Genomic DNA, 115,343 nt, shown 5'->3' with positions numbered 1-115,343 from the left:
TCGCGATCAGTATAAACGGTTGCTTCTCTCCAGCCTGCCAGCATATAAATGCGTTGCTCTGTTTCTCCTTCTGCGCGTGCATCTTTAGAGTGCATATCGAGGCAAAATGCACAACCATTCATCTGTGATACCCGGAAGTAAATTAAATGCTGCAGGGATTTTTCAATGGATGATCCTGCAAGATACGCACCTACGCCATATAATGCTTTTACTGCGTTAGCTCCTTTTGTCAGAAGATTGATTCTCTGTTTCATGGTTTATAAGTTTTATTGGTGATGAATTTGTTCGTTTATACACCAATAAGGATCGGGAAAAAGGAAATTGGACATCTTCCCCGGATTTTTTTAAAATATTTTTCAGGTAGATGGGTAGCGGGTTTTAAATGATGTGCCCGGTAAAAGGATGCTGCCGTTGACCATCTTTTTGATGTCTGTGTGCCGGGACGGTACCTGCCGGCGGCAGCGGAAGGGGGAAATATTTTAGTGAATCAATTGTTAATCACGTCCGCTTTCACAATTCCAAAACACTCCAGCGGGCCGGAATTTTTTCTTTTGACGGATGATTCTACACCATTATCCACGCATCGGAAAAATGCTGGCGCTTTTTATTTTTGTGCTGCCATTTACCGCTATATCCGCCAAAGCCCAGGAAATAAGACCCCTGTACAAGGACTCTATTCCCAACAGTATCGGGAAAACTGCACCGGCAGATGCCCCCACCATCACCGTCTATAAGCCGGAAAAGCCCAACGGGGCGGCAGTGATCATCTTCCCTGGCGGCGCATACGCCTTCCTGGCCTTTGCTGAAGAAGGCACCAAAATAGCAGAAGCCTTCATTACAAAAGGAGTTACCGCCTTCGTGGTAAAATACCGGCTCCCTTCAGATGCCACCATGCGGGATAAAAGCATGGGCCCTCTCCAGGATGCGCAGCAAGCCATTAAACTGGTGCGGATGAATGCCGCGGAATGGGGACTGGATCCGCATAAAATAGGGATCGCGGGCTACTCTGCCGGCGGACACGTGGCCTCCACGCTGGGCACACATAGCGGACGAAGCTATGTACCCAATAAGGAAAACACCGATCTGCGACCGGATTTTATGATCCTGGTATACCCCGTGATCAGCATGAATAAAGACCTGGCACATCAGGGATCAAGCATCAACCTGATAGGAAATGAGCCCTCCAAAGAAAAAGTTGCCTTCTTTTCCAATGAAGAGTGGGTGAACAACAATACGCCGCCGGCCTATATCACGCATACCAGCGATGATGCAGTGGTGAATGTAAATAACAGTATCGCCTTTTACCAGGCCATGCTGAGAGGAGGCATTCCCGCTGAACTGCATCTCTATCCCACCGGCAACCACGGCTTCACCCAACGCTTACCCGTAAACGAATGGCTGGATCCTATGGTGTGGTGGATGAAAAGAGGGGGCTGGATCCCCAACACCCCCTGATCTGATATTAAATCATGGCATAGCCGTATGAACAGGTCGCGCAGCAGGCCGCGAATGCAGCAGCTTGATCAGCGGCCGCTCTACTTTGTAGTAGAAGAAAATGCCTACCGCCACCGCCAGTACCATATGCACGATCACAGAAAGATCGGCATTCATGAAGTAACCGGTGGCGGCATATATCTGCGCGATAAAATAATAAAAAGTATAGTGGGTCAGGTAAATGGAATAAGAAGCATCGCCTATCAGTAACCCCCATTTGTTATTCCAGAGCCTTGCCCAAACACCCCGCTGCTCCAGGAAAATACAACCGGCCAGGATACACGCACTGGGCAGGCCCCATAACAACACCCTTTTTAAACTGCCGGTGCCGCTGGTCACGCTGCTCAGTTCAGAAATATTTCCAAAGCCATACACAATGTTATAAACGTATCCGCCGATGCCCAGCAATAGCAACAGCCCGGCCACGCCGGTAGCCACTTTTACGTGGCGGTACAGCCAGAAAATGATCACCCCGAAAAGGAACTCCAGCATGATAGGATTGGTATAAAAAATAAGCCTGAAATCTGTTGGCTTCAGTAGCTGTCCCACCGCCACAAGCGCGGGAATAACAAGTAACAGCAATAAGGTTTTATATTTTGTACGGAACAGGATCAGGAAGAAGAAAAGGAAATAAAACCACCACTCAAAACTCAGCGACCAGCCCACCACCAGGATAGGCGCCAGCCACTTCTGCGAGTTCAATACCGGCAACATGAAAATGGTATCTCTCCATCCATAAAGAATAGCCGTGATAGGGTACATCCGGTCAAAAAAACAAAAGAATACCATATAGCACACACTGGCCACATAATAAATAGGGTTGATCCTGAGGAAACGTTTCTTCAGAAAATCCACTCCATCACGCGCACCAAAATAGTTGCTGGCTACATAACTGATTATAAACCCCGATATCCCAAAAAAGAGGTCCACGCCAATAGCGCCAAAGTTTTCCAGGAAATAAAATTTTTGCTGATGGGAAACGGTGAATGCTTCCTGTAAGTCGATGGCATGTACATGTACCACGAGGATAACTGCTACTGCCCTTAATAACTGTATGCTGTTAATCTTCATAAAAGGGATACTGATTGAGGGTAAAGGATGGCAACACCGGTCACTTTTGTGTAAAGCAAGTTAAACCGGGCGGCTGTAATTACACTTCAGTCAGTATCGGCTTGTCAGTTATGTGACCTGTTCCATGCTTCCCGGCTGATTGTAAACCAGTTAAGCATCGTTTGGTCCTCGTAAAAAGTGCCATCCAGGCTAAAGCCGGCCTTCTCTAAAACGCGCTTCGATGCATCGTTTTTTACATCGGCCATGGCATAAATATTTTCCAGCCGGAGCCGGTTGAAGCCGTAGTCCAGGCAGGCATGTGCGCACTCCGTAGCGTATCCCTTTCCCCAGTATTTCTTTATAAAACGGTAGCCAAGGTCGTAGTAGTCAACGTGGCCATTGGTAGGTTCTTTTACCAGTTTTAATCCCGCCCATCCCACAAACTGGTTGGTATCTTTTTCTATTACAGCCCATCTGCCAATGCCGTTCTCCCGGTATTGCTGCCGGATAAACTGAATAACTTCCCGCGATTCTTCTATCGTACGCACCGGCTTGTTGCCCAGGTATAAATGCACCGCTTCGTCTGAATCCAGTTCAAACATGCCGGCGGCATCAGCAGGTATCAGTTCCCTTAAAATCAACCGGGGAGTAGATGCAAAAATCTCCATACACGTGTCATTTGGCGCCGAATTTAACGGAACTATTGAAAAGAACAAAAACGGGAATGTTTATCTGGTCATCAACAGGAAGTTACTTCCTGCGTCTGCTTCGTTGGATTTTTTCTGATACTGGTAAGGAGAAAAGCCTGCAAACTCTTTGAAGGCCCTGATGTAGTGGGACTGATCAGCATAATCATGTTCAAAGGCAATATCAGACAACTTACTGTAGTTGTTACTTTTTAACTGCTTTAAGGAATTCTGAAAACGGCATATCCGGGAAAATAATTTGGGGGAGATGCCAACGCCCTGTTTAAACCGGCGCTCAAAACTTCTTTCCGTTAACTGCAACTGCTGCTGTAAGTCCTTTAATGCAATACTGCCGCCGGAGGCGATGATCTGTGATAACGCAAAGTGAGTAACCTCATCTGAAGACGTGCTGTTTTCATTGATCTGCTTAAATAGAAAAGCGGAAATGATGGCGATCTTCTCGGTTAAGGAAGGGGTGTTGCCTAATCTTTCTGCCAGGTAAAAATCCCTGGTAGCAGCCAGTATATCCAGGTCTAAACAGGAATTGGTTAACTCATCGGCATTCAAACCAAAAACAGATTTCAACGCATGCGGATAACAACACACCCCGATTGAACAGATGGTACCCGTTACATGCAGCTCGGTATACTTCGTGGTTTGACCATATAACAGCAAATCGGGTAACTCTTTGTTTTCCTGGTAGAAGGTACCGTTATCCGACTGCTGGATAATTAAACCCGGACAACCATCTGCCATTGGCCCCAGAATTTTAGGCACGTGGGCAACATCATCACTCTCCAGCGTCCAGAAATAACGGACGTGGTTTTTCAGATATGATGGCGGTGGTAGTTCCTGGTACTTCATTTTAGGACAGATGAATTATATTCAAGTTAAGAATTTTTAATGATTTCAGGATAAGCCACTAAATTTGAAGACTAATTAGTTCCCCCATGAGCATTACATTACACCGTTTTATCAGCAGCCTGGCATTGCTATTAACTACCAGTATCGGATTTGCACAAAATAAAATAGTGGTTTTTCAATCGGATTTTGGTTTGAAAGACGGCGCAGTATCCGCCATGAAAGGTGTAGCCGCCGGCGTATCGTTCGATCTGAAACTATATGACCTCACCCACGAAATTCCTGCATATAATATCTGGGAAGCCGCTTACCGGCTGGAACAAACGGTTCCCTACTGGCCGGCAGGCACCGTGTTTGTATCGGTAGTGGACCCCGGCGTAGGCACCAGCCGTAAATCGGTAGTACTCAAAACAAACAGTGGTCATTTTATTGTAACACCGGATAATGGTACACTCACCCTCATCGCTGCTTCAGAAGGCATCGCAGAAATACGTGAAATCAATGAAGCCGTGAACCGCCGCAAGGATTCGCAGCAATCTTATACTTTCCACGGAAGGGATGTATACGCCTATACCGGCGCGCGACTGGCAGCAGGCGCCATCACCTTTGAAGAAGTAGGACCTGTATTAGCCAAAGAGGTTGTAAAAATACCATACCAGGCCGCGGTACTGGAAAACGGAAAACTGAAAGGGAACATCTCTATCCTGGATGTACAATACGGTAACGTATGGACTAACATCAGCGCTGATCTGCTCAACCAGTTGCATCCTCAATACGGTGATATACTGCAGGTAACGTTTTTCCACAACGGGAAAAAAGTACATCAAACAGCGGCGCCGTATAGTCAAACTTTTGGCGCAGTGCCGGAAGGAAAACCATTGAGCTACCTGAACAGTTTACTGCAATTGTCTTTTGCGCTCAACCAGGGCGATTTTGCAGCCACCTATCATATCGGAAGCGGTAGTGAGTGGAGTGTAGAAGTAACGTTATCTCCCAAAAAATAAATCATTCAGATCAATCGTCGGGATTAGCACGCCAGTTTAATCTGGGAAGTAGATAAAGTAAACTGATGCCATAAATATCAGGTTGCCGCTTTGTTAAGCTCTTCATATAAGAGCCCTTGACTTCAATAGCGCCATTCTTTTTTTTGCCAAGCCCGATCCGCATGCCCAGGTTGCCTATCGGCCCTACTGCGTGCTGGGTAGTAGAATCCGTAAAGCTGCCGCCGTTACGGTCTTTGTACCTTATATTTACTGGTCCGTAATGGTAGGCCAGGCCGCCTCCCACAAAGAAACCCACCGCACTCTTATTATTCAGGGAGGAAAATCCGGCGAAGTTCAGGTTAATGATAAGCGGGATATCAATCATACTCCTGGGTTTTGTTTTAGGACCATCGTCTTCTTCACCGGTATAGTAATATACAATATTGCCGTCCGCATCATAATACCAATCCGTGTTGTCGTTGGCATCTCCGGAACCGCCAAATGAAAAGGGAATACCTACCGAAACAGTCATCTTATCTGTTTCCATCACATTGTAACGGATGGCATACGAGATGCTGAAGCTGGTAATGCTGCCGTTCCTGGAAGTGTGATCAATAAATGTGGAAAATCCTAAGCCGTGTACAAAACGTTGGGAGAAAACCGGTAAGCCGGCGATACAGGCAATTGCTAACAGTACAATTTTTTTCATACGGCGGCCGTGGGATTAGAGGATACCATATAAAGGTAAAGTAAAAAGCTATCGAAACGGAAGTCCGCCCCAATAGCTTTTTACAAACTTTTCTTGTGTTATTGTAATACGTCCAGTATCGGATGATCAATGCCCTGCAGCGTATTTGCAGCGGGCTTAATCAGTTCCAGTACGGTGATTTTATTGCTGCCTTTTTTCAGCCATTCAGCTGGTACATACAAGGTTTGTTGCGGACCTACCTGCCAGTATCTGCCCAGGTGATGACCGTTGATCCAAACGGCTCCTTTGCCCCACTGCGTCATATCCAGGTAGGTGTCGCCGGTGGTGGATAATGTAAAACTGCCTTCTTTCAATACCGGTGCATCGGTACCGGTAGCAGCAGGTTTTACTGCCGGCTGCACATCAAAGGGAAGCTTAAACTGCTGCCATTGATGAATGGCCTGACCGTTAAATAATACCTGGCCGGCAATACCTTTTTTATTTTTAAGAAGATAGGGGCCAAAATTGATACGTCCCAGATTTTCTACCAGGATGTCCAGGGTAACGGTGCCGGCTGGAAGGGTTACCTCCACGCTGTCCTGTGCCAAACGGCGGTCCAGGATGGCTACTCTTTTGCCATTCACAAACACGAGGCCGTAGTCGCGGAGATCTTTTATTTTCAGCAGGCCACTGTGCCCGCCGGGAATAGTGGTGCGGTATAACACAAAACCATAAGCCTGGTTGAGATCTTCAAACGTTAACGGATCTACGCTTTTGATGGCTGCCGGCAGTTTATTGAATACTGCAGTACTGCGTTCAAAAGTGATCAGCGGCGTGGTGATCACTGGTTTCTTTGCAGGTACTTCCGGTAAAGTTACGCCAGCCGGGAGATGCCGGGCAATTACTTCGCGGAACTTCATGAATTTTGGCGTAGCGTTTCCTGCTTCATCCAGTGGTGCATCATAATCGTAGCTGCTGATCTGCGGCTCATAGGGACTCTTGTCATTATAGTTGGCGCCATTCATATAGCCGCGGGTAGTGCCGCCGTGAAACATATACATGTTAATGGAAATGCCTGCTGCGAGTACACGATCCAATCTGTCGAGGAAGTTTTCATAGGGAATGGTATGGTGCTTTTGCCCCCAGGAATCAAACCATGCCGGGTACCATTCCGCAATATAAAAAGGTCCTTTGCCATCATGGTTTTCCTTCACCAGCTGTTTTACTTTTTGCGGATCATCTATCCCGTTTACTGCGGGCAGCAAACCGGGCAAATGACCTTTAGCTACATCGGCAGCCGGATCGCAGGTATAGAGTAATCCGTCAAAACCTGCGTCAATAAACATCTTCCGGTTAATGTCCAGGTAACTTTTATCATTGGAATAAGAACCATACTCATTTTCAATCTGCACCATCAGGATGTTACCACCATGGTTTACCTGTAAGCCCGACAATTGTTTTCCAACTTCCCTGATATAATTATTATAGGCTGCGAGGTATTGCGGTTCTTTACTGCGTACTTCGAGGCCCTTTATATTCTGCAACCAGTAAGGATATCCGCCAAATTCCCATTCTGCGCAGGCGTACGGACTGGGGCGCAATACTACCCACAACCCTTCTTCGTGCGCTATTTTTACAAAGGCGGCTACATCGTTGTTGCCGGAAAAATCGTAGTGTCCCTTTTCAGGTTCGTGCATGTTCCAGAACACATAAGTGCCTATGGTGTTCAGTCCCATTGCCTTCGCCATTTTCAGGCGATCGCGCCAGCTTTCCCGCGGAACGCGCAGGTAATGGATCTCTCCTGAAATCATCTGGAAAGGCTTGCCGTCCAGCAGGAAGGTGGAATCTCTCAACTGGAAAGTGTGTTGTGCAAACAACTGTATGCTGCACAATATCATTAAAATTACAACGCTTAGTTTTTTCATGGTCTACTGTTTATTGCTTAGGTTACCTGTCAATGTAACTACTGACCGTGGCGGAATGTGAACAATGTTTCCGGAAATATAGCCTGGCTGCAGGTTTTCGGCTGCGCTGGTGGTATAGCTACGCATACTGCCTGCTTTCAATCCCTTGCAGTGGATGCTGGCACTGGCGGCAGTGCGGCCGTTATTAATCACTACTATCCGGAGGGTATTATCTTTGTTTTTATAAACAGACAGATAGAGGTCTTTCAACGCTGCGCTGTCGCTTATCTCTGCTTGTACCCTTATAGCGCCGGGTCTTATAAACCGGCTATAGTTACCTAACACCCACATCATTTTGGTATCGCGCAGCTGTCCGTCTGTTTTATCTTTATCTATATAAATCAATCCATCTTTATAATTATAGGGAGAAATGGCGAGCCACCACTGCCAGACAGCAGCATTGGCGACGGTAAGGTCGGAGTGGATTACGCGCGCCATGTAAAGCGCTGCATCCATGCCGAGGTCTACGCCGGAGCCGTTTATTTCCCCGGCATTATCTCCCAGGATGCAATATTCCGATTGCCAGAATTCCAGTCCGTTCAATGCGGCGTGCAGCCGTTTTCGTATAGCCATGGCGGTGTCTTCGGGGGAAGTGGTAAAGTAACTATGTGCAGCAATTCCTTTGTATACATTGGGAAGATTACCTACATAAGTGCTGCTGCGTGGATTAAAGAATGCATTTATCTGTGAGCCTTTGTCTGCCTTGTCTTCCGGGGCATACAGGTAATTTATTTTTCCGGCTTCTGTAATCAGTATTTTAACCGGCAGCTTTGCTTCGCTGAAAGTTTTGCTGATAGCTTTTGTGAAGCCGGCAATCTGTTCGTTGTTATAGGGGCAGCCTTCCTGTCCGCCATCGCTCCAGTCCCACTGTGGTTCATTCACCGGGCTGATATAATTGAGGCTAACGCCAGTGGCGATACGTATTCCCTGCACTACTTCTTTCAAAAAAACAGCAGCAGCGGAATATTTCTCCGGTGGAAGATTGCTTTGTCCTTTATCTGCAAAGGCTTTGCCGTTGCGTGTAAACGCCACCGGCGGACTGTTCAGGAAGCCCAGGAAATCTGTAACGCCGCGTTGCTTCGCAGCCTGTAAAAACCACAGCTGGCCGGATTGTTTTTTCCAGTTATATGTATGATCCGGCTGCAGGAAAGATTCCGCGCGGCGCCATTCATCTTTAATGCCACTGTTATCGGCCTGCTCTGCACTGCCGGCGCCAATATTAAAACGCCACATCGATAAGCCAATGCCTTTGGGCTGGCCGCTGGCAGTAGTATCGGAACTAAACAGCCAGTCGGCTATCTGGTTACGTTTGTTATCCGGCCAGTTGCCGGTAAACTGGCCCGCCCACGCATCTGAAGCAGCGAAGTTGCGGATCGTTTGCGCGGTTTTATGTAGGTCGATGTTTACCTGGATAACGTTGCTGTTGCTTTGTTGAGATGATGCGGTATGCAGCACAAAGCACAGCGGCAGTGAGCAAATGATTTTTTTCATGTTCTTAAACGCTTTGCTTCACACAAAGCCGCCGGAAAATAGTAAAATGCCCGTTAAATATTTTTCAATTATGACAACCGGCAAGTTACGCAGCAGCTTTGTGTGAAACGGATTGAGTGTTTAATAGCCCTTGTTCTGCTCCAACTGCCCGTTGGAAGACAGTATTTCTGTTCTCGGAATCGGCAGCCAGTAATTTTTTTCAGCGAACAACCGGCCGGAAAGCGCTACTTTTCTTGTATACGTATATACGCCGCTGTTATTAACGGTAACGTCTACACCGTAGGCTGGCACATTGTCTGTTACAATAGCCGTTTTCCAGCGCCGTACATCATAGAAGCGATGTTCCTCAAACGCCAGTTCTATTTGTCTTTCACGATGAATGGCGTCCCGCATCTGGTCTTTACTCAGGCCGGGTGCCAGTGCCGGTTGCTGTACGCTGGCGCGCTGCCGGATTTGATTAACGGCGGCGTATACACTGGCATCGGGTCCTACCGCTTCATTTTGTGCTTCTGCGTAGTTCAGCAATATTTCTGCATAACGTAAATAGATCCAGGGCTGTAATCCGGCTACGTCCCAGGGATTATCGATCGGGTTATTGTCGTCCATAAATTTGCGGAGATAGTAACCTGTTTTGGTAGAGTTCCAGTTGGAAGGACCATCCTTTCCATCTTTTCCACCGGGAGAAAATGTTTGTATGGTAGATCCCCTGTATGGTGCGCCGTTATAAAGAATAGTGGCGTAGAAGCGGGCATCCCTGTTCACATAAGGATTTTGCGGATTATAGCCGGAAGTTGGATCTGTAATCAGTTTACCATTCTTCATTTCATAGGCGTCTACCATGTTCTGCAGCGGTGTATTGCCTGCCCATCCGCCGTAGCCATTGGCGCCATTGGATATTTCCAGGCATACGTGGCGTGCACCTATGGCATATTGCCGCGCGAAAATGATTTCATTGTTATCGGCTTTCAGGAATAACTGGCTGTAGTTTGCTGCCAGTGTATACCTCGAGAGGTCCATCACCGCTTTGGCTGCAGTGGCGGCTGCCTGCCAGGTGCCAACGTTATACAGCGGACTTGCAGCATATAATAACAGGCGTGCTTTCAGTGCCAGTGCGGCGCCTTGTGTGGCCCTGCCGGATTGCCAGCTGGCATCGTTGATAGCCGGCAGATCTGCCGCTGCGGCGGTGAGCTCATTTACTGCATAATTCATAGATTCCTGCAGCGTGGCTCTTTTAAATAAAGCAGGGTCGGTGAGATTGTCGGTGAGCTGGTACTCTTTATCACCCATCAGCACCACACCGCCATAGTTGCGGATCAGGTCATGATACCGGAACGCGCGGATAAAACGTAATTCGGCAGTCAGCTTTTTACGCAGCGCGGCGCTCATTTCCACACTGTCGATGTTATTCAGTGCGTAATTACATTCCCGGATACTGCGATAGCTTCTTCCCCAGATAGTACCTGCAATACCGGTATTTTCCGGTGCAATCTGTCCTTGTTGAATAATCCAGGTATTATCGTCGTTGTTGTAAATGGATTCGTCGGTGATGGAGCTCCACAAACCGTATTCAAAGCCTCTTCCAAAACCGGGGTTAGTGCCTTCTCCTTCTTTATCCTGTAATTTAATGCTCAGGTACCGGTTAATCACATAGTTCTGAAACAGAGAAGAGTCACCCAGTACGGCGTCGCCCAGGATACGGTCTGTTGGCGTAATATTCAGATAGTCCTGCTTGCAGGAAGAAAATAATCCCGCAGCAGCTAAAGTTAAAGTGTATATAAAGTGAGTTGTTTTCATGACTGTTTTTTTTCTGGTTTAGAATCTAACATTTGCACCAACATTGATGATCCGTTGTTGTGGATAAAACTGTCCGCTTTCGCTGCTACCTTCCGGATCATAGTCTTTTACTTTGGTAATGGTGAAAAGGTTAAATGCGTTGGCATATATTCTCAAACTGCCGATGTTTATGCGGGATAAAAGATCCGATTTGAAGGTGTAACCGAATGATACATTTTTTAACCGCAGGAAGGACGCGTTGTTGAGCCAGAAATTATTTTGGTAACGGCCGCCATTCACAGAAGCGGAAGCGCGTTCGTCTACTCTCGGATAAGAACCGCCGGTATTGGTCGGGCTCCAGCGATTATCGGCCCAGCTGCTGTAATAGTTACCGATGGTGCCGGATTCCGGTAACACGTATTGGCTTACGTGCGATTGGCCGGTTAATAACAGGGATAAATCAAATCCTTTATAGTCGCCACCAAGTGTAATACCATAAGTGATTTCAGGAATGTTGCCATACTTTGTTCTCACCTGGTCGTCCGCATTAATTTGTCCGTCACCGTTAACATCCCTGTAGATCAGGTCTCCCAGTTGCGCACCAGACAGATGGGTGAATTTATTCAGGTCATCTGCTGTCCGGAAAATGCCGATCACATCATACAACAGGTAATTATTCATCGGGCCGCCGGTTTTGCGTTGATAAGACAAGGTGCCGGGAGCTTCATCTATAAATACAATCTCGTTTTTGGCGTAGGTGATGTTACCGGAAATGTTGTAGTGAAAACCACCACTGGTAGTGTTATCATAACCCAGCGTAGCCTCTATACCATTGCTGTTTACCTTACCGATATTTTCGGCTGGTACCAGCGGCGTAGCAGGATCGTATGGATTTACAATACCGGAAGATTGTGGCAGTGAAGCATTCCGCTGGGTAAGGATCTTGGAACGTTTCTGCTGGAAATAAATAAATTCCAGGTTAAAGTGTTGCAGGAAGGCCATATTGAAACCCAGGTCCATTTTCCGGGCAATCTCCCAGGTAATATAAGGGTTGCCCAGTTTGGTAAGATCAATACCGGGGATGATCTGACCGCCGATCACGTACTGGTTTACGAAAGAATAGTTATCGAAATACTGGAATAAACCTACGTTGTCATTACCCAGTGTACCATAGGAACCGCGCAGTTTCAGATCATTGATAAAGCTCACGTTCTTAAACCACTCTTCTTTTGAAACGCGCCACCCGGCAGATACGGAAGGGAAGAAGCCATACTGCTCACCTTTCGGGAAAATAGAGGAACCATCATAACGGGCCTGTACTTCCAGCAGGTATTTTTCCATATAGTCATAGGCAATTCTGCCGAAATAACTTTTCCTGGTGAAGCTGTAACTGGTGCCGGAATTATTTTTGTCGGTGGCGGCGGATCCTCCCTGCGACATCTCCGGCGTTTGCGGTGTCGGGAAGTTTAAGCGCGACGCACCCAGTGTATCCCGGCTGGTTTTGCTTTGCTCATAACCAACAAGGGCCGTTACATTATGCTGGCCAAAACGACGGGCAAAGTTCAGTTTAATATTGGAAGTGATCAGCGTCATGTTCCGTTGCTGCTGTGTAAGCGAAGCCAGTCCATTGGAACCACCTACCACTGTTTTGTCGTACGATTGGGTAGCCTGGTTATAGGTATATACTTTATAAGGAGTGCTGAAGCTTTTATTGGAGCTCCAGGATTTATCGGCCGATAAATATCCGTCCAGCGATAATCCTTCCACGCCTGGTATCGCATAAGATCCTTTCAGGATACCATTAAACACCTGTGTAGGATTGCGGGCAGTACCACCGGCATCCGTTACCTGCATCACCGGGTTATTGTTTTCAATACCGGTGGTAGGCAATCCGTTCGGATACCTGTCCAGTACCGTTGGGTAAGCGCGGTAAATACCCCTGAAGATGTTGTCTGCAGTGGTGGTAGGATAAACGCGGTCTTCCTCCCTGCCGGATAAATACAGGCTTACCTTTAATCTCTTGGTAACATCCGCATCAATATTGGACCGGAAATTATACTGGTTGTATTTGGTCACCCCGTTTTTATACAATCCATTCTGACTAATCATGCCGAGTGAAACATAGTACCGCACATTTTCACCACCGCCGTTTACAGAAAGACTATGCTGATTCTGGGTAGCCACTTTCTTCAGGGTAGCTTTCTGCCAGTCGGTGTTAGGATAATTCACCGGGTCGGAGCCATCGCGGAATTTCTGGAGTTGTTCGTCGGTATAAAACTGGTTCATACCGCCTGCAGGGTTATTATAATACTGGATTTCATTCCTGATCTGTGCATAGGTGGCGGCATCGGCCATTTTAGGTAACCGGCTGGGAGATGAAAATCCCTGGTTAAAGCTGTAATTGATCACCGGTTTGCCGGTTTTACCCCGTTTGGTGGTGATCAGCATTACGCCATTGGCCGCCCTGCTACCATAAACCGCTGCAGATGCGTCTTTCAATATCGATATGCTTTCAATATCGTTGGGGTCCAGTCGTTCCAAACCGCCTATTTGTCCGGGCACACCGTCTATTACCATCAACACATCGTTATTGCCGGTGGTGGCCAGTCCGCGGATGGTGATGCGGGAGCCATCATATCCCGGCTCGCCGGAACGGTTGTTGGCAATAATCCCGGAGAAGCGGCCGGTGAGGGCATTGGACACGTTTGGCTGTGGGCTCTGCACAATATCAGCCCCTTTTACCACGGAAATGGAACCGGTCAGCGTAGCTTTCTTTTGAGTGCCATATCCCACTACTACCACTTCATTTACACTTTTGCTCAGTGAGGTGAGCGCTATTTTTAAGGGAGACAGGTTCCTTACAGGCACCGTCATCGCTTCATAGGCGATGTGGTTGAATATCAGGGTATCGCCCGGCGCGGCGCTGAGTGAAAATTTACCCTCTGCATCTGTCAGGGTACCGGTAGCTTTATTTTTTACACGTACCGTAACACCAGGAACAGGTTCACTGGCATCGGTTACTTTTCCCGTAATGGGAGTTTGTTGTGCCTGCACGCTCATTCCCATCAGTAATAAGGTAAATACCAGCATGATTTGAAGGAAAGGTTGGCACCGTAATAGGACAAACTGACGGTCCGTTCCGGATTGAAGTTGTTTCATAACGCAATAATTTAATGAATTGGAAGAGTGGAATACTCATTTTGGTTGCACGGAAGATGCACGCATCTTTTCATGATACCCGCAATGTACTATGCCGGGCAGACATCATAGAGGGGGTAAATCATTTAAAAAAGGGGGTAAAATCGTAAAATATCACAGGGGTATTTCTACCGGGGCGCTTGCCCCGGATATCCTTAAAGTGCCAGCCACGGCTAAATACAGGAATTTACCCCTTAGTTTTCAGTCACATTGAAGTCCCGGTTAAATGAATGGCGGTATTTCTTTACATAATCGGAAGGGTTCATTCCAAACAGCTTTACAAACTGTTCGCGGAAGTATTTCACATCGCCAATGCCCACCTGCATGGCTGCCTGTGTAATGGTGTAGTTTTCCTTGAGCAGCAAAACGGCGGCCTTCCGGAGACGGATGGACCGGATGAAGGAATTAATGGTTTGACCGGAAATGGATTTTACCTTTTTATACAAACTGGAATGACTCATCCCGATTTCGAGGGTGAACTTTTTAATGGAGAACTCCTCGTTTTCCAGGTTGTCTTCAATAATTTCTATACACCGCTTCAGGAAGTCCTGGTATTCGGCGGGTACTTTAATGTTACTGTTTTTGAGGGTGATACGGTCAAAGAAATACTGCTGCAGCAGGTTACGGTTCTTGATGATGTTATTCACTTTGGCCATCAGCAGGTCTTTGTCAAATGGCTTGGTAATATAGTCATCTGCCCCCCCTTCGAGGCCGCGGAGCCGCGTATCCGCCGCGGAAGACCCGGTAAGCAGGATCACCGGGATATGGCTCACGGTGTCTGTTTGTTTGATTTTGCTGCATAGCTCCACCCCGTCCATACCCTGCATCTGGATATCGCTGATCACCAGGTCGGGCATAAATTTCTGTACCGCAGCAAACCCGCTGGTGCCATTATCGGCCTCATATACAATGAACCTGTCTTTGAACAGCTGCCGGAGATATTGCCGTATTTCATCATGATCATCGATCAGCAGGATCGATTTTTTTTCGGTAATGGTGGTGGTAGTGCCTTCGGCTTCACGGACTTCCGGTTGGGGCAAGGTGGCAACGGTGGTCAGTTCTTCCAGGAAAGCAGATTTCTGTGGGGCATCTTCCCTTAACAGCACCCCGGCAAAATGCCGGCTTCCTTTTTTCAGGGTAATGTGAAAAGCGGTGCCTTTATTTACCTCGCTCTGGTAGGTGATACTGCCATGATGACTGTCGATGAAGTGCTTCACCAGGTAAAGACCAATACCAAAGCCTGTTTGCAGCGACTCTTTCCGGTCTTGCGCCCGCTGGAATTTTTCAAAGATCCGGTTGCCGGCGCTGCCTTCAATGCCGCAGCCGCTATCTTTTATAATAATAGTAACATCTGCGTCGTCGCTGGTTACTTCAAAAATGATACTGCCGTTTTCGGGGGTGAATTTAAACGCATTGGAAAGAAGATTAAATACAGCGATTTCCAGCTTCTCACTATCGCCATATATCTCCAGTTGTGTATCCCGGCACTCAAAGCGGTAGTCGATCTGTTTCATCCGGGCCTGCTGGGAAAAACATTGGTATACTTCCTTACACAGGTGCACAATGTCGAGCCTGGACAGGTTCAGCTGATCGCCCTCCCGGTCGGCTTTACGGAACAGCAGGAGTTGATCCACCAGGCTAAGCAGGCGCCGGGCATTGCGGTATACCACACTCAGATCAGGGTATTCTTTATTTTGCAGCAACTCCTTCAGCGGGGTAATGATCAGCGTAAGCGGTGTACGGAATTCATGGGAAATATTGGTGAAGAAGGATAATTTCTTCTCATTTAACTCTTTCTCTTTTTCATTTTCAAGGTGCGCCAGCTTGATCTCATATTTCAACCGTTCCTCCCGCGCCTTATACCGGGTGTACGCATAAACAGCGGCCATAATACTGCTGATGTACAGGAGATAAGCCCACCATGTTCTGTACCACGGCGGTAATACCACCACTGATATGGTGTGTATGGCATTGCTCCATACGCCGTCGGCGTTGCTGGCTTTAATTTCAAAAATATAGCTGCCTTCCTGCAGGTGGGTATAGTTGGCGGTTCTGGTTTGCCCTACATAGTTCCAGTTATTATCCCATCCCTTTAAACGGTAGGCATAACTGATCTTATCAGGCAAGGTATATTCCAGTGCTACAAAGTCAAATGCAATGGTGGCCTTATCGTAAGGCACAGTGATTTCCCGGATCTCTTCCTGGCTCCGTTTGGACACATACTGATCCAGTTCGGTCACAGAGGTATTATTAATTTTAACGGCGGTTAATAAAACCGGGGGGATGGTGGTTTGAGAATAGATACTGTCCGGGTAAAAAATATTGAATCCTTTGATCCCGCCAAACAGCAATTCGCCGGACTGTAGCTTCAGGGCGGCGTTGAAACTGAACTGGTTACTCTGAAGTCCATCGGAGGCAGAAAAGTTACGGAAGCTCTTTTTCTTTGGGTCAAACCTCGATAACCCATTAAAAGTACTGAGCCACAGGTTGCCGGTTTTGTCTTCCAGCATCCGCAGTATGGAGTTGCTGGGAAGTCCTTCTGAGGTGGTAAATCGTGTATAATTTCCATTTTTGCGGTCAAAATTCAATAATCCGCCGCCGTCGGTGCCTACCCAAAACGTCCCGTTCTGATCCTGGTGAATGGAGCGCACGGTATAACCGATGTTAAAACGCCGGTGCTGTTTCCGGTCACGGTCTATCCGGATAAGGGTGGAATAGTTCCCTCCCCACAGCTGACCGTCCTGGTCTTCGGCCAGACATTGCAGGTTTACAAGGCTGCTGTCGAAAAGCTCGAAACGGTTTTCCTGAGGGTTAAACCGGTACAGGGTACCATTGTTGGTGGTGCTGGCCCAAAGTTGTTGCTGCCGGTCCTCATACACGGTCCACACATTATTTTCGGCGGTGCGTGTGTAGGGGTTAAAGCATACAAAATGTTCAAAGGCGCCGGTGGCGGCGTTATACCTGTTTATGCCGCCAAACCAGGTGGAAATCCACAGGTCCTGTTGGACATCCTGGATAATGGAGGTAATAAAATTGCTGCTGATACCGGTTTTGCTGTTGCCGGTATGTTTATAGGTGGTCCAGGTATTGCTTTCCCTGTTCCAGTATTTGAGTCCGCCGCCATCGGTGCCTATCCAGATATTTTTGTGGTTGTCTTCACAAAAGGAAAAGATGAAATTGTCCACTACGCGGGCCACCGGGTCCCTGTTGGGCATGTTTAATTCAAACGGGTTGCGTTTGGGTTCTACGATGTTGATGCCCCCGCGCAGGGTGCCGATCCATTTGCGGCCTTGCCGGTCTTCATAAATAGAGTACACGGCATTGCTGCTCAGTTGTTGCTCACCGGCGGTGGTAAAGGGTTTGGCGGTACTGTTGGAAGTATTTACCAGGTAAATGCCGTTACCATCGGAGGCGCTCCACATGATCCCGTCTTTATCGATGTACAGATTCACCACCTTGCTGTTTACCGGCAGCACATTCTCCGAATACCTGCCGGTGGAAGGAACGTAGCGGAATACCCCTGCATCGGTGCCCAGCCAGATGTTGCATGCCTGATCTACCGTCAGCGTGTTGCCCCTGGTGATATCCCTGTTGATCATGGTTAACTGTTGCCTGGCAATATCATATTTGCATAAACCTACATGTTGCACAAATACCCAGGCGGCGGTACCACTGAATTCAATGGCGGTTACTTCGTAATCGGTAATATCGCCGCGATCTATTGCCAAAGGGATCTGTTTACCAGCAGACTCCCGGCTGTTAAACAATAACAGCCCGCTTTTTTCGGTGCCGATTAAAATGTTGCCGGCTTCGTCTGATCTGATGGTATGGGTATTTTCGCTGATGATCCGGGAAGTGCTGCTGCGAAAGGGGAGGTAGCGGGGCAATGTGAATTTTTCACTCACCGGGTTGAAGACACATACGCCTCTGCGCCCGCCTACCCACAGCTGGTGATGGATATCATCTGCCAGCGTGTATACACCATTATCTACAAGGGAACTGCTGTCATTAATTTTATTCCGGTAGATCCTGAATTTATAACCGTCAAACCTGTTCAGTCCATCGTAAGTACCAAACCACATAAAACCTTTGTGGTCCTGGTATACGCTGGTAACGGCGTTGTTGGAAAGACCGTCCTCTATACCCAGGTATCTGATGGGATAGCTAATAGCGAAGCTATCTCCCGTTATTATTCCTAACAATAATAAAATAAAACAAATTTTCCTCACACGGTGCATAGGCTCATTTTACAGCCATAAAGCTATTATTTCTGCCAGAGATTACCACCATCAAATCTTCTTACTGGTTTAACTCTTCCAGTGTTTGCCTTACCCGGTAAATTCTTCCTGCCCATATTTTCCACTGGAAATACGCCTGTACAGCCATAATGATAACGAGGGGAATCAATATCAGGTACTTTTGTTGGGTCCAGCGAATGGTAACCAGAAAGAACGCAAAGATACCTGCAAAGGCAAGGATTTTTGTGAAGATGGAAATCACTGCATACTTTCTGATGTTGTGCAGTTTTTTCCGCATGCTCTCCAGGAGGTTATATTTCACAGCCGGTTGACGGGCCAATACATAACCAGTAACGCTTTGGGCCAGCATACATAATACTGAAATCACCAGCAGCAGGTTCAGGTAAAAAGGTTTTTTATCGCCGTCAAAAAAATCGTAGTATACCACCAGGAAAATAGTGTACCCGATGGCTTCCAGTATTACTTGTTTCCTGATATCTTTTAATACGGGAGAAGTATGTTTGGCAATAATGGCGGAAATATTCCGGCTGGGGGTGGGGGCATTGTCCCATGCTGATTTTAAAGGATCCATGTTTATAATTTTAAAATATTTTTGATCTTACTTTTAATCCTGTTAAGTTTTACGCCCACATAATTTTCATCAATTCCGATGATGTCGGCAATTTCCTGGTAGCTCATATCGCCCAGGTATAATGCGATGATGGCTTTTTCTGCATCGCTCAGTTGTTTGAGCGCGGCAAAAAGTTGTTCCTGTTGCACGGACGCTGCGTCATTGGCGCTGTCGGGCTGTTCCGGTAAGCTATCTGTATAGGTGATATCGGGTTTCTTCCGGCGGAAATCGGCCAGTGCGGTATTAAGCGCCACCCGGTAAATCCAGGTGCTGATGCGGGCGTTGCCTTCAAAAGAAGGAAAGGATTTCCAAAGCTGATAGATCATCTCCTGGAACAGGTCTTCCCTGTCTTCCCGGCTGTCGCGGTACAGGCGGCACAACTTATGCAGGATGCCCTGGTGCTGCTGTATTGTATCGAGAAATACGGGTTTGTCCATGCAGTTTATTTATCAGGGTTAGTTGCAGTATGTAGGAAAAACTTACACTTTCACCTGGAAAAATGTGGATCCGGCTACCAGATCACCTTATTCACCGTAGCCCAGTTGCGGGTGGTGCATGGCAGTCCGAGCTTTTTTTCCAGCCGGGATATTACATCGAGGGGTTTTGCTTCCAGGTTTTTATGGATCAGCGTATACACTTCCCGGCCTTTCATATGCAGGGTTTCTGCGGCTGATTGCAGCGAGGCGATTACGGATGCGGCATGTGCGCCGGCATCGCCAGACAGGAAGGTGATGTACACCTGCGTGGTTTTATCCGGGACCACGCCGGGGAACGGGGTGTGTTTTACTACATTTTCCAGTTCGGATACCGACCGGATAATGGTGGGCACTTCAAAGCCATAGGTAGCCAGCAACAGTTTTTCTATTTTTGCAGACAGCGCCGCGGCATTATTGCTGCCGGATTCAAACATCACATTACCACTCTGGATATAGGTGGCTACATTTTTAAAGCCTGCCGTATCCAGCTGCCGGCGCAGGTCTTTCATTTTAACGGTTCGTTTTCCAACATTTACCGCTCTTAAAAATGCAACGTATCTGGTCATGTGGTTTTCAACTTTACTTTGTATGTTTGTTTTATCATGCACTATCTACAAATCATCCACAAATTATACAACTTACCGGAAGATGCCAATCACGGTTACACAGCTGCAGAAATAACCGCACTGGAAGCCCGCTTACAGCTTCAGTTGCCGGCAGCCCTGCGCCAATACTATCTTGCTATAGGTAAAAACAAAATGGTGAATGATAGTTTTAACCGTTTAACTTCCCTGGGAGAAATTGGTTTTTCGGAAGATGATCACCTGATTTTTTATGAAGAGAATCAGGCCGTGGTACTGTGGGGCATTGCCAAAGCAGATCTCACATTACCGGACCCGCCGGTATATGGCACATACGACAGCGCACGGGTGGAGTGGTTTACAGACGCCGATACAACCGAGCACTTTTTACTGTCGATGGCGTGGTGGAACGGCGCGCTGGGCGGACTCCCATACACAGCCTTCACTGATCTGGAGGAAGACCTTACGCCGGAACGTATCGCCGCTGTTACTACGCACTGGCAGGAACAAACCGGTATTTCCAACCAGTTGCTGCGTTTCTTTACCAACGATTATGAAGATATCCTTGTGCTGACCACTGAGCAGAACGGCCAGGTGAATGGTATTTATATTGGTACCAGCCGGGAAGAGAAGTATAAGGCCATCATGGATACGCTCCGCATGGAATGGAGTTACCGCATAGACCGTGATGAATAAGTAACCCACCAATACCATCCCACGGTAAATAAAAGTCCGTAGAAAACGCCGCCCAGCGCGGTGGCCAGGTAATCCATGCCCTTACAGTTGATATGGTGAAAGTATTCATTTACCAGTAACACTAACCCGCTGATTACGGCAACCGTAATCCAGAAGCGCGCTTTCAGCTGCAGGGATACTTTCGGAAGATTGTTTACCCGCGGTAGTTTCAGGAAGAAATATAACATCAACAGTAATCCCGCTACAGAACTGAGGTATTGCATCAGGTACCACATTTTCATAGGATGTCGCCATACGGTAACATCCTTTTGTAAAAAGTGTATACGTGACACAAATCCGCCTGCTTCATGCGTAAATGAATCGAGGAAGAAATGTGTGAGTACTCCCAGTATGATGGAATAAATCACCACGCTGTAATATTCGCGGAAATAAGTATCCCAATTAAACGGCCTGAACAGATGGAGGCGGTCGCTGGCCCATGCCGGCAGGTACGGCAGCACTACCGGTTTTACGATGAGGTGATAAACATATGCGAGCAGCAGGGCTAACGGTATATCATATACGAAAATTCCCCACCACTGATGTCCGCCACTGAAGTATGGGTTCAGTAAAATGAAGTAAAGGAAGTCGGGTACCATACTGCCGATGATTAAACCGGTTGCTGACAGGTATTTGCGGGAGGTATTTATGAAGGGAACAACTATGGCTGCATGTGATATCGTAAATGGCATTTTCGGGAAAATTGTCTAATAAATTTAATTGAATTTTAATAAATCTGGTAAGGAAATGTTAATGTTATAATCGTCCATCATTTCCGGTAAAATGTCCAACCTCATTGCTGTGATTTACACTTATTTTTATTGAGTCTTTGAAAACATAAAAAACAATGTGCTATGACAAACTGGAAAATTGATGAATCACACAGCGAAATAGGATTCAAAGTTAAGCATCTCATGATTACGAATGTGAGTGGATATTTTACACGGTTTACCGGGAAAATTCAAACAGAAAGCGACGATTTTCATGATGCCACTATCTCTTTCGAAGCGGCAGCAGATAGTATTGACACACAAAACCATCAACGGGATGAACACCTGCGCAATGGCGAATTTTTTGACGCATCCAATCACCCCAAGATCAGCTTCGTTTCTAAAAAAGTGAAGAAAATCGACGACGAGAAATATAAATTGCTCGGCGACCTGACCATTAAAGGCGAAACACATCCTATTGAACTGGATGTAGTGCATGCGGGCGTAACCGTAGATCCATATGGTCAGACCAAGGCCGGTTTTGCACTCAAAGGCCGCCTGCACAGGGCCGACTACGGCCTACGCTGGAATGCCACCACCGAAGCCGGAGGAATTGTGCTCAGTGACGAAGTAAAACTCAACATGGAAATACAACTGGTGAAAGAATAGCTTTCCCCGTAAAGTATAATGCCGTGGAGAAGAAGGGATTTCCTTTCTTCTCCACGGCATTTTGTTAAAAAAGGAAAGCTAGCAGCTATTGGCTATCTTTGTGCTTTCCAATGATGTCACATGAAATTTGAACAATATAATATCTCCTCAGAAATAAAGGAAAGTTTAGAAGAAATGGGCTTTAAAAAGCCTACAGATATACAGTTTAAGGCCATTCCCTCCATCCTCAACGGGGACGATGTAATGGCGATTGCACAAACCGGTACCGGTAAAACAGCGGCTTTTGCCATTCCTATCCTACACCGCCTGCAACAGCAGGACCGCCGTTACCGGAAAAATAAATACGAAGTGAAATGCCTGGTAATGGTGCCCACCCGGGAACTGGCCATCCAGATAGCAGAAGTTTTTCAATCTATCGCTCAATATACAGAACTCAGTATCCTGGCCCTCGTAGGCGGAGTAGAACAGGCCCCCCAGATCAAAGTACTGGAAAAAGGCGTGGATGTACTCATTGCCACCCCAGGCCGGATGTTCGACCAGATTAACCAGGGACATATTGACCTGAGCCAGGTGCAAACCCTGGTACTCGATGAGGCCGATCATATGCTGGACCTGGGCTTTATCCGCGATATCCGCGACGTGATCAAGCACATTCCCCGCGAACACCAGACCCTGTTTTTCTCAGCTACGCTGAATAAAGACATCAAGGACCTGGCATATTCCGTTGTAAATAATCCTATCCGCATACAAATATCTCCCAAAGACCCTGTTGCTAAAAATGTAAGCCACGCAGTAGCCTTTGTGGAAATGGATGATAAACGTTTCTTCCTGGAAAGACTGATCAAGGAATTTCCGGAAAGCAAAATCCTCGTATTTGTACGTACCAAAGTACGTGCAGAACGCGTAATGGCCGCTATGGCCCGTATCGGGATCAAATCCCTCACCATGCATGGTGGCAAAGAGCAGGGCGACCGGCTCGATGTAATGGCAGAGTTTAAAAAAGGCGATATCAAAGTACTCGTTACCACAGACGTAAACGCACGCGGTATCGATATCCCTAACGTTGATTACGTGGTAAACTACGACTTACCCGATGTCCCCGAAAACTACGTACACCGTGTAGGCCGTACCGGTCGAGGTGTGCAGAAAGGGCAGGCCGTTTCCTTCTGCAGCACGGAAGAAAAACCGATCCTCGAAGAAATCCAGCAATTCCTCGGTAAGGAAATCACTGAAATGAAGATCAATAAAGATGATTACCGCGAAACCATCAGCTTCTCTGAAGATATTCCCAACGACAACTGGCAACTCCTGCTGGATGAACATAACAGGGAAATGGAAGAAGTACAGAAAAAAGTGAAGAAGAGAGCGGCAGCGAATGTGAAGAAAAAAGCGAAGAAGAAATAACAATAAAAAACGTTCCCGGCTTACACCGGGAACGCTACTCAAAAACACTATCTAAATCTGTAACTATTGCTTTACTGCTTCTACGTTTACAGTGATATCAACAGTAGGTGCTACTGCCCATACACCGGAAGGTAATTTGTCTGCATACTTTACGCCATACTCAAGACGATTGATGGTAGTTTTAGCAGTAAATCCTGCTCTTCTCAAACCCCACGGATCTTTAATTACACCATTGTAAGTAACGTCGAAGGTTACACGTTTTGTAGTATTGCGGATAGTAAGATCTGCCAGCAATACATATTTATCACCTGCAACTTTCTTTAAAGAAACGCTTTTCAGGGTAATGGAAGGATATTCTGCTACGTTAAAAAAGTCATCTGTTTTCAGGTGGCCATCACGCTGATCTACACCAGTGGAAATGCTGGTTGCATCTACGGTGAAATCTACTTTCGCGTTCTGGAAATTGGTACTGTCGGCCGTTTCAATGGTGCCATTGAATTTGGTAAAATGACCTTGTACATAGCTCAGTCCTAAGTGCTTTACGCCAAAGATGATGCTGGTATGTGCAGGATCTGCATTCCATTTTACCTGCGCAAAAGTGGCGATGCTGGCTAATACCAGGAGGGTGGTGAAAAAGAAACTTTTCTTCATGGTTGTTTTTTTATTGAATGTGATTAATTATTATTTAGAAAGCTGACGGTCAACGGACCAGCGTCCGGCGCCTTTGATGATCAGTGCAATGTTGATACCAATTACCAGTAAATGATATTCAAAGCCTTCACCTGCCTGGGTACCGCCCCAGTTCATGAAAAATCCGTTAGGGGAGTGAATATTCGCAGCTACCAGCATGATGATGGTCAGCATGGCCGCCCATATCCTGGTGGTAAATCCAAAAAGAATCAGCAATGAACCGATACTTTCGGTGAATATTACCAGGAAAGCAAGGATAGAAGGCGTGCCCTGGGAGGTAAAATACCCCATTGTGGCTTTGAATCCGTAACCACCAAACATGCCGAGTAATTTCTGCGCGCCATGTGGTAACATCACTAATGCTACGGTAATACGGATGATAAAGGAGGTAAGGTTGTCGTCTGTGTGAAGCAATCGTTTAAACATAAAGGTATAATTATTATTAGCGTTTGTACTTTTATTGTATATACAAGTGTTAAGGCAAAAAAAATCAACTACGGAGTTTATCCAGCAATTCATTGATGGTATTCACTTCCTCTTTGGTCAGTTTCTTTGTTACTTCCCGGTGATTCTTTTCCATCACGGGATCCAGCTCTTTTAATAAAGCCAGTCCTTTATCAGTGATCTCAATTTCCACTTTCCGGCGGTTGCTGTCGCATTGCTGACGGGTTAGTAACCCCTTCTGGCGCAATTTCTCTACCAGCCTCGTGGCATTACTCATCTTATCCATCATCCGTTCCTGGATATCCAGCAGGTTCAACGGGTTAGGCCTGCTTCCGCGAAGTATCCGTAATACGTTGAATTGCTGGCTGGACAAATCATATTCCTTCAGCATATGAGAAGCCCCTACCTCCAGCCAGTTACCGGTAAATATGATATTCAGCATGGCTTTTTGGTATTCGTCCTTAAATCGTGTCTGCTTCAGTTCCTCTTCCAGTTTCATAATTACATTTACAACTGTTGTTTATACAACAAAGGTAAATGTATTTTTCATTCTACCAAATTTTCAGGCAAAAAACCGTTTTATTCTGCTTTCAATAATTTCCAGGTGATCATTACCAACGGGATAACTAAAACAATCTGGAACAATGCCTGCCAGACACTGGTGGCCAGCAGGGCGGTTAGCAAGCCTCCTAATATCAGCAGGATGAGAATGAATGGCGCGGCCCCGGCCTTTTTAAAAGTGGGCTTTTTAGTCATAGATCCTGTTCATATCGGGTCAGTTAATTGAACAGCAAGGTTGACATTAATTAACGCATCAGGTGATCAAATCAGGAATTTCCTTTACGCAAAACGATATTTGTAATGAAAAAGGAGAAGGGAAGACTTAAAAAGCCTTCCCTTCTCCTTTTATAATATCAATAAGATAAATTAACTATTCAACCCGCCATCAATTGTCAACGCGGAACCATTGATATACCCGCTTTCCGGGCCTGCCAGGAAGCTCACCAGGTCAGCTACATCAGTGGCTGTACCATAGTGCCCGAGCGCAATATGCTGACGTTGATAATCTGCATGAGGGCCATCAGCCGGATTCATATCGGTATCTACCGGTCCCGGCTGTACGAGATTGGTGGTAATACCCCTGGAACCCAGGTCGCGCGCCAGCCCTTTATTAAACGCTGTAAGGGCGGATTTACTCATACTATACAGGGTGCCCTGAGGACCTACCACACGGTCGGCCATGCAACTGCCAATGGTAATGATCCTGCCGCCGCTGCCCATATGCCGCGTGGCTGCCTGCGTGGCTACAAACACTGCACGGGTGTTTACGGCCATTGTATGCTCATAGTCTTCCAGCGTATATTCGGAAAATTCTTTCATCACGGCCGTGCCGGCGTTATTAACGAGTATGTCTATACGACCATGACTGTTCACCGTATGATCCACAGCGGCCAGTACTGCATTCACATCAGCGCTGTCTGCTGCTACCGCGGTAGCTTTCTGCCCTTTTGCGGTTATTTCTTCTACCAGCGCCGCCGCCGGTGCTGCGCCCTTTACATAGGTGAATACCACTGTGGCGCCTTCTCCGGCTAAACGCTTTACAATGGCGGCGCCCATACCGCGACTACCTCCTGTTACCAGGGCTATCTTATTTTCCAGACGTTTCATAAATAATGATTTTATGCTGGCAAAGCTAGTCCGGCTAACCCGTGTAAAGAAGAGGAGTACTAATTGTTAACTACTAACCTTCATGTTAGAATTGGGCTGGAGGTACTTTTCACGGAGTATGTTCAGATGGTGCGCCTGGTGACCGGCAATGGCAAAGCCCAGCGCAAGTACCGGCATCTCCGTTTTCCAGCACATACCTGTTCTTAACAGCGCTGCGTCGGATAAATTATTGAACTGCATAATGCTGGCTGCACGTACTGCTTTCAGTTCTGCCAGTATTTCAGATACGCTCCGGTCATCTATTTCTGTATTTGCCGCATAGTCATCCTGTTCCATCGTTGGCGGTACCTGAACATCTTTCCGGGCAAATAACAGGGCGCGGAAGGAGAACACCCGCTCAGTATCCGTAATATGCTGCAATACATTCTTTAAGGTCCATTTACCGGGGCCATAGGCATAGTTGCCCAGTGGTTCCAGCTCAGCGGCGTCAAATTCGTCCAGTGTCTGCAACGACTGTTCCAGCGCGGTTTTAATGTCTACATCCGGCACAAGGTTGATATAGGTGGAATAATATCCGGGGTCCGGATGGATGGCATTTTTTTTCATCTGGTGAGTTTTTTAAGGAGGATGAATATACGAACATTTTCTCCCGGCAACAGACCGTTCCCCGTACTTATATCATCTTAATAATATATTTAATATATTTGTAAGTAATATATCCTGACTACCTACAATCTCTTTCTATGAAATATCTGTTACAATGCCTGCTACTGCCGGCATTCATCGGATTTGCCACCACCCTGTCCGCGCAGGAGAAAAGCAGTAATACCCCCTCCCAATGGGACGCCCGTTGGATTTCCGGCAATGATGCCGCCCCTGCCGCCTACGGGGTATATCTTTTCAGAAAACAGTTCCAGCTACTCAATTATTCCGGTCCTTTTATCATCCACCTTTCTGCGGATAACCGTTACCGTTTGTATGTAAACGGCCGCTTCGCCGGCATGGGGCCCGCACGCTCAGACCTCGCCAACTGGTACTACGAAACAATTGATATCAGCCCTTACCTGAAATATGGCATCAATGTAATTGCCGCGGAAGTGGTCAACTTCGGACCTTATAAGCCGCGCGGCCAGTTCACTAACAGCACCGGTCTGCTTATCCAGGGACATACCTCCCGCGAAGCGGCTATTATCAACACCGGGTCTGCTTCCTGGAAGGTAATGGAAGATGAGTCGATACATCCGGCGGCCGTGAAAACTACGGAGAACATTTTCTACGGCGCCTTTCCCGGCGACAGCATTACCGCGCAATACCATCCCTGGAGCTGGGAACAGCCGGCATATAACGATAGCGCCTGGGAACCCGCGGCACCAGGTGCACGTGTGGCGCTGCAAGGCCACAGTGCGGCTAACTGGCCGTTGCTTACACCATCGCCCATTGGCCGTTTACACCAGGAACGGCAATCATTCACCGGTATTGTTTCACAACAGGGCATTACGGCGGAGGCAACCCTGCTGAAGGGAACGGCACCACTAACCATTCCTGCTAAACGAAAAGTTAAGCTGCTGCTGGACGCCGGGCAACAAACCACCGGTTTTCCTGAAATGCTGATCAGCGGCGGACTGGATGCCGGTATAAAAATTACTTATCGGCCAGCATATTCCAGCAGCACAGTGATACAGGATGTTATTCATCCCGATGGCGGCACCCGCCGTAAGTTCATGTCTTCGGGTTACCGCAGCTTCCGGTATGTACAGCTGGATATTGAAACAGGCAAGGCGCCGCTCACATTGCACGACTACTACAACGTATATACGCAGTATTTGCTGAATGATAAATCGGCCTTTACTGCCGGCGCAGCGGCAGATTCCCTTTGGGCCACCGGCAAAAGGGCGGCGCTCACAGGTGCGCAGGATAACCTGTATAATGATCCGTTTAATGCGCAGTTACAATATATACAGGACGCCCGTATACAGGGGCTTGCCATCAGTTTTTTTTCGGGAGATGATCAACTGCTCAGAAATGCGCTGGTACAAACAGATCAGTCGCGTATCCCGGAGGGGCTTGTCCGTTCCCGCTACCCGTCAGACGACCGGCTGGTATCGGTAACGGATGCATTGGTATGGATCGGTGCACTCCACGATTATCTGCTCTATAAGGCAGATAAAGAACTGGCGAAGCAATGCTTCCCCGGCATACGCAGTACCCTCGATTGGATGGATCGCTACCAGGACCCCGCCACGGGCCTGCCCGGCAATATACCTTATAATGATAGCGTGGCGCTGTCGCCCATCACAGGCCAGTATCTGTATGCCCTGCGGCAGGCGGCTGTTATTGCAGGCTATTGCGATAAGCCTGCCGACTCCCTTGCTTATACGCGCATTGCAGATAAAGCGAGAGAAATATGGTATCAGCAATGTTATGACGCCGGGAAAGGGCTGTATGCGGAAACACCGGCAAAGAAAACGTTCTCGCGCTGCACCAATGCCCTGGCTGTGCTGGCGCAAGCGGTGCCGCCACGGCAGGTAAAGAGTGTAATGCAGCGTTTAATGGCTGAAAAACAGTCGCCGGAAGAATCGCTGCGTGAAAAGTATTATATCTTCAAAGCGATGCAGGAAACTGGTATTACAGAAACGTTTCCGGCGGAATTACAGTCGCTCGCAACGCAACTGGAACCAAACAACGCAGCAGCTTACCAGGCAACCGCCTCGGTGGCTAATCTCTTCCTGCTGGGTATTACGGCAGGCATCCAGTCGGCCTCCTATGGCTTCAGAACAGTATTGATCGCACCAGATCCCGGCGCCTCGCCGCAGGTAAAGGCGACAATGGTGCATCCGGATGGTTTAATAGAAGTGGACCTTGCGTTTAAAAATAATCGTGTAACCGGCACCGTTAGGGTTCCGTTCGGTATCACCGGGAAATTCCGCTGGCGCGGAAAAGAGATCACCCTGCATGGAGGGCCGCAGGAGGTTTCGCTGTAACACGGGTATTGTCCTGCTCCAGGACAATACCCGTGGCGCCTACGCTACCCGTTTTCTTTTCGAGTAAAAATAATTTATGCCCAGTGCCCCGATACAAATGAACAATCCAAAGAATTCACGTGTTTCTTCAATCCAGGGCTTGGTTGCTTTCATAGTTTCGGCGAGGTTCTCCGCATTATGTTTCGTGAACCAGTCTTCCACCCCGTTCTGGTCAAAAAATTTATAAATGGCATAAGCCAGGTATACCAGTATACCGGCAATATACCATTTCGGGTAAAAGCGGTTACGGGCAGCAAACCAGCAAAGCAGGGCAGAATAAAGATAGATGGGCATCCATATATAGGGATCAGGATCATTATACTGTAAGCCTGCAAATAAAACGAACATCAGGCAAAACACAATATTCAATACTTTCATGACACAAAAATTAGGGCTTAAACATACACAAAGAATTTCAAAAGTATTCCTTGTATTATTTTATCCCGGCAGTGTGGAATAGTGGAATAACGATCTGCAATTTTGTCACTTTTAAAGAAAATGTTAAAAGACTACTTGTTTGAGCTAAAATAATGTTATATATTCGAAATCATTACACAATTCCACGTGAGAACCAAAATCTGAGGGTAGAAATGTTTGTTACTAGAGCAAAAGATTCTCACAGTTATTATTAGTTATCGTATTGAATTCACTATCAATAAACAATTAAACAAAAGTCAAATGACCTGAATCAGCTTGACCATCAGTGTTTGTTTTATAGTATAATTCATCATTCAACATCAGTAGTTATCGCTTAACTGTTGAACAGACACTCATTCCTTTTTTAACACCGTGTAGCGCATCATGCACGTGTGAAGAAAAACTAATGCTTTGTATTTATTGAAAATTGACCTGCCGCAAAACAATCAATGCAGCGGGTAGGAGATCTGTATGCAAAGTTGTGACTGTTCAATAAGGTGACATATAGATAGGAATCCTTATTTACTAACAATTTTTCTTAAACGTTTCCCTTAAATCACGTTATGAAAAAGCAATTTTACCAGGCACTCGCCGTACTATGCGGCCTCTTGTTGCTATTGGCCGGCAACAACGTATCAGCACAAACAAAAATTACGGGTAAAGTAACGGACAAAGCTTCAGGCAATGCGCTGCCAGGCGTTACTGTGTTTGTGAAAGGCACCAACAGGGGTACTGCCACAGACCCCTCCGGTACTTTTTCCCTTATGGCCAAATCAGGCGAAACACTTGTATTCTCCTTTGTAGGATATGATCCGCAGGAAGCAGTAGTGGGAGCCGGACCAGTAAACGTTTCTCTCACCGAGAAAGTAGGATCACTGGAAGAAGTAGTAGTAACCGGTTATGCCAGCCAGAAAAAGAAAGACCTTACCGGTGCTGTATCTATTGTGAAAGTAGAAAATCTTACCAAACAGCCTACCTCCCAGATAGCCAATCAGCTGCAGGGACAGGTTTCCGGTGTTACCATCCTCGGCTCCGGCCAGCCAGGCCAGGAACCACAGGTGAAGATCCGCGGCGTAAATACCTTCCAGAGTAATACACCGCTGTATGTGATCGACGGAGTACCTATCTCCAACCTCACCGACGTAAATCCCAACGATGTACAAACCATGCAGGTATTGAAAGATGCAGGCGCTGCCTCTATCTACGGATCCCGTGCAGCCAACGGCGTTATCATCATCACCACCAAAAGAGGAACCGGTAAAGTAAAGGTTTCTTATGATGGCTATTATGGTACACAACGGCCCAAAGGCGGAAATGTATGGAATATCCTCAGTCCGCAGGAACAGGCCAACCTGAAGTGGATGGCCATTGCCAATACCACCGCTAACCCTGTATATAACGATGAACAATATGGTTCCGGCGCCACACCACGCCTGCCGGATTATATCGCTCCTCAGGGCGCGATGGAAGGAGATCCCGGCACGGATCCATCTACCTACTTCGTAAATCCAAACTACAAGGTAGCCAGTGATGTGGATGGTTTTCACCGTATTGTAAAAGCTAATAAATCCGGTACGGACTGGTTCCATGAAATATTTAAACCTGCACCTATCACCAGCCACAATATTTCAGTAGCTGGTGGCGGCGATATCGGCAGCTATTTTTTCTCTTTCTATTACTTTAATCAACAGGGTACATTAACCAATACTTATAACAAACGTTACGCAGTTCGCGCCAACAGTACCTACAATATTACAGATCATATCCGGGTAGGCGAAAACATGTCTTATTCCCTGATCAGTAACCCACAAATAGGCGCACTTACGGAAGGTAGCGGTATTGGTATGGCTTTCCGCGAAATGCCTATTATCCCGGTACATGATATTAAAGGCAACTACGCAGGTAGCTTTGGTAAAGGTTTGGGTAATGCCCGCAACCCTGTAGCTATCCAGGATCGCTTTGGTACTACCAAAACGCTGGCCAGCCGCCTGCTGGGCAACGTGTTTGCAGAAGCAGACATCCTGAAGCATTTTACACTCCGTACCAGCTTCGGCGGTGAAATCTATTCTTTCAACAACCATAGCTTCACCTTACCTGAATATGAAAATGCTGAAAATAATAAAGTAAACTCGTATACAGAAAATTCAGGAACCGGTTACGACTGGACCTGGACCAATACACTCACCTATCATCAGAACTTCAACCAGGTACACGACCTGAAAGTATTGTTAGGTACGGAAGCATTCGATAACAAGGGTAGTATTGTTGGGGGATCTAATCTTGATTATTTTACTTTTGATCCGGACTTTACCAATCTCAGTACTGGTAGCGGAACACCTACCAACTACAGCAGCCGTTTCTCTGATGGATTGTTCTCCTTGTTTGCCAGGGTAGACTACTCTTATAAAGACCGTTATTTATTGGGTGCTTTAATTCGTCGTGACGGCTCTTCCCGGTTCGGTTCTGCCAACAGGTATGGTAACTTCCCGGCAGTAAGCGCCGCCTGGCGTATTTCACAGGAGGAATTCATGAAGGGTATCAGCTGGCTCTCCGATCTGAAGATCCGCGGAGGCTATGGTATCATGGGGAACCAGATCAACGTAAACCCGCAGAATGCCTTCACCGCTTACGGATTTGAAAAAGGAAATTCCTTCTATGATCTGAAGGGTACTTCGAACTCCATTTTACAGGGCTTCTATCGCACACGTATCGGTAACGTCAATGCGAAATGGGAAAGTAACGTGAACGCCAATATCGGTATAGACGCTACCCTCTTCAAAGGCGCTCTCGAAATCACTGCGGACTATTACCGTAAAGATGTAAGAGATCTGCTCTACAACCCGGAATTACCAGGCGTTTACGGTATAGCTGCAGCTCCTTATGTGAACGTGGCACAAATGAAAAATAAAGGATTCGATTTCTCTGCTACCACCAACCTGAATCTTACCAAAGATCTCAAACTGGAACTGAACGGTAACATCACTACGTACAATAATGAAATCGTTAAAATATCAGATGCTGCGCCTTACTTCGACCAGGAGCAGCGCAGGTTTAACGGCACATTTATTATCCGTAATGCTGTCGGACAATCTATCAGCGAATTTTTTGGTTATAAGGTAGATGGATTCTGGAACAGCCAGGCAGAAATAGATGCAGCAAACGAAGCCACCAGGAAACAGTATAACGATAATTCATTGGTATACCAGACCGATACAAAACCAGGCCGCTTCAAATATGCAGATGTGAATGGCGACGGCAGGGTTACAGAAGCCGACCGTACTTACCTCGGTAATCCCAATCCGAAGTTCAGCTATGGCATCAATATCAACCTCACTTATAAAGCCTGGGATTTCAGCATGTTCTTATACGGCGTACAGGGTAACAAGATCTGGAACCAGGTGAAATGGTGGACCGACTTCTATCCTTCCTTCGAAGGTGCGAAAAGCAAAACAGCCCTGTATGATTCCTGGCTGCCAACCCGTCAGAACGCCACAGCGCCCATCCAGGAAACATCTCCGTCTTTCAGTACTTCCAACGTACCCAACTCTTATTTTGTTGAAAACGGTTCTTATCTGCGTGCAAAAAATATGATACTGGGATACACTATACCAAGTAACGTACTCCAGAGAATTGGTATCACAAAATTCAGGGTTTATGGTCAGGCTGCAAACCTGTTTACCATCACCAAATACTCAGGTATAGATCCTGAAATTACCGGTGGTACCAGCAATTTCGGCGTGGACGAAGGAGCTTATCCTAATCAGCGTCAGTACCTGCTTGGTGTGAATGTAACATTCTGATAATTTTTTCCTGAAAAGTAAAATTGAGAAAAATGAAAACATTACGATATTTAAGTGTAATTCTTGCGTTGGCAGCAGTAGGAATCGGTGGTTGTAGCAAGAGCTTCCTGGAACGGGGACCACTCGGCTCCCTCAGTGACGAAATTGTGGCGAATAAAGCCGGTATTAACTATTTACTGGTAGGCGCCTATGCCTCGCTCGATGGGCAACAAACCGCCCAGGCAGCCCTCGGTGGCGGCGGGCCGTGGGAAGCGTCTCCTACCAACTGGATCTATGGCAGCGTAGCTGGTGGCGACTCACACAAAGGTAGCTTCAGTGGTGACCAGCCCGGTATCGACCCTATTGCTAAATTCACAGTAGATCCCAGCAACGGTTTCTTCAACACTAAATGGAGAGCGGTGTATGAAGGCGTAATCCGCTGTAATACGGTACTGGCAAAACTTCCAATAGCAACAGATATGAGCGCCGCCGAAAAAACACAAGTGGAAGCAGAAGCCCGTTTCCTCCGCGGACACTACTATTTTGAACTGAAAAAACTGTTCAATAAAGTGCCTTATATCACAGATACCACGATAGAAGTCCGTGTTAAAAATGATAAGGATATCTGGCCTTTTATTGAAGCCGATTTTAAATTTGCTGCAGATAACCTGCCCCCTACACAAAGCGATGTGGCAAGAGCAAATAAATGGGCTGCACAAATCTACCTGGCCAAAACATACCTGTACCAGAAAAAGTACACAGAAGCAATGCCGCTATTTGATCAGGCCATTGCCTCAGGCGTTACTTCCAATGGTCTTAAATACGCCCTCACAAACGCATTTGAAGACAACTTCGATGCCGCCAAAAAGAATAATTCAGAGTCCGTATTTGCCATCCAGATGACGGCAAATGATGGTACCAATACCATCGCCAATGCGAACCAGGGCGAAATGCTGAACTTTCCGTACAACAGCCCATTCGGCTGCTGCGGATTTTATCAGCCTACCCAGGACCTCGTAAACTCCTATCGCACAGATCCCGCTACCGGTTTGCCTAACCTCGATACCTGGAACGCAAACCCCGTGAAAAACGATCAGGGCATCGTGTCTACCACACCGTTCACACCGGAAACAGGTACACTGGATCCACGTCTCGACTGGACCGTTGGCCGCCGTGGGGTACCTTATCACGACTGGGGCAATCACCCTGGTGCTAACTGGATCAGGGACCAGAAATATGCCGGCCCTTATGCGCCAAAGAAAATGGTATACTGGCAGTTTAACCAGGACAAATACAAAGATGCACACTCCTGGGCGCCGGGATCCGCTATCAACGTACTGTTGATCCGCTTTGCCGACGTAATCCTCATGTCTGCCGAATGCCATGCCCAAACCGGCGACCTCCCCGGAGCTACCGCTTTGGTAAACCAGATCCGCGACAGGATGATCAATCACCCTGAAAACTGGCTGCATAAATATAAAGACGATACGAAACCTATGTTAGGCTTCGATCCTACCCAAATGGCAGCCAATTACAAAATAGGCAGGTACACCGCTACTTTTTCAAGTAAGGACCAGGCATTAAAAGCCATCTATTTTGAACGCAAACTGGAACTGGCTACAGAAGGCCACCGCTTCTTCGATCTCGTACGCTGGGGCATTGCCGATGTGGCGCTGAATGCCTTTATCCAATACGAATCAGCTATCACCGACGACCTGAAAGGCGGACACTTTACAAAAGGGAAAAATGAATACTTCCCCATCCCGCAACGTCAGATCGATCTGACAATGGTAGGCGGAACAAGAGTACTCGATCAGAACCCGAACTACTAATAACAGCTATATCTGTCGCTTTTTTAAACACAACGAATGCAGCGGATCTTTTTCGCTGCATTCGTTTTTATATAACATTTTAGTACTTTACAATACCCGTTAAAATATTCACTGATGACCAATCAACCCACGAGGAACCGGTATTGTCTCGCCGCTTTATTTTTAATCACCACCAGCTTTGTCATCATCATCAGTTGCCACACACCTACCCCGGAAGAAAAAGGAAAAGTCCTGGCCGGTAAATATTGCTCCGGCTGCCATTTGCCGGTGTCTCCCGCCCTCCTGGATAAGGAAACCTGGCTAAAGCACGTATTGCCCGCTATGGCGCCCAAACTGGGCATTAAAGTATGGGGGGAGCATTCCTATTACCCGCCGATGCCCGGTGAAAAACCAGGGCTTATTTCTATCCAGGATTGGGAATTACTGGTGGCATACTATGAACATACCGCCCCGGATAAACTGCCGGCTGAAAAAGTGCCGCAGCCGTTGCAACGCGACTGGTCCTTTTTCACACTGAAACACCCGGTGCTGAAAGATACCGTCCCGGTAGCTACCACAATGGTGGCCTTTAACCCGGACAATGGCCACCTCATGACCAGTGATGGACTCACCAGTACACTCACACAATGGGACGAAAATTTACAAGTCGTTAACATACGAAGCTTACCATCTCCCGCCGTCGATATACTTTTTGTAAAAGACACTGCGGCGCAACAACAGGCTATACTCACAGAAATAGGCAATATGCGGGCATTGGACGCGCCTGCCGGTATTATTACCAGCATCAGGCCCAATGACGCCCAAAGCAGGCAGCACGACCTCATGGCGTTCCTGAAACGGCCGGTACAAACCCTGCAGGCAGATTTCGATAAAGATGGCCTGCCCGATCTGCTGGTATGCGCATTCGGACATAACCAGGGCGGCCTGTACTGGCTGAAACAATTACCGGATCACAGCTACAAACAGTTCCCCATATGGGAAGTACCCGGCGCTGTTCATGCAGAAACCGGCGATTTTAACCACGACGGCTATACGGACTTTATGGTGCTGTTTGCCGCCGGTGATGAAGGCATCTGGTTGTTTGAAAACGACAGGAAAGGGGGCTTTGTATCTACCAGCCTGCTGAGATTCCCTCCCATCAATGGTTCTACCAGTTTTCAACTCGCAGATTTTAATGGCGACGGAAAACAGGACATACTATATACCTGCGGTGATAATGCAGATTTTTCTATGGTGCTTAAACCTTACCACGGAATATTCGTCTACCTGAATGACGGAAATAATAAATACACCGAGGCATGGCATTACCCCGTGAATGGCTGTACAAAGGCCGTGGTAGCTGATTTTAATGGCGATGGCAAGTTAGATATTGCCTCCATCGCCTTTTTCGCGGACTTTAAACACCGGCCGGAAGAGAAATTTATTTTCTTTGAAGGTGGAAATAAACCACTTACGTTTATCCCTCATTCTCCGCCGCTGGAGAAGGAAGGAAGATGGATCTGCATGGATGTGAAAGATTATGATCACGATGGCGACCAGGATATAGTACTTGGAAACTACGCACAGGGTTTTATCATACTTGATGATTATAAGCCTGACTGGAAAGAGTATCAGCCGTTTATAGTATTACAGAACAATGCTGCTCATTAAATGGAACGTAAAAATCACTTGTTTATTTGGAATGAAAGGAGAAATATGTATCTTACGGCCGTATTTATTGCTACGTGCATTTTTGCTTTATTTGGGATCTAAGTTTATAGAGAGCACTCATATATTACAGATCTTTAAAGTACCATCGTTCTTGATCGGCGTTTTCCCAACATATACCTGATTGCGTCATGCCTGTCGTCAGAGGCTTCGCAGTTTAAAGATATCCTGATGTATAATCAGGTTTTAGAATGGCGGAAGGAGAGGCAGTAATGCCTCTCTTTTATTTTGGACACATCTCATCGTTCAACCATTGATGTGAACGGTTTAATCTTCTTTTTTTGCCATCTATCATAAAAAAGTGGCCGGATTCTTAAAATCCCATTATTACTGGTTAATTTTATTGGGAAATCAGCATTATTATTTTAAACAGGATATGTCAGTGGCTGAATATGTATACGATCAGGATAAAGTGAGCACGCTGCTTAGTACGATCATCAGGAACAACGGAAACGAAAAAGCAAATGCCTGGCTGCAACAGCGTTTGCAGCTACATCAGCAAACCGGTGCCATCCCGCAGTTTAATCAAACTTTCACAGCTATCCCGCGTTTCACAGGTAAAGAAAGGATCCGTATTTCCACAACGGAAGATGAACAGCTGCAGGCGCTGCTGCCCTCATTTTTCGTACATGGATGGACGTTAGACCGCCTCGCACGGGTGTGGTGGTTGCTGCAATTACCGGTAGCCAACAAATCTGCCTACCTGGAAGTGCTGGAAAACCTGTTCAACGGCGCAGAAATGAATGAACTGGCCGCCTTGTACAGCGCACTCCCGCTGCTGCCCTGGCCGGAAGAATGGATCGCCCGTACTTCGGAAGGCATCCGGTCCAATATTGGTATTGTACAGGAAGCCATTATGTTGCACAATCCTTACCCGGCTAAGTATCTCCCGGAACCCGCGTGGAATCAGCTGGTAATGAAAGCTATCTTTACCGATAAACCATTACACGGGATCACGGGGCTGGATGAAAGGGCCAATGCCGCACTGGCAGGCATCCTGGTAGATTTTGCCCATGAAAGATGGGCCGCCGGCAGAACGCTCGATCCCATGCAGTGGCGGGTCCTGGTGAATTTTGTAGGAGAAGGCAATTTTGCAGATATCACCCGTATCTGGCATTCCCTGAACAGCACAGAGAAAGAAGCCGCAGCACTGGTTTGTGCACAATGCCAATATGAACCCGCTAAAGCATTGCTGGCCACAGACCCGGCTTTGCAGGCGGAAATACAGGCTGGTAGTATCTCCTGGGATACCCTGGCGCAAAAAATAACTAAATAAATCAACATTAAAACCGATCAGATATGTGCGGAATCCACGATTTAACAGAGAAAGATCTCCAACCACTCACCTATAGCCCCGCTTATCTTAATAAAATAAAAGGCATGCGCTTCTTTGATCCGCATGTGCATATGACCGCCCGTACTACGGACGACTATCAGGCAATGGCCGATGCCGGCGTAGTGGCGCTTATTGAGCCGGCTTTCTGGCTGGGACAACCACGCACCGGCGTGGATACCTTCCGCGATTATTTCAGCAGCCTCCTGGGATGGGAGCGTTTCCGCGCTTCCCAGTTTGGCATCAAACACTATTGCACCATTGGTCTCAACTCAAAAGAAGCTAATAACGAAAAGCTCGCGGAAGCTGTAATGGAAATATTACCACAGTTTATTTATAAAGAAGGCGTGGTGGGCGTGGGCGAAATCGGTTTCGATGACCAAACCCCCCTCGAAGAAAAATATTACCGCGCCCAACTGGAACTGGCTAAAGAAGCCGGCTTACCCGTACAGATACATACCCCTCACCGCGATAAGAAAAAAGGAACCCAGCGCAGTATGGATATTGCCCTGGAACATGGTTTGGAGCCTCACATGATCATTGTAGACCATAATAACGAAGAAACAGTCAAAGAAGTGCTCGATCGTGGCTTCTGGGCTGCGTTTACCATCTATCCCTTCACTAAAATGGGGAATGAACGCATGGTAGCTGTAGTTAAACAGTATGGAAGTGAACGTATTATGGTGAATTCCGCTGCCGACTGGGGTATCAGCGATCCCCTGGCCGTTCCGAAAACCGCCGCTTTAATGCACGAAAGTGGTATTGACTTGAATGATATTCATTTGGTAACTTACACCAATGCTGTAAAAGCCTTTGCGCAGAGCGGCCAGATTAATGAAGCAGATTTTGATGTAGCAGCAAATATTGATCAAAGTGAGAAATTTAACGGAAGCTCTATACTACGTGGAGGACAGCAGCCTCGAATTGATAAAAACACAACCATCATCCGGTAACGGCCTGACAGCTTCGTTTCTGCTGGCAATGAACCATGAAAACCTAATTACACGGTGAGTTATATTGTTAGCAAATTGATTGGATATCTACGCCTGATGCGACCAGCCAATATCGTAACTGCAATAGCAGATATATTGGCTGGAGTTGCTATTTCGGCCTATTTTATAAATGTTACGTTCAGCACCCTTACACTGGATTTTACCCTTCCGGTAGTATGCCTTTGCCTCGCTACCATTGGCTTATATGGTGGTGGTGTGGTATTCAACGACGTATTTGATGCAGAACTGGATAGCACAGAACGCCCGGAAAGGCCGATCCCAAGCGGTACTATCTCAAAAACACAGGCCATCATCCTCGGTAGTTACCTGCTCCTGGTGGGTATCCTGGCTGCCTTTTCAGTAGGCCGGCTTACCGGTTATGCCGGCTGGCTCGCCATTGGTGTAGCCACCAGCGCACTTGTTTATAATAAGTGGGGAAAACATCATTCTTTCCTCGGCCCGCTCAACATGGGACTTTGCCGTGGGCTTAACCTCCTGTTAGGCATCAGTATCGTACCGGAAATGCTGGAAACATACTGGTGGATGGGATTCATCCCCATTATCTATATTGCTGCCGTTACCAACATCAGCAGGGGAGAAGTGCACGGCGGCAGCGTGAAAAGCCTGCGCCTTACCGCAGCATGTTATGCATTGGTATATATTACAATGGGGATCCTGGCTTACCTGCACCATCACTTCTGGCTGGCGCTGCCTTTTATCGGGTTGTTTATTTTCATGATCAATGTGCCGCTTTTCAAAGCCATGAAAAACCCTTCAGGACCCAATATAGGAAAGGCGGTAAAAGGAGGGATCATCGCACTGATTGCCATGAATGCAGCCTGGGTAGCCGCTTTTGCTACCATCCCTTTCGCTATCGCAGTAATATTATTGTTACCGATATCACTGGTGCTGGGTAAAATATTTGCCGTTACCTGATCACTTTCACAGGTATCCGGCCACCGCGCCGGATACCTGCAGCTATTCCACTATTCCCCGCTTCATTGCTTCTTTCACCAGCCCGGCAGTATTTTTCACTGCAAGCTTTTGCGTAAGATTTAACCGGTGCGTTTCCACGGTACGTAAACTGATAAACAACAGGTCCGCAATTTCCTGGTTGGAATACTCATCTGCAATCAGTTTCAGGATCTCCTTTTCCCTGCGTGTAAGCGGAATCTCGTAGCTGCTGCGCTTTTGACCGGTAATCACTTCATTCACCAACTGGCGCCTGATAAGTTCGTCGAGGAACTGTTCGCCGGCATGCACCTGCTCTATCGCATGGATAAGCGTTTCGGGGTCGGTGCCTTTCAACAGGTACCCGGCGGCGCCATTACGCAGCATCTGCCTGATATAGTGCGTTTCCATAAAACTGCTGATCGCAATTACTTTTACAGACGGATGCTTTTTCTTCACCTGCCTGCAAAGCTCAATGCCATCAATTTCAGGCATCTGGATATCCAGCAGCAATACATCCGGTTGTATGGCAGGCAAAGCCGCCATGAGCGCACCCGCCCGGTTGCTTTCATAAACAACGGAAATATGCGGATAAGGCGCCAGCATCGCTTTGATGCCGCTGATCACCAGCAGGTGATCGTCTGTTATAGCCAGTTTGATACTCATGTGCTGTTAAAATTAAAACGATGGCTGTACTTCCATCAGCTGCATAATGGCAATATTAAATTCAATATATGCCGTAGTGCCGCAACCCGGTATAGCCGTGAGCGTTAGATGTCCGTTTAATGATTTGATCCGCGTATGAAGATTCTTTAACCCCATACCGGTAGTGCTTTTCGTTATATTTTCAAAGCCAACGCCATTATCCTCTACGGTAATGGTAAGCAGTTGATCGTGTTGAGTAAGCTGTACCAGCGCTTCGGTGGCATGTGCATGTTTGATGATGTTATTGATCAGCTCCTGCACAATCCGGTACACCGATAATTCAAAATTGCTTTTGAACCGCTGCATATCGCCGGAGGTATAAAAGGTAATCTGCAACTCACGGGAGTGACTCACGTTATTGCAGAATAATTCCAGCGCCCCTGCAAGCCCCATCCTGGAAAGGATTTCAGGCATCAGGTTATGCGCTGTTTTACGCACTTCCCCGATGGCGTCGTCCAGCATACTGAGTGCATGGTTAAATCCTTTGTCCTGCTGCAGGAAAGTACGCTCATATTTGAGTGCCCAGAAATGCATCTTCACCGCAGACAACAGCCCGCCAACACCGTCGTGCAGGTCTTTCGACAACCGCGTACGCTCTTTCTCCTCGCCCTGCATCATCGCTTCCAGCACCTGTACGGTTTTTTCTACTTCCAGGGTTTGGAGTTGCTGCTTTTGTAAGCGGTGCCGGTGCAGTAATTTCTGCCATACCAGGAAAGACACTACCAGGATCAGCACCACGCCGGTGAAGATGAACCCAATCCACCTGTTCTTCCGTTGCAGCAGCAGGTCTTTCTGTATCAGCTGTAATTTTTTCTCCGCCAGATCCCTGTCTTTTTTCTCAGACTGGTACTGCATTTCCAGCTGCTGCACATTTAGCCGGGTGGCGTTTCCTACCAGCGAATCATTCAGTTGCTCATAGGCTTTACGCAGCTGAAAAGCCCGCTGGTAATGATTTTGCGCAGCCTCATTGTCGGATGCGGCGAGGTAGGCCCGCCTTAGCTCATCGCCTGCATAATATTGCCTGGCCAGGGTAATTGTTTTCCGGAGATAGATATCGGCAGCGAGGTGTTTCCCGCTCCGGTAAAGGGCATTGGCATACCCCATGTATAGTTGCATCCGGTTTTCAAGTCCCGGGTCATCGGTGGAAATAAGCAGGGCTTTTTCGTAGGTGCGTAAGGATTGTTCATGTTGCGAAAGATCGGTATACACCCGGCCTGTGGCGGTAAGTGCATTCAGCACCAGTAACTGGTCGCCCGCTTTTTTACCAAGCTCCAGCGCCCGGCTGAAATACCCGCTGGCAGCGGTGTAGTTGCCCTCCCTGCTTTTACTTTCTCCCATATTGAGCAGGGCCGATGCCATGCGTGAGTTACTCCCCAGTTTGCGCCCATGATCATAAGCCTGGGCCGCATAGTTAAATCCCTTCTTAAAATCTCCCAGGGAAATAAAAACATCCGATAAATAATTATTGATCATGCCTGTGCTGGCGCTGTCTTTCGCGGCATCGGCCAGTTTCAGCGCTTCCAGGTAGGCGGCTGCGGCAGCAGGGAAGTTCGCCATCTGCTGGTATTCCATCCCGCAATAGCTGATGGCCCTCACCTGGTTAAGGGTATCTTTCAGCGACGCATAAATGATCACCGCCTGCTTCAGCATGTACAGCGACTGCAAATACTGCCCCCGCATATCCTGGATGTACATATAGTAACAGGCAAAGTCGGCCACCCCTTTGTGATAACCCAGTTGCCTGCTGATCCGTAAGGCACGCATGAAAACGGCAGCCGACTTATCAAGCTGGTAAGGAAAAAGCCGGCAGCCATATTCAATGAGCGCCTGTACCTGCTGTGTATCCTCAGGTTGCCGGTTAATTGCTTGCAAAACACTATCAGCCGCAGAAGCCGGTGCTGCCAGTGAAATCCCATTGCTGCCTATCGAAATACAACAAACTAAAAGTAATATTCTCAGCATCTTTGATACACTTTTAAAAACCGGAAACGCCATCGCCCGCCATCGCAGCGCGTTGACAAATGCTCAGTATGCAACAAAAGATGTGAAATACAACCGATGTTACAGGGTTAACAACATGGGCGTCCCATGTTTCTTTTTTGGTCAAACAATTTAATTCTCAGACTGTGAAACCGTCGTTCATTTCTACAGCGGCATAAAGTTCTGGATTTCTGTTTTAATACGCAACAGCGTATGGGATGAACGGAAGCAGGAGCGGATCAGGATAAGGGGAGAACTACGCAGAGTGCCTGCTGGTAAGGGATTTGCAGATGATTTGAACACATCAGTAGAACTACGCAATTTATAAAATAATGGTTTATACCGTAGCTTAAACCCTTTAAAACAGATTTCTTTGCATACCGATAAATTGATTCTACAGACTAACCCCAAAAAAACAGGCTCCGTTCCCGGGGCCTTTTTCTTTGTAAAAAATCACGTTTTTCTATGTACTTTTAAAGGCTATAGTTTTTTTTAGTCAGATGATGCGGATTTAGCCATGGAATATATTCAACAAAACTTCGATGTCAACTTCTCTTACGGTGTTTTCTTTAGCAGTCATTTATTCGATCCTGCCAACACCTGTTTAGCTACCTTCCTGGAATCAAAAGCAGAGAGTGCATACGTTAAGAAATTACTCGTGATCCTGGATGGGGGCGTAGCAACGCACCACCCGGAACTAACCCAACAGATCAATCGCTATTTTCAGCAGGTACGCGGCTTTCAGCTGGCGCCTGAAATTATCACCATCGCCGGGGGCGAATCGGTAAAAAATGATCTGCCCCTGCTTTTCAGCCTGGTGGATGCCATTGATAAGTATGGCATCGACCGCCATTCCTATGTGATAGGCATTGGCGGAGGCTCCCTGCTCGACCTGGTAGGATTTGCTGCCGCTATCTCACACCGCGGCGTGAAACATATCAGGATCCCTACTACCGTGCTGTCGCAAAACGATTCCGGCGTAGGCGTGAAAAACGGCGTAAACTATAAGGGGAAGAAAAATTTCCTCGGTTCCTTCGCGCCACCTGCGGCTGTTTTCAACGACCCGGTATTTTTAACCACCCTCGACCCGCGCGATTGGCGCTCCGGCATGGTGGAAGCCGTGAAAGTAGCCCTTATTAAAGACGCCGCTTTCTTTAACCGCATTGAACAGGACGCCGTGGCATTAACCGCCGGCGACATGGCCGCCATGCACTACCTGATTTACCGCTGCGCAGAACTGCATGTCCGGCATATCGGCGGCGCCGGTGATCCGTTTGAAAGCGGCTCTTCCCGTCCGCTTGACTTTGGCCACTGGAGTGCGCATAAACTGGAGCAACTCACCAACTTTGAATTACGTCACGGAGAAGCCGTATCTATCGGTATTGCGGTAGATAGCGTATATTCGTTCCTGTTAGGATGGCTTCCGGAAACAGATATGCACCGCATTCTTACCGTATTAAAAAATATGAAACTGCCGGTATGGCATCCTTTGCTGGAAATGCAGGATGGTAAGCCTTCCCCGGTGGTAGCAGGATTGGAAGAATTCCGTGAACATCTTGGCGGCCGCTTAACAATTTCCCTGCTGCGCGCAGTAGGAAAAGGAGAAGAAGTGCATGAAATGGACCTTAACTTATTATATAAAGCAGTAGATATCTGCAAAAATAATCAGTAATGAAAACAGCTGCAGGACATCTTACCTACTGCACAAATATTCATCCCGGCGAAAACTGGGATGATCACTTTGCGCAACTTAAAAAGTTTATACCTGCCATTAAACAACAGGTATCACCGGATAAACCTTTTGGAATAGGACTACGGCTGGCCAACACCGCCAGCCTGGAACTGAGCAAGGAAGCGCCTTTGAAGGCGTTTCAGCAGTGGCTCAAAGAAGAGGATTGCTACGTGTTTACGATGAATGGTTTTCCTTACGGCGGCTTTCATAATGTAGTGGTAAAAGACCAGGTGCATGCGCCCGACTGGACCAGCGCCGACCGGGTGGCTTATACCATCCGCCTGTTCAGGATCCTGGCGGCCTTGCTGCCGGAAGGTATGGAAGGAGGTATTTCCACCAACCCGCTCGGATATAAACACTGGTGCAACCGCTGCGAAGAAGACAAAAATTCTTACACAGAAAGCGCCACGCTGAATATGTTGCTGGTGCTGGAACAACTGGTGCGCACACACCGCAGCGGCGGGCCTTTGATGCACCTGGATATTGAGCCGGAACCCGATGGCATGATGGAAAATACCAGTGAATATATCAACTGGTATTTCGAAAATTTACTGCCTGCCGGTATCCCGTTTATCAAAGAGAAATTTAATATTGAAGATGACCAGGCAGCAGCCGACATCATCAAAACACATATTCAGCTGTGTTACGACGTTTGCCATTTTGCACTGGTATACGAAGCGCCACATCGTGTGATAGAACGTATGCAGCATCATGGATTGAAGATCGGTAAACTGCAGATCAGCGCCGCGCTGAAAGCAGACATGCCGGCAGATACCAGCGCACGCAAGGAAGTAACGGACGCCTTCCGTAAATTCAATGAGCCGGTATACCTGCACCAGGTGATCGCTAAAAGAATGGACGGCGCCTTTATTCACTATCCCGACCTGCCTGAAGCGCTGGCAGATGAAAACAATCCGGCCGTTACAGAGTGGCGTTCACATTTTCATGTACCTGTGTTCCTGGATAAATTCGGTGTACTGCAATCCACGCAGGAAGACATAAAACAAGTACTGGCCATACAACGCGGGCACCCTTTTACACAGCACATGGAGGCGGAAACATACACCTGGGACGTATTACCACCCGCCCTGAAACAGGAGATGTCTTTATCCGTTTCCCGTGAACTGAACTGGATCAGGGAGCAGCTATAAGTTATCTTTGCTGCATGCCGCTCCCGGTTATCCGGGTAAACGCCGGTAAGGCGCCCAATCTTGGAATTGTGCGCCCGGTATTATAGCTTTATGCCGGAATTGTAACGGCGATTGAATATATGAGAAAGACAGTAGTAATCGATGTAGTAGGGCTCTCCTCTTCTTTGCTGGAGTACCTGCCTTTTTTAAAGGCTTATACACAACAGCGGCACCTGGCCACCGTAATGCCTATGTTACCTGCGGTGACTACGGCTGTACAGAGCACGTACCTTACCGGCGAATGGCCCAGTGAGCATGGAATAGTAGGCAATGGCTGGTACGACAGAACCGATGCGGAAGTTAAATTCTGGAAACAATCCAACAAACTGGTGGATGCCCCAAAAATATGGGACCGCGCCAGGAAACTGGATCCGTCCTTTACCTGCTCGCAGATGTGCTGGTGGTACAACATGTACGCTAATGTGGATTACTCGCTTACTCCCCGTCCCAACTATCTTTCCGATGGCCGTAAAGTGCCTGATTGCTACACTTCTCCATCTACACTCCGGGATTATCTCACCGAACAACTTGGCAGGTTTCCCCTGTTTAATTACTGGGGCCCAACGGCCAGCATAAAGTCGAGCCAATGGATCGCCGACGCGTCTATCCTCACCGATAAACTATACGATCCTACCCTTACGTTTATTTACCTTCCTCACCTCGATTACTGTCTGCAGAAATTTGGACAGGACCCGGTAAAAAATGCAAAGGAACTGGCCGAGATAGATGCGGTATGCAAACAGCTGATCACTTACTATCAACAAAAGAACTGCGATCCTATTGTATTATCGGAATACGGCATCACCAATGTGAATAACCCGGTGCATCTCAACAGGATCCTGCGGGCAGAAGGGCTGCTGGCCCTGCGTGTGGAAAATGGCCTGGAACTGCTGGATGCAGGCGCCTCCAAAGCTTTCGCCGTAGCAGATCACCAGATCGCGCATATCTATATCAATGATCCCTCCTGTTATAAAAAAGTACGGTCCATCCTGGAAAAGGTGCCGGGTGTACAACTGGTGCTGGACAGGGAAGGCAAACGTGAACATCATCTTCATCACAGCCGCAGCGGCGATCTCATTGCTGTAGCCGACGCCAACAGCTGGTTCACCTACTACTACTGGATGGATGATAACAAAGCCCCTGATTTCGCCAGAATCGTAGATATCTTCCGCAAGCCGGGTTATGATCCCGTGGAGATGTTCATGAACCCCGCTGATCCGCTTATTAAGCTGAAAGCGGCAGGAAAATTGCTCAAAAAGAAACTGGGTTTCCGCTACCTGATGAACGTCATCCCCCTCGATGCCACCCTCATCAAAGGTTCTCACGGCAGGATTGAAGAAAACCCCGCCTATCACCCGGTGGTGATCAGTTCTCAGCCCGCTCCGCAGCCGCAATTACAGGCAACGGACGTGTACGGGGTTATCTGGAACCAGCTGACAGGGGAGTAATTCTTTCATTGGAATAACTTCCTGGCAAGCATCCGGCATCTTCTGAAGCGGGATAACGGGTAAATCTCAAACATTCCTGGACATCCGGAACCAGTTGACAGGTGAATATTCCCTCCGTTGGAATAACTTCTTCACAGTCACTGAGTTACGGCTACCGGAGTAGTATAAGTAGCCCGGAAAAAGTGCTTGTAACCCCGTGATCAACAATCAGTTACCGATCAAGTCCACGTCCCCTCCACGTCAACTCCACCTTTAGTCCATGTCAAAGGCAAGTGTACTGTATGTGCTAAGTATCCGCTAAGCATATGCTAAGTATGCCCGCAGCGATGCTAATTCATCTCCATTTGATAATCCACAATATGATTGTCCGCCTCTCCCCACCTCCATTCCTAACCGCACCACCTCCTCTCATCAAAAAAACTACCTATCACTGATTTATTTTTCTACATTCATGCAACCGATTGAAACGAATAAATAATATCACCGTTATGGAAAGAAGAGATTTTCTCAAAACCGGTAGCATGGCCGGATTGGGAGCCGGATTAACGATCCTTAATTTTCCCGTATTCGGGAAAAATGCCCCCAGCAACAAATTGGTACTGGGAGTAATGGGCGTTAACTCCAGGGGCAACTGGCTGGCACAGTGTGCAGCAAAGCTACCCGGAGCTGAAATAGGCTACGTTTGCGATGTGGAAGACGGCGCCATCGCCAAAGGGCTTAAAGCCATTGCCGGAGCGCAAAACCGCAAACCGGAAGTAATTAAAGACATCCGGAAATTACTGGAACGGAAAGATTTTGATGCGCTCATTGTAGCAACCCCGGACCATTGGCATGCTCCTGCGGCCATTATGGCCACAGCTGCGGGTAAGCACGTGTATGTGGAAAAACCCTGCGCCCACAATCCGGGTGAAGGCGAAATCCTGCTGGCAGCGGTAAAAAAACACAACCGCCTGGTGCAAATGGGAAACCAGCGCCGTTCCTGGCCTAACCTCCAGCAGGCAGTGAAAGAAGTAAAAGAACAAAACGTATTGGGTAAAGTGTATTATGGCCGCGGATGGTACGTGAATAACCGCGAACCAATCGGTATAGGGAAAAAGATCCCGGTGCCGGCTACGCTCGACTGGGACCTGTGGCAGGGCCCCGCTCCCCGCCGCGACTACCTCGATAATATTGTTCACTACAACTGGCACTGGCGCTGGAACTGGGGTACTTCCGAAACCTGCAACAATGCTACCCATGAACTGGATTGTCTCCGCTGGTTTATGGATGTGGAATTCCCTACCAAAGTTACTTCTGCCGGTGGGCGCTATGCTTATCCTAAAGACGATTGGGAAACACCAGACACACAAACCCTGAACTTCGAGTTTGAAGGCAACAAGGCCATTGCCTGGGAAGGCCGCAGCTGCAGCCCCTTCAACCTGGAAGGCAGTGGTCGTGGATTTACCCTGTTCGGCGAAAACGGAAGCCTGTACAACTCCGGCGGCGACAGCTACAAACTGATCGATACAAAAGGTAAAGTGATCAAGGAAGTAAAACAGGCTGCTAATCCCAATCAGAGTGTAACCAACACCGTTAGTCCTGCCGGTGAGTTTTATGATGCCGTGCATATCAACAATTTCCTGGAAAGTATCCGCGGTAACGCCAAACTCAACTCCGAAATCAATGTCGGCTACCGCAGCACGCTGCTTTGCCTGTTGGGCAACATCGCGCAACGTACCGGCCGTATCCTTCATACCGATCCTTCCAATGGTCATATCCTCAACGATAAGGAAGCCATGAAAATGTGGGAAAGGGAATATGAAAAAGGCTGGACACCGAAAGCATAAATAAGTAAAACGGGTTCTGGGTAATAGCCCTCAAAAAGCATAATTTCTTAAGAAAATTGTGTTGTCTATTACTCAGAATCCCTATCTTTACAAAGTCATAAACCCTTTCTCCTATTGGGTTTATAGGCTAACAATAAATATAATATCTTGTTATCCCCCATAACTTTTAGTTATCGTAGTAATTAATGACGATCCCCTACTTTTGAGCTACCTGTAATTTTTATAACCAACCACACCAACCACGAAGTTGCGCGTTCCCGGAGGAATGATTTGAATGGAATTTTTACAACAATCTCAATACCTGTCAGTATTGCTGATAGGACTCGTAGTAGGCTATTTGTCCGGTTTATTAGGAAAGGGAGGCAGTGCCATCAGCACACCGGCCCTGCAGATCTTTGCCGGCGTAAATCCTTTTTTCGCACTGGCGTCGCCGTTACCGGCATCAATCACCAGCACACTATCTGCCACGGCAGTGTATAGCAAAGAGAAGCTGTTTAACAAACGGGTAATCCTGCTGGGAGCTGCTTTTGGCGTTCCGGCCACCGTTATTGGTTCGTGGCTCAGCAGCTACTTACCAGGCAAAACGCTGATGATCATGACTGCCCTCTTTATCATGGCCACAGGCATGTCGCTCATGTATTCCTTTATGCGCAGGAAATCGACCAGTGAATCAACAGTAATAAGTGAAGATGTTCCGGCAGGTAAGTTAGTGGTAGCCGCTTTATTTATCGGGTTCTTATCCGGATTGTTGGCAAATGCGGGTGGTATCCTGTTCAGTTCCTTCTTTATAAAAAAATTAAAAATGCCCATAAAACAGGCGCTTGCCTGTGCAGTAGTGTTATCGGCTATTTTATCCATACCCGGCGCTTTAACGCACTGGTGGCTGGGTCACATAGATTGGAATATCGCGCTGCTGCTGTCGCTCACCGCATTCCCTGCTTCCTGGCTGGGAGCTAAAACAGCGGTGAAAATGAAAACTCCTGCCCTCGAAAAATTATTTGCACTTACCCTTATCGTATTTGGGGTATACGATATCTTCTTTACTATCTGGAAATAATCAGGCATGCGCCTTCATCTTATGGATGGCTTCCTGCTCAAATGGCGGCAGGGAGCTTACTATAATTTCATAGGCATTCTGCAGGAATGTTTCCAGTTCGGTCGTCGGCAGCATATCCTCCTGTTTCAGCTGTACCCAGTGATACCGCGCCAGGTGAGGAGCCGGTACAATACCAGGTCTTGAAATCAGTTGGTGAAACTGCGATTGACTGCACTTAAAGGATACCCGGTGAGGCGGATCCAGGGATATCATGCAGAATAGCTTTTCGCCTACATAAAAGCGCAACTCATTGTCCCACTTTTGTTCAGTGATGACAGCCGGAAGTGACCGGCACAGATCAAGGGTATGATCAAACATAGCAGCAGGTTTTAAAAGAATATTATTTAGGGCCGTTTTTTTAGGACGACTTGTGTCAATAGTTTACATGCACAGACTAACATATTAAAATATGAAGTATGTGTGGTTAACGTAAATCTAAGCTGTAAATAGTGAATGAAACTGCCCTATAAAAATAGGAAATAAAACCCAATCATGAATGTTAAAATGAATTTTCCTTCCGGTGGAAAAATTTTTCATCCCGGACCAGGGCGTATTTCAGGGAAATGTAGCTTTTTTTATTAATCGAAATTTAATCCCCGGCGCCCCAAAAAAGTTTCGGCTTGTATTACCACCGGGAAGGGGTAATACAAGCCGAAAGTCAAACGGGACAAGGCATTGCTAGGGTTGAGCTGCTGCCCAGCGCGACATTTTTTGCTCCAGTACCGACAACGGCACACAGCCGTCTTTCAGCAACTCATCATGAAAAGATGATAAGCTGAACCGGTTGCCGAGCGATTTGGTATACTGGTTCCGCAATCCGCGGATCTTCAGTTCCCCGATCTTATAGGAAAGCGCCTGGCCGGGAATGGCCATGTAGCGCTCAATTTCAGCGGTGGCTTCCTGCGTGGATACCGGCTCATTATCCATCATATATTTGATGGCCTGCTCACGGGTCCAGCCTTTGGTGTGCATACCAACATCCACGACTAAACGAATAGCGCGGTGTATTTCATCCGTTAAGCGTCCAAAGTACATGTAAGGATCGGTGTATAATCCCAGCTCTTTTCCTAAACTTTCGCAATACAGGGCATAGCCTTCGCCATAGGCGCCAATCCACGAGAAGCGGCGGAACTTAGGCAGGGAGTCGTTTTCCTGTTGCAGGGAAATCTGGAAGTGGTGACCGGGAATAGCCTCGTGTAAAAACAGGCATTCCATACCGGTATACGAAAAGCTGGTGGCATCAAGGATAGGCACGTAAAATACGCCCGGCCGGGTACCGTCTGCGCTGCCCTGCATATATTCTGCAGATGCGGAAGCTGCCCGGTATGCTTCGGTTTGGCGGATTTCAAATTTTGTTTTGGGAAGATGACCGTACATCTTTTTTACTCCCGGCATGATCTTGTCCTCAATGGCTTTGAAAGAATCCAGGATAGCGGCAGGCGTTTTAAAGATGCGCAGTTTCTTATCCGTACGTACCGACGCAAAGAAGGCCGGCAGATCGCCTTTGAAACCGGTGCTGTTCTTCACATCTTCCATTTCACCGCGGATCCGGGCCACTTCTTTTTCTCCCAAAGCAAAAATTTCTTCAGGAGTAAGATCGGTGGTGGTCCAGCTTTTTATCAGGAAAGCATAAAACGCCTTACCATCCGGAATAGCGCCAATACCGCTGCTGGTGCGGGCTTTAGGCAGGTATTCCTTTTGCATGAAGTCGCGCAGCTTTGCAAATGAAGGCAGGATGTAGGTTTCAATAGACGCTGTATAATCCTTTACCAGGCCCGCTTTGGTAGCGGCATCCAGCGAATCGGGGATCGTTTTCAGCGGCGCATAGAATACGTTGTTGGCAGTATCTTTTTTGGCCAGGTCTGTTACCTGCGGAATCACTTTCACCACCAGGCTTTGCGGCAATACGTAGCCGGTGGCCATGCCCCTGCGCATATTGGCGATGGCCGTGTCGGTCCAGATGGCAAAACGCTCCATACGATGCATGAAGTTCTGATAGTCCTTTACCGTTTTAAATGGCTGGGCAGAAGAACCGGAACCCAGTTGCGCCAGTGTGAGCGGCAGGCAGGTGAACTGCTGCACAGGCATCAGGTTATCGTGAAAGGTGAGTCCTTCCCGGTTGATGCTGAATTCCCGTTGCAACATGTCGTAGGTAATACGGTCGTTGCCGGAAAGTGCCGCCGTATCAATACCCTTAATGGCCTGCTGGTAGCTGGCATAGAAAGAATCGGCCTTTGCGCGGTAGCTGTCACTGATGTCTATCGGCAACTGGTCGTTATATTGGTTCTCCCCGTTCTGGGTGGCCTGTAGCGGGTTCAGGGCCATGCTTTCATTGTAGTACCGGGTGGCCAGGTTACGCAGGGAATCCTGTGTGGCCTGCGGGTTACCATGACCGCCAGGTTGCTGACAAGCCCCCGCCAGTAAAGCGCCCGACAGGAGGAGGTAGCCTTTTCGTTGTAACATTTTCATATAAATGGGTTGTGAACAGGTAGTAATTTACCGTTTTATCCAAGAAAAAAAGCATTCCGAAGAATCGGAATGCTTATTTAGAACAGTGAACAATGAAAAAAAAGATAAAAAATATTATTTAAGAATTTTTATTCGAATGCTTTTGAAAGAAACCTCATTACCATGATCCTGTAAAAGGATGTGCCCTTCGGGCCACAGACCAAAATTCTTCCAGTTTTTATACTTGCTGATGGCTACCAGATCCTTGAAAGCCTGGGAACCACGCTCATATTCCAACACTTTAAATCCATTTAACCAGTGTTCTACGTGATTATTTGGATACACAATAATACGACCTTTGTTCCATTCTCCAATAGGGTTGATGGCACGTTTTTCCTGTTTTCTTGTCATGAGGTCGTAAAGACTTGCTAAAGTGCGGTTTCCATCGCGTCCCAACTTGGCATCCGGGTGCTTTTCGTCGTCCAGTACCTGGTATTCCAGCCCGATAGCGGATTTGCCACCTGTTTCATAGGATTCGCTCACGAAGTATTTTACCCCGCTATTGGCTCCTGGCGTGAGTTTGAAGCTAAATTCCAGTTCAAAAGCGCCGTATTGTTTTTCTGTAACAATGTCGCCACCGCTGCCTTCTTCATCTCCGTTGGAATGACCAATCATAAGCACTCCATTCTGCATGGTCCAGCCGGCGGTAGGGAAGTTCTTCTTATACACGCCCCTCCAGCCTTTGCTGGTTTTTCCGTCCCATAACAGCGTGTAGCCGTTTTTCTTTTCCTGGCCGGAAATAGTATTATCCACATTATTAACAACGTAGATGTTGTCGTAAGGGGAGTACTGGGAGGCAGCCGGGTTTTCTATCAGCCGGACATTTTTCCAGTAGATATTTTTGTTGTCGTCTGCTGCATTTTTGCCGATGCTATGCACCTGTAAAGCGATAAAACCCTTTGGCAGCGCGGTATCTACCAGGTGGGCAGTAGGTACGCCATTTACCCAGGTACGCATTTCGTTGCCCCGGCACTCAATACGGTATTTGTTCCAGCCGTCTTTTTTGAAGGCATTCTGACCGGCAGGGTTCAGTTCCATAGGGTACTGCCAGCCTCTGCGGCCTTCTTCATAAATACCACCGCTCCATTTACGGTCAGACGGGTCAATTTCCATCTGGTAGCCAAATACACGGCCATTCTGGTAGTCGGCCCGGCTTTGGCTGCGGAACTGGATACCGGAATTGAATTCCTTGCCCAGCTTGAATTCCAGCTCCAGGATAAAGTCGCCGTACTCTTTTTCAGTAGCGAGGAAAGAGTTAGGCGTATTCATCACCGTGGTGCCCACAATTTCGCCGTTCTGCACATTATATTTTGCTTCACCCCCGAGTTGCTTCCAGCCTTTCAGATCTTTACCGTTGAAAAGTTGCTGCCACTGGGCTTTCTGGGCGAAAAGGCTACCGTACATACACAGCAGGGAGCCAAATAAAAGGATCGTCTTTTTCATAACTTAAACGGAATAAGGTGACCAAAATAAACAATGAAAATGATTTTTACAACCGATTGCAAAAGATTAATCTTATTTTTTATTTTTTAATCACATGATAATCTGACCAATATGGGGTTTGGCAGAATTAGAAATAAAAATATTCATGCAAACGATTGCAGCAATGTAAAAATATCTTATTTTGTTTCCAGAAAGTGTCCACGTAGCAGCAGCCAAAATCAAAAAGCAATACTCTTTATCTACAATCATTATTAAACTACGTTATGAAAAAAGTTTTTTCACGTCTTATCTGTATGATAGCATGTTTGCTATTTTACCAACTCACCCAGGCACAAGGCAACCCAATTACCGTAGAAGGTAATATCCTCGATGCTCAGAAGCAACCACTGGTAGGCGTAACTGTTTCTATCAAAGGGAAAAATGCAGGCACCCAGTCGGATGCCCAGGGACATTTCCGGCTCAAAGTTACAGACGCCGCCAACGCTGTACTCGTATTTACCTACATCGGATTTAACACTTATGAAGAAGCCGTGAAAGGTCGTGCAATCGTTTCCGTAGTTTTAAGGGAAGACCGCAAAAAACTGGAAGAAATTGTGGTGGTAGGATACGGTCAACAGAAGAAAAAAGATGTAACCGGCTCCATTTCCTCCGTAGGCACCAAAGCCATCCAGGATGTACCGGTTACCAACCCGCAACAGGCCCTGCAGGGCCGCGCTCCCGGCGTGGAAGTACTCAACAACAGCAGCAAACCCGGAGATGAACCCACCGTACGTATCCGCGGCAGCCGCTCCCTCAGGGCCGGTAACGACCCCCTCTATGTAGTAGACGGGATCCCTTACGCCGGTACCCTCAGCGATATCGGTACGGGAGTAATACAATCGATGGATATTTTGAAGGATGCCTCCGCAACAGCCATCTATGGCTCCAGGGGCGCCAATGGCGTAATACTCATCACTACCCAGAAAGGCAAGGAAGGAAAACCAGTGGTTTCCTACAGCGGTTCCTATGGTTATGTACAACAACTCGGCAAATCCGACATGATGGACGCGAACCGATTCATTGAAATGCGCCGGGAAGCCAACCGCACCATCGGCAAATACGATGATGCCAACCCCGACGCCTCCGACAAGAAAATATTTAACACCGTTGAATACGCCAATATCAAGAAAGGTACAAACGTTGACTGGCAGGATCTGATGATTTCCCCGGGATACCAAACAAATCATGGCCTCAGCGTAGCCGGCGGTACGGAAAGAACAAAATACACCGTAGGCCTGGGCTACTTTAAAGACCAGGGCGTGCTGAAACTGCAAAGCTACGAACGCTACAATTTCAACGTAGGCATCGACCAGATGATCGGCGACCGCGTTCGCGTGGGAGCCACCCTGTTAGGCGCCTACAGTGAACGTAACGGCGAAACCTACAATGGGATAGACAATGCCCTGAAAATGCTGCCCATCGCTGCTCCCTACGACGACAACGGAAAGCTCATCACCTATCCCACCGGCGATAATCAGCAACCAAACCCTTTACTGGATTATGTGCCCGGTAACCGCGTGGAATTAATGAAACGCTTCCGCATCTTCACCAGCCTGTTCGCAGAAGTGGAAATCATAGATGGCCTGAAATACCGTCTCAACGTGGGCCCGGATGTTCAGAACTACAACTATGGCCTCTTCCAGGGTAAAAACAATACCAACCTGCTGATTGGCGGTGGCGACGCTACGGCTTCCAAAGGAAACGCTGCTACGATGGCGTATACCATTGAAAACATAGTGACCTATAACAAAGAAATCAAAAAACATAATATCGGCTTTACCGGCTTATACAGCGTTCAACGTCAGAACGTGGATATTTCCACTACCAACGTAAGAGGTATCCCGGTAGAAACACAGCAATATTATAACCTGGGCCAGTCGCTCAATGTAACCGGCGTAACCAGCAGTCTGAGTTCCTGGACCATCCTTTCCTATATGGGCCGTTTGAACTATGGATACGACGACCGCTATCTGCTGACCCTCACTCTCCGCGCTGATGGATCTTCCCGCTTCGCACCCGGCAAAAAATGGGGTTATTTCCCTTCCATTGCAGGAGCGTGGAACATGGTAAACGAAAAATGGATGAAAGGACAACAAGTGCTGGATAACCTGAAACTGCGCGCCAGCTTTGGCCGCATCGGTAACACCGGTATTAATCCATATGCTACACAGGGCAACCTGAGCAGGATTCCTTATTCCTTCGGAAATAAAGGCGTACTGGGCTTTGTACCGCTCGATCTGCGTAATCCCAATCTCACCTGGGAATCCACTACTTCTACCGACATTGGTATCGATTTCGGATTCCTGAACGGCCGTATCACCGGTGTGGTAGAATGGTACAACCAACGCACCACCGACCTGCTCATGCCGCAAACGCTCCCGTTCAGCAATGGCTTTAACGAAGTGCTCATGAACCTCGGTACTTCCCAGAACCGCGGTTTTGAATTTGGAGTAGGCGCCACTATCATCGATAACCCTAATGGGTTCAGCTGGAAAATGGACGCCAACCTGTTCCTCAACCGTTCCAAAATTCTCTCTCTTGGCGATGGCAGAACTGCCGATATTGGAAATGCCTGGTTTGTAGGCCAGCCTACCTATGTGTACTATGATTTTAAGAAGATCGGTGTATGGCAGGAAAAGGATGCCCAACTGGCTAAACTGTACAATCTGAAGCCAGGTGAAATCAGGCTGGAAGATGTAAATAACGATACCCTTATTGATGCTAAAAACGACCGCCAGATCCTGGGTTCTCCACAGCCTAAATGGTCCGCAGGTACTACCCAGCGCTTCTCCTATAAAGGATTTGAATTATCCATCGTTGCTTTTGCACGTATAGGAAGCATGATTAAAAGTGATTTCTACCAGAATTATAATACCCTGTTTGGCCGTTATAATAACCTGAATATCGACTACAACACACCGGCCAATCCTACCAACGATTTCCCACGGCCTAATGCCAACCAGGAACGACCCAGCAACTACCAGTCGCTCAGTTATTTTGATGGCTCCTTTTTTAAGATCAGGAACGTAACACTCAGCTACGCCTTCTCCGACGCACTGGTGAAACGTATGCGCATGCAGGACCTCCGGGTAAACGTAGGTGTGAAAAACCCAATGATCCTGGCGCCTTACCGCCAAACCTGGAAAGGAGTTGATCCTGAAGACGTAAATGTGATCGGCATTGATGCACCAGCCACCTGGATGCTGCAGTTCGGAGTGAATGCCAAATTTTAAATCAACAGGTCCTGATTAAACATCTTTAAAAGAAAACGTTATGAAATATATAGTTCCTTTCATCATGCTGCTGGCCGTTGGTACCAGCTCCTGCAATAAAATGCTGGATGAAGATATTGTGACCAACGTAACAGATGACTTTTACAATACCAAATCCGGCTTTCAAACAGCCGTGAACGGCTCTTACGTGTCTATGCGCAACTTCTACAGTACAGAACGCGGTATGACGCTCACTGAAACCGGTACCGATCTTGTCACCAATGGTTCCGACGGTAACTTCAAATTCACAAGTCAGTATACTTCACAGCTGGATTCCCGCTACGACCATGTAAGGGAAGTGTGGAACAGTTTCTATCAAACCATCAACACCTGTAACGTGGTAGTAGACCGGGCCGACAAGATCCCCGACCTGGAGGAAACCGTAAAGAAAAAAGGCGTGGCCGAAGCAAAGTTTTGCCGCGCGCATTATCATTTTGTACTCATGCAGATGTTTGGCGCCGTACCCTTACGCCTGCACGAAAATGCTGAAATTGTAAGAGAAGCGTACCGCGATTCAGTATCCGCTATCTACGACGCAGTGATCAACGACCTGCTCGCAGCAGAAGCAGAACTACCCGCTACACAGGCAGAATGGGGCCGCGCTACCAAACCGGCAGCAGAACACCTGCTTTCAAGGGTTTACCTGACCCGCGCCTCTTCTCCGCAGGCAAAGGCCGGCGACTATGCCAATGCCGCCAAATACGCCGACATGGTGATTAAAAACTACGGGTTCAAATTACTCGCCGACGTAGGACAGGTATGGGCACAGGGAAAAGAAAATAATGATGAAACCATCTGGGCAGCGCAGTATACTACTGATCCGCTTTATGGCTACCCCGATAACAACGCCTGCCGCTTTTTCCTGATGCAGTATGATGTGTTGAAAGGCATGAAGCGCGATTTGCCCAACGGCACGCCCTGGAAGCGTTTCAGACCTACAAAGTTCCTGATCGATACGCTGTATAAAGACAGGGTACACGATGTGCGTTACGAGAAATTCTACACTACCCTGTGGAAAACCAATGCGCCGGTGGACAACCTGAAAATGGGCGATACCGCTGTATTCCTGCCTGGCTATGATGTATCCGATGCAGTGATTGCCAGCAAACCTTATATGCTGGTGCCACCAAGATTGTACACAGAAAAACTGTATCCTTCCCTGAATAAATTTGCCGATGCCCTTCGTCCGGATAACCAGGCTTCCGGCGTAAGACCCTTTATAGCCATGCGTCTTGCAGAAGCTTACCTGATAGAAGCTGAAGCCCTGATGATGGATGGCAAAAAACAGGAAGCTGCCGACCTGGTAAATGCGATCCGCTGGAGATCTGCCCGCATTGGCGCTAACCCTGCAGAAACACAGGCTAACCGCGATGCAATGACCGTAACCGCTGCCGACATGACCATCGATTTTATCCTGGATGAAAGAGGCCGTGAACTGGTGGGCGAACAATTGCGCTGGTTTGATCTTACCCGCACGCATAAACTGGTGGAAAGGGTGAAGCTGCATAACGATGAGGCCCGTAACAATATAAGACCCACACATGTGCTGCGGCCTATTCCGCAGGATCAGATCGACAGAACGGTTAATGAATTCCCGCAGAATCCGGGCTATTAATACTTCTTTCTTTCTCAAAAAAAATATCAAAAGGGGCTGACCAATGTAAAAATTGGTCAGCCCCTTTTGACTTTTTTGCTACTTTTAGCAGGAAATCAACCAATTACTTCGGAGGTAGCATTTTTTCAGCATGTCCTACAATTCAGATAACGAGCGGGAACTGCTCCGGCAAGTAGCTGCCGGGGACGAATATGCATACCGGGTATTATTTGACCGGTATTCGGACCGGATGTATATGAATGCGCTGCATTTTACCAAATCAGCAGAACTGGCGCAGGACCTCACGCAGGAGATCTTTATCCGGATATGGATGAACCGGCAAAAGCTGGCGGAGGTAGACCGTTTTGATGCCTGGCTGTTTACCGTAGCCAGGAACGTAATCCGCAATGAGCTAAAGAAAAAGATACTGCCGGTAGAAAACAGCGAGTTTTTGAACGCTTATTTCAGGGATAATAATTTAACGCCGCAGGAACGGGTAGAGTATAAAGAACTGGAAACGGCTGTTCACCAGGCCATCGAAAATTTACCACCACAAATGCAAACCGTATTCCTGCTAAGCCGGCAGGAAGGACTAACGCATGAAGAGATTGCCCGTCGCATGAATATTTCCGTTGTTTCTTCCAAAACTTACATGGTTCGCTGTCTGCTGGCGATTCGCAAACATCTCGGCAAAAATGCCGGTAAACTGGGAATCGTGATCTTTTTCCTCTACAAGTAAAAAATATTTTCTTCCGGACGTCTTACCCCTGCTTATTTGATTGTCTTTACCTGGAATGACCTTCCGGCTGCAGGTACTATTACATTTTAACAACGCATAACTATGTTGCCATCCGAATTTCAACACCTTGTACAAAAATTCCTGGATGATAGTATTACAGGAGAGGAATTAGAGCGCTTCCGGCAGTGGGTGCTGGAAGAAAGAGCCGTGGATGTGCAGGAAGCCGCAATAGAAGCGGTACTGCAAAAAAGCAACTACCCCGGCGAAATGCCGGCAGATAAACAGGCGGTGTTTACTTATATATTGGAAGAAGCAAACCGCCGGACAGCCACACCTTCCCGTGTGAAAATGGTACGCATGCGGCGCTGGTGGGCAGCCGCGGCTGTTTTACTATTGCTGGGCACGGGGCTTTATTTCCTGACCCGTCAGAAAGCGCCGGTGAAAATAGCAGCACGCCCCGGCAACATCATCAGGCCAGGCAGGGAAGGCGCCATACTTACCCTCGCAGATGGTTCGCAGGTGGTGTTGGACAGCCTGAAAAACGGGGTGATCACCCAACAGGGAAACACGGATGTAAAGCTCCGGAACGGACAGCTGTTGTACAACAGTCGTGATGGTGCCGCATCGCCGTCGCTTGCCTACAATACAGTGGCTACGCCACGGGGCCGGCGGTTCCAGGTGATACTGCCCGATGGTACCACCGTTTGGCTCAATGCCGCATCCTCTATCCGCTACCCGGTTGCTTTTCCGGAAGGGGAAAGGAATGTGGTGATTACGGGGGAAGCCTACTTTGAAGTAGCCGCCGATGCCCTCAAACCGTTTACCGTGAAAACTGATAAGGGTACTGCCATCGAAGTGTTAGGTACCAGCTTTAACGTAAACGCCTATACGGATGAATCGGCATTACGGGCTACCCTGTTGCAGGGAAAAATCCTGGTAAAAGCCGCTACCGGTAACAAGGTATTGTTGCCCGGCCAACAGGCAGTGGTAGCCCAATCCATTACAGTAGATGCACATGCGAATACCGGTCAGGCCATTGCCTGGAAAAACGGCATCTTCAATTTCCAGCAAGCCCCGCTGGAAGTGGTGATGCGGCAAATTGCCCGTTGGTACGATGTGGAAGTAGTGTATGAAAAAAATATCCCGGCCATTACTTTCGGCGGGGAAATGGGAAGGGATCTTGAATTGAAGGACGTACTGGAATTCCTGCAGGAATCAGGCGTGCATTTTAAATTATCAGGAAGAAAGCTGACAGTGATGCCATAATTTTTTATCAACCAGGTCATATGCCACAAAAAAACCGGAAGCGGTTCGAAGCACTTCCGGTGAAAGATTGGCTTAACTGAGAAAACAAGTCCCGCAAGACTGCTTATTCATCAACTAAACCATTGCAAAGCTATGCAATTAAATGCTCTTTGTAACCGGTCCGGGAAAGGTATGCAATGCCCGCATGCCCCCGGAGGCCCAGCTATGTACAGCTGCCGGTTGTCAACTAAAATCGAAGGATCACGACACCGAACGATGATCCCAATACTGAAAGTCATGAAATTAACCATGCTTCTTCTCACCGCTGCGTTTCTGCATGTAACTGCGGGCAGCTTTGCGCAACAGATCACCTTTTCCGGGAAAAATGTACCGCTTGAAAAAGCGTTTTCCGTGATCAGGGAGCAAACCGGGTACCTGGTGGTGTATAATGCCGACCTGTTGAAAAATGCCAGGAAGGTTACGGTAGATGCGCGCAACATGCAGCTGGAAGCATTCCTGGAGCTTGCGTTCCGGGAACAGCCGCTGAAATATGTGATCCGGAACAATACGATCCTTGTAACAGGAAAACCCCGGCCGCAGCAGTCGCCGAATCCCGGCCAGGCCGGTTTAGCGGCTGCCCAGCTGGCCCTTTTAAAAGGAACCGTGGTCAATGAAAAGGGAGAGCCCTTACCTGGTGTGACCATCCTGCTGAAAGGCAGTACCCGCGGCACTGTTACCGATGATGGAGGCGCTTTCCTCCTCAGCGGTGAGGTAGAAGACGGGGCAACACTGATTGTAAAAATGATAGGGTATATCCAGCAGGAAATTGCGGTGAATGGCCGCAGCGATATCCGTATTGCCCTTCAGGCAGATGTACGGAACCTGGAAAATGTAACCATTTCCACGGGGTACAAAAAGATCCCCAAGTACCAGCTGACCGGCGCCGCTTCTGTAGTAACACAAAAGGAATACGATCAGCGTGTAGCCGTTACCGGTAATTTCCTGGAAAGCCTGGAGGGAAAGGTACCTGGTTTGGTGTATAACAGTCAGTCAGGGGAATTATCTATCCGTGGTGTTTCCACCTTTGACGCCGTAAAAAAGCCGTTGATAGTGGTGGATGGTTTTCCTACAGAAATTGATCTTAACACCATCAACCCCATCGATATCGTTTCTATTTCCGTATTGCGGGATGCCGCTGCTGCCGCCATTTACGGCGTGCGTGCCTCCAATGGGGTGATTGTGGTAGAAACCAGGCGTGGAAAATCCGGTAAGGCAAAATTCAGTTTGCGCGCTACTACTGCGTTGCAGCAGTCGCCCGACTTTGACTACCTGAAGTTTGCCGGTGCAAAGGAATTTGTATCGTTACAGGAAGCACAGTTCAGACGTGCCAATCCCAATGAAATTAGCTATACCGCTTATGACCGGCCTATGCCTCCTGCCTATGCCATTCTCTTCGATGAGCAGCAAAAACGCATTACTGCGGAGGTAGCACGGCAAAGACTGGATTCGCTGGGTAGCTACGATAATACGCAGGAATACGAAAACCTCTATTTCCGTACACGCCAGGCTACTAACCTTAACCTGGATGTAAGCGGAGGAAACGAAAAAAGCACTTACCTGCTGGGCGTGAATTACATTGCGGAGCAACCGGTGAATGTGGGATCGAAGAACAACCAGCTGATCCTGAATTTTGCCAATACCTACCAGTTTTCCAACCGCCTGAAAATGGACTTCCGCGGTGTGTATTCACATGCTGAATCTGAAAAAGGTACCACTGCTCCCATAAATGATTTTTATCCCTATGAAAAACTGGCGGATGCCAACGGTAATCCGCTGGCGGTAGCCCAGGGAGTTAACAGGGACTACCTGAACTATGGGGTTAACCGTCAACGGAACGACCGGCTCATTGCACTAGGGTTGTACGACCAGCTTTATTATCCGTACCGTGAACTCACTGCCAATACGACTAAGATCAACACCAATGCGTTTCGCGTGCAGGCCCGCCTGGAAGGAAAAATCACCGACTGGATGTCGGCCGAAGTAGGTGGCAATTATGAACGGCAGCAAGGAATCCAGGACAACTTCCTGGATGAACAATCCTATACAGTGCGCAGGCTGCTAAACCTTAAAGCCACCAAAGATCCCAATGGAAGACCTTTGTTTGTTGACATTCCGCAAGGCAACATTCTCCGGAGAACAGATCAGAAAGCGGTAAACTACACCCTGCGTGCGCAACTGAATTTTGATAAACGCTCCGCGAACAGCCGGCATGAAATGTCGGGTATCCTGGGTGCTGAACAGCGAAAAACCACTAACGACAGCTATCTTAACAGTTACTTCGGGTATGATGGGCAATCGCTGATCAGCAGACCCGTTAACCTGCAACGTGCGAGCCTTTATACCAACCCTGTATTTCCGGATGTATCCCAGTTCGGCGGTGGTCTTACTATAAAGGATTATGTGAATGAAACCAGTGCCGACCGTCGTTTTCTTTCCTATTATGCACAAGGCACCTATATCTACAACAGTAAATATATTGTTACCGGTAGTTACCGTATCGACCAGTCCAACCTGTTTGGGGTGGATCCCAAATATAAGTACCGTCCGTTATGGTCGGCCGGTGCCGCCTGGCGTTTGCATATGGAAGATTTCCTGAAAGATAACACCTGGATCAGTGAGCTGAAACTGAATGCTACTACTGGTTTCAATGGAAATGTGCCGGTGAGTAACAACGGTCCTTTCCTGATCCTGGCGTCGCAGCTGAACAATGTATTTGAGATATCCCAGCCATCTTTTTATGTGATGACACCGGAAAACCAATCATTGCGCTGGGAAACAACACGTACTTACAACCTGCGCCTGGACTATGGATTCTTTAACAACCGCCTGTTTGGTTCCGTGGATTATTACTATAAAAGAACAGGAGATGTGTTTGGCCAATATGATGCTGATCCAACCAGCGGTTTTAACCAGTACAATGCGAATACGGCTACTATCCGCAATAGCGGTATAGACCTGCTGATTTCCACCGTGAATGTACAAAACCGCCGGTTCGAGTGGCGTACCAGTCTTACCGCATCGTTGAACAATAACAAAGTACTGGCCGTAAAAGCCACTGAATACGATAACTCAGAGTATATCACCAGCAGCCGCATTAACCGGCAGGGGTATCCAATGGATGCGTTATTCAGCTATAATTACGGGGGGCTAACGGATATGGGTAAACCTTTTGTGTATGACAGGAAGGGGGGCCGGCATATCCTGGACTTTTACGGCAATGCAGTGGAGGATGTAGCATTTGAAGACCTGGTCTACAACGGCACCACTACGCCCAAATATGTACTGGGCCTTAATAACCAGTTCTCCGTAGGCGCCTTTGACCTGTCGTTTCTCTTCATGTATTACGGTGGTCATGTGATGCGGGTGGAACAACCCAATCCGGTGAACATCACTACTTACAGTACATCCCTGTTGGAAGGCTCCTCCAATTACTGGAAAAAAGCCGGTGATGAGCTTTATACCAATATCCCCGGGCTAACACCCGGCAGGGCACAGGATCCGTTCTATTTCCCTTCGTATGCCCGTTACGGTTACCAGTATGCATCACAGTTTGTGCGCCGGGCGGATTATATCCGCCTGCGCGACCTGATCATTACCTATAACCCAAAGTTTGATTTTCTAAAACGGATGGGACTTAGCCAAACACAGATCCGGTTACAGGGACAGAACCTGTTCTATTATACTTTCAGCGGAAATGATATTGATCCGGAAGCGATAGACCGGACCAGTGGCGTACGTCAATTGCCGCAACGACCACTTTACAGCATTTCCCTTTTTACTAACTTCTAATCATTCATCTATGAGATCAATCAATATTGTCTTTGTCCTTTTGCTTGCCACAGCTGGTTTCTCCGGCTGTGACAAGTTCCTGGAAGTAAAGCCAAAGGGGATCGTGATTCCGGAGAAACTGAGCGATTACCAGCTGATGCTGAATTCCAGGCCAATGACCCTTACTTTCCCGGCTGCATTGTTGTATTGTACCGACGATTATTATGAGGAATTTGATGACCTGAGCACTGTACCTGCAGCCAATGCTTATTACTGGCGTCCTGGTATTGACCAGAATGAAAAAGAAAGTCCGGCTGCGTGGGGCGATCTGTATAACACGATTTACAATACCAATGTGATCATCAATAATGTGATGGCTACCACAGATGGCACACCAGCCGCCCGTGCTTCCACACTGGCTGAAGCGCTGGTGATCCGCGCCGATTGTTACTTCATGTTGCTAACTCTGTTTGCAAAAGCCTATAATCCGGCAACGGCTGCCAACGACCCGGGTTTACCGCTGGTAAGAAGCACGAATGTAACTGATAAAACACCGCCACGGTCTTCCGTACAAACAACATTGGACACTATCATCACCAATGTTACAGATGCCATAGCATCGCTGCCGCTCACAAACCTCAACAAGTACCGGCCTACCAAATATGCTGCATATAGTTTGCTCGCAAGGATCTATCTCTACATGCAGGATTATGATAACACGAAGAAGTATACCGACCTGGCATTAACCGCGCCGCATAGCATGATCAATTATAATGATTACGAAGACCCTTACTCATTTCCGCCTACAGACCTGAGCCCGGAAGTACTCTGGCAACGCGGCTCTCCGGATTATACCATCCCTTCTATGATGGGCATGCAGCATGCGCTGAGTAATTTATACGAAGCCGGTGATCTCCGTAAATTGTTGCTCACCTATGCGCTTGACGACTTTCCGGATGACTATTACTTTTCCGGTTCAAACGGCTATGCCAATTTTGGCACTACGTTCCAGGAAATGTACCTGACAAAAGCGGAAGTACTGGCACGTGCCAATCAAACCGAAGCCGCTATGAACGTGATAAATGAGCTGCGGAAATACCGGTTCAAACCAGATGCCTATACACCCATAACTGCTACCGGCAAAGAAGATGCGTTGAAGAAAGTGCTGGAGGAACGCAGAAGGGAACTGGCCTTCCGCGGGCAACGCTGGATGGACATGAAGCGCCTCGACCGCGAAGGACGCATACCATTGGTAGAGCGCAGGGTGAACAGCACCGGCGCCTTAAAAGGTACGCTGGAACCAGGCAGCAAAAAGTATGTTTTCCAGATCCCTGCCCGCGTACAGCAATTTAATCCAGACATGCAATTAAATGACCGTTAAACATCTTATATGAAAAATATTATTCTTGCACTGATACCCTGCACACTGCTGTTTACAACCGCTGCTGCGCAGAAACAGACCACTACTCTTTCCGGGAAATTGAGTGGCAGCGACATCACTACGCCGCTGCACCTGAAAAACATGACCGGCGCCGATCTGCTGATCCCCGTAAATGGAGACGGCACCTTTGATACCAAAGTAACCTTACCTGCAAAGGGGTTTTATTCCCTGACCGGCGTAGGACAGGTGTACCTGGAGCCGGGCTACCAGCTTCAGATTGCGCTGGGGCCGGATAGTACTTACCGTTTCAGCGGCAAAGGCAGCTTTGAAAACAATGCCACTGCAGACGCACGAAAAGCATTGTCTCAATATGTAGCCACTGATCCGGAGCAGATGCTTGGACAGGAAGCTTTATATACCCCTGTTCCGGTATTTATCGGTAAGATGGATGCTTTTGTAAAAGACGGGCAGCACTCGTTCGACCAATCGCCCAGCGCATTTTTCCGGGAGATGGCCGGTAAGGACCTGGCGTACTATGGCAAATATGTGCTGGCCCACTACAGCCTGTATTATGGAACAGACCTGGAGAAGCAGGCGGCTTTTTATAAACTGATGGAAACCGGCGACAGGAAAGATACCGCCTTCCAGCGGCGCATGCAGGACGCCGGCCGCGCTATGCGGGTGAAAAGGCTTGACAGCACGGAACGTGCGCAGCTGGATAAACTAACGGTGAGCGACTGGGATAAGAATGACGCTGCATTGTTTCAACAATCCGCCTGGTACAGGCAGGTGCTGGATCAGTACCTGTCTACCATCCAGTACTCAAAGTACAGGCATTTATTTGAAGCATCGATAGAAGATAATAATATACGGACCATGATGGGACTGTATATTTCAAAAGGTGAAATCAAAGACTCTTTTATGCTGCAATACTACACGTATACCGGCACCCGGAATGCCCTGAAAATGCTGAAGGATAAACCGGTGCGCGATAGTTTGTATAAAAGTTATATCGCCGGCACAAAACATCCCGCTTACCTGAAAGAAATCCGGGAAATATACAGTAACGCCAATACTTACAGCGATAACACCCCTGCGCCTGATTTTTCTTATGAAGATGTGAGCGGCAAAAAAGTTTCCCTGAAAGATTTACGCGGGAAATATGTTTATATAGATGTATGGGCTACCTGGTGCGGCCCCTGTAAAATGGAGATCCCGCATCTGTCGAAGATAGAAGCGCTGTATGAACACAAAAAGATCCGGTTTGTGAGCCTGTCGGTAGACAAAACCGCAGACAAACAGAAGTGGAAGGATTTTGTGCAGAAAGGAAACCTGAAAGGCATACAGTTATTGGCAGATAAAGATTTTCAATCCGATTTCGTTCAGAAATTCAATATCAATGCTATTCCGCGGTTTATACTGATTGGGCCCGATGGTAAAATTGTGAGTGCAGATGCGCTGCGGCCTTCTAATCCTGAGCTGAAAGCGCTGTTGGATAAATTACTGACCGAAGGGTAAAAACAGGCCAGGCAAAAAATGCAGCAGGAGATCATACCCATGATCTCCTGCTGCATTTTTGCTAAAAGCTAAATGCGTATCTTCATTAGCCTTTTTTAACGCAATAAAACTTTCATTCTATGGCACAGAAAAAGATATTATTACTGACAGGAGATTACGCAGAGGATTATGAAACAATGGTTCCGTTCCAGATGCTGCAGATGATTGGTCATGATGTACATGCGGTTTGTCCGGATAAAGCGGCGGGCGATAAAATCAAAACGGCCATCCATGATTTTGAAGGCGACCAGACTTACAGTGAAAAACCGGGTCATGGGTTTGTGTTGAATGCCACTTTTAACGATGTAGCCGGTGCTGATTATGATGCGCTGGTAATAGCCGGCGGCCGTGCCCCGGAATACCTGCGGCTGAACAAAAATGTACTGGAGCTGGTCAGGCACTTTTTCCTGGAAGATAAACCGGTAGCAGCTGTTTGTCATGGTATCCAGATCCTGACGGCTGCCGATGTGGTACGTGGAAAGAAACTGACGGCTTACCCGGCAGTAGCGCCCGAAGTAACCGCTTCCGGCGGCACTTATGTATCTGTAAATGTTTATGAAGCCGTGGTAGATGGCAAGCTGGTAACTGCACCCGCATGGCCGGCTCATCCGCAATGGATCGCAGCGTTTCTGCAGGTACTGGGAACCAGTATCACCCTGTAATTCACAGGCATGTATAAATAGTTGATTACCAGTGGAAGAAAGAAAGTTTAAATAATCTTTCCACGGATTTTCAAATTAAACGGCCATTGCTTACCTTTGCAGCCAAATTCAGGAGGCTATCCCTGCATTGGTCATTGATAATTCGTAATTCGTAATTGATTTTTATATATGTCCGGACAGCTTAAAGAAGTTCGTAACCGAATCAAATCTATTCAATCTGGTCAGCAGATCACCAAAGCCATGAAAATGGTAAGTGCTGCTAAATTAAGACGTGCACAGGATGCCATCATGCTGATGCGTCCGTATGCCGTAAAGCTCCAGGAAATGTTGCAGAATATTGTTTCCAACAGCGAAGGCAATATCGACACACCACTGGCAGCACAGCGTCAGGTTGAAAAAGTACTGATTGTGGTCATTACTTCCGACAGGGGTTTGTGCGGCGCCTTCAACTCCAACCTGATCAAAACCGCTAAACGCGTGATCCGCGAAAAGTATGCTGAACAGTTTGAACAAGGCCAGGTAGAAATCTTGCCTATTGGTAAAAAAGGATATGATCACTTTGTACAGAACGGTTACAAAGTAAATGATAAGTTCTGGCAGCTTTTTGGCAGTCTTACCTTTGATCATGTGAAAGAAGCGGCTGCAGTAGCCCTGCAGGGTTTTACCGATGGTACTTACGATGCTGTTGAAATCGTTTACAGCGAATTCAAAAATGCTGCTACACAGATCTTTGTAGCAGAGCAGTTCCTGCCAATCGCAAAAGTAGAAAATAAGGAAAAGAGCGGTCTGAAAGCAGACTTCATCTTTGAACCTGAAAAAGATACCCTGATTGCTGAACTGATGCCTAAGATCCTGAACACCCAGTTCTTCAAAGCCATCCTGGATTCCCACGCTTCTGAGCATGGCGCCCGTATGACGGCAATGGATAAGGCTACAGAAAACGCCAGCGAATTGCTCCGTTCCCTGAAGATCTCTTACAACCGTGCCCGTCAGGCTGCTATTACCACTGAGCTGACAGAAATCGTGAGCGGTGCGGCTGCATTGGCGAACTAAGGGTTTATTAACACTAAGTCAACAACTGAATTAATATTTTCAGATTAGGGTCAAAGACTGTATTTTCGGTCTTTGACCTTTTTTGTAAATCCACATCTCCTGTTAACGTATGGAAATATCACAGATCATCCCGCACGTGGAAGCATTAATTTTCGCCGCCGACCGGCCGTTACCTTTGCTGGAAATAGTGGATCTGCTTAATAATGCACTGGCTTTTCTGGAAGACCGTACCAACCTGGATCAGGTGGAAGCCGCTATGGAAGCCATCCGGGAGAAGTACAGCTCTGAATTTTATGCTTTTGAAGTACGTAGCAGCGGGGGAGGCTACCAGTTCCTCACCAAAAAAGAATATTACCAGACAGTGGCCCAGCTCAACGGGGATAAATTCCTGAAGCGCCTGTCCACCGCCGCCCTGGAAACCCTGGCCATCATCGCCTACCGGCAGCCGATTTCCAAAGGCGAAATTGAATATATCCGTGGTGTCAGCACCGATTATTCTATCCAGAAACTCCTGGAAAAAGAACTGATCGTGATTACCGGCCGTAGCGAAGACCAGCCCGGCAAACCGCTGCTGTACGCCGTTTCCCGTTCCTTTATGGATTATTTCGGCATCAGCTCCGTAGCCGATCTGCCAAAGCTTAAAGAATTATTTGATGAGGAAATGGTGCAACCTACCCTCATCACCGACGATACAGCCACCCTCGGCCGGGGGGAACATAACACCCATACCGCCGAAGCTGAAACCGCTCATTCCCTGATGGTGTCAGAAGATGGTGAACTCCTGGACCCCGACCATCAGCTGGATCACCTGGCAGCAACCACCCCGGACGCTGAAGAAGAACCACCTGCCTCTGAAGATGAAGAAGTAGAACCCGATGATGAAATTGTTCGTTTTGATGATATTATTGAAGAAGTGAACGAAGAACTCGGCGGCGGAGAAGAACGTGAAAACGACACCAGCACCGCAGAAGAGGATGAGGAGGAAGAGGACGAGGATCCTTACGCAGTAAAAGATACCGCTTCCCGCATCCCCGGCGAAGAAAACGAAGATCCCGATGGTATCGTGGAAGATGTCATCTCCGGAGAAGAAGAAAAAGAAGAAGATACGGAAGACGTGAAGGAGGAAGAAGATACAGAAGAAGATGAGGACGATGGTGATAAAGACCCGGATGATATGATGGAAGATGCCATTTTAGGAGAAAAGTTGCTGGTAGTTAGCGGGCCTGGTGTGGAAGATGAGGATGATGAAGAAGATGATGACGACGATGATTATGATGACGACGACGAAGAAGACGATGAAGATGAAGAAGATGAAAATGACGACAATTCCGGAAAAAAATAAAGAAACAGCGGCTCATCGAAGCCGCTGTTTTATTTAAAAGAACTCAAAGTAATCAGTATAACCAGGTTCATCCCGGGTAAAACAACCTCCGCTACAATCCGGCAATCACCTGGGCAAAGAGCCCGCTCAGCAATTTATCCGCCTTACCGGCTACCGCAATAATTTCTTCAATAGAAACCGCGTGCAGGTTATCAGGATCGCATTCATCTGTTACTACCGATACGGCTGCGCAAGGCAACTGCAGCTGATTGGCCACAATTACTTCCGGCACGGTACTCATGCCCACCAGGTCGGCGCCTATCATGCGGAGGAAGCGGTATTCCGCCCTAGTTTCCAGGTTGGGACCCATAACGGATACGTATACACCCTTTTTTAATGAAGCGCCCAGTGAAGCGGCAGCCATCTCTAATTTAGCGCCCAGCTCCGGGTTGTACGGGCAGCTCATATCCGGGAAGCGCGGGCCGTATGCCGGCGAGTTGAGGCCGCGCAGCGGGTTTTCCGGCTGCATATTAATATGATCATCCAGTAAAATCAGGTCGCCTTTCTTAAAACCGGGATTCATGCCACCGGCGGCATTGCTGAGCAGCAGCTGCTGAATGCCCAGCGCTTTCATTACCCTTACCGGGAAAGTAATTTGCTGCATTGTATAGCCTTCATAGTAATGAAAGCGGCCCTGCATGGCTATTACCGGCGTATTGCCGATATGCCCGAGGATCAGGTGGCCTTTATGTGATTCTACGGTAGATTCCGGGAAATGAGGAATTTGCTGGTAGGGAATGGAATGGGCTATTTTGATATGATTTACCAGTTCCCCGAGACCCGTGCCCAATACTACGCCCACACGCGGCTGTTCGAAGGAAAAGGATTGCAGATAGGTAGTAGCCGCAGCTATTTGTTGCAGTAACAGGTGCATACGTTTGTTGAATTTGCTGCAAATTAATTCCCTTTGCGCGCAATCACATAAAACAGGGGCGGAAAATATCTTTTAATCCATAGCAGGATCTTTTCTTCCCGTGCGATCAGCACTATTTTTTTTCGTTTATGCATGGCCTTTAGGATCTGCCGCGCGCAGCGGTCTACGGGTATGCCGTTTGCCTGGCCGGGGTCCATTTTTCCGTAAGGCTCGCCGTTGCCGGTGATGGCAGAATAGGTAATGGGCGTGTGTATGCGGCCCGGGCAAACAATGGTGGTATATAACCGGGGAATGGGTTGTTCGGTTTGCAGGGTTTCAAAATACCCTTGCAGCGCGTGTTTGGCGGCATTATACCCGGAGCGCCAGGGATAGCCCATGAGGCCGGCCATGCTGCTGATCACAATGACCTGGCCGCTGCCCTGTTCTTTAAAATGAGGCAACAGGGCTTTGGTAAGCATTACCGCGCCAAAGAAATTCACTTCCATCAGCTGGCGGATGGCTGCTACGGAAGTATCTATCAGTTTGGACCGTTGGGTAACGCCGGCATTATTCACCAGCACATCTATCTTTCCGAAAAACTGAAGCGCGCGCTGGGCGCCTTCATTTACCTGGGTTTCATTGGTTACGTCCATCAGCAATATTTCGCAATGGGGCGTATGCAGCAGGCATTGGTTGCGTACTGCTTCCAGGGCGGACTGGTTCCTTGCTGCGAGGATCAGCCGGGCTTTTTCTTTTGCCAGCAAAAGCGCCAGCTCCTGGCCTATCCCTGAGCTGGCGCCTGTAATTAATATTACTTTATCCGTAAAGTGCATTCAACGGGTGTATTTATTACTTTAAAGGTACCACTTTGATGTTTTTCCATCTTACCTTGATACCGCCACCGGAGTGGATCTGCAGGGCTATCTGGCCATTGGCCGCGCCAATCTTATCATCTTTCAGGGTAATCATTTCATGACCATTGAGCCAGGTGGTTACATTGTCGCCCTGCACCTTTATTTTCATGGTATTCCATTCGCCCATTTTCAGGAACTTTTCTTTCTCTTTGTCGGGCTGAATGAGCCATCCACGGCCGTACGATTCGTAGATACCGCCGGTATGCATATCAGGCGGCGCTACTTCTGCCTGCCAGCCGGTGATTTTGGTGCCTTCCAGTGAGGAGTGGAAAAATACGCCGCTGTTGCCATTGGCTTCCTGTTTGAATTGTACGGTCAGCTCAAAATCCTTGTATTGGCCGTCAGTAGCCAGGTAGCCATATTCTTTATCCGGACCGCTTTCGCAGATCAGCTCCCCGTTTTCCACGTACCATTTCTCTGTACCATGTATTTTCCAGCCATCGAGATTTTTACCGTTGAACAGAGATTGTGCCTTCTGCGCGTATGCGCCGGAACCCAATAACAGGGCGGTTCCCAGTAAACAATTGAAAAAGGTTTTTTTCATAACACTGCTAAGATTTAGTGATTTTCAGGTGAATGAAGATCAGTCATTGATCTATAAAAAAAAGTCCCCCGGTAAAACCGGAGGACTCCAATATAAGGTCAAATTCCTGAATTATTAAATCAGAAAACTATCTTGCTATATTCACTGCTCTTTTCTCACGAATTACAGTTACTTTAATCTGGCCGGGATACTGCATTTCTGTTTGTATCTTATTGGCGATTTCGAAAGATAAGCGGTCTGCATCTCCATCGGAAACTTTATCACTTTCTACGATGATACGCAATTCCCTACCTGCCTGGATAGCATAGGCTTTTTCCACACCATCGTGGGCGAGCGCCAGGTTTTCCAGGTCCTTGATACGTTGCAGGTAGCTTTGCATGATTTCGCGGCGTGCGCCTGGGCGGGCGCCACTGATCGCATCACATGCCTGAACGATGGGGGAAATTACATATTGCATTTCCATTTCATCGTGGTGGGCGCCGATGGCGTTTACCACTGCGGCGTGTTCGCCATATTTTTCAGCGAGCTTGGCGCCGAGAAGGGCGTGGCTCAGTTCAGTTTCTTCATCAGGTACTTTACCGATATCGTGCAGTAAGCCGGCACGTTTGGCCAGTTTAGGGTTCAGGCCCAGTTCAGCTGCCATTACCGCGCAAAGGTTAGCGGTTTCTTTGGAGTGCATGAGCAGGTTCTGACCATAGGAAGAGCGGAAACGCATCTTACCTACCAGGCGCACCAGTTCTTTATGCAGGCCGTGGATACCCAGTTCTATTACGGTTCTTTCACCGATATCCATTACCTGTTCTTCCAGTTGTTTCTTGGTTTTTTCCACCACTTCCTCGATACGTGCAGGGTGGATACGTCCGTCCTGAACAAGGCGTTGCAGGGATAAACGGGCAATTTCACGACGTAACGGGTCGAAGGAAGATAATACGATGGCTTCAGGGGTATCGTCTACAATCAGGTCCACACCGGTAGCCGCTTCAATAGCGCGGATGTTACGACCTTCACGGCCAATGATCTGGCCTTTGATTTCATCGCTTTCCAGGGTAAATACGGTGATGGTATTTTCAATGGTTTGCTCTGCAGCAGTACGTTGAATAGACTGGATAATGATTTTCTTTGCTTCCTTGTTCGCTTTTAATTTAGCGTCTTCAATAATTTCCTGGATATGAGAGAGGGCCTGTGAGCGGGCTTCTTCTTTTAAACTCTCTACCAGTTGGTGTTTCGCTTCATCTGCTGTTAAGCCGGCCACTTTTTCGAGGCGGCGGATATGCTCTTCCTGGTGTTTTTCCAGTTCAGTGCGTTTGATGGTTACCAGTTCCATCTGACGGTTCAGGGTTTCCTTGATCGCGTCATTTTCATTTAACTGCTTCTGGATTTGCTCGTTTTTCTGGTTTAATGCCTGTTCCTTCTGTTTGATGCGGTTTTCCGATTCTCCCAGTTTCTGGTTGCGCTGCAATACGTCTTTTTCGTATTCGCTTTTTAGTTGCAGGTATTTTTCTTTGGCTTCCAGCAGTCTGTCTTTCTTGAGGTTTTCCGCACTGATCTGTGCATCTGCAATGATTTTTTTAGCCTGTAGTTCAGCTTCGTCTATCTTATGCTGCGTATTTTTGGCAAAAATCACCTTACCTAGCACAATCCCAATGATCAATGCCACTACTGCAGCTATTGTCGTGATAAGTGTAACATCCATATGAATTATTTATACTTGATTTATGTAGTATCCTCATACCCATATCGCTGCTAAAACACGACAGGGGCGAGAACTGACCCGCGAAAATACAAAAAAATAGCAGTTAAAGCGTCTTTGATACGTGATAATTAGCCAATTAGCTAATTCATTGTTAAGCAATGGGTAACGTGATCAACCCAATGCCTGGTTGATAATTTCTTCCAGCTTTTCCAGCTTCTCCTGCAAAAAAGGCGCAGTGCTAGCCTGGGCTTTACCGCCGCTGGTAACAGGATGTGTGGCGTACATGATAAGGGCCATAGCAATATAGTCCTGCAGGTCTTTTCCTGCATAGGAAGTTTTAAAATCGACGATCTTCTCATTCACTTCTTTCATAATACGACGTACTTCCGCTTCTTCTTCCGGTTTGATCTTGATCCGGTAAGAGCGGTCGGCTACGATAATATTAACAGGAATGAGTTGCTCCATGATGTATGATTTTAGTTCAGCTGTTCAGCAAAGCGATACAACGGTCAATTTCTTTAATGTAATCATTGATCTTGCCGCGGATCTCTTTTTTAAACGCTTCGTCTTCTGCTGCTATGGTGGTGCCGCCCTGGGCGGTGGATGCAATTTTCATCAGTTGCAGTCTTTCCTCCAGTCCCTGTACCGCCTGTTGCTGCTGTTGCAGCTCCCGTTGCTGTATGCTCACTTCTTCTTTCAGCAATGCATTCTCAGCCTGCACCTGCTGGAGTTTTTTTACCAGCAGGTGCAATTTCTCTTCTACACGTTGAATGTATTGCTCCAGAACCATTTCATTTACTTATTTTCTTATCTCCGCCTGTAACTGCGTTTCAAACGTTTTGATAAGTTTGTCCATTACACTGTCAATTTCTTTATCTGTCAATGTTTTCTGAGCGTCCAGGAAGGTAAAGCTCACGGCGTAAGACTTCTTATTAGCGCCCAGTTTTTCACTCTCAAATACATCGAACAGATTTACCTGTTGTAACAGGCCGGATTTCACGCTGCGTGCTGCTGTTTCCACGGCGGCAAACTTAACCTGTTTGTCCAGCACCAGTGCCAGATCCCTTCTAACTGCCTGGAATTTCGGTATTTCCTTGTAAAAGTTATCACTTTTTTGCAAGAGTCCCAGTATTTTATCCCAGTTGAAGCTGGCAAACCATACGGCCTGGCGGATATCAAACTGCTTCAGTTTAGCTGTGGGTACGCCTCCCAGTGTGGCCACCACCTGGTTTTTCACCTTAATATCCCAGGATGGCTGGAGGCCCGGTTCGGTGCTTTCCGCCCAGGTGAACTGCTTGTAACCCAGTTGCTGCAGGATATTGATCACAAAACCCTTCAGGAAGTAAAAGTCAACCGGGCTGGATTTGTGCATCCAGGTTTCCGGCGTTTTTTTACCGGTAAGATATAATACCAGGTGATTGTTTTCGCCATAGCCCTTTTCCAGTACCTGGTAGGTTTTACCAAATTCGAAGAACAGGAGGTCTTCATTTTTGCGGTTCAGGTTATGGGCAATGCTTTCCAGGCCGGTTTCCAGCATGGACGGGCGCATGATGTCCAGTTCCACGGTAAGACTGTTCATCATTTTCACCGCATGTTCCAGCACTTCCGGCGTATAGTATTTACTGTTAGTGATAGAATTGGTGAATATTTCGTTGAACCCGTTGCCGGCGAGATAATCCGCAATTTTCTCCTTCACCCTTTCCCCGTCTGGTTGGGAGGAGAGGGCGGGTGAGATCGCTATTTTGGAAGGTATTTCTATGTTATCGAGGCCGTCTATGCGCATTACTTCTTCCACCAGGTCGGCCGGCAGGCTGATATCCGGTTTGCTGAAGGGCACGGCTACACGCAGTCCTTCGGCGGTTTCGGACAGGATGTCGAAGCCCAGGCTGCGCAGGATGTTTTTGATCTTATCGTCGGGGTAGTTGCCGCCGCTGAGTTTACGGATATAGCTATACGTAGTTTCCACCTGTGTTTTTACTTTTACAGATGGGTATACGTCGATGATCTCAGATGCTGCTTTCCCGCCGCTGAGTGTACAGATGAGGTCTGCCGCCCGTTGCAGGGCGAATACCACGTTGGAGATATCCACACCTTTTTCAAAACGGGTGGCCGCATCGGTACGTAAACCATGACGGAAGGAGGTGGTACGGATGCCACCGGCGCTGAAAAAGGCGCTTTCCAGGAAAATGTTGTGGGTGGTATCGGTAACGCCGGAGTGCAATCCGCCGAAAACGCCTGCTATGCACATGCCTTCGCCGGCGCCGTTGCAGATCATCAGGTCGGTCGCATCCAGTTTTCTTTCTTTCTCATCCAAAGTAACAAAAGGAGTGCCCTGCGGGAGGTTTTTCACCACAATGGCATTGCCTTTTACCGCTGCAGCATCAAAAGCGTGCAGGGGTTGACCGGTTTCATGCAGGATGAAATTGGTGATATCCACAATGTTATTAATGGGACGAACGCCAATGGCGGTGAGCCTGGCTTTCAGCCATTCGGGGGATGGCGCCACCTGTACGCCGGTAATGGAAATACCGCTGTACCGGGGGCATGCATCTGTATTTTCGATGGTAACGCTGATGGCTAAAGGAGTATCTGCTTTGGGCAGGGCCTTTATTTCAGGCAGCTGTACCTGGTATTTATGCGTATGTTCCAGGTTATTGAGGAAAGCGCAAACATCTTTGGCCACGCCGATATGGCTCATGGCGTCCATGCGGTTGGGCGTAAGGCCAATTTCAAAGATGAAGTCCTGAGCGGGTTTAAATACTTCGCTGGCGGGAGTGCCCGGCTGCAGGGAGGCGTCTAGTACGAGGATGCCGTCGTGACTGCTGCCCAGCCCGATCTCATCTTCTGCACAAATCATTCCCTGGCTTTCTTCTCCACGGATCTTTGCTTTTTTCATGGTCAGCGGTTCGCCACCCAGCGGGTAAATGGTGGTACCAACAGGGGCCACTACTACTTTTTGTCCTGCTGCCACGTTGGGAGCGCCGCAAACGATGTGCAGGGGCTCGCCGTTGCCGGTATTAACGGTGGTGAGTGTCAGCTTGTCTGCATTGGGGTGTTTTTCTGCCGTCAGTACTTCTCCGATCACTAATCCAGCCAGACTTCCCTTTACTGCTTCAAATTTCTCCAGGCTTTCTACCTCCAGGCCTATTCTGGTTAAAATGGTAGATAGTTCCTCCGGTGTAGGCTTCACCGGTAAATAATCACATAGCCAGTTGTATGAAATCGTCATTTATCTGCTCGGTTTATATAAGTGGCGTAAAGTTAACAACTAGAATTGATTTTCGGGCTTTGCGGCTTATCCACTTTGATTCTTTGAAATTAAAAAAGCCTCAAAACCGCCACAGTGCTGTATTTTTGCAGGATGTGGAAAATCTTTTTACACAATGTGTGTGAATAATCGGACCTTTGCATGGGAATTTCCTGCGCTTTAGTGGATAACCATAGTAGTGTCAGTGGATAACTGACATTTTGCTTGTGGATAACCTGTGTATGAGGCTTAATAAATTTAATAACTAAGGAGGGGGTATTAATCGGAAAAATGCCTTTACCTTAGTTTGTACGGCTTGAAAAAGTTTACAATTTCTTAACGTAGCTATGACCCCTATAGAATGCGGGAAAATGCAGATATCGATTGTAAAAACAACAGGAAAGGCCCATTGACAGTAACCTTTTTTTAACTTTTTTTAATACACTAACCATAAATGGATCTCAATCTTAAGAAGGACCGCAATGTGCGCAGAAAACCGTCCATTGATGTGTCATCCTTGGTGTATGGCAAGATACCACCACAGGCTAAAGAATTGGAAGAAGCTGTTTTGGGAGCCGTAATGCTGGAAAAAGGTGCATTTGACACCGTTATCGAGATATTGAAAGGGGAGTGTTTTTATGTAGAAGCTCACCAGATTATTTTTAGTGCGATGACCCGCCTGGCGGGTAAGTCGATGCCGGTGGATATCCTCACCGTAACAGAAGAGCTGAAATCAATGGGCTCACTGGAACAGATCGGCGGACCATTCACCGTTATGAAGCTCACCAACATGGTGGTGTCTTCCGCGAATATCGAAGCACATGCCCGTATCATCCTCCAGAAATTTATCCAACGGGAACTGATCCGCATCTCAGGGGAAATCCTTACAGAGTCGTATGAAGACACTGCGGATGTGTTTGACCTGCTGGACAGCGCCGAATCAAAGTTATTTGAAGTAACCAATAACCACCTCCGTAAAAACTACGATTCCATCGACCGTGTACTGGTAAACACCATGAAACGTATCGAGGACCTGCGGAATAAAGGAGATGATATCACCGGGGTACCTTCCGGGTTCCCTTCACTGGACAAAGTAACCTATGGCTGGCAGTCCACGGATCTGATCATCATAGCTGCCCGTCCTTCTGTGGGTAAAACCGCCTTTGCGCTGAACCTCGCGCGAAATGCGGCCCTTCACCCCCGCTTCCCGAAAGGCGCAGCGGTATTCTCTTTGGAAATGTCGTCCGGCCAGATTGTACAACGTATCCTCTCGGCCGAGTCAGAAATAAAGCTGGAAAAGATTTCCCGCGGTAAGCTGGAAGAATATGAAATGAAGAAGCTGATGACCCACGGTATCGAACGCCTGGCAAAAGCACCCATCTTCATTGATGATACCCCGGCCCTCAACATCTTTGAACTGCGCGCCAAATGCCGCAGGCTGGTACACAACCACGGCGTAGGCGTTATCATCATCGACTACCTCCAGCTCATGAGCGGCAGCAGTGATGGCAAAGGCTCCAACCGTGAACAGGAAATCAGTAAAATTTCCCGTGACCTGAAAGGACTGGCAAAAGAACTACAGGTACCGGTGATCGCCCTCTCGCAGTTGAGCCGTGATGTGGAAAAACGTAAAGACGGTAACAAAATGCCGCAGCTGAGTGATCTCCGTGAATCAGGAGCCATTGAACAGGATGCGGACATGGTAATGTTCCTGTACCGTCCTGAATATTATGAAATCAACACCAATGAAATGGGCGAATCCAATAAAGGTGAAACCCACGTTCGTATAGCCAAGCACCGTAATGGTCAGCTGGATACCATCAAACTGAGAGCCGTACTGGAATATCAGCGTTTTGAAGATGATGGCAGCCTGGAAAACCCCGGTGGCGGCGGCAATCCCTACGCAGGTATGAACCGTAACCAACAAGGTGGCGGTGGCAACGATGAAGCGAAACTGTACATACAGAAGGGATCCAAGATGAACGACATGAACTTCGATGAAGGATTTGAAGATGCACCATTTTAGCGCATAAAAAGATATTGCTAAAAGCCGGCATCGAAATGATCGCCGGCTTTTTTTATGGGTTTCGTAAGACAAACCCGTGGAACACCAATAACAGAACAATCGATGAAACAGCTGTATTTAAAGTACAAAGGGCATTACAAAGACAATTTCAGTTTAGCCTACCCCGTAGTTATTTCCCAACTGGGACACACGTTAGTAGCATTATCAGATAGTATTATCATTGGTCATACCGGGAAAGTGCCGCTGGCGGCAGTATCCCTGGGAAATGGCTTGTTTTCCGTATTTATGGTAGCCGGTATCGGTATGTCGTACGGACTAACCCCGTTGATTGCACAGGAAAACGGCCGTGGCAACAAAGGCGCCATCGGGCATTTGCTGAGCCATAGCCTGATCATTAATATGGTGGTGGGCGTGTTGCTGTCGGCTGTTATCTATTTCGGCAGCGGCTATTTATCATTCCTGCACCAGGAAGGCGATGTAGCAGACCAGGCCCGCCCCTTCCTGCGTTTCCTGGGCTTCTCCTTTATTCCGCTGATGCTGTTCCTTTCCTTCAAACAGTTTGCGGAAGGGCTGGGGTTCACCCGTCAGGCTATGAACATCAGTATCATCGGGAACGTGCTGAATATCCTGATCGGGATTACGTTGGTGTACGGCCTGTTCGGGTTACCCCGGATGGGTGTGATCGGCGTGGGGATAGCCACTTTTACCGACCGTCTTATCATGGGGATCACGATGGCTTTTTATGTGCTACGCGCACCCCGTTTTAAACCATACCTGCAATCATTTGGGTTTAAAAACCTGAAGGCCGCGGCCATTAAAAAGATCCTGGGCATCGGTACGCCGGTAGCCCTGCAATACCTGTTTGAAGTAAGCGCTTTCAGCGGCGCCGCTATAATGGTGGGCTGGATGGGCGCTGCGGAACTGGCGGCTCACCAGATAGCGCTGAGTCTTGCTGCCATGACCTACATGATGGCCAGCGGTATTTCCGCGGCAGCAGGTATTAAAAGTGGTAATAATTTCGGGAAGAAAGACTTTGGCGCACTGCGTTTATCCGCTATCGCCAGCTATCATATGGTATTGCTGCTGATGGGCGCCGCCGCGTTGTTGTTCACACTGGGCAATCACCTGTTGCCGTCATTTTATATCCAGGACCCGCAGGTGATCCAGATCGCTTCGCGCCTGCTGATCATTGCGGCATTCTTCCAGTTGTTCGACGGCATGCAGGTGGTGGGGCTTGGTATTCTGCGTGGCCTCGGCGATGTGCGTATTCCTACCGTGATTACGTTGCTGGCCTATTGGGTGCTGGGCATTCCTTTGGGGTACCTGTTGGGGATCAAATTGGATTACGGCGTGGAAGGCGTATGGTGGGCGCTGTTGCTGGGCTTACTGGTGGCTTCTGTGCTGCTGTTTGTGCGGTTCCAGATAAAAACAAAAAAACTACGGATATCATCTGCCGGATAAAATCCGTAAACTATCTTCGCACATCAGGATAATTAAAAAAGATATGTCAGTTTTTTACGCGCCGGAAATACAGCAGGATGCCACCATGTATACGATGAATGAGGATACTTCCAAATATTGTATCCAGGTGCTTCGTTATGAAAAGGGCGATGAGGTATTGCTGGCAGATGGCCGCGGGCATAAAATCACCGCAGTAATCACCGACGATAACCGCAAGAAATGTGTAGTAAAGATCCTTTCGTCTGAAACGATGCCGGCTCCGGCGCGGGCATTGCGGATAGCCATCTCTTTTACAAAAAATGCCTCGCGTATAGAATGGTTCCTGGAAAAGGCCACGGAGATTGGTATTCAAACCATTATTCCGCTGGTAAGCCAGCGTACCGAGAAGGAAAAATTTAAGCCGGAAAGGTTGCAGAATATCCTGGTATCGGCGATGCTGCAATCGCAGCAGTTTTATTTACCGGAATTGCAGGAGCCACAGGCATTTGATAAGCTGGTGAAGAATAATAAAGATCCGCAGCGGCTGATCGCGCATTGTTTGCCGGAGCAGAAAACCCCGTTGCAACAGGTGATGCAGCCCGCAAAGGATACCCTTATACTGATTGGCCCGGAAGGTGATTTTACACCGGAAGAAATAAAGCTGGCGCTGGATGAAGGTTATGTACCGGTATCATTGGGAGATACCCGCCTGCGTACAGAAACGGCGGGCATGGTGGCGGTAACGCTCATGAATGCATGCTGATAAGTGTTTATAAAAAGAAAGGGGGAAGATGTTATTCATCTTCCCCCTTTCTTTTTATAATTATTACTGTGGGCGTAATCCCGCACAGATCTTTTTCGCAATCTTCGGCCCCTCATAAATGAACCCGGTATACACCTGTACCAGCGACGCGCCGGCATCCAGTTTTTCCTGTGCATCTTCTGCGGTGAAAATGCCGCCTACAGCGATAATGGGAATACTGCCCTGGCTGTGGGTGTGGATATAACGGATCACTTCTGTTGCTTTCTTTTTTACAGGCAAACCGCTGAGTCCACCGGCGCCGATATCATTTACTTCCGCGGCAGGCGTTTTTAATCCCGCCCGGCTGATAGTGGTATTGGTGGCTACGATGCCGGCCAGTTTTGTTTCCTTTACTATTTCAATGATATCATCCAGTTGTTCGGTAGTGAGGTCCGGTGCTATTTTAAGTAAGATGGGCTTAGGTTTCACTTTCTGCGCATTCAGCACCTGGAGGTGATGCAGCAGTTGTTTCAGCGGCTCTTTCTCCTGTAAGGCCCGGAGGTTTGGCGTGTTGGGGGAGCTTACATTTACCACGAAATAATCTACTACATCATACAGCGCATGAAAACACTTTTCGTAGTCGCTCACAGCTTCCTCATTCGGGGTCAGTTTATTTTTCCCGATGTTCCCGCCTACTATAATATTGGATTTTTTGCGTTGCAGTCTTTTTGCCGCGGCAACGGCGCCTTCGTTGTTAAAGCCCATACGGTTGATGAGGGCTTTATCTTCCGGCAGGCGGAATAACCGTGGTTGCTCATTACCCGGCTGGGGCAGTGGCGTTACAGTACCTATCTCCACAAAACCAAAACCGAGGCAGGCCAGTTCATCAATGTACTTCGCATCTTTATCGAAACCAGCTGCGAGCCCTACAGGATTGGAAAAGGTGAGTCCGAATATTTCACGTTCCAGGCCCGGGGTTTTTACCCCACAGAAGGCATTCATGATATTCTTGCCAAGTGGCAGCGAGTAAATTGTTTTCATACCACGCATTACGCTGTGGTGAATACTTTCCGGCGGATAGCGGAAAAGGAAGTTTTTGATCAGGTTGTACATTGCGGGAACAAAGATAAGCATTACCCGATTGGGAGCAAGAAGGGGGGCGAATTTTGTATGGTTTGGGGTAAGACAAAATTCGCGTAAGTGAAAATCCTTCCTATATTTGCCCTTCATCATGCTGGAGCTCCAAACATTTGAAGCATTATTTAAGGAAAACCATGCTCATTGCCTGGCCTTTGCCACTCACTACACCGGGGATGCCCATGTAGCGGAGGAAATAGTACAACAGGTATTCCTGCGGTTGTGGGAAAAAAGGGATACGATCACTATTACAGGCCCGGTGAAAGCATATTTGTTTTCCGCTATCCGTAATACCGCCATCAGCCAGTGGCGTAAGGATATTGTGCGCTCGGAAAAGGAGAACGGTTATGGGAAGGTAACAGAAATAACGGTGGGTGCGGGGGAAGAAGTGAAGGAGCTGGAGCGGTTGTACCGGCAGGCACTGGAAAGGTTGCCGGAGCGCTGCCGCGAGGTATTTATCCTCAGCCGCCAGCAGCATATGAAATATGCAGAAATAGCGGAAGCAATGAATATTTCCGTAAAAACGGTGGAAAACCAGATGGGCAAGGCCCTGAAGATCCTCCACCAGGAGTTGAAGGAATACCTGCCATTGCTGACAGGGTTCCTGTTCTAAAAATATTTCCGGTCGCATAGGGGCATCTGTATTTCCCGTGCGTCTTATTAATATAATACCGCCCGCAAGGCGGCGACTGTAAAAACTTACAACAACTAATGACACCATCTTTTCCTAACGAGGCACTGCCCGATGAGGCGCTGTATACCTTGCTCTGCAAGTATCTGCTCAATGAAGCGGATGAGGAAGAGCGTGCGTGGGTGGAAGCATGGAAGGAAACAGATCCCGGTAATATGACCCTGCTGGTGTCGCTGGGAAAAGTATTGGATACCGCTGCGGCCAATGAAAAAACAGTGGCGGCAGATACCGGTTCTGCCTGGGCGCAGCTTCGGGAAAAAATGGACGACAAGCCGGCATTAATTGCCGTCAGGTCCAAACCCCGCTTCACCTGGCTGAAAATTGCCGCTGTACTGGTGGTAGCGTTGGGCGCAGGACTGTGGTTCCTCACCCGCAATCATCCGGACCAGGTATATGCCGGCCCGGTAAGTGCGGAACTGAGCGATGGAAGCAAAATACAGTTGTCGGCCGGCGCAAGGATGGAAGTAGCCAGGGGCTTTAATGACCGCAACCGGAAAGTAACACTTACCGGTATGGCCAGTTTTGATGTAAACGGCAGCGCGGAAAACCCGTTTGTGATTATACTCGGCCGCAACGAAGTAAAGGTACTGGGTACCCGGTTTATGATCAACTATGAGCCCGGCGTCGCCACGCTGAAAGTACACGTCAGCAGCGGCAAGGTAATGGTGATCAATCATGATAAAAAAGACAGCGTGATCCTCACCGATGGCATGTTGCTGCAGCATGATAACGACAGGCCTGCTTTCCGTATCGCTTCTCACGTAACAGATATGGGTAAAAGGTCATTATCGTTCCAGGATACGCCACTTGAAGAAGTACTGCATACGATCACAGAAGTATATGATATCAAAATAGAAGTGATGGATACCGACCTGCTGAAACTGCCGGTGCGGGCCAGCTTCACAGATGAGTCAACAGAAGAAGTGATGAAATCACTGGCACTTATGCTGAACGCATCATATGAAAAAGTAAACGACCGTCAATACAAATTAAAATAAGTTTTAGCCGTCAACTAAAGCTGTAGTCACACTTTCAATTTAGCTATACTATGTCGTTAGCCTTAAAACTGCTGACGGGAATATTAATATTTAGTTTCCCCTTCCAGGTTTTTGGGTGGGACTGGCAAACAAGAGTAACGGTAGTAGTAAAGGATCAGCCCCTGGAGGCGGTATGTGGATTACTGGAAAAAGAATATGGTATTCATTTTTCATATAGCAGGGAACTTGTCAACTTGTCCCGGAAGGTTACGTTAACCGCCCACCAACAACGGCTTAAAAAATTGCTGGACGAATTGTTTTCTCCCGATGATATCCGGTTCACCCGTGTGGGGGACCAGATCATATTGTCGCCCGCGCAACGCAGCAGCCGTACTATCAGTGGTTATATTAAAGATGCGGTCAGTGGTGAAAGCCTGATTGGCGCCACGGTTTATTCTCCTGCGCTCAAACAGGGCACTACTGCCAATCAATATGGTTTTTATAGTTTAACCACGGTGAAAGATACCAACAGCCTGTTGATTTCCTACATAGGCTACAAGCCTTATCTGCAGAAGGTAACGGCTAAGGGCAACCAGATGATTAACGTTCACCTGCAGCCGCTTGGCAGTTTAAAAGAAGTAGTGATCAGCGCGAAGGAAGGCAGCAAGCTGCAGGAGCAAACGCAGATGAGCAGGGTAAACCTGAGCACCTCTGATTTGCAGGCGATGCCGCGACTGCTCGGCGAAGTGGATGTAATGCGCGCTTTGCAGTCGCTCCCGGGTGTAAGCGGAGGCCCGGACGGCGCCGGTGGTTTGTATGTAAGAGGTGGCGGTCCTGATCAGAACCTCGTGCTGATAGACGGTACCCCCGTATTTAATTTCTCTCACTTCTTCGGTGTATACTCTATGCTGAATGCCAATGTGGTAAAAACAACGGACCTGTATAAAGGCGCGTTCCCGGCGCGTTTCGGCGGCAGGATATCTTCTGTGGTGGATATTGCAATGAAAGAAGGAGATATGAAAGCCTTTCACGGAGATGCCTCCCTCGGGTTCATTGCGGCTAAGTTTAATATCGAAGGACCGATTGTAAAAGACAAAACATCCTTTATGTTTTCTGCCCGCCGGTCTTATCCGGATCTGCTGATCAATGCAGCATTACAGGCAGAAAAGACATTGGGTGATGATGGCGATTTCAAGGCATTCTTTTTTGATGTCAATGCAAAAGTGAATCATATATTTTCTCCCAAAGACCGGCTCTTTTTAAGTTTTTATAAGGGAGAAGATAACCTGTTGCTGAAACAGACAACAGACGATACTTCCCGCATCATCAATTCGTCGAAATATATCGGTGAAAGCCTCCGCTTCCGGCTGGGATGGGGCAATACAATCGGGGCTATACGATGGAACCACATCTACAGCCCCAAACTGTTTTCCAATGTAACCCTGAACTATTCTCAATACGAATTTTTCACAGAGATCGAACATAAATATAAGCTGGCGGCTTCCGGTGAAAAGTCGGATGTATACGGACGATATAACTCCGTGATGGAGAATAATGGCGGCAGGATAGATTTTGACTACCGCCCGGATCCCCGCCACTCCGTTCGCTTTGGCGCTATCACCACCGTGCATAAGTTTAAGCCCGGCTACTCCACTTTCGAAGACAGGGATAGCCATGTAATACCGCTGGATACGATTGATGCATCGATGAAGGTAACCGGTTATGAATTGTCTTTGTATGCGGAAGATGACTGGCAGATCCGGCCTGATTTTTTTGCCAATATAGGCATGCACGCGTCTGCATTTTTGGTGGAAGGCCGCTTTTATTATTCCCTGCAACCCCGGCTGGGACTGCGTTACCTATTGCCACGCAACTGGGCTGTGAAGGCGGCTTTCACACATATGACGCAGTATATTCACCTCTTGTCCGGCGATGGCGCCACGTTGCCTACAGATATATGGGTGCCTTCCACACAACATGTGGCGCCTATGTTTTCACGGCAGTTAGCTGCCGGCATAGCTAAAACTACCGCCAACCTGAAGTATGAATTTTCACTGGAAGGATATTTCAAATCCATGCACAACGTGATTGAAACCAGGGAAACCAATGGTATTATTACCCCCGCCACCACGCGGTGGGATGAAAACGTAACGGTGGGTAAAGGCTGGAGCTATGGTGCGGAATTAATGATGCAGAAGAAAAAAGGCAGTACCACGGGATGGGTGGGTTATACCCTGGCCTGGTCTACCCGCCGCTTCCCCGATGTGAATAACGGGGAGATTTATCCTTATAAATTTGATCACCGGCATGATATTGAACTGGTGCTGGTACAGCAACTGGGGAAACAATGGGAACTTTCTGCCTCCTGGCATTTTAACAGTGGTACGCCGTTTACTTTGCCGGTATCCACTTATGCGGCAACAGAGGGCGCTTCACCCTGGGAGCCGGGTACCGGGAATACCAGTATCGATCATTTCGATAACCGGAATAATTACCGGGGCTCGGCTGTTCACCGGCTGGATGTAGGGGTTACCTGGAGTAAGCAGAAAAAGCACTGGACACGGAGCTGGAACCTGAGTGTGTTTAATGCCTACAACCGGAAGAATCCTTATTTCTATTTTATCAGTGGAGATGCTGCCGGACAGAAACGGTACCTGTCGAAAGTAAGCATTCTGCCTATATTGCCCAGTATTACTTATTCAGTTAAGTTTTAAAGAGATGTGTATGAAATATTTTTTCGTAGGTGCGATCGGGTTATTCATGCTATTGAGTGCATGTGAAAAAAGGGAAGAGATCAGGTTGCCTTATGAAGGCGATAAAATAGTGGTGAACACACTGATACAGCCGGATAGCGTTATCTATATCCGGGTAACGCGCAGCGTGCCTTCCAATGTATACAACGATGCCGGGTATAACGACATCCCCGGCGCCACCGTAACGCTTACAGCAAACGAGGCATCGGTATTGCCGTTGCAGGTACAAACAATTAAAGGGCTCTCCTATTATGTTTCCAGTCAGAAAGCCATACTCGGGCAGCAATACAAAGTGGCCGTATCCGCGGCGGGATTACAATCAGTAACGGGTACGGATACACTGCCGCCGGCACCGTTGGTGTCTAAGCCAGGTGCGCAGCGCGGCAGCAGCCGGGTACAGTTTACACTACAGGACATGCCCGCCTCCGCCGATTATTACCGGATCCGTATTTATATGACAGATGCCGCCACCGGGCTGGGCGCCTTCCTGCTTTTCAGGCTGGATCCCGCCTTTAATAATAACATGGTTGAATACTTTTCCAAGGGCAATTACAACAGCCTGATCATGAACGATGAACGCTTTAACGGTAAACCGGTAAACTTCGTTTTACAAACAGCGGATCCCATCATGAACGCCGGTGAAATAACGGTAGAAGTAAGCGCGCTGACCAACAACACCTACCGGTACTTTAGTACCCTGGCGGCACAAAGAGACGCCGGAACGACCCTGGGTTCCCATGTAAGGGTGTTTACCAATGTTACAAATGGCTACGGCATTGTTGGCGGTATAAATACCAGGAAGATGATAGTTAAGATACCGTAATTTTCTGTTGCCGGCTTACCGGCTGACGCGATATAACATAGATAAATAAGATAATATCACAGTTAAAACGTCGCGGCTTAAAGAAACGGCCATGCTTTAAGCCGTTTTACCTCCCTATATTAATACTTCGCTATATTTTTGTTACCCCGTTTTTTATCTTAAAAACCTGCTCTATTTTTAGGATATATATTTTTATATGCCTGAACAATTCCCCGTTGATCTTATTCAGCGGCTACGTACTGGTGATTTTAAGCTATTTGAGCTGATTTTCAATACTTACTGGGAAGAACTGTATGCCTACGCAGCAAAGGTTACGGGTAGTGAAGAGGATGCCCGTGATATCATACAGGACTTGTTCGCCAGTATCTGGGAGCGCCGGCAGCAGCTGGAGCTGCATACCCATATCCGTTACTACCTGTTTAGTGCGGTAAGGAAACAAATCCTGCGTAAGTTCCGCGACGACGGATTAAAAGAAAAACATCTCGAAAAATTTATCACCCATAGTGAGCTACGCTCGGAGCTTACCCTTAATTCCCTGATCCATAAAGATATTCTGAACCAGCTGCAGCATGACCTGCAACACCTGCCGGAAAAAGAAAGACAGGTATTTGAATGGTACCACTTTGATGAACTGAGCATCCGCGAAATAGCCATGATGCATGGTACTGCCGAGCAAACGGTGCGTAACCAGCTTGGAAACGCCTACAAGAAAGCCCGCCCACTGCTGAACCGCCTGTTAATGTTCCTCTGATTTTTCCCTCCCGTGTTACCTTAATGTTAAGCCCGGATTCCCGATAGTTAAAAAGGATGGTTTATGCAACTTAGTCATAAACATCACACCTTGATCCGATCAAAAATAAATGCACTCATCGGTAAATACCTGGATGGCAAAGCTACCCCGGAAGAGGAGCAATTGCTTACCCACTGGCTGGATGCACTGGCGGAAGATGCCCCTCCGGCAACGGGGCAGGATCCCCGCAGCCGGGAACAGCTGCGCCGCAGCATTTTAAAGGTCATAAAGCAACGTACAGGCCGTCCGGCTACCATGTATCCTATATGGAAGAAGATGGCCGCTGCAGCAGCTGTATTGCTGCTGGTGGGCATAGGCAGCTGGTGGATGATGAACCACCGGCCATCCCAAAAGATCGCCTGGCAGGAACTGCGTACGGCCATCGGGGAAAAGAAAATGCTGTTGTTGCCAGACAGCAGCCGGATCTGGCTGGGAGCTAATGCCGTACTGAAATACCCGGATCATTTTACGGATACCAGGCAGGTGCAGCTGGTATCGGGAGAAGCATTTTTTGATATAGCGCTTGCGCCCGGCCAACCTTTCAGCGTTACCACCGATAGCCTGCAGGTGCAGGTATTGGGCACCTCGTTTCACATCAGGGCCTATCCCCGGCAGCTGCTGGAAATAGGGGTGAGTACCGGGAAAGTGAGCGTTAACAAAGGCGGCCAGGTAATGGGCATCTTAACAGCTAATCAATTACTGCAGGTTAACAGAAATAATTATACTTTCTCTCAGCTGTCTGTATCCTCACCGGATATCAACGGCTGGAAGCAGGATAAAATAGTGTTCGATAATATGCCCGTTATGGATGCACTGCTATTACTGGAGAATTATTATCCGGTAAAATTCCACGTTAAAAGGGCAATTGACAGGCAAATTAGCGGATCGCTCAATATGCACTTAACGATTGCGCAGATCATAAATGTACTGGAAGATCTTACGGATCATCAGCTGAAAATAACACCTGCCGGCGCAGGAAATTATACTATAGATCAATAAATATTTATTCCCTGAACTGAAATTAAAACACCGGTTATGAATGTACGTAGTACTCACTTGCGTACAAGGATTTCTGTGAAACAGATATTTCTTGTAGCGCTTATGCTGTCGCTATGCGGCAGCGTCATGTCCCAGCAAAAAACAGCCATCGTGCAGGAGCTGCATATCACAGCAGGCCCGCTTGCAGATGCGTTGAAAATGCTGCAAAAACAAAGCGGCGCCGACATTGTTTACGATGCCGCTTTATTAAAGAACCTGACGGTAAAAACACAGGACTTCCGTTCACAGCCTATAGAAGAAGTGCTGCGCACTTTGCTGAAAGGAAGCGGGTTCCAGTTCTCCGCCACAGAAGGCGTGTACATCATTAAAAAAGAAAAGAACAAAACAACCGTAACCGGTAAAGTTACCGATGAAGAAACCGGTGTAGGTTTACCCGGTGTAAGCGTCCTGGTAAAAGGAAATACACAGGGCAGCATCACTGATCCAAACGGCGCTTTCTCTTTACAGGCAGACCACACCAGCGACACCCTGTTATTTACTTCCCTCGGATATAAATCTACCCGTTTGGTATTAAACGGGCAGCAACGGGTAGCTATAAAACTGAAATCCGATGCCAGCCTGTTAAGCAGCGTGGTAGTGGTAGGTTATGGTTCCACCACCAAAGGCGATCTTACCGGGGCCGTTTCCCATGTAGGCGCCGAAAACTTTAACAGCGGCGTATTCAGTTCCCCCGAACAGCTGTTACAGGGAAAGGTACCTGGTCTGAACATTACCCGCAGCGGCGATCCAAACGCTACACCGGCGGTGATCCTGCGCGGTCCGTCTACTTTCCGCGACGGAGAAGCACAGCAACCTTTCTATGTAATTGATGGAGTACCGGGCGCCAATATCCAGCTCGTATCTCCTTCGGATATCGTATCAATGGACGTGCTGAAAGATGCGGCATCTACTGCTATTTATGGCGCACGCGCTGCAAACGGCGTAATTATGATCACTACCCGCCGCGCGAAATCCGGTCAAAGCTGGATCAGCTACAACGCCTATGTGGCCAATGAGCGCATCTCCAATTCCATCGACATGATGTCCAGCGAAGAGCTTACGAAATACCTGCAGGACAATGGCAAAAGCATCACACCGGCTTATGATGATAAGGCCAACAACGACTGGCAGAAACTCGTTACCCGCAATGGTTTGTCGCACAGCCATAACATTTCGTTTGGCGGCGGCAATGAGAAAACAGTATTCGACGGAAGCGTAAACTACCTGCAGAATAATGGTATCATGCAATCGTCATCACTGGAACGGCTAAACGTAAGAGCCAACCTGGAACAACGTGCGTTCAACGACCTGTTGAAGCTGAACCTCTCCATCAGCAACAGCTTAAGCACACAAAACCAGATCCCGGAAGCGGTGTTTATGAACATGCTGAACTATATGCCTACCGTGAATATCTTTAACCCGGATGGTACTTATAAAGAAGATTTCTCGCGTACGCGCAACTACCTGAACCCGGTATCTCTCATCAAAAACAACAGCGACCGCACCAAAGACAAGATCATGCTGGGCAATGCCCGTGCTGAACTGAACCTGTTGCCAGGCTTGCGTTACACACTGAACCTGTCTATGCAGGACGAGCAGATCAACCGGGATATTTATAATAACCGCGCATCCGGTCTTGCACAGGGCGTTAACGGAAGAGCTACCCGCAGCGCCTATACGAATACACGTAAAGTGCTGGAAACCTATTTCAACTACGATGTGCTTTTTGGTAAACACGACCTGCGTTTACTGGCCGGTTACTCCTGGCAGGAAGATCGCCGCGGCGATGGATTCCAGACCTCTAACCAGGGCTTTGTATCTGATGCCACACAAGGTGATAACCTGGGCCTCGGAAGCCCCGATGGCGCCTTCCAGCCTAACTTTGGCGCTACCCGCATTCAAACCCTGCGCTTCATCTCCTTTTATGCAAGAGCCAATTACCAGTTTAATGAAAAGTACCTGTTGATGGCTTCCGTAAGAAGAGATGGTTCTTCTGCCTTTGGCGCAAATAACCGCTGGGGATATTTCCCGGCTGTATCTGCCGCCTGGAAAATGAATAAGGAAAGCTTCCTCTCCGGCGTGTCCTGGATAGAAGATCTTAAACTGCGTGCAGGCTATGGCGTTACCGGTAACTCACTTGGCTTCGATCCGTTGATAGCCACGCTCCGCTACGATATCACCGGTAAATTTTACAACAATGGTAAACTGATCAACGCCATCGGACCGGTACAGAACGATAACCCCAACCTGAAATGGGAACGCACCGGGATGGCTAATATAGGAATGGATTTCACCACATTGAGAGGACGCCTGGGCTTTGCTGTGGACTATTACGACAAACGTACCACCGACCTGATCTACTCTTACAATGTACCCGCTACCCAGTATTTTGTTGGTAACATGCTGGCAAACGTAGGCTCTATGAGCAATAAGGGGATTGAGTTCCAGGTGAACGCAGTACCGGTGAAAACGGCCAGTTTCAACTGGACTACCTCCGCCAATATTGCGCATAATAAAAACCGGGTGCTCTCCCTCTCCAACGATATTTTCTCCGTGAAATATATTGAAACCGCAGAACTGGGCGGAAGAGGACAATCAGGCAATAAATCACAGCGGGTGGAAGGCGGATATGCACTGGGTTCTTTCTACCTCTGGCAATACGTGGATAAAAACGCTGCGGGTCTTTCACAATTCCGTGATGCCAAAGGCAATCTCGTTACCGGCCCCACTTCCACCGACCGCGTATACACCGGGGATGCACAGCCAGCGTTTACCTACGGCTGGAGCAACAGCTTTACCTGGCGTAATTTTGATGCCAACATCTTTTTACGTGGCGTATCAGGAAACAAGATACTCAACGCTACACTGGCTAACCTGAACGCGCCTTATGAAGCCGGTATTATCAACATCCCGCAGTATTCCAAACAGGAGTCGCCAGGTGATGTGAATGCACCTTACATTTCTTCCCGCTACCTGGAAAATGGTTCTTATCTCCGGCTCGATAATGCTACTATTGGCTACACGGTTCCCATGCATAATAAGTATCTCAGGAAACTACGTTTATACGTTTCCGGTAATAACCTGTTCGTCATTACCGATTATTCCGGTATTGATCCGGAAATCAATATGGGCGGACTTACGCCGGGAATTGACAACAGCAATTTTTATCCCAAGACACGTTCTTTCCTCTTTGGTTTAAACGCAACATTCTAAAAACTGACGGTTAAAAATAGCGACATGAAAAATATTTTTATCACAGGAATAGCACTCAGTTTTACATTACTTTCCGCCTGTACAAAGCTGGATGTAAATGTGGAATCTGAATATGTAAAGGAAAATTTCCCCACCACGCCCGATGGCTTTATCGCCGCATCCGGACCTATTTATACACAGCTGAGTGGTGGATACGCTGTGGACTACTGGCGCATGCAGGAACTCTCTACCGATGAAGCCATTATCCCCGCCCGTGGTGGCAACTACGTGGATGGAGGGGTGTATGCGCAGCTGCACAGGCACTCCTGGACAAAAGATCATACCACAGTGAAAAATGTGTGGAGCTGGGCTTTCGGCGGAGTGAACACCTGCAACCGTATTCTCGCGCTTTTTGAAAAGGCGCCCGACAGTGATTCCAAACCGCTGGCAATGGCCGAGGCCCGGGCGATGCGTGCGTTGTATTACTTTTACCTGATGGACCTTTATGGTAAAGTGCCCATCATCACTACTTTTGGTAATCCAACACCACCCGAACAATCTACCCGTGAAGAGGTATTTAATTTTATAGAGAAGGAATTGAAAGATGTATTGCCATTGCTGAGAAGGGAAAGAGGACAAGTTACCTATTCCAAACCTACAGCATGGTTTGCTTTTACACTGCTGGAAAAAATGTACCTCAATTCAATGGTATATACAGGCAAACCCCGGTATAATGAAGTGGTGGCAATGGCAGATAGTATCCTGACCGGCAGTAAGTATGTGCTCGATGATAACTACACCAGCATTTTTATGCCTGATAACGGACCCGCTATCATGGAAACCATTTTTGCTATTCCTTATGATGGATATGTGATCAAAGGCAACCAGTTTTCCCGTTTCGGATTACATCCAAACCTGGTCGCAAAATACTCATTGCCTTTCCGTCCAAGTATTGCTATGAGTACCATCGGTTCCTTCTATGATAAATTCAATTTAACAGGAGATGTCCGTAACAATACCTGGCTGGAAGGACCGCAGTTCAACCCGGACGGCGCCCCCATCATGATCACCACTACTAATAAAGGGCTAAACGATAAGTATACCGGCTCCGAACCTACGAAGGAAATCAAATGGCAGCTCACCTTCTCTAAAACCATGACCTTACGTGTAGATACCACCATGGATATTGGTAATGACGAACTGGCAAAAGCCTCCGGTGTGCGTTCCATTAAGTACTATCCTGATAAAAACACAGAACCTTCTGAGCGGAACTCCAATAACGATGTGCCCGTTTTCAGGCTGGCAGATGTGATGCTCATGAAGGCAGAAGCCATTCTGAGGGGAGCTGCTCCCACAGCGGTAAAAGGAGAATTGCAGGATGCCGATGTATTGGTGAATAAGATCCGCACCCGGGCACATGCGCCATTGGTAAGCGGCATCAACCTCAGCGGCCTGCTGGAAGAACGCGCCCGGGAATTCGCCTGGGAAGCGTGGCGCAGGAATGACATGATCCGTTTTGGTGTATTTGAAAGCGCCTGGGGTTTTAAATCAGATGCAAATATCTTACACCGTATTTACCCTATACCTGTAGATGAAATCACGTTGAATCCAAAGCTGGTGCAGAATCCAGGCTACTAATAACTACAACTGATACAAGCTGTTTAAAGCGGTATTTTCCTGCCTCCGGGCAAGGAAATACCGCTTTTTCCCTTTTGCGTAAGTCGTTTTCCTGATCCGAGCATTCACCCCCAATTTCCTGCTGTACTTTTGTGAGATGTAAATAATACCCCGGAGTTATTAGCCATACATAGTCAATACATCCGTTGTTTGCCACCACCATTTTCTAAGGTAAAGAGTGATGAATTAAGTCCTGACAGCGGCCCTGACCGGCCGCTGGAGGCACAAACCCATAGGCCCATGTGTAATTACCAGACATTATACCACGGCGCTGCAGGATATGTGATCCGCTGCCCGCACTGCAAAGGCATTCAGTTAGCTTTTGGTACAACGGTTGTTAACCTTGATATCACCGAATTTGAATGCTTCAAAAAAATGGTCAACCGGCTATCGGATGACCATTACCATACCTCAGAAAATGAGAAGATGATTTGTTTACCCCTGCCGGCCGATCATGTAATGATGTTGGTAACCCCCGCTGAAATAACTGCGCTGGCAAATATAACAGCGGAAGTACAGGCATTGATCGATGCATACGACATCCTGGAAACGTCCTCCGGATGCGAGTCTGCCGGCTAGTGATGAAAGCCTCCGCCTTCTTTTTGTGAAAGGGGTGTTCTTACCGGGTTTTCTTCAAAATATTTTACAGCGCGCGTATAATCCTGGATCAGCATATCAGCCATATCCCGGCTGAAACCGTGACGTATCAATATGCGCTGTACTACAATGTCGCTGGCGCTTCCGGTGAGTGGATAAGATGCGATCTGCCAGCCGCGGGAACGGATTTTATCAGAGATGTCGTACAATGTAAAGCCATGATCGCCCGGCTTCAATGTCCAGCAGGCGCCGGGAAGACCGCCTTTACCATTGTAAAGGATCTCAAAGTGTCCCAGTTTTTCGATGGCCGCTGAAATATATTGCGCGTGATCCAGGCATGCCTGTTGCAACTTCGCATATCCTTCCCTGCCATGCCGCAGCAGGTTATAATATTGCGCTACAATTTGTCCGCCGGGCCTGGAAAAATTTAATGCAAAGGTGGGCATATCTCCTCCCAGGTAATCTACCCGGAAAATCAGTTCTTCCGGCAGGTCTTCTTTCTCACGCCATACTACCCACCCCACACCTAATGGACTCAGCCCGTATTTATGGCCGGAGGCATTAATGGATTTTACCCGTGGAATACGGAAGTCCCATACCAGTTCCGGTGAAACAAAGGGGGCAATAAACGCACCGCTGGCGGCATCCACGTGAATAGGAATATCCCAGCCTTTTTCTTTTTGCAGTTTATCCAGTGCCTTTGCTATTTCCGCAACCGGTTCATACATCAGTGTGAAAGTAACGCCAAAGGTAGGCACCACGCCGATAGTGTTTTCATCTGCCAGCTCCAGTACTTTCTCCGGCGTTAAATTATATCTGCCGTGTTCCATACCTACTTCACGCAACTCCACATCAAAATACCTGGCAAATTTATGCCAGCACACCTGTACCGCGCCACATATTAAATTGGGTTTATCGGTGGATTTACCGGCCTGCTGTCTTTTTTTACGCCATTGCCATTTCAGCGCCAAACCACCCAGCATGGCCGCTTCGCTGGAACCCGTAGTGCTGCAGCCCATTGTACTGGCGCTTCCCGGTGAATTAAACAGATCAGCGAGGATATGCACACACCTGTTTTCAATTTCAGCCGTCTGCGGATATTCATCTTTATCGATCATATTTTTATCCAGGCATTCATCCATGAGCTTATGCACATATTCATCCAGCCATGTTTGACAGAATGTGGCAAGGTTCATCCTCGAATTGCCATCCAGCATTAATTCATCATGCACCAGGTGATACACGGTGCGCATGTCCTGCGCCTCTTCAGGCATTTTATATTTAGGAATACTTTCTTTACTGTCTGCAGATGCGTATAAACCTAAACGGGAATTTTCATTTTCCTTCTTCTTAATAAATAGTGGCATAACAATGTGGGCTTAATTGTTAGAAAATTCGTTTTGAAGTTTAACAACAAGAGCAGCAACTTGTTCAGCCATCATCAAAATTGATTTTATCTGAACAAATAGGGAATGACTTGTGTTACCTATTACGATTGAAATTATGACCATATTCTTCTTCTTATAATCCACATATAAATGAGTTGGTTACAGCATACATTCCAGGAATATCCTGAACTGGCCGTTTTCCTTACGTTGTCGGCGGGATTTTTTATAGGTAGCATACGGGTCGGAAAATTTTCGTTAGGATCCGTAACTGGTGTTTTGTTGATGGGAGTAATTGTTGGGCAGATGGATATACAGGTATCTGCCAATGTGAAGTCGGTCTTTTTCCTTATGTTTCTTTTTGCGGTAGGCTATAGTGTTGGACCGCAATTTTTTCGTGGTTTGAAAAAAGATGGATTGCCACAGGTATTGTTTGCCGTGCTCATGTGCGTGGTTTGCCTGGTGGCGCCCTGGTTGCTGGCACTGGCCTGCGGCTATAACGTAGGACAGGCCGCTGGTTTGATCTCCGGCTCGCAAACTATTTCTGCTACCATGGGAGTGGCTTCAGATACTATTAACCAGTTAAATGTATCTGCAGAACAAAAAGCTGCATGGATCAACTCCATGCCGGTATGTTATGCAGTAACCTATATTTTCGGAACAGCAGGTTCCGCGTGGTTATTATCCAGCATTGCGCCTATGATGCTGGGAGGAATTGAAAAAGTAAGGGCTGCCTGTAAAGAGCTGGAGAAAACAATGGGCGCCGGTGATCCCACGCAGGACCCCGGTATGCGCTCCGCCTTCATCCCCGTTACATTCCGCGCTTATACGATAGATGCGCAATCAACTGCCGCAGGAAAATCTGTAAAACAACTGGAGGCTGAATTGCTGCAACGCAATCACCGCCTGTTTGTGGAACGTATCCGCCAGAAAGATAAGAAGCTGGTGGAAGCCACGCCGGATTATGTAATTAATTCCGGTGATGAAATTGTACTCAGCGGCCGAAGGGAGTTTATTCTCGGAGAAGAACATGGTATCGGTACAGAAATCGTAGACGTGGAGTTGTTGAACTTCCCCGTGGAAAATGTACAGGTATTTGTGATGAATAAGAACGTAGTTGGAAAAACAGTGAAAGCACTACGGGCGATGGATTACATGCATGGTATCCCGGTGCAGAGTATCAGGCGCGCAGGAATAGCGATGCCGGTGTACCCGGAGGCAGTATTGGAAAGAGGGGATCATGTGGAGCTGGTAGGATATAAAAAAAATATGGATAAGGCTGCCAAAGAAATTGGCTACGCGGATATTCCTACCGATAAAACGGATATGATCTTTGTCGGGCTTGGTATTGTGTTGGGTGGCCTCGTAGGCGCCATGAGCATTCATGTGGGCGGGGTGCCGCTCAGTTTGAGTACCAGTGGCGGCGCGCTTATAGCAGGACTGGTATTTGGCTGGTTACGTTCACAGCATCCTGCCTTCGGCAGAATTCCGGAGCCTGCTTTATGGGTAATGAACAACGTGGGTTTAAATACTTTCATCGCGGTGGTGGGAATCACCGCAGGGCCCAGCTTTGTAGCGGGTTTCAAGGAAGTGGGATGGGGACTCTTTTTAGTAGGTATTGCCGCTACCGCTATCCCGTTGTTATCGGGCGTGCTGATGGCCAGGTATATTTTCAAATTCCATCCGGCGCTGATACTTGGTTGCACTGCCGGGGCCAGAACCACTACCGCCGCGCTTTCTGCTATACAGGAGGAAGTACAGAGTAACCTGCCCGCATTGGGCTATACGATTACATATGCGGTGGGCAATACCCTGCTCATTATCTGGGGCGTGGTGATTGTGCTGCTGATGACCTGACGTTGTGAATAACTATTCATCATAAATGAAATATCCTGTGACAGATACATTTACCCGTTGCTTCTGTTTGTCTTTGCGTTTACCCGTTTGCGTTATAGCTGTATTCACCTGGTCGGTGCAGGTGCATGCACAATCAGATACGGCTGAAAACGGTAAGGGGCTGACCCGTAACATGATTGAAGGCGGCAAAATGCAGGGGTTTCTTTTTACAGATGTAAAGGGTATCCGGCTACAGTTCAGCGGATATGTGCAGGCAGATTTTATCCACGACTTCAGTGAGATAGGTAACATACACGCCATGCAGCCATCTACGATAACCGTTCCCACGGTGAGTGATGGTAACACGGCCTTTACAATCAGACAGTCCCGTTTTGCTTTTACCGCCTTTGGCGCCCCGGACGCTAAAGGACGCGCGCTCAAAGCCGTGCTGGAATTTGATCTGTGGGGTAATTTGTCCGGCGCTCCAAGATTACGCCATGCTTATATCCAACATGGTAAATGGACTTTCGGCCAGTATTGGAGCAACTTTATGGATGGCGACAACTGGCCGAATATCATGGACTACTGGGGGCCCAACTCCTACATATGGACACGCCAGGTACAGCTGCGCTTTACACAGGCATTGTCTGAATCAATGATGTTCTCCGTTTCTGCCGAACAACCCGGTGGCGATATTTCCATTCCCTCCACCTGGAGCAGTAAAACCATTTATCCGGATGTAACAGCTGCCTTTCAGAAAACCTTTGGCGTAAAAAACGCCAGCCATGTGCGGTTATCCGGCCTGCTGCATCCAATCGATTATAAAAACGGTGACGCAGATACGAAAACAAGCATAGGCGGCGCCTTTAATATCTCCGGAAATATTAACCTCTCTAAAAACGATGATGTGAAATTCCAGTTTGCCTACGGCAGCGGCTATGCGAAATACAGTGAAGACATCAGCGGGCAGGGATACGATGGATACGCTGCCGCCAATGATAAAAGCATCAGCAATATCAGTATGCTGGCCACCTGGCTGTACTTCGATCACTTCTGGACAAAGAGCCTGGGATCTACTATCGGGTATGGTTACCTGCAACTGAATACACCGGATCTCAATATGCCCGTGGGCACACTGAAAGCAACGCACTACGGTTCTTTTAATACTACTTATTATTTCACTTCCTTCTTTAAAATAGCTGGTGAAGTGTTGTATGGGAAACGGGTAAATACGGATGATACATCCGGTGATGATGTCCGCGCCCAGTTCAGTGCATTCTTCAAATTCTGATCATCTGCATAAAAATAAATACTCATGAAAGTTATCGTTGCGCTTCTCCTGTTGCTCACCCTGAATGTTACCAGCGCTTATTCCCAGAAGCATACAAAGCCGGTTGATTATAACGCGGTTATTAATGAAGCCTACAACTTATTCAAAAATGAGCAATCGGGTAAGAATGCAGACTATATCCCTTTTCTCGACAGGGCAAATGCAGCAATGTATGGTATTGTGATTGTTACCAAAGAAGGACAGGTATACCAGGTGGGAGAAACTAAATTTGAATTTGGAATTGAATCAGTAGAAAAAGTATTCACCCTGTGTATGGCGATGGAGATTTTTGGCGACAGCGTGATCCTGGAGAAAGTAGGCGCCAGTCAAACCGGGCTGCCTTTTAATTCTGTACCGGCTATTGAGCTGGATGACAAAAAACCATCCAATCCCCTCGTAAATGCCGGCGCAATGGCCACCACCAGCCTGCTTACCGGCCATTTTGGCCACAGCGGTGCCTGGGAAAAAGTGGATGCATACTTCGCAAAATTTGCGGGCCGTCAACTTACTATCCTCGATGAGCTGTATAAATCGGAGGCGGCCAACAACCAGCACAACCAGGCTATTGCTATGTTGCTGAAGTCATACGGTTATATGTATGACGATCCGTTATATGCCTGCGATTTTTATACAAAGCAATGTTCTTATGGCGTAACTACCCGCGATCTGGGCATTATGGCCGGCACACTGGCAAACGGCGGCGTAAATCCCATTACCAAAGAAAGATTGATAAAAGAGGAATATGTACCTAAAGTGCTGGCTATTATGGGTACCACGGGGTTATATGAAACCACGGGCGAATGGATGTTTAAAGTAGGGCTGCCCAGCAAAAGCGGCGTGGGCGGCGGTATTATATCCGTGGTACCCGGCAGGTATGCCATCGCTGTTTTTTCACCGCCGCTGGATAAAGCCGGCAACAGCGTACGTGCGCAGAAAGCCATCCAGTATATTTCCGGTAAGCTGAACGCCAACATCTACTCCGGTAAATAACCAGCAGCGCCTGAAACGTAATGGTGAACGGTAACGGCTATGCCGTAGCTGTTCACCAATTATTTTTTCCGGGTTAATTCGTAAATTCATAAAACAAGTTATCATATTAACATGTTTTAGAGCTATGGATGTAAAGGATTATTATAAGATTCTGGGAGTAGAGAAAACGGCAACAGCTGAACAGATTAAAAAAGCCTACCGTAAACTGGCGGTAAAATATCATCCCGATAAAAATCCCGGTGATAAAGCCGCTGAAGATAAATTTAAAGAGATCAATGAAGCCTATGAAGTGCTGAGTGATGCCGGCAAGCGCAAGAAATATGACCAGTTTGGCGAAAACTACAAACATTATGAACAGCACGGAGGCCGGCCGGAAGACTACGACTGGTCGCAGTTTGGTGGTGGGGGCGGACAGCGCCGCACCTACTCTTATGGCAGCGGCGATATGGGTGATATGTTCGGCGGCGGCGAAGGCAATTTCTCCGATTTCTTCGAACAGCTTTTTGGCAGCCGGTTTTCAGGCGCAGGCGGCGGCCGCCGCCAACAGCAGGGACCCGGCAGGGGCCGCGATGTACAGGCAACAATGGATGTGTCCCTGGAAGATGCTTATACCGGCGCTACCCGGCAGGTGGAAGTAGGTGGCAGCAGGCTCAATATCAAGCTGAAGCCGGGACTGTATGAGGGCCAGGTGATCCGCCTGAAAGGAAAAGGAAACCCCGGCCGCAAAGGAGGCGAAAACGGCGACCTCCTCATTACCGTGCACCTGGCGCCACATCCGCAATACGAACTGAAAGGAAAAGATATTTATACCGATCTGGCAGTGCCGCTGTATACCGCCGTACTGGGAGGCAAACTAACCGTAAACACACCGGGCGCTTCCCTGAATATGAATATTCCGGCAGGAACAGACAGTGGCAAGGTTTTTCGTTTGAAAGGCAAAGGAATGCCCGCATACGACAACAGCGGAACAGCCGGGGATCTATACATCAAAGCAATTGTACATATACCGGCAAAGCTTTCCGACAAGGAAAAAGAATTGTTTCAGCAACTCTCACAATTAAATGAGGATGGCCATGCTTAAACCTTTGAAAGACCAGGTATGAGAGATATCAACCGGACGGGCATCCTCATCGTGGTAATTATGGGCACCACTATGGCCGGGATAGACTCCAGCATCGTTAATATATCCCTTCCCGTTATGAGCAAGCAGTTTAACTGTACGCTCGACGAAATTGAATGGGTAATTACGGTATACATGCTCAGTTTTTCCGTATTGATGCCACTTACCAACTGGCTGAAAAACAGGATTGGCTTTTTCAATCTTTATATCGGCGCCATCTCCCTTTTTACTTTGGGATCTTTGATGTGCGCTTTGTCTACCAGCCTGGATAGCCTGCTTACCGCGAGGGTGATCCAGGCACTGGGAGGCGGGGCGATGGCGCCTACCTCTATGGCCATTATCTCTTACGTGTTCCCGGCCAGGGTACGTGGTACCGTGCTGGGATGGTGGGGCCTCGGCAACCTGGTGGGGCCTGCTATGGGACCCACACTGGGAGGAATCCTTACTGAAAAGTTTGGCTGGCCTTCTATCTTCTATATCAACATTCCTATTGGCATCATTACAGTGATCCTCGCTTTCCGCTACCTGGATGTACTGCGTAAGCAGCCCAAGCTGAAACTGCCTTTTGATCTTACCGGTTTTGTGGCGCTTACCATATTCCTGGTTTGCCTGCAATACGGGGTGGCACGGGCGGAAGTAGTAGGGATCACTTCTCCCGAAATACTGGCTACACTGGGTGTGGCGCTGATCGCATTTGCTGTTTTTATCTGGATAGACAAACATAAAAAAGAGCCTATCATTAACCTGGACCTGTTTGCCAATTATTCTTTTGTGAGTTGTATCCTCGTCACTATTTCGAGGTCGGCGGCGCTGTTTGGCGGACTATTCCTCATGCCGTTCCTGTTGCAGGAGCAAATGGGCTTTTCAGAAGGAATGTCGGGGTTGCTGATCCTTCCCAATTCCGTGTTCATGGCGGCAATGATGCCTTTTGCAGGGCGCTGGTCCGATAAACACGGCTCCAGGGAAATATCCATGCTGGGCATTGCGTTGCTGGCAGTATCTATGTACCTGTTTGCCCTGCTGGATAAAAGCAGTAGTCTTTCCAGCGTGATCATAACCATGACGGTGAGAGGGCTGGGCATGGGTCTTTTACTGGCACCGCTGAATGCCGCCACACTGAGCGCAGTACGCCCCAGCGAAGTAACGATGGCGTCTTCCATCAGTACCCTGATGCAACAGGTGGGCGGAGCTATTGGTATTGCGGTGCTGGCCATTGTTACCCAGGCTGCGTATAATAAACATGTGCTGCTGGGGCTGGAAGGCCATTATGCACACCACCTCGCCCTGAAGCAGGGTTTTCATATTTCCCTGTTTATCCTGCTCATCACCCTGATCCCCGCCTGGTTTCTTCCCCGGCGGAATGTGGCTTTGAAGGATACAGATGCCCACATAGATACCTGACTTTTTTAGTGCATGATTATTGGTGAAGATAGGTTAACTTTTGTGGCACTTATGACAACAAATGGTAAGAAGCATATATTGATGATCGACGACGACGAAGATGACTTTTTCCTTGTAAACTCTTTATTACAGGACATTTCGCCCGATCAATACGTTTTACAGTGGGTTTCTTCCTACAAAGAAGGGTTGTTGGCCATTGAAGCCCGCGCGCACGATCTTTACCTGGTCGATTATCGTCTTGGCGCTTATACAGGTATTGATGTGTTGCATCATTTCCGCAACCTGGGATATAAAGCCCCGGTTATTTTATTTACCGGGAAGGGCGACTATCACATAGATAAGGAAGCGATGCTGGCCGGTGCGTCCGATTATCTCGTGAAAAGCGAGATCAATGCCGCCTTGCTGGAGAGGGCCATCCGTTATACCCTCGATAAATTCAGTCACCTCCTGGCCGTTGAAAAAAGCGAGAAACGCTATTTCAGCATCTTCGAAAAATCCAATGATCTTATCCTCCTGGCAGATTGTGAACACAAAATTGTGGCCGCCAACCCGGCTGCACTCAATGTATTGAAATATGAGGAAACGGAACTGTACAGCAGCCATTTACAGCGCCTGTTTGCAGAGGACGCAGTGATCAGTTCTTTCCTCGAACAGCTTTGCAGCGATGAAGGGGTAGTGCAGAAGGAGTATGTATTCCGCAGCAAATCGGGGCAGCAGCTCGATGTAATGATCAATGCCTCGCTGCTGGATGAAAAAAAGCAGCTATACCTGTGTATCATCCAGGATATTACGGCCCGCAAACGGAAGGAAAGGGAAAAACAGCAACAGGAAAAATTTGCCATCACCGGGCGCATTGCCCGCCTGATAGCGCATGAGGTCCGTAATCCGCTGACAAATATCCTGCTGGCGGTGTCCCAGCTTAAAACGGAGCCCGTGGCCGAAACAGAAGATGCCACCCTATACCTGGATATCATGGAGCGCAACTGTCATCGTATCAATCAGCTGGTAACTGAACTGCTCCAGTCCACCCGGATGTCTGAGCTGAATATGCTGCCACTGGGGCTGAATGTGCTGGTGGAAAAAGCGCTGCAGCTTGCGGCCGACAGGATGCAGCTGAGCACCATCACCGTGATAGAAGAAATGTGCGAACCGGATTGTATGATCCTGGCAGATGAAGATAAGATCCTCATTGCCTTCCTGAATATTATTATCAATGGTATTGAAGCTATGAAAGCCGGTGAGGGAAAGCTTACTGTCAGAACATGGCAGGAAGCAGAAAAAGTATTTGTTCGTATAACCGATAACGGTAGTGGTATTTCTGCGCAGAACCTGGCGAAACTGTTTGAACCCTTTTTTACCAATAAAACAAAAGGAACCGGGCTTGGGTTAACGGCTACCCAGAATATTATCCTTCAGCATAAGGGCACCATTGCGGTAGATAGTACATTGGGAGAAGGAACTACTTTCCTGATAGGTTTCCCTATAGCAGGATCGAACGGCGTTGAGTAAATGCCTGTTGCCGGTAAATACCGTAAAGTATTTACCGGCGGCTGATATTATTTATCCTCTTCTTCTGCTTTAATACCTGTTTGTGTAAACACGATCTTCCGTTGTTTGTACAGGTTGCCAATGGTCATTTTGAATGTTTTCTTACTCATTCCAAAAAATTCCTGTATCTCTTCCGGCGTTGATTTATCATGATATGGCAGGTAGCCATTGTTTTCCTGCAGCAGCCGCAGAATTTTTTCTGACTCGTCTTCTACTTTATTAAATCCGGGTTTACCCAGGATCACATCTATTTTATCGCCTTTGATCTGGCGGATGAAGCCTGGTATTTTATCCCCGATTTCAACGGTGCGGAATATTTCGTTGTGATGCAGGATACCGGTATGCAGGTTGTTGATGATTACCACGTAACCGATATCGGTACGGCGGTAGATCACCAGGTTTACCTGGTCCTTTTCCTGAACGGTGAGGTTTTCGTTGCTGAGGTAACGGTCGATTTTTTCTGTAGCAGCAAGGCGGCCGGTGAGTTCATCGATGTATATTTTCACGAGGTATTCCTGTCCGGGCACCATGCGGGTAAGCTGTTGCGACGAGGCCACAAACAAGTCTTTCATCAGTCCCCAGTCCAGGAAAGCGCCCTGTTTGGTAACACTCACGGCTTTCAGCATCACAATATCCCCTGCAATCCCGTACGGGCGCTGGGTAGTGGCAATCAGGCGGTTTTCAGAATCGTGGTAAAGAAATACTTCCAGTTCATCACCTATACGGGTACCGTCGGGTACAAACCTTGTTGGCAGCAGGATTTCCTGATCCACGCCTTCGAGGTACACACCAAAATCAGCTTCTTTTTTCACCCTTAACAGGTTGTATTCACCCACCTTTATCATAAAAAACGATTAATTGTCAGGCTGCAAGTTACTTATAGATTGCCGGATTGCGAGAATCATATTCTGCTTACTTTTGTAAACATCAGATATCAGGCAGTACTTGTAATTCCCGGATATCCGGTCTAAAACCAACCAAACCATCTTATGACGATTTTATCATTCACCCTGATCCTCCTCGGCGGGGCCTTTTTGGCTGGCCTGCTGGGATCGTTGACCGGTTTAGGCGGCGGCGTTGTGATCATTCCCCTGCTAACCCTGGTATTTCACGTCGATATCCGGTATGCCATAGGCGCCGCTTTGGTAGCCTCCATCGCCACTTCTTCCGGCTCGGCCTCAGCGTATGTTAAGGAGGGCATCACCAATATCCGGCTGGGCATGTTCCTGGAAATTGCCACCACCACCGGGGCCGTAGTGGGCGCGCTGATAGCCGTGTATATGCCCACCAATGTAGTAGCCATTATTTTCGGACTGGTCCTCATTTTTTCGTCCGTGATGTCTTTCCGGAAAAAAATGGAGTTCCCCGCAGATCAGGGCGACAGTAAAGCGGCGGAGCAGCTACGGCTCAACGGGAGCTATCCATCTGCCGGCGGTGTGGTCAACTATAAGGTGCATCACGTACCCGGTGGCTATTTTATGATGACCTTCGCGGGCGTTATGTCAGGCTTGCTCGGCATCGGTTCCGGCGCACTGAAAGTGATGGCAATGGATAATATCATGCGTATTCCTTTCAAAGTGTCTACTACCACCAGCAACTTTATGATCGGCGTTACTGCCGCGGCCAGCGCCGTGGTATACCTGCAACGGGGATATATTTCCCCGGGATTATGCATGCCGGTAGTATTGGGCGTGCTGGCAGGCGCTTTTGCCGGCTCCCGTTTGCTGACACGCGCCAATGTGAAATGGCTGCGTATAGTCTTTAGCGTAGTAATAGGCTTCCTGGCTTTACAGATGATCTATAACGGCATAACCGGAAAATTATAAACCATGAAACAGGCACTCTCAAAGTATTTCCGGGATAAAGATATCCAGCAGCTTATAGGCAAACAACTACGTATAGGCGTTATTGTTTCCAGTATCATCGTATTTGTTGGCGGTGTGATTTACCTCGTTCGTCATGGTCATGAACAGCCTTCCTATGGCGACTTCACCGGTGTCAGGGAAGGACTGACCAACCTGCCGGGGATCTGGCAGGGCGTGATGGAAAACAAGGGCATGAATATTATCCAGCTGGGGATTGTGTTATTAATTGCCACCCCCATTATTCGTATAGCCTTTTCAGTGATCGCTTTTTTAATAGAGAAAGATTACCTCTATGTGGGTATTACACTACTGGTACTGGGTATTATTTTGTTCAGTATGCTGGGTGGAGTGGTAGGGTAGCGGATTTTAGCGGAGGTTGTCTTTCTCAGGATTACACTGATTTTGCTGATTTACTTTTTGTGATTTTGGATGGATTTTTGGAAGATAGATGTTGACCAGATTTTAATTTAGTATCCAGTATTTTCTCTTTATTTTTAGCTTTTTATAGGTTTTTTGGAAGATTCAGTGAAATTAAGAAGCTTTTACCATCGCTATTCCTTAAATAATTAAAAAAGGTGAGCGGCATTCAATAACATTGATTAATGCCGCTCACGTATTTTTTCTGGTACGTCGGTACTCCGTTTCGCTTATATGGCAGTGCCTGCATAAACACCCTGCACCTTTTCGCCTGTAAATCCCTGTGGTAAAGGGTTCCATGATCAAGTCCACGTCCCCTCCACGTCCCCTCCGGGGAATCTCCATGTATTAAGCATGTGCTAAGTATCTGCTAAGTATAAATAAAGCATTTCCCAGGCAATATCAGAGCGTCACCGCTATTACCGTGTCCATGCTGTCCGGAGCCGTTGCAGGCACATTGATCACCAGCTCTTCCCCGTTGCGGGTAGTGGTGAGTTGTTTTCCGTTTGCCAGTAGGCGGGCGCTGTTCACTGTCCCTTTCACACCGGGAACATGCAGTTTACCATCGGCAGGCCAGTTGAAAACGTGGAGGTACAGCGTGGTGTTAGCTCCTTTTATTTTTTGGGTGCAGCGTCCCCACTCCAGGGCTGGCAGCGGACTTCCCTGCGTGCCATATATGGAGGCGCCGTTTACTTTCATCCATTGGCCGATTCCTTTCAGGGCGGTAAGGCTGCCTTCCGGGAACTGCCCCAGCGCATCAGGGCCTACGTTCAGGAGGTAGTTGCCGTTTTTAGAGGCGATGTCTGCCAGGTTGCGTATAAGCGTTTCCGTGCTTTTCCATTTATGGTCGTAGTCTTTATAGCCCCAGGTGCCGTTCATGGTCATGCAGGTTTCCCAGTCCCGGCCATCCAGCTCCGACTGATTCGGGATCTTTTGTTCCGGCGTTTTATAATCGCCGGGGAAGTTGGGTCTTTTTAATCGGTCGTTGGTAATGATATTGGGTTGCAGCTTCAGCACATCCTGTAATTTTTGTGCGTATTCATCCGTCATATTGGTAGGGGTATCCCACCACAGCACAGCTACTTCGCCGTAGTTGGTGAGGAGTTCCTTTACCTGTGGCACGGCTACTTTATCGATGTAGTCCGACATGGTAGCGGAGGTTTGCAGCGGGTCCCAGTGGCCGGTATTAGCCTGGGTGTAGGCATCTAATTTAGCGGAATCGGGGTTGGGCCAGCCTTCGGTGGCCACTTTGCGGGCGGCGGCGCCGCCGGGATTGTTCCAGTCCTGCGCCTGTGAATAGTAGAAGCCCAGTTTGATGCCGTATTTCTTACAGGCTGCTGCCAGCGGGATCAGTACATCTTTACCGTAGGGCGTGGCATCCACAATATTCCATTTGCTGGCGGCAGATTTGAACATAGCGAAACCATCGTGGTGCTTGGCGGTGATCACGATGTACTTCATACCTGCATCCCGGGCGGTTTTTACCCAGGCGTCGGCGTCGTATTTAACGGGATTGAATTGTTTGGCGAATTGTTGATATTCCAGTAAGGGTATTTTGCCGCGGTTCATGATCCATTCGCCGCCGCGGCCTACCTGGTGTCCTTTGTAGTTGCCCGCCAGGAGGGCATAGTCGCCCCAGTGGATAAACATTCCAAAGCGGGCATCCCGCCACCATTGCATGCGCTGGTCGCGGGTGAGGGTGTTCTGTGCGTGAAGAGCTGCTGCAGATAACAGCACCATCAGGAATAACGTGAGTTTTTTCATAAACATATGTGGAAGTTATTACGGTTATGCAAACGATTGCAAAACAGGTATAAAAATAAGCGCTTAACGCGCTGATCTTGTTGAATTCACATAAATGTCTGTAAAAAAACTGGTCTGGAATGGGCTGATTTTACCGGAAGCTGGTATTTTTTTAGTTGGATATTTTATTCCCGGGGGAGGAATAAAATATCCAACTAAGGAATATTATTGCGCCATTTCCATTTCGCGGAGTTCCAGCACCTGGGTGGTCCAGGTACGCAGCTCATCGCAGAGGGCAGGATTGTTCAGGAGCGACTGTCCGTAGGAAGGGATCATTTTTTTCAGTTTGATCTGCCATGCCTCTGTTTGCACGTCTTCATTAAAGCAGCGTTTCAGCAGGTTCAGCATGATGGATACTGCGGTAGAAGCGCCCGGAGAAGCACCCAGCAGGGCCGCAATGGAGCCATCGGCAGCACTTACTACTTCGGTACCAAATTCCAGGATGCCGCCATGTTCAGGATCTTTTTTAATCACCTGTACACGTTGTCCGGCAATTTCCAGTTCCCAGTCTTCCATTTTGGCTTCGGGGAAATATTCCCTCAGCGCTTCCAGCCTGTCTTCCGGCTTTTGCCTTACCTGTGCAATCAGGTATTTGGTCAGCGGAATATTATCCAAACCGGCAGACACCATTGGAACGATGTTGTTGGCTTTGATGGATAAAGGCAGGTCCATGAAGGAACCATTTTTCAGGAACTTGGTGGAGAACCCGGCATAAGGGCCAAACAGCAAAGCTCTTTGTCCGTCGATCATGCGGGTATCGAGATGCGGCACCGACATAGGAGGCGCGCCCACAGAGGCTTTGCCATATACTTTTGCACGGTGCTGTTCAATTATTTCAGGATTATTGCAACGCAGCCATTGTCCGCTTACCGGGAAACCGCCGAAACCCTTTCCTTCCGGAATGTCCGACTTTTCCAGTAACGGCAGGGAACCGCCGCCGGCGCCAATGAATACGAATTTTGTGTTGATGGATTGTTTTTCGCGGGTACCACGGTTTTTCACCTTGATGGTCCAGCTGCCGTCGTCTTCTTTTTTAAAGTCACGCACATCATGGTTGAAGTGCATGCTCACACCATCCATTTTTTCGAGGTGGTTAAACAAGGCACGGGTTAAAGCGCCAAAGTTCACGTCTGTACCCATTTCCATGTGGGTAGCCGCTACTTTCTGGGAGGCATCGCGGCCTTTCATAACCAGGGGCATCCAGTTTTTCAGCTTTTCCGGATCTTCTGAATACTCCATCGTTTTAAACAGATGGCACTGCTGAAGCGCATTGTAGCGCTTTCTGAGGTAGTCCACATTCTCTTCTCCCCAAACAAAACTCATGTGGGGAACAGCCTGTATAAAGTTGTGAGGATTGGAAATGATGTTATTTTCTACCAGGTAGGACCAAAACTGACGGGACACTTCAAATTGCTCTGCAATGTTCACCGCTTTTTTTATGTCTACTGATCCATCCTGTTTCTGTGGCGTGTAGTTCAACTCGCAAAATGCGGAGTGTCCTGTGCCGGCATTGTTCCATGCATCGGAACTTTCTGCAGCTGCCACGTCCAGTCGTTCAAAAATTGCAATGGTTAACTCAGGTTCCAGCTCTTTCAGGAGCATTCCAAGTGTTGCGCTCATGATCCCGGCGCCGATTAAAACCACATCCGGACCTGTTCCAGCTGTACTCTTGCTTCTAAACATAACCCCATTTTTATTCGAGGTGCAAAGTTACAATCAAAACACTTATGCAGGGAGAATAAATTGCTCGTTTACTACACTTTAACAATATTATTACAATTCTTTCTGAACGGATTGAAAGTTTTGAATTTGTCACGGCGTATATATAATTTTATATTTTGGTTAAGCATTTGGCAATGAAATAATTGACTGCCCGGAAAGTTTATTTTTATTTTATGATGAACAGACGCCTGTTTTTAAAAGGAGTATCCGCAGCAGTAGTAATTTCTGCCTGTGGTAAAATCGTAAACGCCGTAACGCCACGGCATTTCGACAGTAAAACCATTTTCCGCTTTGCGGTTGGGTCCGACTGGCACTATGGAGAACCTAAAACCAATTACGACCAATACTTCCTGGACCTGCAAACGGCCTTTAACCAATACCAGCACCAGTATCCCTGCGAATTTTTTACGCTCAACGGAGATATCATCCACAATGATCCCGCCCTGTTGCTGCCCGCCGCCGCCAAACTGAAACAATTGCATCCCAAACTGCTGGTTACCCACGGAAATCACGACATGGTGCCCGCTGCCGCCTGGGAACAGGCATGGGGAATGCCGCTCAATCACGACATTGTAATGGGCAACCACGTAATCCTCCTCGGCAACACCGCCGATGAAAAAGGAAAATATATCTGCCCTGATGTCGACTGGTTCGCACAAAAACTGGAACAATACAAAACGGCGCAAAACATATTCATCTTCATACATATTACCCCGGTAAAATGGACGGATAACGGGCTGGATTGCCAGGAATTCCAAACACTGATCCGGAAATATCCTAATATCAGGGCCATCTTTAACGGACATGACCATGACCAGGACAGCGTTAAAATGCTCGACAACTGCCCCATCCCCTTCCTGTTCGACGGGCACGTAGGCGGCAGCTGGGGAGTTGGCTATCACGGCTTCCGGGTAGTGGAGTTAAAAGAAGATGGCAGCCTGCTCTCTTTTATTATGAACCCACTGAAAAGACAGAACGAACGGGTTTTTCCGAAAGTTTAGCTATTTTGCTGGTCCAATCGGGATGCAAAAAGAAAATCTATGCTGGAGGAACTTGAAAAAGACTACGGATTTACCTATCCAACGCTCTATAAACAATTATATAAGGATGGTATGCTGAACTGGGGGGAGTTTGGGGAAGACTGGCTGGATAAAGTATACCCTGCTATCAAAACCGCACCGCCTTTACTGTTATATGCCAACGATCTTGAAATAATGGACCTGACCACGGTGGACGAAGAAATGGATGAAGGACTGCTCTTCGCAGATCCCGTACACCAGTTTGTTCCCTTTGCCATGAGCGGCGCCGGCGACTGGTTCGCTTTTTACTACAACCTGCAAAATGGCGACGATGTGCCCATTGTACAGGTGTTTCATGATTCCAATGAAGCCTGTATCCTGGCTAAAAACCTGCAGGACTTTATCTTCTTACAAATGCTGGAAGCAGTAACAGACCTGGATCCCAGGAACCCTTCGCTGATTGCGCATGGTAATATGAAAGAAAACTGCAGCAACTTCCTGCGCACACATGCGCCTTACCTGACACCACACCAGGCGGGGATCATAGAAGCGGTATATAATTTTGGGAGACTGACCAACGTGGCCCTGCACGAAATTGTAGAGAAAGAAATGAACTTTGAATGGCTGGATAGCAGCTTCCCTTACCAGACAAGAGGATAATAAACCGGCTAAAAATGTAAGCTCACATTTTTAGCCGGCGCCATTTATTTTAGTCTTTATAAAAATCTATCAGCGAGCCGAAGTACTGCTCATTCCAGCCGGCAATAATATCTTCATAAGCTTCATCCGGAATATTAACATGCTTCAGCTCCACATCTGTACCCTTTGGAGATGGATGCAGTTTGATGGTGACGATCGATGGATTTTCTTCTTCTTCCTCTTCATCATCCATAAAATACCATTGCTGTACAATCTTTTTGTCCTGCTCAAATTCCAGGTTTTTACCTACAATACTTCCTTCCCATAACGCGAATTCAGAACCCGGCTCTGTCGACATTTCAGCTACTTCGCCTGTCCACAGCTGAATGGTGGCGGGATTGGTGAGTGCCGCATATACTTCTTCAGGCGGGGCAGCGAGTATAAAATGTTTTTTGTAATCTTTCATGGTTTCAAAGCTACTGAATTGATGAATTATTATTTACTTTTCTGTAAAAATTGAGCATATGCAACTAACCAAACTGATCCCGAATATCTTTTATTCGGATATGAATGTGGGTTTGCAGCTATTTGTGGATACGCTGGGCTTTTCGGAGGCTTACCGTGATGACAGCGGGGAACAGCCGTTTTGCATCATCAAGCGGGATAACCTGGTGATCCACCTCATTGAAAGTCATGAATGGGCTATCAAAGACAGACCCGAAATAAGGCTGGAAACCGATGATATAGAAGCGGCATATGCGTTGGTGAAAGGAAGTCACCCTGAATTACTGCATCCCAATTTACCGGAAATAAGGCTTCAGCCCTGGGGTGCGCTGGAATTTGCCCTGAGAGATGCAGAAGACGTGTGCGTGATCCTTCAGCAGCCTTCGTGATTGTTCATTTCCGGGCATTTATCGTCCATTTCCGGACAAAAAACGAACGGCGCTTCCCCTGTAATCCTTTGTGGATAAGGCCATGCAACTATGGCGGTTTTCTTGTGTCTTTAGGGGCGTCTATCAAATCCGCCTTGCCATGATCAGAAATTATTTGAAAATAGCTTTCAGGAACCTGTTGAAGAACAAGGGTACCTCCTTTATCAACATCTTCGGCTTATCTGCCGGCATGGCGGTGACCATGCTCATAGGGCTATGGATCTGGAATGAATTGTCGTACGATAAGTACCATGCCAACTACGACCGTATTGCAAACGTATGGCAACGGATGTCGAAGGGCGACGAGGCGGGCGCTTTTAATTCCCTGCCCATTCCCCTGGCAGCGGCTTTGCGTAGCACCTATCCCGACGACTTTAAACAGGTAGTCATGATTGCAGATGGCACACATACCCTTGCCGCAGGAGAGAAAAAATTTACCCGCAACGGTGCTTTTGCAGAACCCGGAACTCCTGAAATGCTTTCTTTGAAGATGCTGAAAGGCACCCGCAACGGCCTGAAAGAACAGGCGTCGATACTACTGTCTGCCCGCCTGGCCACCGCTTTGTTTGGCGACAAAGATCCAATGGACCAGCTGGTGAAGATGGATAACAACCGTAACCTCGTACTGAAAGTAACCGGTGTATATGAAGACCTGCCCGAAAATACTTCCTTTAGCAACACCGATTATATTGCGCCGTGGTCGTTGTTTATAAGCAACTGGACCTGGATAGGCGATATGAAAGACAACTGGAACTTCAACATCACGAAATTATTTGTACAGCTGGCAGACAATGCGGATATGGATAAAGTATCTGTAAAAATAAACCAGGTATTAGCACCGCACGTAACCCTCGACCCCGGCGTGAAAGGAGAAATATTCCTGCACCCGATGCGGAAGTGGCATTTGTATTCCTCTTTTGAAAATGGCGTGAACACCGGCGGACAAATACGTTATGTGAAACTGTTTGGAATGATAGGACTGTTTGTATTAATGCTGGCCTGTATCAACTTTATGAACCTGAGCACCGCCCGGTCGGAAAAGCGCGCAAAAGAAGTAG

Annotated in this window: 90 protein-coding genes (2 of these 90 only partly in view); 51 read left to right on the top strand and 39 right to left on the bottom strand. The window is 47.8% G+C overall.

The annotated features are described in order from the left end of the window. On the bottom strand, positions 1 to 254 hold the 5' portion of the coding sequence (locus V7S65_RS18850; protein WP_079469612.1) for a carboxymuconolactone decarboxylase family protein. 220 nt of this gene lie to the left of the window's left edge; 254 of the gene's 474 nt are visible here — the first part of the coding sequence; its start codon is at positions 252 to 254; its stop codon lies beyond the left edge, outside the window. A 304-nt stretch (positions 255 to 558) separates the two neighbouring features. Between V7S65_RS18850 and V7S65_RS18845 the strand changes: the two genes are divergently transcribed. Then, positions 559 to 1,455: an alpha/beta hydrolase gene (locus V7S65_RS18845; protein WP_111576907.1), complete on the top strand. Its 897-nt coding sequence runs from the start codon at positions 559 to 561 to the stop codon at positions 1,453 to 1,455. A 12-nt stretch (positions 1,456 to 1,467) separates the two neighbouring features. On the opposite strand, the gene V7S65_RS18840 is transcribed toward V7S65_RS18845, so the two are convergent. The 3 genes from V7S65_RS18840 to V7S65_RS18830 form a co-directional block, all read right to left on the bottom strand. Next, positions 1,468 to 2,565: an acyltransferase family protein gene (locus V7S65_RS18840; protein ID WP_111576906.1), complete on the bottom strand. Its 1,098-nt coding sequence runs from the start codon at positions 2,563 to 2,565 to the stop codon at positions 1,468 to 1,470. Positions 2,566 to 2,669: 104 nt separating this feature from the next. Next, the gene (locus V7S65_RS18835) at positions 2,670 to 3,212 is read right to left on the bottom strand and encodes a GNAT family N-acetyltransferase (RefSeq protein ID WP_111576905.1); all 543 of its coding nucleotides are present in this window, start codon (positions 3,210 to 3,212) and stop codon (positions 2,670 to 2,672) included. Positions 3,213 to 3,272: 60 nt separating this feature from the next. Further along, on the bottom strand, positions 3,273 to 4,094 hold the full coding sequence (locus V7S65_RS18830) for a helix-turn-helix domain-containing protein (protein WP_111576904.1): 822 nt from the start codon (positions 4,092 to 4,094) through the stop codon (positions 3,273 to 3,275). Positions 4,095 to 4,180: 86 nt separating this feature from the next. Between V7S65_RS18830 and V7S65_RS18825 the strand changes: the two genes are divergently transcribed. Beyond that, entirely contained in the window at positions 4,181 to 5,095 is a 915-nt protein-coding gene (locus V7S65_RS18825) for an SAM hydrolase/SAM-dependent halogenase family protein (protein ID WP_336387552.1), read from the top strand. A 10-nt stretch (positions 5,096 to 5,105) separates the two neighbouring features. On the opposite strand, the gene V7S65_RS18820 is transcribed toward V7S65_RS18825, so the two are convergent. From V7S65_RS18820 to V7S65_RS18780, 9 genes are all read right to left on the bottom strand, one after another. Then, positions 5,106 to 5,783, bottom strand: a complete 678-nt coding sequence (locus V7S65_RS18820; RefSeq protein ID WP_079469606.1) for a hypothetical protein — start codon at positions 5,781 to 5,783, stop codon at positions 5,106 to 5,108. Positions 5,784 to 5,881: 98 nt separating this feature from the next. Then, positions 5,882 to 7,687 (bottom strand): glycoside hydrolase family 35 protein, encoded by a 1,806-nt coding sequence (locus V7S65_RS18815; protein ID WP_336387551.1) that lies wholly within the window; start codon positions 7,685 to 7,687, stop codon positions 5,882 to 5,884. A gap of 3 nt (positions 7,688 to 7,690) precedes the next feature. Then, entirely contained in the window at positions 7,691 to 9,217 is a 1,527-nt protein-coding gene (locus V7S65_RS18810; protein ID WP_336387550.1) for a glycoside hydrolase, read from the bottom strand. 120 nt (positions 9,218 to 9,337) lie between these two features. After that, complete coding sequence (locus V7S65_RS18805) at positions 9,338 to 11,011, bottom strand: RagB/SusD family nutrient uptake outer membrane protein (protein ID WP_336387549.1); 1,674 nt, start codon at positions 11,009 to 11,011, stop codon at positions 9,338 to 9,340. 18 nt (positions 11,012 to 11,029) lie between these two features. After that, the gene (locus V7S65_RS18800) at positions 11,030 to 14,080 is read right to left on the bottom strand and encodes a SusC/RagA family TonB-linked outer membrane protein (RefSeq protein WP_336387548.1); all 3,051 of its coding nucleotides are present in this window, start codon (positions 14,078 to 14,080) and stop codon (positions 11,030 to 11,032) included. A 302-nt stretch (positions 14,081 to 14,382) separates the two neighbouring features. After that, complete coding sequence (locus V7S65_RS18795; RefSeq protein ID WP_336387547.1) at positions 14,383 to 18,390, bottom strand: hybrid sensor histidine kinase/response regulator; 4,008 nt, start codon at positions 18,388 to 18,390, stop codon at positions 14,383 to 14,385. Between the two features lie 97 nt (positions 18,391 to 18,487). Continuing rightward, positions 18,488 to 19,018 (bottom strand): hypothetical protein, encoded by a 531-nt coding sequence (locus V7S65_RS18790; protein WP_336387546.1) that lies wholly within the window; start codon positions 19,016 to 19,018, stop codon positions 18,488 to 18,490. A 2-nt stretch (positions 19,019 to 19,020) separates the two neighbouring features. Continuing rightward, positions 19,021 to 19,494 (bottom strand): RNA polymerase sigma factor, encoded by a 474-nt coding sequence (locus tag V7S65_RS18785; RefSeq protein WP_111576895.1) that lies wholly within the window; start codon positions 19,492 to 19,494, stop codon positions 19,021 to 19,023. 74 nt (positions 19,495 to 19,568) lie between these two features. After that, positions 19,569 to 20,099, bottom strand: a complete 531-nt coding sequence (locus V7S65_RS18780) for a DUF1697 domain-containing protein (RefSeq protein ID WP_336387545.1) — start codon at positions 20,097 to 20,099, stop codon at positions 19,569 to 19,571. Positions 20,100 to 20,135: 36 nt separating this feature from the next. Between V7S65_RS18780 and V7S65_RS18775 the strand changes: the two genes are divergently transcribed. Continuing rightward, positions 20,136 to 20,810, top strand: coding sequence for an SMI1/KNR4 family protein (locus V7S65_RS18775; protein WP_143313559.1), 675 nt, complete (start codon positions 20,136 to 20,138; stop codon positions 20,808 to 20,810). On the opposite strand, the gene V7S65_RS18770 is transcribed toward V7S65_RS18775, so the two are convergent. Beyond that, a complete protein-coding gene (locus tag V7S65_RS18770; protein ID WP_336387544.1) occupies positions 20,786 to 21,541 on the bottom strand; it encodes a DUF4184 family protein in 756 nt (251 codons plus the stop codon). The genes V7S65_RS18775 and V7S65_RS18770 overlap by 25 nt on opposite strands. Positions 21,542 to 21,703: 162 nt before the next feature. Between V7S65_RS18770 and V7S65_RS18765 the strand changes: the two genes are divergently transcribed. Then, positions 21,704 to 22,228, top strand: a complete 525-nt coding sequence (locus tag V7S65_RS18765; RefSeq protein ID WP_079469595.1) for a YceI family protein — start codon at positions 21,704 to 21,706, stop codon at positions 22,226 to 22,228. Positions 22,229 to 22,348: 120 nt separating this feature from the next. Beyond that, positions 22,349 to 23,632 carry a DEAD/DEAH box helicase gene (locus V7S65_RS18760; RefSeq protein ID WP_079469594.1) on the top strand — a complete coding sequence of 428 codons (1,284 nt, stop codon included), beginning with the start codon at positions 22,349 to 22,351 and terminating at the stop codon, positions 23,630 to 23,632. A gap of 63 nt (positions 23,633 to 23,695) precedes the next feature. Here V7S65_RS18760 and V7S65_RS18755 read toward each other — a convergent pair whose 3' ends face one another. The 6 genes from V7S65_RS18755 to V7S65_RS18730 form a co-directional block, all read right to left on the bottom strand. Continuing rightward, positions 23,696 to 24,283: a YceI family protein gene (locus V7S65_RS18755; RefSeq protein WP_336387543.1), complete on the bottom strand. Its 588-nt coding sequence runs from the start codon at positions 24,281 to 24,283 to the stop codon at positions 23,696 to 23,698. A 30-nt stretch (positions 24,284 to 24,313) separates the two neighbouring features. Beyond that, the gene (locus V7S65_RS18750; protein WP_111576892.1) at positions 24,314 to 24,748 is read right to left on the bottom strand and encodes a DoxX family protein; all 435 of its coding nucleotides are present in this window, start codon (positions 24,746 to 24,748) and stop codon (positions 24,314 to 24,316) included. A 64-nt stretch (positions 24,749 to 24,812) separates the two neighbouring features. Next, a complete protein-coding gene (locus tag V7S65_RS18745) occupies positions 24,813 to 25,265 on the bottom strand; it encodes a MarR family winged helix-turn-helix transcriptional regulator (protein WP_181784984.1) in 453 nt (150 codons plus the stop codon). A gap of 80 nt (positions 25,266 to 25,345) precedes the next feature. Then, complete coding sequence (locus tag V7S65_RS18740) at positions 25,346 to 25,522, bottom strand: hypothetical protein (protein WP_336387542.1); 177 nt, start codon at positions 25,520 to 25,522, stop codon at positions 25,346 to 25,348. A gap of 171 nt (positions 25,523 to 25,693) precedes the next feature. Continuing rightward, the gene (locus V7S65_RS18735) at positions 25,694 to 26,434 is read right to left on the bottom strand and encodes a 3-oxoacyl-ACP reductase family protein (RefSeq protein WP_079469589.1); all 741 of its coding nucleotides are present in this window, start codon (positions 26,432 to 26,434) and stop codon (positions 25,694 to 25,696) included. A 66-nt stretch (positions 26,435 to 26,500) separates the two neighbouring features. Then, positions 26,501 to 27,040 carry a DinB family protein gene (locus V7S65_RS18730; RefSeq protein ID WP_336387541.1) on the bottom strand — a complete coding sequence of 180 codons (540 nt, stop codon included), beginning with the start codon at positions 27,038 to 27,040 and terminating at the stop codon, positions 26,501 to 26,503. A 137-nt stretch (positions 27,041 to 27,177) separates the two neighbouring features. Between V7S65_RS18730 and V7S65_RS18725 the strand changes: the two genes are divergently transcribed. Continuing rightward, complete coding sequence (locus V7S65_RS18725; RefSeq protein WP_336387540.1) at positions 27,178 to 29,415, top strand: alpha-L-rhamnosidase N-terminal domain-containing protein; 2,238 nt, start codon at positions 27,178 to 27,180, stop codon at positions 29,413 to 29,415. A 39-nt stretch (positions 29,416 to 29,454) separates the two neighbouring features. On the opposite strand, the gene V7S65_RS18720 is transcribed toward V7S65_RS18725, so the two are convergent. After that, complete coding sequence (locus V7S65_RS18720) at positions 29,455 to 29,832, bottom strand: transmembrane 220 family protein (RefSeq protein ID WP_111576889.1); 378 nt, start codon at positions 29,830 to 29,832, stop codon at positions 29,455 to 29,457. A 602-nt stretch (positions 29,833 to 30,434) separates the two neighbouring features. On the opposite strand from V7S65_RS18720, the gene V7S65_RS18715 reads away from it, so the two are divergent. The 6 genes from V7S65_RS18715 (at position 30,435) to eboC (ending at position 40,450) form a co-directional block, all read left to right on the top strand. Continuing rightward, the gene (locus tag V7S65_RS18715) at positions 30,435 to 33,671 is read left to right on the top strand and encodes a SusC/RagA family TonB-linked outer membrane protein (RefSeq protein ID WP_336387539.1); all 3,237 of its coding nucleotides are present in this window, start codon (positions 30,435 to 30,437) and stop codon (positions 33,669 to 33,671) included. Positions 33,672 to 33,703: 32 nt separating this feature from the next. Further along, a complete protein-coding gene (locus tag V7S65_RS18710) occupies positions 33,704 to 35,482 on the top strand; it encodes a RagB/SusD family nutrient uptake outer membrane protein (protein ID WP_336387538.1) in 1,779 nt (592 codons plus the stop codon). 114 nt (positions 35,483 to 35,596) lie between these two features. Beyond that, complete coding sequence (locus tag V7S65_RS18705; protein WP_336387537.1) at positions 35,597 to 37,132, top strand: FG-GAP repeat domain-containing protein; 1,536 nt, start codon at positions 35,597 to 35,599, stop codon at positions 37,130 to 37,132. Between the two features lie 433 nt (positions 37,133 to 37,565). Then, positions 37,566 to 38,465 carry an EboA domain-containing protein gene (locus tag V7S65_RS18700; RefSeq protein ID WP_111577416.1) on the top strand — a complete coding sequence of 300 codons (900 nt, stop codon included), beginning with the start codon at positions 37,566 to 37,568 and terminating at the stop codon, positions 38,463 to 38,465. 23 nt (positions 38,466 to 38,488) lie between these two features. Then, positions 38,489 to 39,475 carry a TatD family hydrolase gene (locus V7S65_RS18695; protein WP_079469582.1) on the top strand — a complete coding sequence of 329 codons (987 nt, stop codon included), beginning with the start codon at positions 38,489 to 38,491 and terminating at the stop codon, positions 39,473 to 39,475. A gap of 96 nt (positions 39,476 to 39,571) precedes the next feature. After that, positions 39,572 to 40,450 carry a UbiA-like protein EboC gene (eboC, locus tag V7S65_RS18690; RefSeq protein ID WP_111576885.1) on the top strand — a complete coding sequence of 293 codons (879 nt, stop codon included), beginning with the start codon at positions 39,572 to 39,574 and terminating at the stop codon, positions 40,448 to 40,450. A gap of 42 nt (positions 40,451 to 40,492) precedes the next feature. Here the strand turns inward: eboC and V7S65_RS18685 are convergent, their stop codons facing one another. Then, positions 40,493 to 41,131 (bottom strand): response regulator, encoded by a 639-nt coding sequence (locus tag V7S65_RS18685; RefSeq protein ID WP_079469580.1) that lies wholly within the window; start codon positions 41,129 to 41,131, stop codon positions 40,493 to 40,495. Positions 41,132 to 41,143: 12 nt separating this feature from the next. Continuing rightward, positions 41,144 to 43,132, bottom strand: coding sequence for a tetratricopeptide repeat-containing sensor histidine kinase (locus tag V7S65_RS18680; protein WP_168771253.1), 1,989 nt, complete (start codon positions 43,130 to 43,132; stop codon positions 41,144 to 41,146). 535 nt (positions 43,133 to 43,667) lie between these two features. On the opposite strand from V7S65_RS18680, the gene V7S65_RS18675 reads away from it, so the two are divergent. The 5 genes from V7S65_RS18675 (at position 43,668) to V7S65_RS18655 (ending at position 50,403) form a co-directional block, all read left to right on the top strand. After that, positions 43,668 to 44,822 carry a 3-dehydroquinate synthase gene (locus V7S65_RS18675; protein WP_336387536.1) on the top strand — a complete coding sequence of 385 codons (1,155 nt, stop codon included), beginning with the start codon at positions 43,668 to 43,670 and terminating at the stop codon, positions 44,820 to 44,822. Beyond that, a complete protein-coding gene (gene eboE, locus V7S65_RS18670; protein ID WP_336387535.1) occupies positions 44,822 to 46,033 on the top strand; it encodes a metabolite traffic protein EboE in 1,212 nt (403 codons plus the stop codon). Before V7S65_RS18675 ends, eboE begins: the two co-directional genes overlap by 1 nt. 119 nt (positions 46,034 to 46,152) lie before the next feature. Next, positions 46,153 to 47,520: an alkaline phosphatase family protein gene (locus V7S65_RS18665; RefSeq protein ID WP_079469576.1), complete on the top strand. Its 1,368-nt coding sequence runs from the start codon at positions 46,153 to 46,155 to the stop codon at positions 47,518 to 47,520. Positions 47,521 to 48,008: 488 nt separating this feature from the next. Further along, positions 48,009 to 49,346, top strand: a complete 1,338-nt coding sequence (locus V7S65_RS18660; protein ID WP_336387534.1) for a Gfo/Idh/MocA family protein — start codon at positions 48,009 to 48,011, stop codon at positions 49,344 to 49,346. A 274-nt stretch (positions 49,347 to 49,620) separates the two neighbouring features. Then, positions 49,621 to 50,403 carry a sulfite exporter TauE/SafE family protein gene (locus V7S65_RS18655; protein ID WP_336387533.1) on the top strand — a complete coding sequence of 261 codons (783 nt, stop codon included), beginning with the start codon at positions 49,621 to 49,623 and terminating at the stop codon, positions 50,401 to 50,403. Here V7S65_RS18655 and V7S65_RS18650 read toward each other — a convergent pair whose 3' ends face one another. The 3 genes from V7S65_RS18650 to V7S65_RS18640 all read right to left on the bottom strand — a co-directional run bounded on the left by V7S65_RS18650 (position 50,404) and on the right by V7S65_RS18640 (position 54,393). After that, positions 50,404 to 50,760, bottom strand: coding sequence for an MmcQ/YjbR family DNA-binding protein (locus V7S65_RS18650; protein WP_079469573.1), 357 nt, complete (start codon positions 50,758 to 50,760; stop codon positions 50,404 to 50,406). 360 nt (positions 50,761 to 51,120) lie between these two features. Further along, complete coding sequence (locus V7S65_RS18645) at positions 51,121 to 52,911, bottom strand: DUF885 domain-containing protein (RefSeq protein WP_336387532.1); 1,791 nt, start codon at positions 52,909 to 52,911, stop codon at positions 51,121 to 51,123. 114 nt (positions 52,912 to 53,025) lie between these two features. Beyond that, the gene (locus V7S65_RS18640) at positions 53,026 to 54,393 is read right to left on the bottom strand and encodes a 3-keto-disaccharide hydrolase (RefSeq protein WP_111576880.1); all 1,368 of its coding nucleotides are present in this window, start codon (positions 54,391 to 54,393) and stop codon (positions 53,026 to 53,028) included. A 263-nt stretch (positions 54,394 to 54,656) separates the two neighbouring features. On the opposite strand from V7S65_RS18640, the gene V7S65_RS18635 reads away from it, so the two are divergent. The 10 genes from V7S65_RS18635 to scpB all read left to right on the top strand — a co-directional run bounded on the left by V7S65_RS18635 (position 54,657) and on the right by scpB (position 71,105). Then, positions 54,657 to 57,665 carry a SusC/RagA family TonB-linked outer membrane protein gene (locus V7S65_RS18635; protein ID WP_336387531.1) on the top strand — a complete coding sequence of 1,003 codons (3,009 nt, stop codon included), beginning with the start codon at positions 54,657 to 54,659 and terminating at the stop codon, positions 57,663 to 57,665. Positions 57,666 to 57,705: 40 nt separating this feature from the next. Further along, positions 57,706 to 59,319, top strand: coding sequence for a RagB/SusD family nutrient uptake outer membrane protein (locus V7S65_RS18630; protein ID WP_336387530.1), 1,614 nt, complete (start codon positions 57,706 to 57,708; stop codon positions 59,317 to 59,319). A gap of 130 nt (positions 59,320 to 59,449) precedes the next feature. Then, positions 59,450 to 60,037, top strand: coding sequence for an RNA polymerase sigma factor (locus V7S65_RS18625; protein WP_079469568.1), 588 nt, complete (start codon positions 59,450 to 59,452; stop codon positions 60,035 to 60,037). 102 nt (positions 60,038 to 60,139) lie between these two features. Then, positions 60,140 to 61,303: a FecR family protein gene (locus V7S65_RS18620; protein ID WP_336387529.1), complete on the top strand. Its 1,164-nt coding sequence runs from the start codon at positions 60,140 to 60,142 to the stop codon at positions 61,301 to 61,303. A 276-nt stretch (positions 61,304 to 61,579) separates the two neighbouring features. Then, positions 61,580 to 65,131 carry a SusC/RagA family TonB-linked outer membrane protein gene (locus V7S65_RS18615; RefSeq protein ID WP_336387528.1) on the top strand — a complete coding sequence of 1,184 codons (3,552 nt, stop codon included), beginning with the start codon at positions 61,580 to 61,582 and terminating at the stop codon, positions 65,129 to 65,131. Between the two features lie 10 nt (positions 65,132 to 65,141). After that, entirely contained in the window at positions 65,142 to 66,491 is a 1,350-nt protein-coding gene (locus V7S65_RS18610; RefSeq protein WP_111576875.1) for a RagB/SusD family nutrient uptake outer membrane protein, read from the top strand. A 9-nt stretch (positions 66,492 to 66,500) separates the two neighbouring features. Continuing rightward, complete coding sequence (locus V7S65_RS18605; protein ID WP_336387527.1) at positions 66,501 to 68,009, top strand: TlpA family protein disulfide reductase; 1,509 nt, start codon at positions 66,501 to 66,503, stop codon at positions 68,007 to 68,009. 119 nt (positions 68,010 to 68,128) lie between these two features. Then, positions 68,129 to 68,710 carry a DJ-1/PfpI family protein gene (locus tag V7S65_RS18600; protein ID WP_079469564.1) on the top strand — a complete coding sequence of 194 codons (582 nt, stop codon included), beginning with the start codon at positions 68,129 to 68,131 and terminating at the stop codon, positions 68,708 to 68,710. A gap of 168 nt (positions 68,711 to 68,878) precedes the next feature. Continuing rightward, positions 68,879 to 69,763, top strand: coding sequence for an ATP synthase F1 subunit gamma (gene atpG / locus V7S65_RS18595; protein ID WP_079469563.1), 885 nt, complete (start codon positions 68,879 to 68,881; stop codon positions 69,761 to 69,763). Between the two features lie 109 nt (positions 69,764 to 69,872). Further along, positions 69,873 to 71,105, top strand: coding sequence for an SMC-Scp complex subunit ScpB (gene scpB, locus V7S65_RS18590; RefSeq protein WP_336387526.1), 1,233 nt, complete (start codon positions 69,873 to 69,875; stop codon positions 71,103 to 71,105). A 91-nt stretch (positions 71,106 to 71,196) separates the two neighbouring features. Here the strand turns inward: scpB and V7S65_RS18585 are convergent, their stop codons facing one another. From V7S65_RS18585 to pheT, 7 genes are all read right to left on the bottom strand, one after another. Continuing rightward, the gene (locus V7S65_RS18585) at positions 71,197 to 72,018 is read right to left on the bottom strand and encodes a purine-nucleoside phosphorylase (RefSeq protein ID WP_336387525.1); all 822 of its coding nucleotides are present in this window, start codon (positions 72,016 to 72,018) and stop codon (positions 71,197 to 71,199) included. Between the two features lie 23 nt (positions 72,019 to 72,041). Continuing rightward, positions 72,042 to 72,830, bottom strand: coding sequence for an SDR family oxidoreductase (locus tag V7S65_RS18580; RefSeq protein ID WP_336387524.1), 789 nt, complete (start codon positions 72,828 to 72,830; stop codon positions 72,042 to 72,044). Between the two features lie 16 nt (positions 72,831 to 72,846). After that, positions 72,847 to 73,455, bottom strand: coding sequence for a 3-keto-disaccharide hydrolase (locus tag V7S65_RS18575; protein ID WP_336387523.1), 609 nt, complete (start codon positions 73,453 to 73,455; stop codon positions 72,847 to 72,849). A gap of 127 nt (positions 73,456 to 73,582) precedes the next feature. Then, on the bottom strand, positions 73,583 to 75,148 hold the full coding sequence (rny, locus tag V7S65_RS18570; protein ID WP_079469558.1) for a ribonuclease Y: 1,566 nt from the start codon (positions 75,146 to 75,148) through the stop codon (positions 73,583 to 73,585). A 171-nt stretch (positions 75,149 to 75,319) separates the two neighbouring features. Next, the gene (locus V7S65_RS18565) at positions 75,320 to 75,613 is read right to left on the bottom strand and encodes a cell division protein ZapA (protein ID WP_079469557.1); all 294 of its coding nucleotides are present in this window, start codon (positions 75,611 to 75,613) and stop codon (positions 75,320 to 75,322) included. Between the two features lie 16 nt (positions 75,614 to 75,629). Continuing rightward, on the bottom strand, positions 75,630 to 75,938 hold the full coding sequence (locus V7S65_RS18560) for a hypothetical protein (protein ID WP_079469556.1): 309 nt from the start codon (positions 75,936 to 75,938) through the stop codon (positions 75,630 to 75,632). Between the two features lie 9 nt (positions 75,939 to 75,947). Then, positions 75,948 to 78,377, bottom strand: coding sequence for a phenylalanine--tRNA ligase subunit beta (gene pheT / locus V7S65_RS18555; protein WP_079469555.1), 2,430 nt, complete (start codon positions 78,375 to 78,377; stop codon positions 75,948 to 75,950). 472 nt (positions 78,378 to 78,849) lie between these two features. On the opposite strand from pheT, the gene dnaB reads away from it, so the two are divergent. The 3 genes from dnaB to V7S65_RS18540 all read left to right on the top strand — a co-directional run bounded on the left by dnaB (position 78,850) and on the right by V7S65_RS18540 (position 82,624). Further along, the gene (gene dnaB / locus V7S65_RS18550) at positions 78,850 to 80,421 is read left to right on the top strand and encodes a replicative DNA helicase (protein ID WP_079469554.1); all 1,572 of its coding nucleotides are present in this window, start codon (positions 78,850 to 78,852) and stop codon (positions 80,419 to 80,421) included. Positions 80,422 to 80,523: 102 nt separating this feature from the next. After that, positions 80,524 to 81,882 (top strand): MATE family efflux transporter, encoded by a 1,359-nt coding sequence (locus V7S65_RS18545; RefSeq protein WP_079469553.1) that lies wholly within the window; start codon positions 80,524 to 80,526, stop codon positions 81,880 to 81,882. Positions 81,883 to 81,925: 43 nt separating this feature from the next. Then, entirely contained in the window at positions 81,926 to 82,624 is a 699-nt protein-coding gene (locus tag V7S65_RS18540) for a 16S rRNA (uracil(1498)-N(3))-methyltransferase (RefSeq protein WP_079469552.1), read from the top strand. A 63-nt stretch (positions 82,625 to 82,687) separates the two neighbouring features. On the opposite strand, the gene V7S65_RS18535 is transcribed toward V7S65_RS18540, so the two are convergent. Further along, positions 82,688 to 83,737, bottom strand: coding sequence for a quinone-dependent dihydroorotate dehydrogenase (locus tag V7S65_RS18535; protein ID WP_339546166.1), 1,050 nt, complete (start codon positions 83,735 to 83,737; stop codon positions 82,688 to 82,690). 97 nt (positions 83,738 to 83,834) lie between these two features. Here V7S65_RS18535 and V7S65_RS18530 point away from each other — a divergent pair, with 97 nt between their 5' ends. The 9 genes from V7S65_RS18530 (at position 83,835) to V7S65_RS18490 (ending at position 96,260) form a co-directional block, all read left to right on the top strand. Then, a complete protein-coding gene (locus V7S65_RS18530; protein WP_336387522.1) occupies positions 83,835 to 84,353 on the top strand; it encodes an RNA polymerase sigma-70 factor in 519 nt (172 codons plus the stop codon). A gap of 98 nt (positions 84,354 to 84,451) precedes the next feature. Continuing rightward, complete coding sequence (locus V7S65_RS18525) at positions 84,452 to 85,429, top strand: FecR family protein (RefSeq protein WP_336387521.1); 978 nt, start codon at positions 84,452 to 84,454, stop codon at positions 85,427 to 85,429. 50 nt (positions 85,430 to 85,479) lie between these two features. Beyond that, positions 85,480 to 88,122 (top strand): TonB-dependent receptor, encoded by a 2,643-nt coding sequence (locus V7S65_RS18520; protein WP_336387520.1) that lies wholly within the window; start codon positions 85,480 to 85,482, stop codon positions 88,120 to 88,122. A gap of 10 nt (positions 88,123 to 88,132) precedes the next feature. After that, positions 88,133 to 88,984 carry a DUF4249 domain-containing protein gene (locus V7S65_RS18515; RefSeq protein ID WP_336387519.1) on the top strand — a complete coding sequence of 284 codons (852 nt, stop codon included), beginning with the start codon at positions 88,133 to 88,135 and terminating at the stop codon, positions 88,982 to 88,984. A gap of 196 nt (positions 88,985 to 89,180) precedes the next feature. Further along, complete coding sequence (locus tag V7S65_RS18510; protein ID WP_111576869.1) at positions 89,181 to 89,735, top strand: RNA polymerase sigma factor; 555 nt, start codon at positions 89,181 to 89,183, stop codon at positions 89,733 to 89,735. Positions 89,736 to 89,825: 90 nt separating this feature from the next. Continuing rightward, complete coding sequence (locus tag V7S65_RS18505) at positions 89,826 to 90,773, top strand: FecR family protein (protein ID WP_336387518.1); 948 nt, start codon at positions 89,826 to 89,828, stop codon at positions 90,771 to 90,773. Positions 90,774 to 90,848: 75 nt separating this feature from the next. Beyond that, complete coding sequence (locus V7S65_RS18500; RefSeq protein WP_336387517.1) at positions 90,849 to 94,025, top strand: SusC/RagA family TonB-linked outer membrane protein; 3,177 nt, start codon at positions 90,849 to 90,851, stop codon at positions 94,023 to 94,025. Positions 94,026 to 94,049: 24 nt separating this feature from the next. Further along, on the top strand, positions 94,050 to 95,642 hold the full coding sequence (locus V7S65_RS18495) for a RagB/SusD family nutrient uptake outer membrane protein (RefSeq protein WP_336387516.1): 1,593 nt from the start codon (positions 94,050 to 94,052) through the stop codon (positions 95,640 to 95,642). Positions 95,643 to 95,921: 279 nt separating this feature from the next. Beyond that, the gene (locus V7S65_RS18490; protein WP_079469543.1) at positions 95,922 to 96,260 is read left to right on the top strand and encodes a DUF6686 family protein; all 339 of its coding nucleotides are present in this window, start codon (positions 95,922 to 95,924) and stop codon (positions 96,258 to 96,260) included. Here V7S65_RS18490 and V7S65_RS18485 read toward each other — a convergent pair. Continuing rightward, on the bottom strand, positions 96,257 to 97,645 hold the full coding sequence (locus tag V7S65_RS18485; RefSeq protein WP_336387515.1) for a glutamate decarboxylase: 1,389 nt from the start codon (positions 97,643 to 97,645) through the stop codon (positions 96,257 to 96,259). The genes V7S65_RS18490 and V7S65_RS18485 overlap by 4 nt on opposite strands. 171 nt (positions 97,646 to 97,816) lie before the next feature. On the opposite strand from V7S65_RS18485, the gene aspT reads away from it, so the two are divergent. The 6 genes from aspT to V7S65_RS18455 all read left to right on the top strand — a co-directional run bounded on the left by aspT (position 97,817) and on the right by V7S65_RS18455 (position 105,849). Beyond that, positions 97,817 to 99,520 (top strand): aspartate-alanine antiporter, encoded by a 1,704-nt coding sequence (gene aspT / locus V7S65_RS18480; RefSeq protein ID WP_336387514.1) that lies wholly within the window; start codon positions 97,817 to 97,819, stop codon positions 99,518 to 99,520. A 37-nt stretch (positions 99,521 to 99,557) separates the two neighbouring features. Next, positions 99,558 to 100,790 (top strand): DcaP family trimeric outer membrane transporter, encoded by a 1,233-nt coding sequence (locus V7S65_RS18475; RefSeq protein ID WP_339546162.1) that lies wholly within the window; start codon positions 99,558 to 99,560, stop codon positions 100,788 to 100,790. Positions 100,791 to 100,814: 24 nt separating this feature from the next. After that, positions 100,815 to 101,819, top strand: coding sequence for a glutaminase A (gene glsA / locus V7S65_RS18470; protein ID WP_336387512.1), 1,005 nt, complete (start codon positions 100,815 to 100,817; stop codon positions 101,817 to 101,819). Positions 101,820 to 101,943: 124 nt separating this feature from the next. Continuing rightward, entirely contained in the window at positions 101,944 to 102,900 is a 957-nt protein-coding gene (locus V7S65_RS18465) for a J domain-containing protein (protein WP_336387511.1), read from the top strand. Positions 102,901 to 102,918: 18 nt separating this feature from the next. Then, a complete protein-coding gene (locus V7S65_RS18460; RefSeq protein WP_336387510.1) occupies positions 102,919 to 104,340 on the top strand; it encodes a DHA2 family efflux MFS transporter permease subunit in 1,422 nt (473 codons plus the stop codon). Between the two features lie 51 nt (positions 104,341 to 104,391). Next, positions 104,392 to 105,849, top strand: coding sequence for a hybrid sensor histidine kinase/response regulator (locus V7S65_RS18455; RefSeq protein ID WP_336387509.1), 1,458 nt, complete (start codon positions 104,392 to 104,394; stop codon positions 105,847 to 105,849). A gap of 47 nt (positions 105,850 to 105,896) precedes the next feature. On the opposite strand, the gene V7S65_RS18450 is transcribed toward V7S65_RS18455, so the two are convergent. Continuing rightward, positions 105,897 to 106,733 (bottom strand): CvfB family protein, encoded by an 837-nt coding sequence (locus V7S65_RS18450; RefSeq protein WP_336387508.1) that lies wholly within the window; start codon positions 106,731 to 106,733, stop codon positions 105,897 to 105,899. Positions 106,734 to 106,877: 144 nt separating this feature from the next. Here V7S65_RS18450 and V7S65_RS18445 point away from each other — a divergent pair, with 144 nt between their 5' ends. Both V7S65_RS18445 and V7S65_RS18440 read left to right on the top strand, forming a co-directional pair. After that, positions 106,878 to 107,714, top strand: a complete 837-nt coding sequence (locus tag V7S65_RS18445) for a sulfite exporter TauE/SafE family protein (protein ID WP_079469535.1) — start codon at positions 106,878 to 106,880, stop codon at positions 107,712 to 107,714. Positions 107,715 to 107,717: 3 nt separating this feature from the next. After that, the gene (locus V7S65_RS18440) at positions 107,718 to 108,113 is read left to right on the top strand and encodes a DUF1634 domain-containing protein (RefSeq protein ID WP_111576861.1); all 396 of its coding nucleotides are present in this window, start codon (positions 107,718 to 107,720) and stop codon (positions 108,111 to 108,113) included. 459 nt (positions 108,114 to 108,572) lie between these two features. On the opposite strand, the gene V7S65_RS18435 is transcribed toward V7S65_RS18440, so the two are convergent. Together V7S65_RS18435 and V7S65_RS18430 are read right to left on the bottom strand one after the other, a co-directional pair. Continuing rightward, positions 108,573 to 109,934, bottom strand: coding sequence for an alpha-L-fucosidase (locus tag V7S65_RS18435; protein WP_336387507.1), 1,362 nt, complete (start codon positions 109,932 to 109,934; stop codon positions 108,573 to 108,575). 204 nt (positions 109,935 to 110,138) lie between these two features. Then, a complete protein-coding gene (locus V7S65_RS18430) occupies positions 110,139 to 111,656 on the bottom strand; it encodes a malate:quinone oxidoreductase (protein ID WP_111576860.1) in 1,518 nt (505 codons plus the stop codon). Positions 111,657 to 111,868: 212 nt separating this feature from the next. On the opposite strand from V7S65_RS18430, the gene V7S65_RS18425 reads away from it, so the two are divergent. Together V7S65_RS18425 and V7S65_RS18420 are read left to right on the top strand one after the other, a co-directional pair. After that, a complete protein-coding gene (locus V7S65_RS18425) occupies positions 111,869 to 112,696 on the top strand; it encodes a metallophosphoesterase family protein (protein WP_079469532.1) in 828 nt (275 codons plus the stop codon). A gap of 39 nt (positions 112,697 to 112,735) precedes the next feature. Then, complete coding sequence (locus V7S65_RS18420) at positions 112,736 to 113,374, top strand: SMI1/KNR4 family protein (RefSeq protein ID WP_079469531.1); 639 nt, start codon at positions 112,736 to 112,738, stop codon at positions 113,372 to 113,374. Between the two features lie 49 nt (positions 113,375 to 113,423). Here the strand turns inward: V7S65_RS18420 and V7S65_RS18415 are convergent, their stop codons facing one another. Next, positions 113,424 to 113,819 carry an SRPBCC domain-containing protein gene (locus tag V7S65_RS18415; protein ID WP_079469530.1) on the bottom strand — a complete coding sequence of 132 codons (396 nt, stop codon included), beginning with the start codon at positions 113,817 to 113,819 and terminating at the stop codon, positions 113,424 to 113,426. Positions 113,820 to 113,877: 58 nt separating this feature from the next. On the opposite strand from V7S65_RS18415, the gene V7S65_RS18410 reads away from it, so the two are divergent. Continuing rightward, a complete protein-coding gene (locus V7S65_RS18410) occupies positions 113,878 to 114,246 on the top strand; it encodes a hypothetical protein (RefSeq protein ID WP_336387506.1) in 369 nt (122 codons plus the stop codon). A 139-nt stretch (positions 114,247 to 114,385) separates the two neighbouring features. Then, on the top strand, positions 114,386 to 115,343 hold the beginning of the coding sequence (locus tag V7S65_RS18405) for an ABC transporter permease (RefSeq protein WP_336387505.1). It continues 1,427 nt past the right edge of the window; 958 of the gene's 2,385 nt are visible here — the first part of the coding sequence; it begins with the start codon at positions 114,386 to 114,388; its stop codon lies beyond the right edge, outside the window.

This window comes from Chitinophaga sp. CCNWYY40, assembly GCF_037483205.1.
Lineage (GTDB): Bacteria > Bacteroidota > Bacteroidia > Chitinophagales > Chitinophagaceae > Chitinophaga > Chitinophaga ginsengisegetis.
This window is presented reverse-complemented; position numbering and strand designations above follow the sequence as displayed.

Excerpts from the sequence above, each read along its gene's own strand:
- V7S65_RS18710 (WP_336387538.1), top strand. The coding sequence starts at position 33,704 with ATGAAAACATTACGATATTTAAGTGTAATTCTTGCGTTGGCAGCAGTA.
- eboC (WP_111576885.1), top strand. The coding sequence starts at position 39,572 with ATGCGACCAGCCAATATCGTAACTGCAATAGCAGATATATTGGCTGGA.
- V7S65_RS18585 (WP_336387525.1), bottom strand. The coding sequence starts at position 72,018 with ATGCACCTGTTACTGCAACAAATAGCTGCGGCTACTACCTATCTGCAA.
- V7S65_RS18715 (WP_336387539.1), top strand. The coding sequence starts at position 30,435 with ATGAAAAAGCAATTTTACCAGGCACTCGCCGTACTATGCGGCCTCTTG.
- V7S65_RS18435 (WP_336387507.1), bottom strand. The coding sequence starts at position 109,934 with ATGAAAAAACTCACGTTATTCCTGATGGTGCTGTTATCTGCAGCAGCT.
- V7S65_RS18785 (WP_111576895.1), bottom strand. The coding sequence starts at position 19,494 with ATGGACAAACCCGTATTTCTCGATACAATACAGCAGCACCAGGGCATC.
- V7S65_RS18825 (WP_336387552.1), top strand. The coding sequence starts at position 4,181 with ATGAGCATTACATTACACCGTTTTATCAGCAGCCTGGCATTGCTATTA.
- aspT (WP_336387514.1), top strand. The coding sequence starts at position 97,817 with ATGAGTTGGTTACAGCATACATTCCAGGAATATCCTGAACTGGCCGTT.
- V7S65_RS18540 (WP_079469552.1), top strand. The coding sequence starts at position 81,926 with ATGTCAGTTTTTTACGCGCCGGAAATACAGCAGGATGCCACCATGTAT.
- V7S65_RS18760 (WP_079469594.1), top strand. The coding sequence starts at position 22,349 with ATGAAATTTGAACAATATAATATCTCCTCAGAAATAAAGGAAAGTTTA.
- scpB (WP_336387526.1), top strand. The coding sequence starts at position 69,873 with ATGGAAATATCACAGATCATCCCGCACGTGGAAGCATTAATTTTCGCC.
- V7S65_RS18630 (WP_336387530.1), top strand. The coding sequence starts at position 57,706 with ATGAAATATATAGTTCCTTTCATCATGCTGCTGGCCGTTGGTACCAGC.
- V7S65_RS18770 (WP_336387544.1), bottom strand. The coding sequence starts at position 21,541 with ATGCCATTTACGATATCACATGCAGCCATAGTTGTTCCCTTCATAAAT.
- V7S65_RS18835 (WP_111576905.1), bottom strand. The coding sequence starts at position 3,212 with ATGGAGATTTTTGCATCTACTCCCCGGTTGATTTTAAGGGAACTGATA.
- V7S65_RS18575 (WP_336387523.1), bottom strand. The coding sequence starts at position 73,455 with ATGAAAAAAACCTTTTTCAATTGTTTACTGGGAACCGCCCTGTTATTG.
- V7S65_RS18730 (WP_336387541.1), bottom strand. The coding sequence starts at position 27,040 with ATGAAAAAAAATGCCATCCATCCGGACCCCGGATATTATTCCACCTAT.
- V7S65_RS18790 (WP_336387546.1), bottom strand. The coding sequence starts at position 19,018 with ATGGATCCTTTAAAATCAGCATGGGACAATGCCCCCACCCCCAGCCGG.
- V7S65_RS18525 (WP_336387521.1), top strand. The coding sequence starts at position 84,452 with ATGACACCATCTTTTCCTAACGAGGCACTGCCCGATGAGGCGCTGTAT.
- V7S65_RS18430 (WP_111576860.1), bottom strand. The coding sequence starts at position 111,656 with ATGTTTAGAAGCAAGAGTACAGCTGGAACAGGTCCGGATGTGGTTTTA.
- V7S65_RS18765 (WP_079469595.1), top strand. The coding sequence starts at position 21,704 with ATGACAAACTGGAAAATTGATGAATCACACAGCGAAATAGGATTCAAA.
- V7S65_RS18745 (WP_181784984.1), bottom strand. The coding sequence starts at position 25,265 with ATGAAACTGGAAGAGGAACTGAAGCAGACACGATTTAAGGACGAATAC.
- V7S65_RS18620 (WP_336387529.1), top strand. The coding sequence starts at position 60,140 with ATGTTGCCATCCGAATTTCAACACCTTGTACAAAAATTCCTGGATGAT.
- V7S65_RS18565 (WP_079469557.1), bottom strand. The coding sequence starts at position 75,613 with ATGGAGCAACTCATTCCTGTTAATATTATCGTAGCCGACCGCTCTTAC.
- V7S65_RS18815 (WP_336387551.1), bottom strand. The coding sequence starts at position 7,687 with ATGAAAAAACTAAGCGTTGTAATTTTAATGATATTGTGCAGCATACAG.
- V7S65_RS18640 (WP_111576880.1), bottom strand. The coding sequence starts at position 54,393 with ATGAAAAAGACGATCCTTTTATTTGGCTCCCTGCTGTGTATGTACGGT.
- V7S65_RS18700 (WP_111577416.1), top strand. The coding sequence starts at position 37,566 with ATGTCAGTGGCTGAATATGTATACGATCAGGATAAAGTGAGCACGCTG.
- V7S65_RS18445 (WP_079469535.1), top strand. The coding sequence starts at position 106,878 with ATGACGATTTTATCATTCACCCTGATCCTCCTCGGCGGGGCCTTTTTG.
- V7S65_RS18530 (WP_336387522.1), top strand. The coding sequence starts at position 83,835 with ATGCTGGAGCTCCAAACATTTGAAGCATTATTTAAGGAAAACCATGCT.
- V7S65_RS18420 (WP_079469531.1), top strand. The coding sequence starts at position 112,736 with ATGCTGGAGGAACTTGAAAAAGACTACGGATTTACCTATCCAACGCTC.
- V7S65_RS18660 (WP_336387534.1), top strand. The coding sequence starts at position 48,009 with ATGGAAAGAAGAGATTTTCTCAAAACCGGTAGCATGGCCGGATTGGGA.
- V7S65_RS18645 (WP_336387532.1), bottom strand. The coding sequence starts at position 52,911 with ATGAAAATGTTACAACGAAAAGGCTACCTCCTCCTGTCGGGCGCTTTA.
- V7S65_RS18665 (WP_079469576.1), top strand. The coding sequence starts at position 46,153 with ATGAGAAAGACAGTAGTAATCGATGTAGTAGGGCTCTCCTCTTCTTTG.
- V7S65_RS18755 (WP_336387543.1), bottom strand. The coding sequence starts at position 24,283 with ATGAAGAAAAGTTTCTTTTTCACCACCCTCCTGGTATTAGCCAGCATC.
- V7S65_RS18675 (WP_336387536.1), top strand. The coding sequence starts at position 43,668 with ATGGAATATATTCAACAAAACTTCGATGTCAACTTCTCTTACGGTGTT.
- V7S65_RS18810 (WP_336387550.1), bottom strand. The coding sequence starts at position 9,217 with ATGAAAAAAATCATTTGCTCACTGCCGCTGTGCTTTGTGCTGCATACC.
- V7S65_RS18735 (WP_079469589.1), bottom strand. The coding sequence starts at position 26,434 with ATGAAACGTCTGGAAAATAAGATAGCCCTGGTAACAGGAGGTAGTCGC.
- V7S65_RS18560 (WP_079469556.1), bottom strand. The coding sequence starts at position 75,938 with ATGGTTCTGGAGCAATACATTCAACGTGTAGAAGAGAAATTGCACCTG.
- V7S65_RS18425 (WP_079469532.1), top strand. The coding sequence starts at position 111,869 with ATGATGAACAGACGCCTGTTTTTAAAAGGAGTATCCGCAGCAGTAGTA.
- V7S65_RS18820 (WP_079469606.1), bottom strand. The coding sequence starts at position 5,783 with ATGAAAAAAATTGTACTGTTAGCAATTGCCTGTATCGCCGGCTTACCG.
- V7S65_RS18440 (WP_111576861.1), top strand. The coding sequence starts at position 107,718 with ATGAAACAGGCACTCTCAAAGTATTTCCGGGATAAAGATATCCAGCAG.
- V7S65_RS18695 (WP_079469582.1), top strand. The coding sequence starts at position 38,489 with ATGTGCGGAATCCACGATTTAACAGAGAAAGATCTCCAACCACTCACC.
- glsA (WP_336387512.1), top strand. The coding sequence starts at position 100,815 with ATGAAAGTTATCGTTGCGCTTCTCCTGTTGCTCACCCTGAATGTTACC.
- V7S65_RS18685 (WP_079469580.1), bottom strand. The coding sequence starts at position 41,131 with ATGAGTATCAAACTGGCTATAACAGACGATCACCTGCTGGTGATCAGC.
- V7S65_RS18415 (WP_079469530.1), bottom strand. The coding sequence starts at position 113,819 with ATGAAAGATTACAAAAAACATTTTATACTCGCTGCCCCGCCTGAAGAA.
- V7S65_RS18515 (WP_336387519.1), top strand. The coding sequence starts at position 88,133 with ATGAAATATTTTTTCGTAGGTGCGATCGGGTTATTCATGCTATTGAGT.
- dnaB (WP_079469554.1), top strand. The coding sequence starts at position 78,850 with ATGGATCTCAATCTTAAGAAGGACCGCAATGTGCGCAGAAAACCGTCC.
- pheT (WP_079469555.1), bottom strand. The coding sequence starts at position 78,377 with ATGACGATTTCATACAACTGGCTATGTGATTATTTACCGGTGAAGCCT.
- V7S65_RS18490 (WP_079469543.1), top strand. The coding sequence starts at position 95,922 with ATGTGTAATTACCAGACATTATACCACGGCGCTGCAGGATATGTGATC.
- V7S65_RS18535 (WP_339546166.1), bottom strand. The coding sequence starts at position 83,737 with ATGCTTATCTTTGTTCCCGCAATGTACAACCTGATCAAAAACTTCCTT.
- eboE (WP_336387535.1), top strand. The coding sequence starts at position 44,822 with ATGAAAACAGCTGCAGGACATCTTACCTACTGCACAAATATTCATCCC.
- V7S65_RS18705 (WP_336387537.1), top strand. The coding sequence starts at position 35,597 with ATGACCAATCAACCCACGAGGAACCGGTATTGTCTCGCCGCTTTATTT.
- V7S65_RS18655 (WP_336387533.1), top strand. The coding sequence starts at position 49,621 with ATGGAATTTTTACAACAATCTCAATACCTGTCAGTATTGCTGATAGGA.
- V7S65_RS18780 (WP_336387545.1), bottom strand. The coding sequence starts at position 20,099 with ATGACCAGATACGTTGCATTTTTAAGAGCGGTAAATGTTGGAAAACGA.
- V7S65_RS18495 (WP_336387516.1), top strand. The coding sequence starts at position 94,050 with ATGAAAAATATTTTTATCACAGGAATAGCACTCAGTTTTACATTACTT.
- V7S65_RS18455 (WP_336387509.1), top strand. The coding sequence starts at position 104,392 with ATGACAACAAATGGTAAGAAGCATATATTGATGATCGACGACGACGAA.
- V7S65_RS18465 (WP_336387511.1), top strand. The coding sequence starts at position 101,944 with ATGGATGTAAAGGATTATTATAAGATTCTGGGAGTAGAGAAAACGGCA.
- V7S65_RS18720 (WP_111576889.1), bottom strand. The coding sequence starts at position 29,832 with ATGAAAGTATTGAATATTGTGTTTTGCCTGATGTTCGTTTTATTTGCA.
- V7S65_RS18805 (WP_336387549.1), bottom strand. The coding sequence starts at position 11,011 with ATGAAAACAACTCACTTTATATACACTTTAACTTTAGCTGCTGCGGGA.
- atpG (WP_079469563.1), top strand. The coding sequence starts at position 68,879 with ATGTCCGGACAGCTTAAAGAAGTTCGTAACCGAATCAAATCTATTCAA.
- V7S65_RS18680 (WP_168771253.1), bottom strand. The coding sequence starts at position 43,132 with ATGCTGAGAATATTACTTTTAGTTTGTTGTATTTCGATAGGCAGCAAT.
- V7S65_RS18635 (WP_336387531.1), top strand. The coding sequence starts at position 54,657 with ATGAAAAAAGTTTTTTCACGTCTTATCTGTATGATAGCATGTTTGCTA.
- V7S65_RS18775 (WP_143313559.1), top strand. The coding sequence starts at position 20,136 with ATGCACTATCTACAAATCATCCACAAATTATACAACTTACCGGAAGAT.
- V7S65_RS18650 (WP_079469573.1), bottom strand. The coding sequence starts at position 50,760 with ATGTTTGATCATACCCTTGATCTGTGCCGGTCACTTCCGGCTGTCATC.
- V7S65_RS18450 (WP_336387508.1), bottom strand. The coding sequence starts at position 106,733 with ATGATAAAGGTGGGTGAATACAACCTGTTAAGGGTGAAAAAAGAAGCT.
- V7S65_RS18580 (WP_336387524.1), bottom strand. The coding sequence starts at position 72,830 with ATGCACTTTACGGATAAAGTAATATTAATTACAGGCGCCAGCTCAGGG.
- V7S65_RS18545 (WP_079469553.1), top strand. The coding sequence starts at position 80,524 with ATGAAACAGCTGTATTTAAAGTACAAAGGGCATTACAAAGACAATTTC.
- V7S65_RS18830 (WP_111576904.1), bottom strand. The coding sequence starts at position 4,094 with ATGAAGTACCAGGAACTACCACCGCCATCATATCTGAAAAACCACGTC.
- V7S65_RS18520 (WP_336387520.1), top strand. The coding sequence starts at position 85,480 with ATGTCGTTAGCCTTAAAACTGCTGACGGGAATATTAATATTTAGTTTC.
- V7S65_RS18800 (WP_336387548.1), bottom strand. The coding sequence starts at position 14,080 with ATGCTGGTATTTACCTTATTACTGATGGGAATGAGCGTGCAGGCACAA.
- V7S65_RS18600 (WP_079469564.1), top strand. The coding sequence starts at position 68,129 with ATGGCACAGAAAAAGATATTATTACTGACAGGAGATTACGCAGAGGAT.
- V7S65_RS18740 (WP_336387542.1), bottom strand. The coding sequence starts at position 25,522 with ATGACTAAAAAGCCCACTTTTAAAAAGGCCGGGGCCGCGCCATTCATT.
- rny (WP_079469558.1), bottom strand. The coding sequence starts at position 75,148 with ATGGATGTTACACTTATCACGACAATAGCTGCAGTAGTGGCATTGATC.
- V7S65_RS18605 (WP_336387527.1), top strand. The coding sequence starts at position 66,501 with ATGAAAAATATTATTCTTGCACTGATACCCTGCACACTGCTGTTTACA.
- V7S65_RS18510 (WP_111576869.1), top strand. The coding sequence starts at position 89,181 with ATGCCTGAACAATTCCCCGTTGATCTTATTCAGCGGCTACGTACTGGT.
- V7S65_RS18840 (WP_111576906.1), bottom strand. The coding sequence starts at position 2,565 with ATGAAGATTAACAGCATACAGTTATTAAGGGCAGTAGCAGTTATCCTC.
- V7S65_RS18725 (WP_336387540.1), top strand. The coding sequence starts at position 27,178 with ATGAAATATCTGTTACAATGCCTGCTACTGCCGGCATTCATCGGATTT.
- V7S65_RS18750 (WP_111576892.1), bottom strand. The coding sequence starts at position 24,748 with ATGTTTAAACGATTGCTTCACACAGACGACAACCTTACCTCCTTTATC.
- V7S65_RS18845 (WP_111576907.1), top strand. The coding sequence starts at position 559 with ATGATTCTACACCATTATCCACGCATCGGAAAAATGCTGGCGCTTTTT.
- V7S65_RS18625 (WP_079469568.1), top strand. The coding sequence starts at position 59,450 with ATGTCCTACAATTCAGATAACGAGCGGGAACTGCTCCGGCAAGTAGCT.
- V7S65_RS18610 (WP_111576875.1), top strand. The coding sequence starts at position 65,142 with ATGAGATCAATCAATATTGTCTTTGTCCTTTTGCTTGCCACAGCTGGT.
- V7S65_RS18460 (WP_336387510.1), top strand. The coding sequence starts at position 102,919 with ATGAGAGATATCAACCGGACGGGCATCCTCATCGTGGTAATTATGGGC.
- V7S65_RS18615 (WP_336387528.1), top strand. The coding sequence starts at position 61,580 with ATGAAATTAACCATGCTTCTTCTCACCGCTGCGTTTCTGCATGTAACT.
- V7S65_RS18410 (WP_336387506.1), top strand. The coding sequence starts at position 113,878 with ATGCAACTAACCAAACTGATCCCGAATATCTTTTATTCGGATATGAAT.
- V7S65_RS18485 (WP_336387515.1), bottom strand. The coding sequence starts at position 97,645 with ATGCCACTATTTATTAAGAAGAAGGAAAATGAAAATTCCCGTTTAGGT.